Source organism: Streptomyces sp. NPDC058985 (assembly GCF_042740985.1).
GTDB lineage: Bacteria > Actinomycetota > Actinomycetes > Streptomycetales > Streptomycetaceae > Streptomyces.
Genome location: NZ_JBHYJX010000017.1, coordinates 56548 through 145709 on the forward strand (window position 1 = coordinate 56548; position 89162 = coordinate 145709).

Annotated in this window: 72 protein-coding genes, 1 tRNA gene and 1 rRNA gene; 24 read left to right on the forward strand and 50 right to left on the reverse strand. The window is 72.0% G+C overall.

What is annotated here, in order from left to right; translation table 11 throughout:
* Positions 1 to 425: 425 nt before the first annotated feature.
* From whiH to ACFW01_RS17535, 4 genes are all read right to left on the reverse strand, one after another.
* The gene (gene whiH / locus ACFW01_RS17520) at positions 426 to 1313 is read right to left on the reverse strand and encodes a sporulation transcriptional regulator WhiH (protein WP_161328821.1); all 888 of its coding nucleotides are present in this window, start codon (positions 1311 to 1313) and stop codon (positions 426 to 428) included.
* Between the two features lie 161 nt (positions 1314 to 1474).
* Positions 1475 to 3838 (reverse strand): ATP-binding cassette domain-containing protein, encoded by a 2364-nt coding sequence (locus ACFW01_RS17525; RefSeq protein ID WP_384504401.1) that lies wholly within the window; start codon positions 3836 to 3838, stop codon positions 1475 to 1477.
* Between the two features lie 68 nt (positions 3839 to 3906).
* Positions 3907 to 4665 carry an NUDIX domain-containing protein gene (locus ACFW01_RS17530; protein WP_384504403.1) on the reverse strand — a complete coding sequence of 253 codons (759 nt, stop codon included), beginning with the start codon at positions 4663 to 4665 and terminating at the stop codon, positions 3907 to 3909.
* A 162-nt stretch (positions 4666 to 4827) separates the two neighbouring features.
* The gene (locus ACFW01_RS17535; protein WP_384504405.1) at positions 4828 to 6339 is read right to left on the reverse strand and encodes a DUF4192 domain-containing protein; all 1512 of its coding nucleotides are present in this window, start codon (positions 6337 to 6339) and stop codon (positions 4828 to 4830) included.
* 152 nt (positions 6340 to 6491) lie between these two features.
* Between ACFW01_RS17535 and ACFW01_RS17540 the strand changes: the two genes are divergently transcribed.
* Positions 6492 to 8657, forward strand: coding sequence for a RecQ family ATP-dependent DNA helicase (locus ACFW01_RS17540; RefSeq protein WP_384504407.1), 2166 nt, complete (start codon positions 6492 to 6494; stop codon positions 8655 to 8657).
* 249 nt (positions 8658 to 8906) lie between these two features.
* Positions 8907 to 9521, forward strand: a complete 615-nt coding sequence (locus ACFW01_RS17545) for a hypothetical protein (RefSeq protein ID WP_122618494.1) — start codon at positions 8907 to 8909, stop codon at positions 9519 to 9521.
* A 178-nt stretch (positions 9522 to 9699) separates the two neighbouring features.
* Here the strand turns inward: ACFW01_RS17545 and ACFW01_RS17550 are convergent, their stop codons facing one another.
* The 3 genes from ACFW01_RS17550 to ACFW01_RS17560 form a co-directional block, all read right to left on the reverse strand.
* Positions 9700 to 10368: a hypothetical protein gene (locus ACFW01_RS17550; RefSeq protein WP_234958470.1), complete on the reverse strand. Its 669-nt coding sequence runs from the start codon at positions 10366 to 10368 to the stop codon at positions 9700 to 9702.
* A gap of 68 nt (positions 10369 to 10436) precedes the next feature.
* Positions 10437 to 11138, reverse strand: coding sequence for a ribonuclease HII (locus ACFW01_RS17555; protein WP_161328815.1), 702 nt, complete (start codon positions 11136 to 11138; stop codon positions 10437 to 10439).
* A gap of 81 nt (positions 11139 to 11219) precedes the next feature.
* Positions 11220 to 11840: a TetR/AcrR family transcriptional regulator gene (locus ACFW01_RS17560; RefSeq protein WP_384504410.1), complete on the reverse strand. Its 621-nt coding sequence runs from the start codon at positions 11838 to 11840 to the stop codon at positions 11220 to 11222.
* 186 nt (positions 11841 to 12026) lie between these two features.
* Between ACFW01_RS17560 and ACFW01_RS17565 the strand changes: the two genes are divergently transcribed.
* Positions 12027 to 13574, forward strand: coding sequence for an MFS transporter (locus ACFW01_RS17565; RefSeq protein ID WP_384504412.1), 1548 nt, complete (start codon positions 12027 to 12029; stop codon positions 13572 to 13574).
* 276 nt (positions 13575 to 13850) lie between these two features.
* Here ACFW01_RS17565 and ACFW01_RS17570 read toward each other — a convergent pair whose 3' ends face one another.
* The 3 genes from ACFW01_RS17570 to ACFW01_RS17580 form a co-directional block, all read right to left on the reverse strand.
* On the reverse strand, positions 13851 to 14756 hold the full coding sequence (locus ACFW01_RS17570; protein WP_234958468.1) for an ADP-ribosylglycohydrolase family protein: 906 nt from the start codon (positions 14754 to 14756) through the stop codon (positions 13851 to 13853).
* Positions 14757 to 14768: 12 nt separating this feature from the next.
* Positions 14769 to 15428, reverse strand: coding sequence for a histidine phosphatase family protein (locus ACFW01_RS17575; protein ID WP_234958467.1), 660 nt, complete (start codon positions 15426 to 15428; stop codon positions 14769 to 14771).
* A 106-nt stretch (positions 15429 to 15534) separates the two neighbouring features.
* Positions 15535 to 16140, reverse strand: coding sequence for a YdbC family protein (locus ACFW01_RS17580; protein ID WP_234958466.1), 606 nt, complete (start codon positions 16138 to 16140; stop codon positions 15535 to 15537).
* Between the two features lie 157 nt (positions 16141 to 16297).
* On the opposite strand from ACFW01_RS17580, the gene ACFW01_RS17585 reads away from it, so the two are divergent.
* Positions 16298 to 16831: a TerD family protein gene (locus tag ACFW01_RS17585; RefSeq protein WP_234958465.1), complete on the forward strand. Its 534-nt coding sequence runs from the start codon at positions 16298 to 16300 to the stop codon at positions 16829 to 16831.
* A gap of 72 nt (positions 16832 to 16903) precedes the next feature.
* Here the strand turns inward: ACFW01_RS17585 and ACFW01_RS17590 are convergent, their stop codons facing one another.
* A complete protein-coding gene (locus ACFW01_RS17590) occupies positions 16904 to 19807 on the reverse strand; it encodes a vitamin B12-dependent ribonucleotide reductase (protein WP_384504415.1) in 2904 nt (967 codons plus the stop codon).
* A 167-nt stretch (positions 19808 to 19974) separates the two neighbouring features.
* Positions 19975 to 20532, reverse strand: coding sequence for a transcriptional regulator NrdR (gene nrdR / locus ACFW01_RS17595; protein ID WP_122618504.1), 558 nt, complete (start codon positions 20530 to 20532; stop codon positions 19975 to 19977).
* A gap of 559 nt (positions 20533 to 21091) precedes the next feature.
* Here nrdR and lexA point away from each other — a divergent pair.
* On the forward strand, positions 21092 to 21871 hold the full coding sequence (lexA, locus tag ACFW01_RS17600) for a transcriptional repressor LexA (RefSeq protein ID WP_122618505.1): 780 nt from the start codon (positions 21092 to 21094) through the stop codon (positions 21869 to 21871).
* A 122-nt stretch (positions 21872 to 21993) separates the two neighbouring features.
* On the opposite strand, the gene ACFW01_RS17605 is transcribed toward lexA, so the two are convergent.
* From ACFW01_RS17605 to ACFW01_RS17620, 4 genes are all read right to left on the reverse strand, one after another.
* Positions 21994 to 23988: an ATP-dependent DNA helicase gene (locus ACFW01_RS17605; RefSeq protein WP_384504418.1), complete on the reverse strand. Its 1995-nt coding sequence runs from the start codon at positions 23986 to 23988 to the stop codon at positions 21994 to 21996.
* Between the two features lie 164 nt (positions 23989 to 24152).
* Entirely contained in the window at positions 24153 to 24809 is a 657-nt protein-coding gene (locus tag ACFW01_RS17610) for a GNAT family N-acetyltransferase (RefSeq protein ID WP_234958461.1), read from the reverse strand.
* A 112-nt stretch (positions 24810 to 24921) separates the two neighbouring features.
* Complete coding sequence (locus ACFW01_RS17615) at positions 24922 to 26922, reverse strand: IucA/IucC family protein (RefSeq protein ID WP_384504420.1); 2001 nt, start codon at positions 26920 to 26922, stop codon at positions 24922 to 24924.
* 45 nt (positions 26923 to 26967) lie between these two features.
* Positions 26968 to 28269, reverse strand: a complete 1302-nt coding sequence (locus ACFW01_RS17620) for an aminotransferase class III-fold pyridoxal phosphate-dependent enzyme (protein ID WP_384504422.1) — start codon at positions 28267 to 28269, stop codon at positions 26968 to 26970.
* A gap of 293 nt (positions 28270 to 28562) precedes the next feature.
* Here ACFW01_RS17620 and ACFW01_RS17625 point away from each other — a divergent pair, with 293 nt between their 5' ends.
* Together ACFW01_RS17625 and ACFW01_RS17630 are read left to right on the forward strand one after the other, a co-directional pair.
* Positions 28563 to 29789, forward strand: coding sequence for a trypsin-like serine peptidase (locus ACFW01_RS17625; RefSeq protein ID WP_384504424.1), 1227 nt, complete (start codon positions 28563 to 28565; stop codon positions 29787 to 29789).
* 65 nt (positions 29790 to 29854) lie between these two features.
* A complete protein-coding gene (locus tag ACFW01_RS17630) occupies positions 29855 to 31069 on the forward strand; it encodes a trypsin-like serine peptidase (protein WP_384504426.1) in 1215 nt (404 codons plus the stop codon).
* A gap of 104 nt (positions 31070 to 31173) precedes the next feature.
* Here the strand turns inward: ACFW01_RS17630 and hflX are convergent, their stop codons facing one another.
* The 6 genes from hflX to miaA form a co-directional block, all read right to left on the reverse strand.
* Positions 31174 to 32667, reverse strand: a complete 1494-nt coding sequence (hflX, locus tag ACFW01_RS17635) for a GTPase HflX (protein ID WP_234958456.1) — start codon at positions 32665 to 32667, stop codon at positions 31174 to 31176.
* A gap of 145 nt (positions 32668 to 32812) precedes the next feature.
* The gene (locus ACFW01_RS17640) at positions 32813 to 34390 is read right to left on the reverse strand and encodes a M1 family metallopeptidase (RefSeq protein WP_384504428.1); all 1578 of its coding nucleotides are present in this window, start codon (positions 34388 to 34390) and stop codon (positions 32813 to 32815) included.
* A 113-nt stretch (positions 34391 to 34503) separates the two neighbouring features.
* Entirely contained in the window at positions 34504 to 36729 is a 2226-nt protein-coding gene (locus tag ACFW01_RS17645; protein ID WP_384504430.1) for a RelA/SpoT family protein, read from the reverse strand.
* 216 nt (positions 36730 to 36945) lie between these two features.
* Positions 36946 to 37830 carry a diaminopimelate epimerase gene (gene dapF, locus ACFW01_RS17650; RefSeq protein ID WP_384504432.1) on the reverse strand — a complete coding sequence of 295 codons (885 nt, stop codon included), beginning with the start codon at positions 37828 to 37830 and terminating at the stop codon, positions 36946 to 36948.
* 68 nt (positions 37831 to 37898) lie between these two features.
* Positions 37899 to 38399: a hypothetical protein gene (locus tag ACFW01_RS17655; RefSeq protein ID WP_384504468.1), complete on the reverse strand. Its 501-nt coding sequence runs from the start codon at positions 38397 to 38399 to the stop codon at positions 37899 to 37901.
* 107 nt (positions 38400 to 38506) lie between these two features.
* Positions 38507 to 39445 carry a tRNA (adenosine(37)-N6)-dimethylallyltransferase MiaA gene (miaA, locus tag ACFW01_RS17660; protein WP_234958452.1) on the reverse strand — a complete coding sequence of 313 codons (939 nt, stop codon included), beginning with the start codon at positions 39443 to 39445 and terminating at the stop codon, positions 38507 to 38509.
* A 183-nt stretch (positions 39446 to 39628) separates the two neighbouring features.
* Here miaA and ACFW01_RS17665 point away from each other — a divergent pair, with 183 nt between their 5' ends.
* Positions 39629 to 39904, forward strand: coding sequence for a hypothetical protein (locus ACFW01_RS17665; RefSeq protein WP_384504434.1), 276 nt, complete (start codon positions 39629 to 39631; stop codon positions 39902 to 39904).
* A gap of 24 nt (positions 39905 to 39928) precedes the next feature.
* The gene (locus ACFW01_RS17670) at positions 39929 to 40219 is read left to right on the forward strand and encodes an antitoxin (protein ID WP_384504436.1); all 291 of its coding nucleotides are present in this window, start codon (positions 39929 to 39931) and stop codon (positions 40217 to 40219) included.
* 122 nt (positions 40220 to 40341) lie between these two features.
* On the opposite strand, the gene ACFW01_RS17675 is transcribed toward ACFW01_RS17670, so the two are convergent.
* The 4 genes from ACFW01_RS17675 to ACFW01_RS17690 form a co-directional block, all read right to left on the reverse strand.
* Positions 40342 to 41064 carry a class III extradiol dioxygenase subunit B-like domain-containing protein gene (locus ACFW01_RS17675; protein ID WP_384504438.1) on the reverse strand — a complete coding sequence of 241 codons (723 nt, stop codon included), beginning with the start codon at positions 41062 to 41064 and terminating at the stop codon, positions 40342 to 40344.
* 49 nt (positions 41065 to 41113) lie between these two features.
* Positions 41114 to 42631: a tRNA (N6-isopentenyl adenosine(37)-C2)-methylthiotransferase MiaB gene (miaB, locus tag ACFW01_RS17680; RefSeq protein WP_384504440.1), complete on the reverse strand. Its 1518-nt coding sequence runs from the start codon at positions 42629 to 42631 to the stop codon at positions 41114 to 41116.
* A gap of 67 nt (positions 42632 to 42698) precedes the next feature.
* Positions 42699 to 43358 (reverse strand): response regulator, encoded by a 660-nt coding sequence (locus ACFW01_RS17685; protein WP_384504442.1) that lies wholly within the window; start codon positions 43356 to 43358, stop codon positions 42699 to 42701.
* Complete coding sequence (locus tag ACFW01_RS17690; protein WP_384504444.1) at positions 43358 to 44428, reverse strand: sensor histidine kinase; 1071 nt, start codon at positions 44426 to 44428, stop codon at positions 43358 to 43360. The genes ACFW01_RS17685 and ACFW01_RS17690 overlap by 1 nt, the downstream gene beginning before the upstream one ends.
* A 102-nt stretch (positions 44429 to 44530) precedes the next feature.
* On the opposite strand from ACFW01_RS17690, the gene ACFW01_RS17695 reads away from it, so the two are divergent.
* Together ACFW01_RS17695 and ACFW01_RS17700 are read left to right on the forward strand one after the other, a co-directional pair.
* Positions 44531 to 45016 carry a TrkA C-terminal domain-containing protein gene (locus ACFW01_RS17695; RefSeq protein WP_234958445.1) on the forward strand — a complete coding sequence of 162 codons (486 nt, stop codon included), beginning with the start codon at positions 44531 to 44533 and terminating at the stop codon, positions 45014 to 45016.
* A 4-nt stretch (positions 45017 to 45020) separates the two neighbouring features.
* Positions 45021 to 46259: a cation:proton antiporter gene (locus ACFW01_RS17700; protein WP_234958444.1), complete on the forward strand. Its 1239-nt coding sequence runs from the start codon at positions 45021 to 45023 to the stop codon at positions 46257 to 46259.
* Positions 46260 to 46326: 67 nt separating this feature from the next.
* On the opposite strand, the gene ACFW01_RS17705 is transcribed toward ACFW01_RS17700, so the two are convergent.
* Complete coding sequence (locus ACFW01_RS17705) at positions 46327 to 46794, reverse strand: MazG nucleotide pyrophosphohydrolase domain-containing protein (protein ID WP_234958443.1); 468 nt, start codon at positions 46792 to 46794, stop codon at positions 46327 to 46329.
* Positions 46795 to 46896: 102 nt separating this feature from the next.
* Here ACFW01_RS17705 and ACFW01_RS17710 point away from each other — a divergent pair, with 102 nt between their 5' ends.
* Positions 46897 to 47892, forward strand: coding sequence for a TAXI family TRAP transporter solute-binding subunit (locus tag ACFW01_RS17710; protein WP_234958442.1), 996 nt, complete (start codon positions 46897 to 46899; stop codon positions 47890 to 47892).
* Positions 47893 to 47904: 12 nt separating this feature from the next.
* Here ACFW01_RS17710 and ACFW01_RS17715 read toward each other — a convergent pair whose 3' ends face one another.
* Together ACFW01_RS17715 and ACFW01_RS17720 are read right to left on the reverse strand one after the other, a co-directional pair.
* Positions 47905 to 49350: an ATP-binding protein gene (locus ACFW01_RS17715; protein WP_384504447.1), complete on the reverse strand. Its 1446-nt coding sequence runs from the start codon at positions 49348 to 49350 to the stop codon at positions 47905 to 47907.
* Between the two features lie 9 nt (positions 49351 to 49359).
* On the reverse strand, positions 49360 to 50046 hold the full coding sequence (locus tag ACFW01_RS17720) for a response regulator transcription factor (RefSeq protein WP_234958440.1): 687 nt from the start codon (positions 50044 to 50046) through the stop codon (positions 49360 to 49362).
* A gap of 296 nt (positions 50047 to 50342) precedes the next feature.
* Between ACFW01_RS17720 and ACFW01_RS17725 the strand changes: the two genes are divergently transcribed.
* The 8 genes from ACFW01_RS17725 to ACFW01_RS17760 all read left to right on the forward strand — a co-directional run bounded on the left by ACFW01_RS17725 (position 50343) and on the right by ACFW01_RS17760 (position 56652).
* The gene (locus tag ACFW01_RS17725; RefSeq protein WP_234958439.1) at positions 50343 to 51119 is read left to right on the forward strand and encodes an amino acid ABC transporter ATP-binding protein; all 777 of its coding nucleotides are present in this window, start codon (positions 50343 to 50345) and stop codon (positions 51117 to 51119) included.
* 75 nt (positions 51120 to 51194) lie between these two features.
* Positions 51195 to 52028, forward strand: coding sequence for a glutamate ABC transporter substrate-binding protein (locus tag ACFW01_RS17730; RefSeq protein WP_384504450.1), 834 nt, complete (start codon positions 51195 to 51197; stop codon positions 52026 to 52028).
* 84 nt (positions 52029 to 52112) lie between these two features.
* Positions 52113 to 52781 (forward strand): amino acid ABC transporter permease, encoded by a 669-nt coding sequence (locus tag ACFW01_RS17735; protein ID WP_161326405.1) that lies wholly within the window; start codon positions 52113 to 52115, stop codon positions 52779 to 52781.
* Positions 52778 to 53674 carry an amino acid ABC transporter permease gene (locus ACFW01_RS17740; protein ID WP_384504452.1) on the forward strand — a complete coding sequence of 299 codons (897 nt, stop codon included), beginning with the start codon at positions 52778 to 52780 and terminating at the stop codon, positions 53672 to 53674. Before ACFW01_RS17735 ends, ACFW01_RS17740 begins: the two co-directional genes overlap by 4 nt.
* Positions 53675 to 53849: 175 nt before the next feature.
* Positions 53850 to 55472, forward strand: coding sequence for an FAD-dependent monooxygenase (locus tag ACFW01_RS17745; protein ID WP_384504454.1), 1623 nt, complete (start codon positions 53850 to 53852; stop codon positions 55470 to 55472).
* 84 nt (positions 55473 to 55556) lie between these two features.
* Positions 55557 to 55628 (forward strand): putative leader peptide, encoded by a 72-nt coding sequence (locus tag ACFW01_RS17750; RefSeq protein WP_309544753.1) that lies wholly within the window; start codon positions 55557 to 55559, stop codon positions 55626 to 55628.
* An 89-nt stretch (positions 55629 to 55717) separates the two neighbouring features.
* Positions 55718 to 56257: a cysteine dioxygenase gene (locus tag ACFW01_RS17755; protein WP_234958436.1), complete on the forward strand. Its 540-nt coding sequence runs from the start codon at positions 55718 to 55720 to the stop codon at positions 56255 to 56257.
* Positions 56254 to 56652, forward strand: coding sequence for a rhodanese-like domain-containing protein (locus tag ACFW01_RS17760; RefSeq protein WP_234958435.1), 399 nt, complete (start codon positions 56254 to 56256; stop codon positions 56650 to 56652). Before ACFW01_RS17755 ends, ACFW01_RS17760 begins: the two co-directional genes overlap by 4 nt.
* Positions 56653 to 56852: 200 nt before the next feature.
* On the opposite strand, the gene recX is transcribed toward ACFW01_RS17760, so the two are convergent.
* The 4 genes from recX to ACFW01_RS17780 form a co-directional block, all read right to left on the reverse strand.
* Positions 56853 to 57629 (reverse strand): recombination regulator RecX, encoded by a 777-nt coding sequence (gene recX / locus ACFW01_RS17765; RefSeq protein ID WP_234958434.1) that lies wholly within the window; start codon positions 57627 to 57629, stop codon positions 56853 to 56855.
* Positions 57630 to 57632: 3 nt separating this feature from the next.
* Complete coding sequence (gene recA / locus ACFW01_RS17770; RefSeq protein ID WP_161327263.1) at positions 57633 to 58748, reverse strand: recombinase RecA; 1116 nt, start codon at positions 58746 to 58748, stop codon at positions 57633 to 57635.
* A gap of 270 nt (positions 58749 to 59018) precedes the next feature.
* Positions 59019 to 60302: an AI-2E family transporter gene (locus ACFW01_RS17775; RefSeq protein ID WP_384504457.1), complete on the reverse strand. Its 1284-nt coding sequence runs from the start codon at positions 60300 to 60302 to the stop codon at positions 59019 to 59021.
* 60 nt (positions 60303 to 60362) lie between these two features.
* Complete coding sequence (locus ACFW01_RS17780) at positions 60363 to 60557, reverse strand: DUF3046 domain-containing protein (RefSeq protein ID WP_122618534.1); 195 nt, start codon at positions 60555 to 60557, stop codon at positions 60363 to 60365.
* 81 nt (positions 60558 to 60638) lie between these two features.
* On the opposite strand from ACFW01_RS17780, the gene ACFW01_RS17785 reads away from it, so the two are divergent.
* A complete protein-coding gene (locus ACFW01_RS17785; RefSeq protein WP_234958433.1) occupies positions 60639 to 61604 on the forward strand; it encodes a hypothetical protein in 966 nt (321 codons plus the stop codon).
* A 6-nt stretch (positions 61605 to 61610) separates the two neighbouring features.
* Here the strand turns inward: ACFW01_RS17785 and ACFW01_RS17790 are convergent, their stop codons facing one another.
* From ACFW01_RS17790 to ACFW01_RS17800, 3 genes are read right to left on the reverse strand one after another with little or no spacing between them, the layout of a single operon-like run.
* The gene (locus ACFW01_RS17790; protein ID WP_234958432.1) at positions 61611 to 61919 is read right to left on the reverse strand and encodes an AzlD domain-containing protein; all 309 of its coding nucleotides are present in this window, start codon (positions 61917 to 61919) and stop codon (positions 61611 to 61613) included.
* Complete coding sequence (locus ACFW01_RS17795) at positions 61916 to 62680, reverse strand: AzlC family ABC transporter permease (protein ID WP_234958431.1); 765 nt, start codon at positions 62678 to 62680, stop codon at positions 61916 to 61918. The genes ACFW01_RS17790 and ACFW01_RS17795 overlap by 4 nt, the downstream gene beginning before the upstream one ends.
* On the reverse strand, positions 62677 to 63543 hold the full coding sequence (locus ACFW01_RS17800; RefSeq protein WP_234958430.1) for an AraC family transcriptional regulator: 867 nt from the start codon (positions 63541 to 63543) through the stop codon (positions 62677 to 62679). The genes ACFW01_RS17795 and ACFW01_RS17800 overlap by 4 nt, the downstream gene beginning before the upstream one ends.
* Before the next feature lie 144 nt (positions 63544 to 63687).
* On the opposite strand from ACFW01_RS17800, the gene ACFW01_RS17805 reads away from it, so the two are divergent.
* Positions 63688 to 68709, forward strand: a complete 5022-nt coding sequence (locus ACFW01_RS17805; RefSeq protein ID WP_234958429.1) for an ATP-dependent helicase — start codon at positions 63688 to 63690, stop codon at positions 68707 to 68709.
* 18 nt (positions 68710 to 68727) lie between these two features.
* Positions 68728 to 69597 (forward strand): DNA-formamidopyrimidine glycosylase family protein, encoded by an 870-nt coding sequence (locus ACFW01_RS17810; RefSeq protein ID WP_234958428.1) that lies wholly within the window; start codon positions 68728 to 68730, stop codon positions 69595 to 69597.
* Here ACFW01_RS17810 and ACFW01_RS17815 read toward each other — a convergent pair.
* From ACFW01_RS17815 to ACFW01_RS17865, 11 genes are all read right to left on the reverse strand, one after another.
* The gene (locus ACFW01_RS17815) at positions 69527 to 70012 is read right to left on the reverse strand and encodes an SRPBCC domain-containing protein (RefSeq protein ID WP_234958427.1); all 486 of its coding nucleotides are present in this window, start codon (positions 70010 to 70012) and stop codon (positions 69527 to 69529) included. The two genes, ACFW01_RS17810 and ACFW01_RS17815, sit on opposite strands and share 71 nt — an antisense overlap.
* Positions 70013 to 70060: 48 nt before the next feature.
* Positions 70061 to 70360, reverse strand: coding sequence for a hypothetical protein (locus ACFW01_RS17820; RefSeq protein WP_234958426.1), 300 nt, complete (start codon positions 70358 to 70360; stop codon positions 70061 to 70063).
* A 6-nt stretch (positions 70361 to 70366) separates the two neighbouring features.
* Positions 70367 to 70837 carry a Dps family protein gene (locus ACFW01_RS17825; protein ID WP_234958425.1) on the reverse strand — a complete coding sequence of 157 codons (471 nt, stop codon included), beginning with the start codon at positions 70835 to 70837 and terminating at the stop codon, positions 70367 to 70369.
* Positions 70838 to 71009: 172 nt separating this feature from the next.
* Positions 71010 to 71390 (reverse strand): helix-turn-helix domain-containing protein, encoded by a 381-nt coding sequence (locus tag ACFW01_RS17830; protein ID WP_007387871.1) that lies wholly within the window; start codon positions 71388 to 71390, stop codon positions 71010 to 71012.
* A gap of 109 nt (positions 71391 to 71499) precedes the next feature.
* Entirely contained in the window at positions 71500 to 72045 is a 546-nt protein-coding gene (locus ACFW01_RS17835; protein ID WP_234958424.1) for a CinA family protein, read from the reverse strand.
* Positions 72042 to 72815: a CDP-diacylglycerol--glycerol-3-phosphate 3-phosphatidyltransferase gene (pgsA, locus tag ACFW01_RS17840; RefSeq protein ID WP_234958423.1), complete on the reverse strand. Its 774-nt coding sequence runs from the start codon at positions 72813 to 72815 to the stop codon at positions 72042 to 72044. Before pgsA ends, ACFW01_RS17835 begins: the two co-directional genes overlap by 4 nt.
* Positions 72812 to 74293: a 30S ribosomal protein S12 methylthiotransferase RimO gene (gene rimO / locus ACFW01_RS17845; protein WP_234958422.1), complete on the reverse strand. Its 1482-nt coding sequence runs from the start codon at positions 74291 to 74293 to the stop codon at positions 72812 to 72814. The genes pgsA and rimO overlap by 4 nt, the downstream gene beginning before the upstream one ends.
* A gap of 91 nt (positions 74294 to 74384) precedes the next feature.
* Positions 74385 to 75248, reverse strand: coding sequence for a helix-turn-helix domain-containing protein (locus ACFW01_RS17850; protein ID WP_234958421.1), 864 nt, complete (start codon positions 75246 to 75248; stop codon positions 74385 to 74387).
* 261 nt (positions 75249 to 75509) lie between these two features.
* Positions 75510 to 78257 (reverse strand): DNA translocase FtsK, encoded by a 2748-nt coding sequence (locus ACFW01_RS17855; protein WP_234958420.1) that lies wholly within the window; start codon positions 78255 to 78257, stop codon positions 75510 to 75512.
* Between the two features lie 185 nt (positions 78258 to 78442).
* The gene (locus ACFW01_RS17860) at positions 78443 to 79117 is read right to left on the reverse strand and encodes a two-component system response regulator (RefSeq protein ID WP_125491828.1); all 675 of its coding nucleotides are present in this window, start codon (positions 79115 to 79117) and stop codon (positions 78443 to 78445) included.
* A 366-nt stretch (positions 79118 to 79483) separates the two neighbouring features.
* Positions 79484 to 84955 carry a HAMP domain-containing protein gene (locus ACFW01_RS17865; protein ID WP_384504464.1) on the reverse strand — a complete coding sequence of 1824 codons (5472 nt, stop codon included), beginning with the start codon at positions 84953 to 84955 and terminating at the stop codon, positions 79484 to 79486.
* Between the two features lie 392 nt (positions 84956 to 85347).
* Between ACFW01_RS17865 and ACFW01_RS17870 the strand changes: the two genes are divergently transcribed.
* Entirely contained in the window at positions 85348 to 88098 is a 2751-nt protein-coding gene (locus ACFW01_RS17870) for a SpoIIE family protein phosphatase (protein ID WP_384504466.1), read from the forward strand.
* Between the two features lie 46 nt (positions 88099 to 88144).
* Here the strand turns inward: ACFW01_RS17870 and ACFW01_RS17875 are convergent.
* The 3 genes from ACFW01_RS17875 to rrf form a co-directional block, all read right to left on the reverse strand.
* A tRNA-Thr gene (locus tag ACFW01_RS17875) sits at positions 88145 to 88220 on the reverse strand.
* A gap of 75 nt (positions 88221 to 88295) precedes the next feature.
* A complete protein-coding gene (locus ACFW01_RS17880) occupies positions 88296 to 88961 on the reverse strand; it encodes a DegT/DnrJ/EryC1/StrS family aminotransferase (RefSeq protein ID WP_384504470.1) in 666 nt (221 codons plus the stop codon).
* A 114-nt stretch (positions 88962 to 89075) separates the two neighbouring features.
* A 5S ribosomal RNA gene (gene rrf, locus ACFW01_RS17885) occupies positions 89076 to 89162 on the reverse strand; the annotation flags it as partial.

Here is an 89162-nt window from a genome sequence, read left to right on the forward strand (position 1 = left end):
AACCTCTCGGAACGTTGGAAAACGGCTTCCGGCCCCGTCCACGGCGGACTGGAGCCGACCACCGGCTTGGGGATGGGCCGACGGTGCGGGCGGCGCCGGGGGAGATGCACAGCGCCCTGAACGGCGCCCGTATTCCCTCCGCGGCTGTCACCTCTTAGGTCATCGTGTTGTTCCCAGGAGCGTTACGCCCAATCCGCGTGGCCCGAGTCACACCCCGTAAGCAATCAAATCCGGTCATACGCGGATAAACAAGGCCATCAACTCACACGATTCGACCGAGCGGGAAGGCTAAGCCTCTCATCACACGGTCGGACCCCGTGGTGTCACGGAGGACTCCACGGGGTCCGACGGTGGCGACGCTCGCCCGGTCACTGCCACAGGAGGGGTTTGGCGTGCCCGGACCGCGCCGATCCGGCGGGACGCGGTCAGTGCTCGCGGGGGGCGGGCACCACGCGTTCCACCTCGGGGTGGACGGTCAGAAGCTGGCGCATGGCGGCCTCGGCCGCTGCGCCGTCGCCCGCGGCGAGGGCGTCGACGATCCTGCCGTGCTGGGCCAGCGACACATCGTTCGGCCGGTCACAGCCCGTGACCGGGCCGCCGGAGACATGGAGGGCGGCGGAGACGATGCCCGAGAGGTGGTCCAGCATGCGGTTCCCGGCGACCTGGATGAGCAGTGTGTGGAACTCGGCGTCGGCGCGCGAGAAGGTCAGCGCGTCACCCTGCCCCATGGCGTGGCCCATGATCCCGACCATGTCCGACAGGCGCTGCTGCACATCCTCGCGCCCGTGCCCGGCGGCCAGGCGCGCGGCGAGCGGCTCGATCGTCCAGCGCAGCTCGCTCAGCTCGCGGCGCTGGTCGTCGCGCTGCGGCCCGAAGGCACGCCACTCGATGATGTCGGGGTCGAGGAGGTTCCAGTCACTCACGGGGCGCACGCGCGTGCCCACGTTCGGGCGCGCGCTGACCAGGCCCTTGGCCTCCAGCACCCGGAGGGACTCCCGGACCACGGTTCGGGACACCTCGAAACGCTGGCCGATCTCCTCGGGCACCAGCGGGCGGTCGGCACCGAGGTCACCCGAAACGATCATCTGGCCGAGCTGCTGGACGAGTTGCCCGTGCAGTCCGCGGCCACGGTTGCCCGCGGTGCGCCGGCCCACGCGCCCCAGCTCGGGTTCCACCCCTTCCCAGGAGGGCGTCCCGACGCGGTCGACGGCGGGCGTCTCCGCGTAGGGGTAGCGGTCGAGTTCGCCCGGGTTCGCGAGGCCGGAGTCGGCGGAGCGGGCGGCGGTCATCATGGTGTGCGCAAGGGTACTCACGCATCCTTTGTCGGCGCCGTTCCCAACTCCCTTGAGGTCTTTGGTGAAAAGCACACGAAAGGGTGATCGCTCACCCCGTCGCAATTGACGCCTTATCGGAAAGAAATGGGCTTTCCCCGGGGACTTGCGCGCAGGGTCGGACCGGAAGAGCGCGACGACCGTCACCGGACCCTGCTGCGCAGGGTCGTGAGCAGGAAGGCGCAGAGCAGAGCGGCCAGCGACAACGTCATTGCACCGCCCACCGGTTGGACGACGACGCGCAGCACCTCTGCCACATAGCGCTCGCCCCCGAAGGGCCACTGCGTCAGGAGGACCTCGCGCACCCGCAACGGAAGTCCGGCCGCGGTCCGTACGTCCGGACCCTCCCAGACCTTCTGTACGAGCGGCACGACGACGACCGGTACGGCGACCACCGCGGCGAGTCCGGCGGTGGTGGAACGGAAGAGGCCCGCGGCGAGCACACCGGACCAGGCGCACCCGACGACGAGCCCGGCCCAACCGGCGCCCAGCACGGACCAGTCTGCGGGGATTCGCGCGAGTTCTCGCCCGTAGAAGAGATGGAGCACTTCGGCGTTGCAGCCGGCCGTCAGGGCGGCCAGCACGAGTGCGGCGGCGGCGGACACGAGCAGTTTCGCGGTCAGCAGCCCCAGCCTGCGCGGCACCGTGCCGCGATCCGCCGCCAGGGCGGGGTGGCGGAACTCGTCACCGAAGGCGAGCGCCCCGAGCAGCCCCGCGCCGAGTGCCGCGGGCGGCAGGGGCAGTTCCCGCGGCCACGCCGCCAGGAGCCGCGCCTGGGGGGTGTGGCCGACCCGCGCGAGGACGACGGCCATGACGGCGGACACGACGAGCACGACGGCGACGACGACGAACCCGGTGCTGATGCCGACCGCGCGCCGGATCTCGTAGCGGAGCGGACGGAGCGGGCTGGGGGCGGAGCGCACGGAGATGGGCGGCGGCAGCACGGACGCCGCGCCGGGGGTGAGGGCGGCGTACGTGCGCTGGGTGGGCCGGGGGCGGTCGGTGGAGTCGGAAATCCCGGGGGGCGCGGGAGGCGCGGGAGCCGCAGGAGGCGCAGGAGGCGCAAAAGCTTCGACGGCAGTGGACTTGGCGGCTTCGGGACGCCGGTCCCCGGCGGGGGACGTCCGGTCGTCGCTGGTGGAGGATGCCTGGTCGCCGGTGACGGTGGGGTGGTTGTCCGGGGGCGGCTGCGGGGCGTCGGCGCGGGGAGCGTCGGAGGGGGGCGACGAAGGATCCGTCGGCGGCAGCGGGGCCACGCGCCGGTCGACCGCCGGTGACTGTGCCGCTTGTGGTTCGGTCGCCGGTCGATCGGTCGCCGCGGGACCGTTCCCCGGCAGCTCGCCCGTCGAGGGTCCGGTCCCCGCAGGATCCGTCGCCGCGGGATCCATCGCCGAGGATTCGACCGCCGCAGAATCGGCCGACGACCGCTCGGACGCCGGTGAATCGGTGGCGGCAGTCGGGCGCGGTGGGCCCGTGGGTGAGGGCCGGGTGACGGTCGGCCTGCGGGGGGCCGGTGCCCGCTCGCCGTCCGCCGCCCGGTGACGCGCCGGGGGAACGGCCGCGCCGGCCCCGGAGTCCGCACAGGCACCGCTGCTGTCGCCGGCACCGGACCCGGCACCGGCGCCGGCGCCGGGCCCCATGTCGCCTACCTCGTCGGCGAGTTGATGGACGAGGATCCCGTGCCGGAAGGCGGTCTCGCCGATGTCCGCGCAGGTGCTGCCGTACACCGCGAGCCGGTTGCCGCCCTCGCGCACGACCTCGACGGAACGCCGTGCCGAGCGGGCCTCTTGGGCCAGCAGGGCGCCGAGGCGCGCGGCGTGCGGGCTGCGGACGGCGACGCGTGGGCGCAGCCGGGTGCGGGAGAAGTCCGCCGCCTCCTGGTCGGCGACGACCCGACCCTGTTCCAGCGTGACGACGTGGTCGGCGGCGCGCGCGGCCTCCTTGGGGTCCGCGGTGCTGAACAGGACGGTGCCGCCCTGGACGGCGTGCGCGCGCAGGGCGTCGTGCAGCCAGCGGGCCTCGCGCGCGGCGAGTGCGCCCGCCGGGTCGTCGAACACCAGGGTGTGCGGGTCGGGGACCAGCGCGCAGGCCAGTCCGAGGCGTCGGTCCATGCCCCGCGACAGGGTGCCGAGGCGTTCGTCGCGCAGGCTCACGAGTCCGACCGACTCCATGACGTCGTCCGCCCGCTGGACCGGGACGCCCGCCGCCGCGCACAGCATGCGGAGGTGGCCACGCACGGTGCGGGCCGGATGTCCCGGAACGTCACCGAGCAGTACGCCGACCTCGCGCGAGGGGTGGGCGATGCGGTGCAGGGGGCGGCCTCTGAAGTAGGTGAGCCCGCGACCGTGTTGCAGTTCGAGCATCAGTCTGAGCGCTGTCGTCTTACCGGCGCCCGACGCTCCGAGCAGTGCGGTGACGCGGCCCGCGCGCACTTCGAAGGAGACGTCGTCGACGGCGGGCGGAAGCTCCTTGCGGGGGTTGCTGGTCAGTCCGAAGGCCTGGATCACCCGCAGCAAGATAGCGTGCCATATCCGTTTTTTCGGGCACCGCAGGGCCTATCGGGGGCGAGGAACCCTCACACCTCGGGACGCAGCATCGGGGGGTTGAGAAGCGTCGCGCCGCCCGCCCGGAAGAGTTGGGCGGGACGGCCGCCCTGACGGGTGGTCGTACCCCCGGTGGGGACGAGGAATCCGGGCGTGCCCGTCACCTTGCGGTGGAAGTTGCGCGGGTCGAGGGCAACGCTCCACACCGCCTCGTAGACACGGCGCAGCTCGCCGACGGTGAACTCGGGCGGGCAGAACGCGGTCGCCAGCGAGGAGTACTCGATCTTGGAGCGGGCCCGCTCCACCCCGTCCGCCAGGATCTGGGCGTGGTCGAAGGCGAGCGGCGCCAGAGGCTCGCCCACCCGGCCCCAGCCGCTCTGTTCCAGCAGTTCCTCGACCGGCGCCCAGCGTGCGTTGCTGGCGTCACCGCCCGCGCGCGGTGCGGGGAGGTCGGGGGCGAGCGCGAGGTGGGCGACGCTGACCACGCGCATCCGGGGGTCGCGCTCGGGGTCGCCGTACGTGGCGAGCTGCTCCAGGTGGGCACCGTGGTCCTGGGTGGGCGCGGCCGGGTCGTGGACGCACAGCCCCGTCTCCTCGGCAAGCTCGCGCGCCGCCGCCTGCGCCAGATCCTCATCCGCGCGTACGAAGCCTCCGGGCAGGGCCCAGCGGCCCTGGAACGGCGGCTCCCCCCTGCGCACCGCCAGCGCACACAGGGAGTGACGGCGCACGGTCAGTACGACCAGGTCCACAGTGACGGCGAAGGGCGGAAAGGCTGACGGGTCGTAGGGCATGCGGCGATCATAGTCGTCTGCCTGACGATAAACACTCCCTTCCCCGACCCCTTCCCACGCTGATCCACATCAGTCCGACAGGCACCGCACCGTCTCCTCCCGATCACCGTGCTGGGCCACGTCATGCCAGGTCAGGATCAACTTGCGACCTCGACCTCGCCCTCACCCGCCGCCTCCTTCGGCGGGTGTCCCGGGGGTACGCGAACACGTCCGTCCACCCCGCCCGGCTCCGGAGCGTTCAGCCCTGGACGGGGTGCGGGGGCGCCCGTTCTCCGGCCTCGGCTCGCGGTGCTGCGGCTTCGCACGGCGCCGGGTGCCGTCCGCCGAGCCGAGGGAACGCGTGCGGCGCCGACGGCCGGACGGCGGCCGTGGAGCAGCGGAGGGCTCACCCGACCCGCGGGACCCGGTCGCGCCGGTCCGCTCGGCGTCGGCGGGGCTGCTGACGTCCGCGCCGCGACGGTCCTCCCGCTCCGCGCGCAGACAGCGGCGGATCGACTCGGGATCCAGGCCCTCGTTGCACGCCTGGTGCAGGAGCCGGGCGAAGAGGTAGTCGGAATCCGCCCCGAGTGCCATGGCCAGCGCCTCGCGTGCCTCCAGTTCGTCACCCGTGGACCAGGCGACCCAGCCCGCGAGGGTGAGCGGCGCGGCCGCGTGTTCTCCGTACGGTCCGACGCAGCGACGGGCGAGAGCCCGCCAGAGGCGCAGGGCGGGTCCCGCCTCGTCGCCCTCCATCCACCCGGCCGCGCGGTCGCGGGTGGTGCGGTCCTGGAGGCCGAGGATCAGGGCCGCCGCCTCGTCGTGCCCGAGCAGGTGGTCGTCGCGCAGATCCTCGGCCGGCATGCCGGACACCGGCGGGGCACCGGCGAACCGTCGCATGACCCGCTCCGCCGTCTCCAGCGTCTCCCGGGCCACCTCCGAGCGGCCGTCGGGGTCGAGGATCCGCGCGACCAGAGTCGTGGCGGCGGTGTCCAGGGCGGCGGTCTGCTCGTCCGCCACCGCGTTCTCCCCCGGCAGCAGCCTGGCGCGCAGGTCGCTCAGCGAGCCGCGCACCTGAATACCCGCGTAGGTGGCCGCCGCGGCCAGCACCGAGGTCCCCGGCAGCCCCATCGGCAGGCCCTCGGCCGGGCAGCATGCCTCGTCGTCGCAGCAGTACGACCAGAAGCGTCCGGCCGAGATGCACAGCGCCTCGACCACAGGCACGTCGAGCGTGCCGCACTCGACACGCAGGCGCTGGGCGAGTGGTCGCAGCCGCTCCATCACGTCGCGGCCGGTCTCGCCCCGCGCCGGCTCCTGGCAGAGGTAGGCGACCATCTGCTCGGGACGGACGCCTCGGCGCTCGCTGCCGGTGACCAGGCCGTGGACCAGCTGTCCGGCCGCGCAGGACCAGTCGTCCGGACTCGCGGGGATGCCGAGCCGCGCCCGTCCGCCGAAGCGCCCACGACCCTCCCTGTCCCGCAGGGCGGCCAGGACGATGCTGTCCTCCGGGCGGTAGCCGAGGAGATAGGGCAGGGCGTCGGCCAGTTCGGCGGGGGTGCGCAGGGTGACCTGGTGCTCGTCACCGGGGCCCTCGCCACCGGGACCCTCGTACGAAGTCAGGGGCTTTCGGCTCGGCCGCTCGGGGCGCGGGGTGTCACCGCTGTCGGAGGGTCCCGTCGTTTCGCTGTGGTTCGTCATGGCCCGACGATCTCGCGGATCGAGATGTTCCGCTTTACCCTGTGGATAACTTCAATCAGGGACACGTCACCTTGGACGCCGAGCCGGCCTCAGCGCCGGCCTCCCGTCCACAGCTCGCCCGCTTGTCGGTCCCGTCCTGTTGTATGGAACGCATGGAGCACACGAACAACGCGGATCTGCGGACAGCGGCCGATGCGATCCTCGCCCGTCTCGTCGGGGACGCCTCCGGCGGCGCCCGGCTGCGGGAGGACCAGTGGCGGGCGATCGAGGCGCTGGTCGCCGAGCGGCGCCGGGCCCTGGTCGTGCAGCGCACGGGGTGGGGCAAGTCCGCGGTGTACTTCGTGGCGACCGCTCTGCTCCGTGACCGGGGCGCCGGACCCACGGTGATCGTCTCCCCGCTGCTCGCGCTGATGCGCAACCAGGTCGAGGCCGCTGCCCGGGCGGGCATCCGCGCCCGGACCATCAACTCCTCCAACACCGAGGAGTGGGACACGGTCCAGGACGAGATCGCGGCGGGCGAGGTCGACGTGCTGCTGGTGAGTCCCGAGCGGCTCAACAACCCGGACTTCCGCGACCAGGTACTGCCCAAGCTCTCCGCCGCGACCGGACTCCTCGTGGTGGACGAGGCCCACTGCATCTCCGACTGGGGCCACGACTTCCGCCCCGACTACCGGCGGCTGCGCACCATGCTCACCGACCTCCCGCCCGGTGTCCCCGTCCTGGCGACCACGGCCACGGCCAACGCGCGGGTGACCGCCGACGTGGCGGAGCAGCTCGGCACGGGTGGCACGTCCGACGCCCTGGTGCTGCGCGGCCCGCTGGACCGGGAGAGCCTCAGCCTGGGGGTGCTGCGGCTGTCCGACGCCGCACACCGGATGGCCTGGCTCGCCGACCACCTCGACCGGCTCCCGGGTTCCGGCATCATCTACACGCTCACCGTGGCCGCCGCCGAGGAGGTCACCGCCTTCCTGCGGCAGCGCGGCCACACCGTCGCCTCCTACACCGGCAAGACCGAGAACGCGGACCGGCAACAGGCCGAGGACGACCTGCTCGCCAACCGGGTCAAGGCGCTGGTGGCCACCTCTGCGCTCGGCATGGGCTTCGACAAGCCCGACCTGGGTTTCGTGGTGCACCTGGGTTCGCCGTCCTCCCCCATCGCGTATTACCAGCAGGTCGGCCGCGCGGGGCGCGGCGTCGAGCACGCCGAGGTGCTCCTGCTGCCCGGGAGGGAGGACGAGGCGATCTGGCAGTACTTCGCCTCGCTGGCCTTCCCGTCGGAGGACCTGGTCCGCCGCACGCTCGACGTGCTCGCGCGCGCGGAGCTTCCGCTGTCGCTGCCCGCGTTGGAGCCGCTGGTGGAGCTGCGCCGTTCCCGCCTGGAGACCATGCTGAAGGTCCTCGACGTGGACGGGGCGGTCAAGCGGGTCAAGGGGGGCTGGATCGCGACCGGACAGCCGTGGACGTACGACGCGGAGCGCTACGACTGGGTCGCGCGCCAGCGCAAGGCCGAGCAGCAGTCCATGCGCGACTACGCCGCGACGACCGAGTGCCGGATGGAGTTCCTGCAACGGCAGTTGGACGACGAGGGCGCGAAGCCCTGCGGCCAGTGCGACAACTGCGCGGGCCCGCGTTTCACCGCCGACACCTCCTCCGGCTCCCTCGACGCCGCGCGGGTCGATCTGGGGCGGGCCGGTGTCGAGGTGGAGCCGCGCCGTATGTGGCCGACGGGGCTTCCGGCGATCGGCGTCGATCTGAAGGGCCGGATTCCGGCGGCGGAGCAGGCGGCGCCGGGCAGGGCGCTGGGCCGGCTGTCCGACATCGGCTGGGGCAACCGGCTGCGGCCGATGCTCGCGGCCCAGGCGCCGGACGGTGCGGTGCCGGACGATGTCGCCCAGGCCGTCGTGACGGTGCTGGCCGACTGGGCGAAGGGTCCCGGCGGCTGGGCCTCGGGCGCGGCCGACGCCCAGCCACGGCCCGCCGGCGTGGTGACCGTCGCCTCACGCACGCGGCCTGAGCTGATCCACTCCCTCGGTACCCGGATCGCCGAGATCGGCAGACTGCCGCTGCTCGGTTCGGTCGAGTACACGGGTGAGGCGCCCGGCGGCGCCCGCAGCAACAGCGCACAGCGGCTCAAGGCGCTGGACGGTGCGCTGACGGTGCCGCCCGCCCTCGCCACGACCCTCAGCGGGCTGGACGGCCCGGTTCTCCTCGTGGACGACTGCACCGAGACCGGCTGGACCCTCGCGGTGGCCGCCCGGCTGCTCCGCCGCGCCGGCGCCCAGGGGGTGCTGCCGCTCGTCCTGGCGGTCCAGGGGTGATCGTGCGCGCCGCGCGCCTGCCGTGTCCCAGGCGTCACCCGGCGGCACTCCGGGTAGGGATATAGGACGCGCATCAGCAGATAACGGTCGTCGGTCCCAATTGCTCGTTGCCGCATTCAAGTTCGACAGGAAGAATTGAAGTCCGCTCCCCGCACGGCCCGGCCGTGATCCGGCTGGGCTTCACTGCGGTGCGCGCTCCCCGAATCCGACCCCTGCCCGCAGTGTGGGCGCGTAGCCGAAGGGAGGAACGTGACCTTCGGATTCGCTCCGTCCTCGGCCGCCTCGTTTTCCTCGTCCGCCGCTTCCGCCACTCGCCTGCTCGAACCGGCGGAATGGGCCGCCGCCGGAATCCCGCTGCTGCGCAATCCGCGGGAGGTCGTCAGCGGCCTCCACTCGCGGCACCGCCCCAGGCCGGCGACCGCGATCGTGGCCGTACTCGACCCGGACGAACGGCTGCGCGCCAGCGCCTCGTTCACCAGTCGCCGGTCACCGGCGGACGGCTGGATGTTCCGCAACGCACTGCTCTCGCAGTTGCGCCGGGTCATCCCGCACGACCTGCGGCGCCGCACACCGGTGCGCACCGCCGTGCTGCTCTACTGCCGTGACGGCGACGCCCGTTGGACGGAGGAGGACGGCGCGTGGATGTGGGGGCTGCGGGACGCCTGCACGTTGCACGGGCTGCGCTGCGGCGCGTACATCACGCTGACCCGGGACGGCTGGCAGGTCCTCGGCGAGGGCCGCGGTGGGCGCCGGCCCAACGCGGCGTCGGCACCGGAGCCCTTCGCCACGTCGGAGACGCCTCCCCCGCCGCCCCGCACCGGCGGTGTCGCCTCGGAGGTACTGCGCCGCGCGGCGGCTCGCTGAGCGCCACGGACACCACGCTGCGCCGCGACGTTGCCGCCGTGGTGCGCCGAGCAGGCACACCACGGCGTTCCGCACCGATGGAACCCTGGTCAGCCAAGGACGGAAGCACAGGCGCACGCCGCAGCGACCACCGTGCCACTACCCCTGACCGACGTCCGCCGCAGGCGGCGGAAACGGCTCAGACGCCCGCGCCCAGCACCGAGTTGATCCGCTGCGGGTCCCCGCAGACGATCAGCAGGGCACCGGCCCGGGTGTGGGCCACGCCGAGGGCGCGGGCGGCAGCCGCTTCGGGGCCGCCGTTGACCGCGACCACGACCACGGCCCGCGAGGCCGCACGCTCCGCGAGGCCGGCGTCCGCGTAGAAGACGTCGTCGCCCGCGTCGTGCTGCGCCCAGTAGGCGGCGTCGCCGAAGGACAGTTCGTGAGCGGCCCACGGGTGCGGTTCACCCGTGGTGAGCACCAGCACGTCACCGGGGGTACGACCCGAGTCCAGCAGCAGGTCCACGGCCTCTTCGGCGGCGTCGAGCGCGCCGTCGGGGGTGGCCGGGATCAGCTGGATCTGCGGGGCCGCGACGGTGGCCGCGTTCGCCGCCGGAGCGGCTTGGGCGGCCGGAGCGGCCGGGGCTGCCGGACCCGGGGGTCCGGGCTTGGTGGTGGTCGTGTCGCGTGGCGCGCGTTGCGCCGGCGCGGTCGGCCGCACCGGGCCGGGACGACCGGGGCGCGGCGGGGCCGCGGGACGGGGGCCGGGTACGGGGCGAGGGGTCGGCGCGGTACGGCCGCTGGCCGGAGTGGCGCGGGGACCCTGGGCCTTCTCGTGAATCTGAGGCTCCTCGGGAATGAGAGGCATGAGCTGATATCTATCAAACGTTGGTGCGACTCGCGTCGGCGGGTGGCACATCTCTGTGAGCGGAACCGTCAGAAATCGAATCCGAGCTGACCCTCGATTTCCGGAACGCTTCCCTCCACCCAACTGCGGACCTTCTTGAGGTGCCGCCACTGGGGCAGCGCATCAAGATACGCCCACGACAACCGGTGGTACGGGGTGGGCCCCCGCTCCTCCAGTGCGGCCCGGTGCACGGGTGACGGATACCCGGCGTTGTCCGCGAAAGCGAAGTCTGCATGGTCGATGCCCAGTTCGGCCATCATTTTGTCGCGCTGGACCTTGGCCAGGACCGAAGCCGCGGCGACGGCCACACAGGACTGGTCACCCTTGATCACCGTACGGACCCGCCAAGGCGCCCCGAGATAGTCGTGCTTGCCGTCGAGGATGACGGCGTCGGGGCGGACAGGCAGGGTCTCCAGCGCGCGCACTGCCGCCAGTCGCAGCGCGGCGGTCATCCCCATCGCGTCGATCTCCTCGGGAGAGGCGTGCCCCAGGGCGTAGGAGGTGACCCAGGTCCGCAACTCGACGGCGAGTTCGGTGCGTCGCTTGATGGTGAGCAGCTTGGAGTCGGTGAGGCCGGCCGGGGGCCGGCGCAGTCCGGTGATCGCGGCGCAGACGGTCACGGGACCGGCCCACGCACCGCGCCCCACCTCGTCGACACCGGCAATGATCTTCGCTCCGGTCGTGGCGCGAAGGGAGCGCTCGACGGTGTGTGTGGGTGGTTCGTACGGCATGGCGCACCTAGCGTACGCCGCTGGGAACCCCCGGCGACACCCCGGTTCCCCAAACGGGTCCGGGGCCCTCCAGGGCGAGGATCAGGCGCCGTCGGGCCGCAGCAGCGGGACCATCAACTGGTCGATCATTTCCTCCAGCTCCAGGTCCGGCCATTCACTTGCACAAATCTTGGAGCGGTACATCATCATCGCCGGGATGGCGTCGAAGACGTATCCGTTGGCCGCGTCGCGCCTGACCTCTCCCCGCTCTATTCCACGGTTGATGACCTCGTGAAGCATCTCGAGCGTCGGCTCGACCACGCCCTTGAAGATCACCGTGTGGAAGCGCTCGGCCTGCAGGCTGTCGCATTCGTGAATGACCGAGCGAAGGGCGGACCCCGGCCGGGAGTACATCGCGTCACGCGCCCTGCGGCAGAGTGCCAGCAGGTCCTCGCGCACGCTCCCGAGGTCGGGCACCGTGTCGAAGCGCGGCAGCCCGGACCGCAGCGCGTCGGCGACGAGGTCCTCCTTGGACGGCCATCGCCGGTAGACCGCCGCCTTGCCGGTCTGGGCTCCGGCGGCGACGCCCTCCATCGTGAGGCCGTTCCAGCCGACGGTGCCGAGTTGCTCCAGCGCGGCGTCGAGGATCGCGCGTTCGAGGACGGCTCCACGCCGCCGCGAGGACGTCTGGGCGGAGGCGGCCGCCCAGTTCGAAGCAGCCATGTCGCGGGTCTCCAGTAAGCGGGTGCAGCGGGTTTCGGGGGCTGGGGAAGCGCCGCGCGGCCACAAGGGGGACGGGACACACGACGACGCCAAAAAGTGAACGGTTGCGTTCACTGTCGGGGAGTCACTAACGTTGACGCAACAGTGAACGCGGGCGTTCACTAAGTGATTCGTGGGGGACACACAGTGACAACCTCATCTCTGATCCGAGACCAGAAGCCGGGAGCGGCCCGCCGGGAGGGGCATCCCGGCATCGCGCTCACCGTCATCGCGGCCTGCCAGCTCATGGTGGTACTCGACGCGACGATTGTGAACATCGCACTCCCGCACATTCAAGACGCGCTCAAGTTCAGCACCACCGACCTCACCTGGGTCGTCAGCGCCTACACGCTCACCTTCGGCGGCCTGCTCCTGCTCGGTGGCCGAGCCGGTGACATCCTCGGCAGGCGCCGGGTCTTCATGACCGGCATCCTGCTGTTCACCTTCGCCTCGCTGCTCGGCGGCTTCGCCCAGGAACCCTGGCAGCTGCTGGCGGCGCGCGTCCTGCAAGGTGTGGGAGGCGCGATCGCCTCGCCCACGTCGCTCGCCCTCATAACCACCACCTTCCCCGAGGGCCCGGAACGCAACCGGGCCTTCGGCGTCTTCGCGGCCGTGTCCGCGGGCGGTGGCGCCATCGGTCTGCTGGCCGGCGGCATGCTCACCGAGTGGCTGGACTGGCGCTGGGTCCTCTTCGTCAATGTGCCGATCGGCGTGCTGATCGCGGTGCTCACCCCGATGTACATCAGTGAGTCCGAGCGGCACTCCGGCCGCTTCGACATCGCCGGTGCGGTGACCTCGACGGCGGGTATGGCCTCCCTCGTCTACGGCTTCATCCGGGCCGCGGACGACGGCTGGCGGGACAGCCTGACCATCGGTTCCTTCGTGGCGGCCGTGGTGCTGCTGCTGTCCTTCGCGTTCATCGAGTCGCGGGCCAAGGAGCCGATCACCCCGCTGCGGATGTTCGCCGACCGCAACCGCTCGGGCACGTACGTGATCATGCTCAGCCTGGCCGCGGCGATGTTCGGCATGTTCTTCTACATCGTGCTGTTCGTCCAGAACGTGCTGGGCTACACCCCCATCGAGGCGGGTCTGGCCTTCCTGCCGGTCACGGTGGTGATCGCGCTCGGCGCGGGGATCTCGCAGCGGTTCCTGCCGGCCCTCGGACCCAAGCCGTTCATGATCGTGGGCTCGGCGCTCGCCGCGGTGGGACTCGGCTGGCAGGCCCTCATCAGCTCCGACAGCTCCTATGTCGGCGGTGTGCTGGGGCCGATGCTGATCTTCGGCTTCGGCATGGGCCTGAACTTCGTGACGCTGACGCTGACCGCGGTCTCCGGGGTCGCCCAGCACGAGGCGGGCGCGGCCTCCGGTCTGCTCAACGCCATGCAGCAGGTGGGCGGATCGATCGGCCTGGCCATCCTGACCACGGTCTTCGGCACGGCCAGCAGGGACGAGACGGAGAAGCAGGTGCCGGACTTCCTCACCAACGGCTCGCCGGAGCAGAAGGCCGAGTTCGCCCAGACGCAGCAGCTGCCGGCGCCGTGGGGGCACGACGTCCTGGCCCAGGGCATCTCGGCGGCCTTCATTCCGGCCGCGGCGATGGCCGTACTCGCCCTGGCCACGGCATGGCTGGTGATCCGGGTCCGCAAGAGCGACCTGGAGGCCCTGTCCGGCTCGGCGGGTCCGGGGGTCGGCTGACCACATGTTCCCGCGGGGGCGGGCACCGGGCGGCGTCTCAACCGCCTCCCGGCGTCCGCCCCGTCGTCGGCGTCCGGCGGTCGGCAGTACGAACACGTCCATGTCCCGCCCCCTCGTGACTCCCCCGGCCCCGTCCGGGAGCCGGACCGCGCGCAGCGGATGTCTCGACAACGCGCGAGTCGTCACGGAGAGTTCCCGTCCCGCACGGAGAGTTCCCGTCCCGCACGCAGAGTTCCCACTTCGCGCGGAGAGTTCCCTCTGGGCGGGAGAAGTCGACTAGGACCGCGCCGCCATCCACTCGGGCAGCTCCTCGACCCGTCCCGCCCACTCGGCCGGGGGCGCGCCCGCCGTGCCGGCCGCGATCACTCCGCCCACGATCGCGCAGGTCGTGTCCACGTCCCCGCCGACCTGGGCGGTGGTCCAGAAGGCCGTTTCGTAGTCCCCGAGGGCGCGGGCGGCGGACCACAGGGCGAAGGGCACCGTGTCGTGCGCGGTCGTACGCCTGCCGCAGCCGAGGACCGCCGCGACCGTGGCCGCGTCGCCGTAGTCCAGCATGTCCCGAGCGCGCCGGAGTCCGGCACCCACCGCGCTCTTCGGCACCAGGGCGATCACCCCGTCGAGGAGCGCGTGCGCCTTGGGAGGTCCGGCCGGGTCCGCGGCCAGTGCGGCGGCCGCGGCGACCGCCATGGCGCCGACCACCGCCTCGCGGTGCTGATGCGTGGGGTAGGCGGAGATCTCGGCCTGGTGGGTCGCCTGCTCCGGGTCGTCCGCGTACCAGGCGCCCAGCGGGGCGATGCGCATCGCGGCACCGTTGCCCCACGAGCCCTGGCCGTTGAACAGGGCTGCGGCCAGCTCGCGCCAGTCGCCGCCCTCGCGGACCAGCCGCAGCAGTCGGTTGACCGCGGGACCGTAGCCGCGGTCGAAGTCGTGGTGCCGGGCGAAGGAGAGGGCCAGTGCGTCCTGGTCGACGCGCTGGTGGGTGGCGAGGACGGAGACCACGGAGCAGGCCATCTCCGTGTCGTCCGTCCACTGCCAGAGGCCGGGCGGCAGCTCGCGGCGCTTCAGCAGCGGATAGTTCGCGGGTACGAAGAACTGGGAGCCCAGCGCGTCGCCGACCGACAGTCCGCGCAGGCTGGACAGGGCCCGGTCCAGGCGCCCGTCAGGAGATGAATGAGCGGTCATCGCCCTGCCACTCTATCCGGTGATCCCGTACGGTTCCGGATCTCGCCAGCGTTCGAAGGGCCGGTCAAGGGTGTACTTGCCGTCCTCACCGAGAACGAGCATCCGCATCTCGGCGTTCCCGGGGTTGGACAGGGACTCGAACTCCGCGACCGTCCAGTGGAACCACCGCATGCAGAACAGCCGCATGGCCAGTCCGTGGGTCACCAGCAGCACGTTCGGCGGGTGGTCGGGGTCCTCGAAGCTGCGGAAGAGGCTCTCCAGGAAGCCGCCGACCCGGTCGTACACGTCGGCGCCGGACTCCCCCTGGGCGAAGCGGTAGAAGAAGTGGCCGTAGGCGTCGCGGTAGGCCTTCTGCAGGCGAACGTCGTCGCGGTCCTGCCAGTTGCCCCAGTCCTGCTCGCGCAGCCGGGGCTCCTCCCGTATCCGTATCAGTCCGGGGTTCAGGTGGAAGGCGCGGAGCGTCTCGTGCGTCCGGCGGTACGGGGAGACGTACACGCTGACCCGCTCGCGGCCGAAGACGTCGCGCAGCCCCTTGCCGGTCTCCTCCGCCTGCACCCGGCCCCGGTCGGTGAGGGCCAGCGCGTGGTCGGGTTCGCGCTCGTACACGGTGTCATCGACGTTTCCGGTCGATTCGCCGTGCCGGACGAGAACGATGCGCCGTGGTCGTGCCATGCCAGCACCCTAGATCGAGTCGGCCGGAACCAAGCACTCGTACGGGCGCCGTACGGCGTACGTCACACAGTTTCCACACCCGGCGGCGGGAGCGCGGGTCCGGATCTCAAATGGTCCAGGTGGGTTCCATCTGGACGACGTCACCGGTCAGCGCCGCGATGTCGGCCTCCGTCTGGGCGCGCAGGGCGAGCCGTTCGATGCGCTCGGTGCGGTACTTGCCGTGCTCGGCCGCCGACCGCCACATGGACAGCACGAGGTACTCGTGCCCCGGGGCCTCGCCGAACAGGCCGCGGACCATGCCGGGCGAGCCGGCCATCGCGGGGTTCCAGACCTTCTCCTGCATGAGGACGTAGTGCTCGGCCCGCTCCTCGTGGACCCGGCAGAGCGCCACCCGCAGCAGGTCGGCGTCGGTGAAGCGCGGTTCGAAGCCCGTCTTCACGTCGAAGCGGTAGTCGAAGAGCCTGACGCGGGCGTCCTTGAAGGTGCCCACCTGGGCGGAGGCCAGCCGGTCGTGGGAACGGGCCATGAAGGAGTCGTAGAAGGCACGGCTCTCCCAGAACGCGAAGACGTGCGCCACGTCCGGATGCCGTCGGCTCCAGCCGCCCCCCTGTCCCCGAAATCCCGGCTCCCCCGGAAGCCCCGCCCACTTCCGCTGCCCCCGCTCGAAACCGCGGCGGTCCACCACGGTGCAGCGAATCCACTTGACCAGCACCGCGCCATGGTAAGGCCAGAGAACGTGGCACCGGTCACGCTCCGGCGGACCGCTCGCCCCACGGGCGTCGCTGTGCGTGGCAGGATGGACAACCGGCCGTCACCGCTCGGCAGTTCAGGTCGCCGGGCAGGGCGGGGGACCTGGGAAGGGGAAGTTTGTGAACGGCCTCAGCAAGGGGACCGGCAAGGTCGAGATCGCGCTGCGGTGGGACCCGAGTCCGGCGGGAGAGCCACCCGCCGACCTGGACCTCGTCGCCGGGACGTACACGGCGGACGATCCGTACGGCGAGCCCTCGTACATAGTGCACTTCGACAGCCGCTCCCCCGACGGCACCATCTATCTCAACCGGGACAGCAAGGACGGCAAGGGCTTCGGCTTCGACGAGGTCATGACGATCGAACTGGAACGGCTCGACGCCCGGTACGCGCGCGTGGTGGTGGGTGTCGCCATACAGCAGCGCGCCGAGGACCGGACCTTCGCCGACGTGAGCAACCCGGGTCTGCGCATCCGGGAGGGCTACACGGACCTGGCCGCGGACGACTTCGCCGGTGTCCTCGGCGCCACCGCGGCGACGGTCGCGGAGTTCGTCCGGGACGAGACCGGGGCGTGGGAGTTCCGGGCCGGGGTGCACGGCTTCGAGGAGGATCCGGCGACGTTCACCCGCGCCATGGGTGCGGCGCGCCGTTCCTGACCCCAGGGGCATGAGTAAGGGGCGTCCGCCAAGGCGGACGCCCCTTACTCAACGGTGATCAGGCTTCAGTGATCAGCTGCAACCGCTGGTCGAGCCGCAGCCCTCGCAGATGTAGCAGGAACCGGCCCGCTGCATCTTCGTACCGCAGGAGAAGCAGAGCGGGGCGTCCGCCTGGATGCCCAGCTGCATCTCCACCAGCTCGGCACTGGTGTGCGCCTGCTGCGGGACGGGCTTGACCGCCTCGACCTCGGTCCTCGGCGTGGAGACGGCCTTCAGCTCCTGGGCGCGCGGCGCGGACTGCGCCAGGCCCTCGACGTCGACCTCGTCGTCCGAGGGCTCGTACGAACCCGTCTCCAGGTGGCGCTGACGCTCCTCCGCGGAATGGATGCCGAGCGCGGAGCGCGTCTCGAAGGGCAGGAAGTCCAGCGCCAGGCGGCGGAAGATGTAGTCGACGATCGACTGCGCCATCCGCACGTCCGGGTCGTCGGTCATGCCGGCCGGCTCGAAGCGCATGTTGGTGAACTTGGAGACGTACGTCTCCAGCGGCACTCCGTACTGGAGGCCGACCGAGACGGCGATGGAGAACGCGTCCATCATGCCCGCGAGGGTCGAGCCCTGCTTGGACATCTTCAGGAAGACCTCGCCGAGGCCGTCGTCCGGGTAGGAGTTGGCCGTCATGTAGCCCTCGGCGCCGCCGACCGTGAAGGAGGTGGTGATGCCGGGACGCCCCTTCGGCAGACGCTTGCGGACCGGACGGTACTCGATGACCTTCTCGACGGTCGCGCGGATGGCCGCCTCGGTCGTCTCCGTGACGGCGTCGGCCTCGGTCTTCTCCTTCTCCTTGGTCTTGGCGGAGAGGGGCTGGCCGACCTTGCAGTTGTCGCGGTAGATGGCGAGCGCCTTGACGCCCATCTTCCAGGCCTCGAAGTAGACCTCCTCGACGTCCTCGACGGTCGCCGACTCCGGCAGGTTCACCGTCTTGGAGAGCGCGCCGGAGATCCACGGCTGGATGGCGGCCATCATGCGGACGTGGCCCATCGCGGAGATGGAGCGCTCGCCCATGGCGCAGTCGAACACCTCGTAGTGCTCGTGCGCGAGACCGGGGGCGTCGATCACGTTGCCGTTGTCGGCGATGTGGGCGACGATCGCCTCGATCTGCTCCTCCTGGTAGCCCAGGCGGCGCAGGGCCTGCGGCACGGTGCCGTTGACGATCTGCATCGAGCCGCCGCCGACCAGCTTCTTGAACTTGACCAGCGCGAGGTCGGGCTCCAGGCCGGTGGTGTCGCAGGACATCGCCAGGCCGATGGTGCCGGTCGGGGCGATGACGGACGCCTGGGAGTTACGGAAACCGTTCTTCTCGCCGAGGCGCAGCACGTCCTGCCAGGCCTCGGTGGCGGCGGCCCAGACCGGCGTGTCCAGGTCGTCCATGCGGACGGCCTTGGTGTTCTCGTCGGCGTGCTGCTTCATGACCCGCAGGTGCGGCGCGGCGTTGCGGGCGTAGCCGTCGTACGGGCCGACGACCGCGGCCAGCTCGGCGGAGCGCCGGTACGACGTGCCGGTCATCAGGGAGGTGATGGCGCCGGCCAGGGCGCGGCCGCCGTCGGAGTCGTACGCGTGGCCGGTCGCCATCAGCAGGGCGCCGAGGTTGGCGTAGCCGATGCCGAGCTGGCGGAAGGCGCGGGTGTTCTCGCCGATCTTCTGGGTCGGGAAGTCCGCGAAGCAGATGGAGATGTCCATCGCGGTGATGACCAGCTCGACGACCTGGGCGAAGCGCTCGGCGTCGAAGGACTGGTTGCCCTTGCCGTCGTCCTTGAGGAACTTCATCAGGTTCAGCGAGGCGAGGTTGCAGGACGTGTTGTCCAGGTGCATGTACTCGCTGCACGGGTTCGAGCCGTTGATGCGGCCGGACTCCGGGCACGTGTGCCACTGGTTGATGGTGTCGTCGTACTGGATGCCCGGGTCGGCGCAGGCCCAGGCGGCCTCGGCCATCTTGCGGAAGAGCGACTTGGCGTCGACCTCCTCGATGACCTCGCCGGTCATCCGGGAGGTGAGGCCGAACTTGGCGCCGTCCTGGACGGCCTTCATGAACGTGTCGTTCACGCGGACCGAGTTGTTGGCGTTCTGGTACTGGACGGACGTGATGTCGTCGCCGCCCAGGTCCATGTCGAAGCCCGCGTCGCGCAGGGCGCGGATCTTCTCCTCTTCCTTCACCTTGGTCTGGATGAAGTCCTCGATGTCGGGGTGGTCGACGTCGAGGATGACCATCTTGGCGGCGCGGCGGGTGGCACCGCCGGACTTGATGGTGCCGGCGGAGGCGTCGGCGCCGCGCATGAAGGAGACCGGCCCGGAGGCGTTGCCGCCGGAGGAGAGCAGTTCCTTGGAGGAGCGGATCCGGGAGAGGTTCAGGCCGGCGCCCGAGCCGCCCTTGAAGATCATGCCCTCTTCCTTGTACCAGTCGAGGATCGACTCCATGGAGTCGTCGACGGACAGGATGAAGCAGGCGGAGACCTGCTGCGGCTGGGGCGTGCCCACGTTGAACCAGACGGGGCTGTTGAAGCTGAAGATCTGGTGCAGGAGGGCGTAGGCCAGCTCGTGCTCGAAGATCTCGGCGTCGGCGGGCGAGGCGAAGTACTTGTTGTCCTCGCCGGCCTTCCGGTACGTCTTCACGATGCGGTCGATGAGCTGCTTCAGGCTCACCTCGCGCTGCGGGGTGCCCACGGCACCGCGGAAGTACTTGCTGGTGACGATGTTGACCGCGTTCACCGACCAGAACTCGGGGAACTCGACGCCACGCTGCTCGAAGTTGACCGAGCCGTCGCGCCAGTTGGTCATGACGACGTCACGACGCTCCCAGGCCACCTCGTCGTAGGGGTGGACTCCGGGAGTGGTGTGGACGCGCTCGACGCGGAGTCCCTTGCCCGCCTTGGTGGCCTTGGCGCGGGTACTCCGTGCCGGACCGCTCGCCGTCTCTGTCATGCCGCCTCCCTGTACGGGCGAAAACGCCCTGAAGTGCCGCGTTTGTTCCCGTGGCACGGTGTTTCTGTCTGGTGCCGGGGACATCTCTCACTGCGTCCCCGGCAGGTCTTCGTGACGCGCCGCCGTCCGGCCGGGCCCTGGCGCCGAAACCGGGTCCGGCCCGCCGTTCAGTCGGCGGCGCCGGCGGGCTCGGGGACCTGTGCCGCCCCCGTGGACCCGCGGTCCTTCTCGTTCTCCCGGCTCCCCTCGACGGCCCCGTCGCCGTCGTCGCCGGGATGTCCCGTCGCCTCCCTGAGCTCCGCGATCGCGGCCTCGAAGTCGTCGAGCGAGTTGAACGCCCGGTAGACGGAGGCGAATCGCAGATAGGCGACGAGGTCGAGCTCCTGCAACGGGCCGAGTATGGCCAGCCCCACGTCGTGGGTGGTCAGCTCGGCGCTTCCGGTGGCCCGCACCGCCTCCTCGACCCGCTGGCCGAGCTGGGCGAGCGCGTCCTCGGTGACGGGCCGGCCCTGACAGGCCTTGCGCACACCGTTGATGATCTTGGTGCGGCTGAACGGTTCGGTGACCCCGGACCGCTTCACCACCATGAGCGAGCACGTCTCCACGGTCGTGAACCGACGGGAGCAGTCAGGGCACTGGCGGCGCCTGCGGATCGACGTGCCGTCGTCGGTCGTACGACTGTCGACGACACGGCTGTCGGGGTGCCTGCAGAAGGGACAGTGCATGGCTTCCGAACCCTCCTCACAGCAGACTCCATAGCCTCGAAAGGCCCTTCAGGCCTCTCGGAGCAGCCCCCAGCATAGGCGATCTCGGCGGGCTCGAAGACCCGGGGGACCACAACTTATGGGCTGCCGTTGCAATCCAACCACTAGATGTGGGGATTGGCGCATACAAACACGCCCCGCACGCATGTCGTCTCCGTACGCACAGGCCCCCGCACCCCGCACACCCGGACGGGCGTATCGCCGGGAGGCATGCGGAGATAGCGTGGGCACCGCGCGGAGGGGACGTGGGACTACCGCAACAGATGCGGGCCCGACCCCGTCGGACGGGCTGCCGGATGGCAGACTGGGGCGACATCCCCGAGGTTGTCACCACGGCGGTGAAGAGTACAGCAACGTACCCTTTTGTTGCGTTTTCGCCCGTAGGTCACCGCGGTAGCCATACACCCAGACACGCAGTACGAGCGAGCGATTCACGTTTTTTCACTCGAACGTGTGTTTGGCGCAACCTTTCGAAAGCTACTACCGTTGTGCAGCAGGGAGACCATCGAGAGGGGCCGACGTGACCACCACCGCCGACAGTGCCACCATCACTGGCCAGGACCGCCCCCAGGGCCGACCTGAGCCGGCGCACGCGATGAGCGACGCCGCGAATCCCGAGGGGCACAAGCGCTCCCTACCGGGCCGGCCTCCCGGCATCCGGGCGGACAGCTCGGGACTCACCGACCGCCAGCGCCGGGTGATCGAGGTCATCCGCGACTCCGTGCAGCGCCGTGGGTACCCGCCGTCGATGCGGGAGATCGGGCAGGCCGTCGGTCTCTCCAGCACCTCCTCCGTCGCGCACCAGCTGATGGCGCTGGAGCGCAAGGGCTTCCTGCGCCGCGACCCGCACCGCCCCCGCGCCTACGAGGTGCGCGGCTCCGACCAGGCCGCCAGCGTGCAGCCGACGGACACCGCGGGAAAGCCGGCCGCGTCGTACGTCCCGCTCGTCGGCCGCATCGCCGCCGGTGGCCCGATCCTCGCCGAGGAGTCCGTCGAGGACGTCTTCCCGCTCCCCCGGCAGCTGGTCGGTGACGGCGAGCTGTTCGTCCTCAAGGTCGTCGGCGACTCGATGATCGAGGCCGCCATCTGCGACGGCGACTGGGTCACGGTCCGCCGCCAGCCGGTCGCCGAGAACGGCGACATCGTCGCCGCGATGCTCGACGGCGAGGCCACCGTCAAGCGCTTCAAGCGCGAGGACGGCCACGTCTGGCTGCTCCCGCACAACTCGGCCTACGAGCCGATCCCCGGTGACGACGCGACCATCCTCGGCAAGGTGGTGGCCGTACTGCGTCGCGTCTGAGCGCCACGGCGGGCGGGCACGCCACGACAGCGCCCCGCCGACCCGACCGGGCCCCGGAACCTCTGCGCCGGTTCCGGGGCCCAGCGCTGTGTCGGGGCCCGCGCGCTGCGCGAGGCCGGTGCTCAGTCGCCCTCAGTCTCCTGAGCGCCCTCCGTCTCGCGGGCCTTCGCGTCGATGGCGGCGAGGGACCTGCGGACCTGATTGCGGTCGGTGGTGAACCAGAAGTCGGGCAGGGACGCCTTCAGATAGCTTCCGTACCGGGCCGTCGCCAGCCGCTGATCCAGTACGGCGACCACGCCGCGGTCGCCCGACGCCCGCACAAGCCGGCCCGCGCCCTGCGCCATCAGCAGGGCGGCGTGGGTGGCGGCGACCGCCATGAAGCCGTTGCCCCCGGCCTCCTCCACCGCCTTCTGGCGCGCGCTCATCAGCGGGTCGTCCGGACGCGGGAAGGGGATCTTGTCCATGACGACCAGCTGGCAGCTGGGGCCGGGGACGTCGACGCCCTGCCACAGCGACAGGGTGCCGAAGAGACAGGTCTCCGGGTCCGCCGCGAAGTTCTTGATCAGCTCGCCCAGGGTCTCCTCGCCCTGGAGGAGGATCGGGTACTCCGGGATGCGGGAGCGCAGCTCCTCGGCGGCCAGCTGGGCGGCGCGCATCGAGGAGAACAGCCCCAGGGTGCGGCCGCCCGCGGCCTGGATCAGCTCCGTCAGCTCGTCGAGCATGTCGCCCCGGTCGCCGTCGCGCGCGGGTCGGGCCAGGTGCTTGGCGACGTAGAGGATGCCCTGCTTGCGGTAGTCGAAGGGCGAGCCGACGTCGACGCCCTTCCACTGGGGCACGTCGTCACCCTCGGTGCCCTCGGGTGCGAGGCCGAGGGAGGCCCCGACCCCGTTGAAGTCCCCGCCCAGCTTCAGGGTCGCCGAGGTCAGGACGACCGAGCGGTCGGTGAAGAGCTTCTCGCGCAGCAGGCCCGCGACGGACATCGGCGCGACCCGCAGCGAGGCCCCGAACCTGTCGTGCCGCTCGTACCAGACGACGTCCCACTCGGAGCCGTTAGTGATGCGCTCCGCCACGTCGTGCACGGCCTCGACGGAGGCCAGGGCCTGCTTGCGGACCGCGTCCTCGTCCTGCACGGACTTGTCGCGGGTGGCGCCGATGGCCGAGATGACCGTGCGGCAGGCGTCGCGCAGTGCCATCAGGGCGTAGCCGAGGTCCTCCGGGATCTCCTCCAGGCGGCCCGGCAGCGCCAGCTCCATCAGCCGCTCGAAGCCCTCGGCGGCCGTCTGGAGCTGGTCGGCGGCCTTCTCGTTGGCGAGCTTCGCGGCGCGGCGCACGGCGCGGTTGACCTGGCCGGGGGTCAGTTCGCCGGTGGCGACGCCGGTGACGCGGGAGACCAGCTCGTGCGCCTCGTCGACGATCAGCACCTCGTGCTGCGGCAGGACGGGGGCGCCCTCGATGGCGTCGATAGCGAGCAGGGCGTGGTTGGTGACGACGACGTCGGAGAGCTTGGCGCGCTCGCGGGCCATCTCGGCGAAGCACTCGGCGCCGTAGGCGCACTTCGTGGCGCCCAGACACTCCCGGGAGGAGACCGACACCTGCGACCAGGCCCGGTCGGAGACGCCCGGGGTGAGGTTGTCGCGGTCGCCGGTCTCGGTCTCGTCGGCCCAGTCGCGCATCCGCAGCAGGTCCTGGCCCAGCTTGCTGGTGGGGGCGGCGGCCTCGAACTGGTCGAAGAGGCCCTCCTCCTCGTCCTGCGGGGCGCCCTCGTGCAGCCGGTGCAGGCACAGGTAGTTCGACCGGCCCTTGAGCATCGCGAACTCCGGGCGGCGGCGCAGCTGGGGGTGGAGCGCGTCGACCGTGCGGGGCAGGTCGCGCTCGACCAGCTGGCGCTGGAGGGCCAGCGTCGCGGTGGCCACGACGACCCTCTCCCCGTGCGCGAGCGCGGGCACCAGGTAGCCCAGGGACTTTCCGGTGCCGGTGCCGGCCTGGACCAGCAGATGGGAGCCGCCGTCGATGGCTTCCTCGACGGCTTCGGCCATGGCCACCTGGCCGGGACGCTCCGTGCCGCCGACGGCGGTGACGGCGGCGTGCAGGAGTTCGGGGAGTGAGGGCTTCGTCATAGCGCGACCACCCTACGACCCGGCACTGACAAACGGGCGGGCAAGGCGGGTTCCTGGGACGGGAGAGGCGATGCGGGGGACTGGGGGGACGAGTGGGGCAAGAGTGTCTCCGGGACGGGCGACTGGCCGACGGGGGTTGCGGCCCAGGGGGGCGGGCCCGCGCTTCACGGTGACACGCGCGGCGCCCGTTCGCGGATCATGAGGGCGGCCCGCTTGGCGGGCAGGTCGACCTCGGCGGAGTACCGGTACCCGGCGCCGAGGAACGCCGCGACGGAGGGCGCGTTGCGGACGTCGGGTTCGGCGAGGACCCGCGTGCAGGCGGGCCGTGCGGTGAGGACGAGGTCGGTGACGGCCCGGATGAGCGTGGTCCCGAGGCCCTGCCCGCGGTCGGCGCCGTCGCCGATCAGGAGGTGGAGGCCGGTGTCCTGCGGCCGGACGGGACAGTACCGGGCCAGCGGGTCGAGGTCGGCGCGGTAGACCTCCCAGTAGCTCATCGGCACACCGTCGAGCACGCCGAGGCACGGGACGCTGCGTCCGTCGCCGGTGAGCTGCGCCCTCACGTGGTCCTCCGTCACGCTCGGCGGCCCGGTCAGTTCCCAGTACGCGGCGACGGCGGGGTCGTTCATCCAGCGGGCGATGAGCGGAACGTCCCGCTCGGCGTGGACGGGCACCAGGTGGAACACGCCCGCGGGCGTGTCGGCCGGGCCCCAGTCGGCGACCCGGCCGAGCAGGTCGTCCCCCGCCTTCCCGTAGAGGGCGACGAACTCCGCCGGAAGGTGCAGGTCGAGGGTGTCGTCGGCGCTCGCGTCGGTGGAAACCAAGGGTTCGCTCCTTCGGGGACGGAGGGGGCTGAGGGGGCGGAGGACTGAATGGGCTGGAGGGGCCGGCTGAGCCGGATGGGCTGGATGGTCTGGAGTCGGGGCGGCGCCCCGCTCAGGCGCGCAGTGGGTTGGCGATGGTGACGTAGACGGACTGGGTGTCCACCGGGCCGACGAGTTCGTCGAGTCCACGCAGCCGGGTCAGGAGGTTCGCCTTGCAGCGCAGGACGGGCGAGTCGAGCAGATGCGCCGGAAGTGAACCGCCCGGCGGGGCGGAACCCGGGGCCGCCCCGCTCAGGAACCGTCGGAAGGCGGCGAGCAGCAGTGCTTCGTCGGCGAGGCCCTGGGAGCCGAAGGCACCGATGAGCCCGAACACGTTGTTCACCGCGAGGTAGTACGCGAAGCGCTCGTCGGTGACGGCGTCGGCGACGAACGTGTCGCTCCGCTCGCCGATTCCGGGCAGGCGGGCATCGAGTACCGCGCGGTGGGACTCCCGGAAGTAGAAGCCCTGGTTGTCGCGGTAGCGGCCGCCGGCGGGCCAGCCGTCGGCGTCCAGCAGCAGGAGCGTGTTCTGCTGGTGCGCCTCCAGGGCGATCCCCGCGTGCGCGTCCAGCCACAGGACGGGACGTACGACGTGGTGGAGGTAGCGCAGGAACCACTCGGCGGCGACGGCCCCGCGCGTGCGGCCGGTCCGCCGGGCGAGTCGTGTGACGAGACCGGCCAGCCGGGAGCGGGGGGCGTCGGCGTCGGTACTCTCCGGCCCGCCGGAAACGTCCCCCCGCGCGTGCGGCCGCGGCGCGACGAGGCCGGCCACACAGGACACGTCGTCCGAGGGCCGGAAGGGGTTGTGCCGGACGACCACGTCGAGTCCGCGCACGGGTCCGCCGTCCGGTCCGTCGACGGCGAGCCAGGCCGGGTCGCGGACGATGTCGAAGTCCGGGTGGACGTTCTGCCACTGGCGGGACAGTCCGCCGCGCAGCAGACGGTGGACCTCGACGCCGCGGTGGAGTTCCTTGCGGAGGTTCTCACGCCGGGAGTTGGTGATGTGCAGGGCCAGCGAGAGCTTCAGCATGGCGGGCGCGCCGGTGCGGTGGACGGTCCGCAGCGACGATGTGGGGTGCCACGGGGCGCCCCGGGCACCGAGGTCCCTGAGCAGCCCGGCGTCCAGTAGCGCGGCGGTCGCGGGGCGGTGCCGCAGGGCGCGGAACTGCCAGGGGTGCAGGGGCAGGAGTGCGTATCCGTCCGGTGGAGCCGGCCCGTCGCCCGCCAGGCGGGCGGTGAGGTCGGGGGCCGTGACCCGGCGGCCGCGCTCGGTCCAGGCCGAGTCGGTGGCGAGGAGGGACGGGGCGACGGCCACCCAGTGCAGGGGGAAGGAGCCGCGCAGTTCGGGTGAGTACCGCCGGGCCTCCGCCTCGGTGAGGCCCTCACGGCTCTTGGGGGTGGGATGCAGCGGGTGCCCCAGGAGCAGCGCCTGCTCGGCGGCGAGGAACAGGTCGGTGCCGGCTTCGGCCGGGGAGCCGCCGTCGGGGCTTGCCTCGCGGTCGCGGAGGAATACGGCGGTGCGGCGGACGGAGTCGGCCACGCGTGCGACGAGGTCGGTGCCGTCGGGTCCCGGGTCGCCGGACGCTTCCCGCGCGAGCAGCGCGGCGAGCGTGACCGCGTCCACGGGCGGCGCCGAGGCCGGGGCGCCGGCCGGCCTCGGCGGGCCGAAGCGGTGGTGCCCGGTGGGGGACCGGTAGCGGACGGGAACGGCCAGGGCGGTGCCGCTGGCCGGGAGCGGGATGTACAGGTCGCCCTCGTCCGGAGCGTCCAGGCCGGCCTCGCGGGCCCAGCAGCGGAGCAGGTTCTCGGCGGTCGCCGCCTGGGCCGCGGCGTGGTGGCCTGCCGTCGGGACATCGGGCGTTGCCGGCGCACAAGGCGTTGGCGCACCGGGCGTTGGCGCACCGGGCGTTGGCGCACCGGGCGTTGGCGCTCCGGGCGTTGGCACGTCGGCGGGCGCTGCCGGAACCGCGGCGGTCGCCGGTCTCGGAGCGGGGACCGTCCTCGCGGCGAGTGCCGCCGGTGGAGTGGCGGGCGGGCGGGTACCGGGCGGCTCGGGTGTGGGGGTGGTGTGCAACGCGGTCCTCGTGACGTACGGGGGTGGGTGCGGCGGGTCTCGGTCTCAGCGCGCGGCGCGCGGCCGGTGGGGCGGGCCGTGGTCGCCGCGGCCCCGTTCCACCGCCCGCACGGCGTCGGCGAGGCGCTCCAGGACCGCCGACGTCTGCTCCTCGGTGACGATCAGGGGCGGCAGCAGTCGTACGACGTTCCTGGCCGGACCGGTCAGGTCCACGATCAACCCGCGGCGCAGACACGCGCGTTGGACAGCCCCGGCGAGTTCGCTCGCGGTGTCGCGGTGCCCGTCGCGGCCAGGGGACTCGCACCCGCCGCACGGCGCCGTCAGTTCCATGCCGATCATCAGTCCGCGCCCGCGCACGGCCCCGACGCACGCGAACTCCTCGGCCAGGCAGCGCAGTCGGGACAGTAGCCGGTCGCCCAGCGCGGCGGCGTGCCCGGCGAGGCCGTGCTCGCGGACGTGGGCGAGCGTCGCCGCGCCCGCGGCCAGGGCGAGTTGGTTGCCGCGGAAGGCGGCGGCCCCGGGTCCTGCGGCGGGTCCGTCGTCCAGGTCGGCCCGGTGGACCACCGCGGCCAGCGGCAGGCTGCCACCGATCGCCCTGGAGAGGACCAGCACGTCGGGGGTGACTCCGCTGTGCTCCACCGCCCAGAAGGCACCGGTCCGGCCGACGCCCGTCTCGGTCTCGTCGGCGATGAGCGGCACGGACCCTTCGGCCGTGATCCGCCGCAGATCGCGCAGCCAGGGGTCGGGGACGGGCAGGACGCCGTCCTCGCCACGTACCGGTTCGAGGAGCACTCCGGCGGGCGGTTCACCGGCGTCGTCCGGGCAGCACGCCGTGGCGTCCGCCGCGTGGTGGGCGCCGGTGGGGGTGACGATGCGGGTCCGGCCGGTGGCGGCGCGGACGAGGGCGACCGCGGTGGCGACCGGGTCGGTTCCGCCCGGTCCGCAGAAGCGCACGCGCGCGTGGTCGGCGAGGCCGGGCGGCAGGGTGCGCAGCAGCTCGGTGACGAAGGCGTCCTCGACCGGGGTGGTGAGGCCCATGACCTGCAAGGGGGCGCCCGAGTCGAGAACCCTGCGGATCGCCTCCAGCACGACGGGATGGTTGTGCCCCAGAGGCAGGGACCCCGCTCCCGAGGCACAGTCGAGGTAGCGGCGGCCGTCGGCGTCCTCGATGGTCAGCCCCCGGGCCCGCACGGGCACCACCGGCAGGGCGCGCGCGTAGGTGCGCGCCGCGGTCTCGGGCGCCGGCTGACGCCTCGGAGCGCCCTCGCCCCCGACCTCGGGCCGGGCGCACGAGCACACGGCACTCCCGCCGCCGGCCGCGATCACCTCGTACGCGGAACCCCTCACGGCCTCCCCCACCTCCCGCTGTCCGGACGCGATCCGTCGACGGCGGACCTCCACCGCTAGCAACCGCGGCGCGTGCCGGGGGTTACGGGTTGCCCGAAGATCCTTGCCGGCCGGGCGGCTGTGTCCGAACCGTTGCCGTTCCGTCGGAACTCCCCCACAGGCGGCGCATAGTGTGTGATCCCGTTCCAGGTCGCCGCCGCTCCGCGGAGTTCGGGAAGTCCGGGAGACCGGGCCGGGGCAGCGGAGCGACCGGCGGGGCACCACGTTCGTTCACAGCAGGGGGAGTCGACACCATGCGATCCATACGTCCGTCGTTCAGCAGGCGCGGAAAGGGGCGCGGACGGCGCGGGGGCTCCTCCGCGGCCGCCGTGGCGCTCGTCTCGGCGCTCGCGCTCACCGCCACGGCGTGCGAGTCCGGGGACCCGGAGGCGGGCGGCGACGCCTCCGCCTCCGCGACGGCCGCGGAGGACGGCAACGGCGGGATCCGGATCCCGGACCACATCAAGGACAAGCTCAAGGAACGCGGGATCGACGTCGACGACTGGAAGAACGGCGCCTGGAAGGACTGGAGCAAGGACGACTGGCTGCGCGAGGCGCAGGACTACGTCAACCCGATCATCGCGGGCCTGTGGGACCCGGACCGCATGCGGGACGCCGAGGAGCCGGGCAAGGAGGTCGACGACAGCGACCTCTCCGGTGACCAGGGCGTCACCGACCCGGAGCCGGCGCCCGTCGAGGCGCGGGCCGTCGAGCCCACGTACCACGACAACGCCGCCACGGCGGGCAAGCTGCTCTTCGACTCGCCCAAGGGCTCGATGGTCTGTTCGGCGACCGTGGTGAAGGACCCGGCCAACCCCGGCAAGTCCAACCTGGTGTGGACGGCGGGCCACTGCGTGCACGCCGGCAAGGAGGGCGGCTGGTACCGCAACATCGCCTTCGTACCGTCGTACAACGACGCCGGCATGTCGCTCGAGGAACTGGCGAACGCCTCCAAGGAGGAGATGGCTCCCTACGGCCTCTGGTGGGGCGACTGGGCGCAGACCTCGGACCAGTGGATCGAGCAGGGCGGTGCGACGGGCGGTGCCGGGGCCCCGTACGACTACGCCGTCATCCATGTGACGCCGGAGAAGGGCAGCGGCGGCAAGTCGCTGGAGGAGACGGTCGGCGCCGCGCTGCCGGTGGACTTCGGCGCGCCCGCGGTGCCCGAGGTCGAGAGCATCGAGGCGACCGGGTACCCGGCCGCGCCGCCGTACGACGGCCAGAAGCTGTACCAGTGCCAGGACAAGCCCGGGCGGCTGTCGATCAACGCCGCCGACCCGACGATGTACCGCATCGGCTGCACCATGACCGGCGGCTCGTCCGGCGGTGGCTGGGTCGCGACCGGCTCCGACGGCAAGCCGGCGCTGGTGTCCAACACCTCGATCGGCCCGGTGACGGCGGGCTGGCTGGCCGGTCCGCGGCTGGACAAGGGCGCCAAGGGCGTGCTCGACGCGGTGAGCGGCAAGTTCGCCGGCCAGTGAGCGCGGCCCGTACACCGCGCTGAATCAAGTTCACTCACACACGTTCCAACGGGGGTCGTCCCAGCATGCGTTCCACACCCAGGTCCGCCGCGCCACGGCGCGCGCGGCGCACCGCACTCGCCGCCGCCGGTCTCGTCACCGCGCTGACGGTCACCGCGACCGCCTGCGGCGGCTCGGAGGAGGACGAGGCCGCCGCCAAGCCCGGCGGTGGCACCTCGCAGGCCGCCGACGCCGGTGACACCGGTGGCGAGGGCGGTCTGCCCGCAGGTGTCGCGGACCGGCTCAAGGAGCAGGGCATCGACGTCGACCGGTGGAAGGACGGCGGCTGGAAGAACTGGGACAAGGACAAGTGGCTCACCGAGGCCAAGGACTTCGTCAACCCGATGATCGAGGGCCTGTGGAAGCCTGACCGGATGAAGTCGGCGAAGGAGGCCGACAAGACGGTCACCACCAAGGACGCGTCCGCCGACCAGGGCGCCACCGACCCCGAACCGGCCCCGGTGGAGGCCGTCGCCGAGAAGACGCCGTACCACGACAACGCGGCCCCGGTGGGCAAGGTCTTCTTCGACTCGCCCGAGGGCTCGATGGTCTGCTCGGGCACCGTCATCAAGGACGTCAACCACCCGGGCAAGTCCAACCTGGTGTGGACGGCCGGCCACTGCGTGCACGCCGGTGGCAGCGGCGGCTGGTACCGCAACATCGCCTTCGTGCCGTCCTACAATGACCTGGGCAAGTCCGAGGCGCAGCTGGCCGACGCGACCACCACCGAGATGGCGCCGTACGGCACCTGGTGGGCGAACTGGGCGTCGACCTCGAACCAGTGGATCCAGGGTGGTTCGGAGAACGGCGGCGACGGGGCCGCGCACGACTACTCCGTGCTGCACGTGAAGCCCGAGCAGGGGAGCAAATCCCTGGAGGAGACGGTCGGTGCCGCGCTGGAGGTGGACTTCTCCGCCCCTTCCGCGACCGAGGTTCCCAGCATGGGTGCCTGGGGTTACCCGGCCGCGGCGCCGTACAACGGGCTGGAGATGTTCAAGTGCGTCGACCGGCCCGGCCGGCTGTCGCTGAGCCCGTCGCTGCCGACGATGTACCGCATCGGCTGCACCATGACCGGCGGTTCGTCCGGGGGCGGCTGGTTCCGGGTGGTGGACGGCGAGACCAAGCTGGTCTCGAACACCTCGATCGGCCCGCTGGAGAACACCTGGCTGGCGGGTCCGCAACTGGGCCCGGAGGCCCGGTCGATGTACCAGAACATGAGTGAGACGTACGGCGGCCAGTGACCGCGCGGTCTGCCGGGGGCTCCTGCTCCCGGCAGACCGAAGGCCCGCCTCCGCGATGTGCGGGGGCGGGCCCTCTTCGCGCTTGCGGCGCTGCGGTACCCGGGTCAGAGCGCGGGCGCCGGCACGTACGGCGTCAGCTCCGCCGCCAGCTCCTCGTGCACCCGCACCTTGAGCAGGGTGCCCTCCGCGGTGTGCTCCTCGGAGATCACCTCGCCCTCGTCATGGGCGCGGGCGACCAGCTTGCCGTGGGTGTACGGCACGAGCGCCTCGATCTCGACCGAGGGACGCGGCAGCTCGTTGTCGATCAGCGCGAGCAGCTGGTCGATGTTCCGGCCGGTGCGTGCCGAGACGGCGATGGCCCGCTTCTCGACCCGCAGCAGCCGCTGGAGCACCAGCGGGTCGGCCATGTCGGCCTTGTTGACCACGACGATCTCGGGTACGTCGGTGGCGCCGACGTCCCTGATCACCTCGCGCACGGCGGCCAGTTGCTCCTCCGGGACCGGGTGCGAACCGTCGACCACGTGGAGGATCAGGTCGGAGTCGCCGACCTCCTCCATCGTGGAGCGGAACGCCTCGACCAGGTGGTGCGGCAGATGCCGGACGAAGCCGACGGTGTCGGCCAGCGTGTACAGTCGGCCGCTCGGCGTCTCCGCGCGGCGGACGGTCGGGTCCAGGGTGGCGAACAGGGCGTTCTCCACCAGCACGCCCGCGCCCGTGAGGCGGTTGAGCAGCGAGGACTTGCCGGCGTTGGTGTAGCCCGCGATGGCGACGGAGGGCACCTTGTGGCGCTTGCGCTCCTGGCGCTTGATCTCGCGGCCGGTCTTCATCTCCGCGATCTCCCGGCGCATCTTCGCCATCTTCTCGCGGATCCGGCGCCGGTCCGTCTCGATCTTGGTCTCACCGGGGCCACGGGTGGCGAGGCCGCCGCCCTTGCCGCCACCCATCTGACGGGACAGCGACTGACCCCAGCCGCGCAGCCTGGGCAGCATGTACTGCATCTGCGCGAGCGCCACCTGCGCCTTGCCCTCTCGGGACTTGGCGTGCTGGGCGAAGATGTCCAGGATCAGGGCCGTACGGTCGATGACCTTGACCTTGACGACGTCTTCGAGGTGGATCAGCTGTCCGGGGCTCAGCTCACCGTCGCAGATGACGGTGTCGGCGCCCGTGTCGAGGACGACGTCGCGCAGCTCCTCGGCCTTGCCGGAGCCGATGTACGTCGCGGCGTCGGGCTTGTCGCGCCGCTGGACCACGCCGTCGAGCACGAGGGCACCGGCGGTCTCGGCGAGGGCGGCCAGCTCGGCGAGCGAGTTCTCCGCGTCCTGCACGGTGCCCGAGGTCCACACGCCGACGAGGACGACCCGCTCCAGGCGGAGCTGGCGGTACTCGACCTCGGTGACGTCCTCGAGCTCGGTGGAGAGGCCGGCGACGCGGCGCAGTGCCGCGCGGTCGGAGCGGTCGAACTGCTCACCGTCCCACTGCGAGCCGGTCTCGTGGTTCCAGGCGACGTCCTCTTCCATCAGGGCATCGGCCCGGAGGCCCTCGGGATAGGTCTGCGCGAGACGCTTGGTGTCCTGGGAGGGGGAAGAAGAGGAGGTCATTGGATCCTTACGTAGCTGGGAAGGGGTCGCGCGGCACTTCGGCTGCGGCATTCTGCACAACGCACGAGCCGCCGGGGAGATTCCCGCGGCCCGTACCGCGCCGTCCCGAAGATGGTCGCACGGCACGGGCCGTCTCGTCACCGGCTTATTCGCCGTGTGCCTTATGGGACCCGTGGGCCTTCTGAGACGCGGGCGCCTTCTTGGACGCGGCCGTCGGCTTCCAGTCCGGGTGGCCGGGCATGGGCGGGGTCTTCTCGGCGTAGAGCCAGCCCTGGAAGAAGGCGCCGAGGTCGCGGCCGGAGATCTCGGAGGCGAGCCGGACGAAGTCGGCGGTGGTGGCGTTGGCGTCCCGGTGGCGGTCGACCCAGACGGACTCCAGGCGCTCGAAGGCGGTCCGGCCGATCTCCTGGCGCAGCGCGTAGAGCACGAGCGCGGCACCGTCGTAGACGTTGGCGCGGAAGATGCCGGTCTTGCTGCCGGAGGTGGGCGGCTTGGGGGCGGCCGGGGGCCCTCCCTTGGCGCGCCAGCCGTCGGAGGCGCCGTAGGCGGCCTTCATGCGCGCCGTCACGGGCTTGTCCGCGGTCTCCTCCGCGTACAGCGCCTCGTACCAGGTGGCGTGCCCCTCGTTGAGCCACAGGTCGGACCAGGTGCCCGGGCTGACGCTGTTGCCGAACCACTGGTGGGCCAGCTCGTGGACCATGATCGACTCGACGTACCACGCGGGGTAGCCGGCCTCCGTGAACAGTTCGCGCTCGAAGAGGGAGAGCGTCTGGGTCTCCAGCTCGAAGCCGGTGGTGGCGTCGGCCAGGAGCAGGCCGTACGTCTCGAAGGGGTAGCGCCCGACCTTCTTCTCCATCCAGGCGATCTGGTCCGGCGTCTTCCGCAGCCAGGGTTCGAGCGCCGCGCGGTGCTTCGTCGGTACGACGTCCCGTACCGGCAGCCCGTGCGGGCCGGTGCGGTGCAGCACCGTGGAGCGGCCGATGGACACCTGGGCCAGCTCGGTCGCCATGGGGTGCCGGGTCCGGTAGGTCCAGGTGGTCGAGGAGCCGGTGCGCTCGACGCCCGCCGGGAGTCCGTTGGCGACCGCGGTGAGCCCGTCGGGCGCGGTGACGCGGAAGGTGAAGCTCGCCTTGTCGGAGGGGTGGTCGTTGCAGGGGAAGACCAGGTGGGCGACGTCGGCCTGGTTGGCCATGGCGAGGCCGTCGGCGGTGCGCACCCAGCCGCCCGGGCGGTCCTCGGCGTACACGGGGTCGCTGCTGTGCCGCACGGTGATCCGCGTCCGCTCGCCCTCGTCCAGGGCGTCCGCGGGTGTGACGACCAGGTCCTCGCCGGCCGTGGCGAAGTCCGCGGGCTCGCCGTCGACCTCGACGGAGTCGACCTTGCCGTGGGCGAAGTCGAGGTTGACCCGGTCCAGGTCGGCCGTCGTCCGGGCGTCGATGGTGGTGACGGCCTTCAGCGGCTTGGTGTTGCTGCCCGAGTAGGTGAAGGAGAGGTCGTAGGCCGTGACGTCGTAGCCGGGGTTTCCCAGGTGCGGGTAGAGGCGGTCGCCGACGCCCAGCGGGGCCGGCGGGGCGCTCGCGGCGACCAGGCAGACGGAGACGGCGGAGGCGAGCAGCGCCGCCGCCCTGAGCCGGCGCCGGGAGCGTACGCGGGGCCGTGGACGCGAGGGCTGAGAGACGCGCGGGGCGTGAGCGGTGTGAGCGCTGTGAGGGGTGTGCGGCATCCCTCACGGCTATCAGCGCGCGCGTGCCCGGCGGCGACGGCGCGCGCCCGGGGCACCCGAACGGGTAGGTCCCGCTCAGGCCCGTACGTCCCGCTCAGGCCCGTACGTCCCGCTCAGGCCCCGGTGGGCTGCGGCTGGGACCTGCTGACGTCGTACACCCCGGCCACGTCGCGCATCGCGCGCATCAGGGCGGGCAGCCGGGCCGCGTCCGGGAGCAGCACGGTGTAGGTGTGGCGGACCCGCTGGCGGTCCGGGGGCTCGACGGTCGCCGAGACGATCTCGGCGCCTTCGAGGGCCATGGCCTCGGTGAGGTCGGCCAGGAGGTGCGGGCGGCCGAACGATTCGGCGAGCAGCGTGACCCGGCACTCGGTGCTGTCGCCCCAGCGCACGTCGACCTCGGGGCGCCCGGCGCTCGTCATGCGGGCCACGGCGGGGCACTCCGCGCGGTGCACGGTCACCACTCCCCCGCGGACCGCGAAGCCGGTGATCCGGTCGGGCGGCACGGGCGTGCAGCAGCCGGCCAGGCGGACGGTCGCGCCCGGCAGGTCGACCCGTACGTCGGGGGATACGGCTCCGGAGCCGGGGCGGACCTCCGGCGCGTCGGCCGCGGGGCGTGAGGCGGGTGCGGGGGCGTCGTCGGCCGGGGTGGCGCCGTGGGCCGGGTTCCCGGCCGCTGTCTCCGCCCCTGCCGCCGCCTCGGTCTCCGGGTCGGCGGACGTGGTCGCCGGACGTGCGGCGAGGCGGCGCTGGATGGCGATCCGCGCGGCGGGCGTGTGGGCGTGCTCCAGCCAGTCGCCGGCGGGCTCGGAGGCGGGGTCCTGGCCCATCAGGAGCTGCACGCCGTCGCCGTCGCGCAGCACCGTGCTCATGGTGGCCAGGCGGCCGTTCACCCGGGCGCCCATGCAGGCGTGCGCGTCCTCGCCGTACTGGGCGTAGGCGGCGTCGACGCAGGTGGCGCCCTCGGGGAGGCCGAGGGTGCCGCCGTCGGGGCGGAAGACGGTGATCTCGCGGTCCTGGGCGAGGTCCTCGCGCAGGGTGGACCAGAAGGTGTCGGGGTCGGGTGCGCCGCGCTGCCAGTCGAGCAGCCGGGAGAGCCAGCCGGGGCGCGTCGGGTCGGCGCGTTCGCCGTCGCTCGCGGTCTGCTCCTCCGGTGGCGTGGCGTAGGGGTTGCCGAGCGCGACGACGCCCGCCTCGGCGACCTTGTGCATCTGGTGGGTGCGGATGAGGACTTCGACGACCTGGCCGTCCTGCGCACGGGCCACCGCGGTGTGCAGCGACTGGTACAGGTTGAACTTCGGGACGGCGATGAAGTCCTTGAACTCCGAGACGACGGGCGTCATACAGGTGTGCAGTTCGCCGAGGACGGCGTAGCAGTCGGCGTCCTCCTGCACGAGCACCAGGAGGCGGCCGAAGTCGGCGCCGCGGAGCGGATCGCGTTTGCGGGAGACGCGGTGCAGGGAGACGAAGTGGCGGGGCCGGATGAGGACTTCGGCGTTGATGTCGGCCTCGCGCAGCACCTTGCGGACGTCCTCGGCGACCTCGGCCAGCGGGTCGTCCGCGCGGGCGGCGTTCTCGTCGATCAGCTCGCGTGTGTGCTCGTACTCCTCGGGGTGCATGACCGCGAAGACGAGGTCCTCCAGCTCGGACTTGAGCGCCTGGACGCCGAGCCGTTCGGCGAGCGGGATGAGTACGTCCCGGGTCACCTTGGCGATGCGCTCCTGTTTCTCGCGGCGCATCACTCCCAGGGTGCGCATGTTGTGCAGCCGGTCGGCGAGTTTGATCGACATCACGCGGACGTCGTTGCCGGTGGCGAGGAGCATCTTGCGGAAGGTCTCGGGCTCGGCGGCGGCGCCGTAGTCGACCTTCTCCAGCTTGGTGACGCCGTCGACGAGGTAGCGCACCTCGGCACCGAACTCCTCGCCGACCTGATCGAGCGTCACGTCGGTGTCCTCGACGGTGTCGTGCAGGAGCGAGGCGGTCAGGGTGGTGGTCTCCGCGCCGAGTTCCGCGAGGATCAGGGTCACGGCGAGCGGGTGGGTGATGTACGGCTCGCCGCTCTTGCGCATCTGGCCGCGGTGCGAGGACTCGGCCAGCAGGTAGGCGCGGCGCAGCGGGTCGAGGTCGGCGTCGGGGTGGTGGGCGCGGTGGGCCTCGACGACGTGGCCGATGGCGTCGGGCAGCCGGCCGCGGGCCGTGGAGCCGCGCAGCGCGGCGCGGCCGAGGCGGCGCAGATCGATCCGGGGGCGGGCCTTTCTGCGGGCCGCCGCAGGCCCGACGGGGCCGACGCTCGCGGGCGTCACGGGGCCGGGGCTCGCTGGATTCACGGCCTCCGCGTTCATGGGCACCTCCGGCTGCGTAAACCGGCGGACGGGGTATCCCAGGGCGGACACGGCTCAGGGGATGGTGTCGGTCCCCCGTCCGGGCCGGTGCTTGATGCTATCGAGCCCACCACGTGCGGCCGACCGCCTCTCGCCGAGCGTGAAACGGATCACCCATTCGAGCGATGAGCCGAGGGTTTACGTTTTCGTACTGAGTGTCATGGACCGGGCTGTGGTTCACCCGGCCGTCGTCGTGGCGAGTACCCCTTCCAGCCATGCGGAGTCGAACTCTCCCTCCGCGACGATCACTGCCGGACCGGTCATCTCGATCTCGCCGTCGGGGCGCTCGGTGATCACCAGGGTGCCGCCGGGCAGGTCGACGGTGTAGGTCGCCGGGGTCCCGGTGGCCGCCGGGTCGGCGCCGTCCCTGCGCGCGGTGGCGACGGCGACGGCGCACGCGCCGGTGCCGCAGGAACGGGTCTCCCCGGAACCGCGCTCGTGCACCCGCATCGCGACGTGGCGGGGGCCGCGGTCGACGACGAACTCGACGTTGACCCCGTCCGGGTAGGCGGCGGCCGGCCCGACGGGCGGCGCGGTGTACAGGTCGCCCGCGTGGTCGAGGTCGGCGACGAAGGCGACCGCGTGCGGGTTGCCCATGTTCACGTTCCGCGCGGGCCAGTGACGCTCGCCGACGCTCACCTCGACGTCGCCCTCGGGGAGCAGGGCGCGGCCCATGCCGACGGTGACGTCGCCGTTCTTGGCGAGGTGCACGGTCTTCACGCCTCCGCGCGTGGCGACGGCGAGATCTCCCTCGGTGACGTGCCCGGCGCGCTGGAGGTAGCGCGCGAAGACCCGTACGCCGTTGCCGCACATCTCGGCGACCGAGCCGTCGCCGTTGCGGTAGTCCATGAACCACTCCGCCTCGGCCGCCATCTCCCGGGCGTCGGGGTGCGCCGCGGACCGCACCACGTGCAGGAGTCCGTCACCGCCGATGCCCGCGCGGCGGTCGCACAGGGCGGCGACGGCGGCGGGGGGCAGGTCGACGGCGTTCTGCGGGTCCGGGACGATCACGAAGTCGTTCTCGGTGCCGTGACCCTTGAGGAAGGCGATCCGCGTGCTCATTCCTCGATCGTACGGGTTGGGTACGACGAGCCGGGAGCGGGACGTGGGGGTGCGTGCGGGCGGGGGTCTCAGCCCCGCAGGCGGGCCACCCGCCACACGGCCAGGACGACGATCGCGACGACCGCCAGGGCGTAGACGGTGATCATCCGCCAGTCGGCACGGCGCCCGGATCCGCGCTGCGGGAGGCCGGGCCAGGTGTAGCCGACGCGGCGGGCGGCCATCATGCCCCAGCCGGCCGCGCACGAGCAGATCAGTAGCCCCAGCATGGCGATCACGGCGCCGCTGTCGCCGAAGTCGAAGGCGAGGGGGAAGGCGAACATCAGGGAGCCGAGGGCGGCCAGGCAGACGATGGGCGCGAGCTGCCAGATCCGCAGCCGGCGCTGGGGCCGCAGCTCGACCTCGACCTCGTCCCCGTACATCTCGTCGGGCTCGGGGCCGTCGGCCGCCACGCCCTGCGGAGTCTCATCGGGGCCGTCGGGGCTCAGGGCGGGTCCGTCCGGCTCCGGGCCACCGGGGCCGACGGTGTCGTGCTCGGTGCTCGGTGCGGTGTCGCGAGGGCCGGCCTCCATCGCCACGCGCCCTCCCAACTAGGACTCACTCGGTCGATCGAAGCTCGATGATGGCACGCCGTCGGAGGCCGGGATGACGGCCGGGGCGTCCCGATGCCATCACGTGATCAGGCTGTAACCGGTCGTTCGACCAACGACAGGGCGAGCCGCGGAAGTTCCGTGCGATCCGCCACACCCCCACTCAACCAGTGCACCCGCGGGTCGCGCCTGAACCATGAATCCTGACGGCGCGCGAAGCGCTTGGTGGCACGGACGGTCTCCGCGCGCGCCTCGTCGAGCGTGCAGTCACCGGCAAGCGCCGTGAGCACCTGCTGGTAGCCGAGCGCGCGCGACGCCGTACGCCCCTCGCGCAACCCACGCGCCTCGAGTGCGCGCACTTCCTCGACCAGTCCGGCCTCCCACATCCGGTCGACGCGGCGGGCGATGCGCTCGTCCAGTTCGGGGCGCGCCACGTCGACGCCGATCTGCACGGTGTCGTAGACGGAGTCGTGACCGGGGAGGTTGGCGGTGAAGGGGCGGCCGGTGATCTCGATCACCTCGAGCGCGCGCACGATCCGGCGGCCGTTGCCGGGGAGGATGGCCCGCGCGGCCTCCGGGTCGGCGGCGGCCAGCCGGGCGTGCAGCGCCCCCGAGCCCAGCTCGGCGAGTTCCTCCTCCAGCCGGGCCCTGACCTCGGGGTCGGTGCCGGGGAACTCCAGGTTGTCGACGGCGCCGCGGACGTAGAGGCCGGAGCCGCCGACGAGGACGGGCCAGCGCCCCTCGGCGAGCAGGGCGTCGATCCGCTCCCGGGCCAGCCGCTGGTACTCGGCGACGGACGCCGCGACCGTCACGTCCCAGATGTCCAGGAGATGGTGCGGGACGCCGCCGCGTTCCCCGGGGGTCAGTTTCGCGGTGCCGATGTCCATCCCACGGTAGAGCTGCATGGAGTCGGCGTTGACGACCTCGCCGCCCAGCCGCTGGGCCAGGAAGACGCCCAGATCGGACTTTCCGGCCGCGGTGGGTCCGACTACGGCGATGACACGGGGGGCGGAGGGTGCGCTGCTCACCGGACCAGTCTCGCAAACCCCGGACCTCGCTCTCGAACGAGTTACGTGACGGTCCGCGGCCGGGGTCGTTGCCCGTTGCGAGGTTCCCGCTCCCCGGACGGCCGGGGCGATGGCCCCGGCCACGCAATCGGACGCACCGGATACCGCGGGATTTCGCCCGCACGAGTAACGTATGGAGTTGAAATGGGCGTTTTTGCACGGCTTCTCCGGAAGTCGAAGAACACCGAGGAGGCGTCGGCCGCCGAGACCGGGGGCGACGGCACCGAGACCGAGCGGGCCGCGGAGGAGACCACGGCGGAGGCCGCGGAGACGGCCGAGTCCGGCCCTCGGAACACCGCGGAGACCGACGAGGCCGCCACGGCCCCCGAGGCCGCCGACTCCGACGGTGTCGGCATCCCCAAGCAGCAGTCCGCCGGGGAGGCCGTCGACAACGAGACCGACAAGGGCGCCCGCACCTGACCGCCCCGTGAGGGAAGGCGAACCATGGGTCTCCTGGACAACTTGAAGGCCAGACTCGGACCGGCGAAGGGCAAGGTCTCCGACCTCGCGCAGCAGCACGAGGACAAGATCGACCGCGGCCTCGACAAGATGGCGCGGACCGTCGACGAGAAGACCAAGGGCAAGTACAGCGACCGGATCCAGACCGGCACGGGCAAGGCCAAGGGTGCCGTGGACCGTCTCGCTCACAAGGACGAGGGAACGGGCCCAGGCGGGGGCACGCCGGGCAGCACCCCGGGCGGTCCGCCACCGGCCGGACCCCCTCCGGCCTCCTGACCCGCCACACCGGCGGGTCACGCCCGCGTCGGCGGACGGTCACGGAGCGGATCAGCGCGTCGGCTGACCGGCTCCGTGACCGTCCGCCGAGGGCACTGCCACGACGACGACTACGACTACGACTACGACCAAGCGGCCGCGACGTACCCCACCCCGTACGGAGCGTCCTCGTACAGCAGCGTGCCCGACAGGCCCGTTCCCCCGGCGGCGCCCGCGAGGACCTGCCAGGGGGCCCGGCCGGACACCTTCAGCTCACGGGCTAGGGCGACGTCCAGCCCGGCGAGGGCGGTCACGTCCGCCGCGCCCAGCGCGCGCCCCGCCGCCGCGTCGAAGGGCGCCGCCCGCTCGTCGAGGTAGCCCGGCGCCTTGAGCGTGCGGCACGCGCTGGCGTCGCCCAGCACCAGCAGCGCCATCCGCCCGGCTCGCCCGGCGAGGTCGCGGCCGACGGCGGCGCACCGCTCGGCGGGAAGGTCCTCCCCCACCCCGACGCCCTCGACGGGCGCGTGGAACCAGTCGGTACGCGCGAGCAGCCAGGCCCCGACGGCGAAGCCGTACGGCAGTTCACTCCCGGCCGCCGACGTGGCCGCCCCGGTGTCCGGCCCCAGCCGCACGTCCAGGTCCACGCCGAAGCCGCGGAACGAGCCCGGCGTCCCCTGCGGGTAGATCTCCGGCCCGGCCGCGTCCGCGGGTCCGACGACCACGAGCCGGTCGGGCCGGGCGGCGGCGAGCACGCCCAGCGCGTCCGTGCACGCCGCGCGGGCGGCGTCCAGCTCGGGTGCGGCGCCCGCGGCGACCTCCGGGACGAGGAGCGGCGGGCAGGGGCAGACGGCGGCGGCGACAAGCATGATCGGCAGCGTAACCCCGCGCCTCGCCCGGGGTCGCACTCCCCCGCGGTCAGTCGCAGCCGCAGCCGCTCGCCACCGCCGGCTGGGGCTCGGGCACGCCGATCTTCGGCAGGCCGAGCAGCACGCCCGCCGGCTTGGCCTGCTCGGCCGCGTTGCGCTTCTCCCAGGCGTCGCCCGCGCGGGTGCGCCGCACGTCGAGGACCGCGCCCTCGGCGAGGAGGTGGTGCGGGGCGGCGTAGGTGATCTCGACCGTCACCACGTCGCCCGGCCGGACCTCCTGGCCGGGCTTGGTGAAGTGCACCAGACGGTTGTCGGGTGCGCGGCCGGAGAGCCGGTGGGTGGTGCCGTCCTTGCGGCCCTCGCCCTCGGCGACCATCAGCTCCAGGGTGCGGCCGACCTGCTTCTTGTTCTCCTCCCAGGAGATCTCCTCCTGGAGGGCGACGAGGCGCTCGTAGCGCTCCTGGACGACCGCCTTGGGGATCTGGCCGTCCATCTCGGCGGCCGGAGTGCCGGGCCGCTTGGAGTACTGGAAGGTGTACGCCTGGGCGAACCGGGCCTCGCGCACCACGTGCAGGGTCTGCTCGAAGTCCTCCTCGGTCTCGCCGGGGAAGCCCACGATGATGTCGGTGGTGATCGCCGCGTGCGGGATGGCGGCCCGCACCTTCTCGATGATCCCCAGGTAGCGCTCCTGCCGGTAGGAGCGGCGCATCGCCCTCAGCACCGGGTCGGAGCCGGACTGGAGCGGCATGTGCAGCTGCGGCATGGCGTTCGGCGTCTCGGCCATGGCGGCGATGACGTCGTCGGTGAAGTCGCGCGGGTGCGGGGAGGTGAAGCGGACGCGCTCCAGGCCGTCGATGCTCCCGCAGGCGCGCAGCAGCTTGCTGAACGCCTCGCGGTCGCCCATGTCGGAGCCGTAGGCGTTGACGTTCTGCCCGAGGAGGGTGATCTCCGAGACGCCCTCGGCGACCAGGGCCTCGACCTCGGCGAGGATGTCGCCGGGGCGGCGGTCCTTCTCCTTGCCGCGCAGCGCCGGGACGATGCAGAAGGTACAGGTGTTGTTGCAGCCGACGGAGATGGAGACCCAGGCCGCGTAGGCACTCTCGCGCCGGGTCGGCAGCGTCGACGGGAACGCCTCCAGGGACTCGGCGATCTCGACCTGCGCCTCCTCCTGCACGCGGGCGCGCTCCAGCAGCACCGGGAGCTTGCCGATGTTGTGCGTGCCGAAGACGACGTCCACCCAGGGGGCGCGCTTGACGATGGTGTCGCGGTCCTTCTGCGCGAGGCAGCCGCCGACCGCGATCTGCATCCCGGGGCGGCTCGCCTTCTTCGGGGCGAGGTGGCCGAGGTTGCCGTACAGCTTGTTGTCGGCGTTCTCCCGGACGGCGCAGGTGTTGAAGACGACGACGTCCGCGTCGCCGTCGGCGCCTTCGGCGGCGCGGACGTACCCCGCGTCCTCCAGCAGGCCGGACAATCGCTCGGAGTCGTGGACGTTCATCTGGCACCCGTAGGTGCGTACTTCGTAGGTGCGCGTGCCGCCCGCTGTCCGGCTCCGGTCGATGCTGCTCATGGCAATAAGGGTAGGCGGTCGGCGGCGATGGCCCGGGCCGCCTGTGGACAACCCGGATCGGGGCTGGTCAGGGCTCGATCAGGCCCGCGCGGATCGCGTACCGGGTCAGCTCGAGGCGGTCGCGGACGCCCAGCTTCTGCAGGAGGTTGGCGCGGTGGCGTTCGACGGTCTTGGCGCTGATGAAGAGCAGTTCGCCGATCTCCTTGGAGGTGTGCCCCTCGGCGACGAGCTTGAGGATCTCCTCCTCGCGTTCCGTGATGGGCCGCTCCGGCAGGCCGCCGCCCCGGTCCATGCGGTCCAGGTAGGACCGGACGAGGGCCCGTTCGGCGCCGGGGTAGATGAACGGTTCGTCGCGCACGGCGGCCCGGCACGCCTCGACCAGGTCGCGGTCGGCGACGGACTTGAGGACGTATCCGCAGGCGCCGGCCTTGAGGGCCTCGAAGAAGTACTGCTCGTTGTCGTACATGGTCAGGATCAGGATGCGCAGCCCGGGCAGCCGTCGGGAGAGTTCGCGGGCCGCCTGGAGGCCGGTCATGCGGGGCATCGCGACGTCCAGGACGGCCAGGTCGACCCCGGTGGCCAGGGCCGCCGCGACCGCCTCGGCACCGTCACCGGCCTCGGCGACCACCGTGAGGTCCGGTTCGCCGTCCAGGATGAGGCGTACCCCGCGGCGTACGAGGGTGTGGTCGTCGGCGAGCAGGACGCGGATCGGGGGCCGTGCGGACATCAGGGGCTGTCTCCGGTTCGGTCTGCGAAACGCTCCCCGGGCGGGGCGGGAACGCGCAGGCGTACGTCGGTGCCCCCTCCGGGGGCGGGTTCGAAGTGGATCTCGGCTCCGATCAGCAGGGCCCGCTCACGCATGCCCCGGATCCCGGCGCCCTCGGCGGCCGTGCCGAGACCGGTGCCGTTGTCGCGGACGAGCAGTTCGACACCGCCGGCCAGCGGACGCAGGCTGAGCGCGGCGTGGTCGGCGGCGGCGTGCCGGGCGGTGTTGGTCAGGCCCTCCTGGGCGACCCGGTAGAGCACCAGTTCCGCCTCCGGGGCGAGCGGGGGCAGGTCGCCGGGGACGTGGTGCTCGACGGACAGCCCGTGGTGGGTGAACTCGGCGGCGAGGGAGCGCAGCGCGCTGGGCAGGCCGAGTTCCTCCAGGACGCCGGGGCGCAGCCGGCGGGCGATGCGGCGGATCTCGTCGAGGCCGGACCGGGTGGCCTCCTGCGCCAGCGACACCTCATCGCGCAGTTCGCCGGGGACCCGGTCGGCGACCCTCTTGAGCTGGAGGAGGACGGCGGTGAGGGTCTGGCCGACCTCGTCGTGCAGTTCGCGGGCGATGCGGTGGCGTTCGCGTTCCTGCGCCTGGAGCGCGCGGCCGGCGCCGGCCGCGCGCTCGGCCCGCAGCCGGTCCAGCATCGTGTTGTACGTGGCGATCAGCTGGGCCGCCTCGGCCGGTCCGGCGACCGCCGGGCGGGCGCCGGGCACCAGCAGGTCGGCGGTGGCCATGGCGCGGCCGAGCCGGTGCAGGGGGTTCAGGCCGATGCGCAGGACGACCGCGTTTCCGGCGAGCAGCGCGGCGAGGCCCACGAGCAGGATCAGTGCCTCACCGGGCAGGACCGGCGTCGAGACGGTGAGTGGTCCCAGGAGCAGGGCGGTGGCGACGAACAGGCCCGCGGCGTTGAGTGAGAAGATCCGCCAGAAGAGCGACACGGTCCTCTTTCCGCTCCTCCCGGCTTCCGCGCACGACACCGCCGCGGCCAGTCTGCGCGCCCGCGACCGGCCGCGTATATCCGTCACGACACCCATATCGCCACGGTACGTGCGGATGACAGCATGGCGGGGCCGTGAGCACGTCGCGTACGTGCGGGAAGTGCGGCAAGGGAAGCAGGACGAATGAGGGGAAAACTCGTGTCAGCACCACGCCTGAGGGCGACGCCGCTGCCGGGTATCGGGGTCCAGTACGACCTGGAGACGCGCGCACACCGCCATCTGTCGGTGGTGGCACACCGCGACGGCGCCCGCACGGTGAACGTCTACCGGGACGACGATCCCGACTCGTGCGCGCACTCGCTGCGCCTGACCGGCCCCGAGGCGGGTGCCCTGATCGACGCGCTGAAGCCCTCGCACCACAGCGCCAGCCTGCTCTACACCACGGACCTGGGCCTGGTCGCCGAGCGGATCGAGGTGTCCGCCACCTCCCGCTGGAACGGGCGGCTGCTGGGCGAGACGTCCATGCGGACCGAGACCGGCGCGTCGATCGTGGCGGTGCTGCGCCGGGCCGAGGCGATCCCCTCCCCGGCGCCGGACTTCCGGCTGGTGGGTGGTGACACCTTGATCGTCATCGGCACCCGTGAGGGCGTCGACGCCGCCGCGGCGATACTCGGGCAGGAGTGAGCCGGTGCACTCCGCGGTCCTCCTGATCGAGTTCGGTTCCATCATCCTGGGTCTGGGGCTGCTCGGCCGGTTCGCCGGGCGCTACCGGCTCTCCCCCATCCCGCTGTACCTGCTGGCCGGTCTGGCCTTCGGCGAGGGCGGGCTGCTCCCGCTCGGCGCGAGCGAGGAGTTCGTCGCCATCGGCGCCGAGATCGGTGTCATCCTCCTGCTGCTGATGCTGGGCCTGGAGTACACGGCCAGCGACCTCGTCACGAACCTCAAGTCCCACTATCCGGCCGGCCTCGTCGACTGCGCGCTCAACGCGGTGCCGGGTGCGGTGGCCGCGCTGCTGCTGGGCTGGGGTCCGGTGGCGGCCGTCGTCCTCGCCGGTGTCACGTGGATCTCGTCGTCCGGTGTCATCGCCAAGGTGCTGGGCGATCTGGGCCGGGTCGGCAACCGTGAGACGCCGGTGATCCTGAGCGTGCTGGTCCTGGAGGACCTGGCGATGGCGGTGTACCTGCCGATCGTCACCGCGCTGGTCGCCGGTGCCGGGCTGATGACCGGCAGCATCACCCTGGCGGTCGCGCTGGCCGCGGCGGGGCTGGTGCTCTTCGTGGCGCTGCGCTACGGCCGGCTCATCTCGCGGTTCGTCTCCAGCGACGACCCGGAGAAGCTGCTGCTGGTGGTGCTCGGCCTGACGATCCTGGTCGCGGGTGTGGCGCAGCAGCTCCAGGTGTCGGCCGCGGTGGGCGCCTTCCTCGTGGGCATCGCGCTGTCCGGGGAGGTGGCGGAGGGCGCGCACACGCTGCTGAGCCCGCTGCGGGACCTGTTCGCCGCCGTGTTCTTCGTCTTCTTCGGCCTGCACACGGACCCGGCCAGCATTCCGCCGGTCCTGCTGCCGGCCCTCGCGCTGGCCCTGCTCACGGCAGTGACGAAGATCGCCACCGGGTACTGGGCGGCACGGCGCGCCGGGATCTCCGTCAAGGGCCGCTGGCGTGCGGGCGGGGCGCTGGTGGCGCGCGGCGAGTTCTCGATCGTCATCGCGGGTCTCGCGGTCTCGGCCGGCATCGAGCCGTCCCTGGGCCCGCTGGCCACGGCCTACGTCCTCATCCTGGTCGTCCTCGGCCCCCTCACCGCCCGCTTCACCGAGCCGCTGGGGATGCGCCTGTTCGGCCGCCGGGACCGTCCCGACCACCCGGGCGGCGGCATCCCCGACGGGGCGTCCCGGACGACGACGGGGGCGGAGGCGTCGGTCGGCGACTGACGGCGGCTTCGGCCGCGCGGGTCTCCGCGAGGGCATCAGCCGCGCGGCGTGGGTCTCCGCGAGGGCCTCAGCCGCGCGGCGTCTCCGGCATATCCGGGGTCCGCGGTGTCCGCGGCGTCCCCACCGCGTCCGGCGTCCGTGGCGTCCACCCCTGGCGGCGCAGGACGGCGGAGACGTCCGGCGCCTCGTAGTGGTCGCCCTTGAGGACCTTGCCGTCGGCGCGGCGGCTGACGCTGCCGTCGGGGCCGAGCTTGGTCATGTTGGAGCGGTGGATCTCGGCGATCACCTCGTCCAGGTCGATGCCGTGGACGAGGGCCGTGCCGTAGGCGACGTAGACGACGTCGGCCAGTTCGTGTGCGAGCCGGTCGAGCGGACCCGTCACCGACACCTCCGCGACCTCGGCGGCCTCCTCGGCGAGCAGCTCACCTCTGTGCGCCGCCAGGCCGGGCGAGACCTCGGCCGGGGCGCTGCGGGCGTCCAGCCCGAAGGCGAGGTGGAAGGCGTGGACCAGATCGGCGGGCGAGGTGTTGCTCATGCCGAGGACTCTAGCGACCGCCACCGACAACGGTCCCGCGCTCTCGCCGCGGTGTGAGCTCCGCCCTGGTCAGGGCCGGTGCGGGCTGGCAGGATCGGCCCCATGTCCACGCTGCTCTCCCGTATCGGCGGGCGCCGGGCCGCCCAGGGCGCGGTCGCCGGTGCCGTCGTGCTCGGGCTGCTGCTGTGGTGGCTGCTGCCGCTGGGTGAGAAGCCGCCGGGCGGGAGCGTCACGTTCAGCACCGGCACCCGCGCGGGCGTCTACCAGAAGTACGGCGAGCTGCTCCGCTCCGAGCTGCGCAAGGACATGCCGGGTCTGGACGTGCGGCTGATGACCAGCGCGGGCTCGCAGGAGAACGTCGAGCGGGTCGCGTCCGGTGAGGCCGACTTCACGATCGCCGCGGCCGACGCGGTGGAGACGTACAAGCTGGCCGGCCGGCCCGGGGCCGAGACGCTGCGGGGGGTCACCCGCCTCTACGACGACTACGTGCAGCTCGTGGTGCCGACCGACTCGGACATCCAGTCGGTCGCCGATCTGCGGGGCAAGCGGGTCGCGATAGGGCTGCCCAACTCGGGCGTGCGGCTGATCGCCACCCGTCTCCTGAAGGCCGTCGGCATCGATCCGGAGACGGACATCACGCCCCGCGCGGACGGCATCGACACCGGCCCCGGGCGGCTCGGCGACGAACTGGACGCGTTCTTCTGGTCGGGCGGCGTGCCGACCGACGGGCTCAGGCAGATCGCGGAGACGTCCGCCTTCCGCTTCGTGCCGATCGGCGACGACCTGGTCACCGAGCTGCACGAGTCGGGCGGCGCGACCCGCTACTACCGCACCACCAACATGCCGGAGTCGGCGTACCCCACCGTGCAGAACGGCGCCGTGGTGCCCACCATGGCGGTGTCCAACCTGCTGGTGACCCGCGCGGACGTCGATCCGCGGCTCACCGAGTGGCTGACCCGGACCGTGCTGGACAGCCGCGACGGCATCGGGGCGCACGTCCACTCCGCGCAGCTGGTGGATCTGCGCACGGCGATATACACCGACCCGCTGGAACTGCACGAGGGCGCCCGGCGCTACTACCGGTCGGTCAAGCCGTAGGCGCCCTGCCGCCTACCGGTCACCGGAGCCGTAGGGCCGCTCGGGCTCCTTGGGCGCGGTCCCCGTCCTCGGCACCGTGACGGTGACCTCCAGGCCGTGCGGCACGTGGTGGCCGAAGGAGATCGAGCCGTCCCCCGCCGCGAGCAGCGCCCGGCAGATGGACAGGCCGAGCCCCGACCCCTTGACGTTCTGGTGCCGGCCGCTGCGCCAGAAGCGGTCGCCCACGCGCGCGAGCTCCTCGTCGGTGAGCCCGGGGCCGTTGTCGGTGACGACGACCGTGGCGGCGTTCCCGGTGGAGGCGACCTCGACCCGGACGGTCTCCTTGGGCGGCGTGAACTTCACCGCGTTGTCGATGACCGCGTCCAGGGCGCTGGAGAGGGCCACCGGGTCGGCCCAGCCCGTGGTCGGCGGGCACTCCCCCACCAGCCGTACGCCCTTGGCCCCGGCCGTCGGCGCCCAGGCCGCCACCCGCTCGGCGGCCAGCGCGCCGACGTCGGTGACCTTCAGGTCGGCCTGGCTGTGCTCGGCCAGCGCCAGGTCGAGCAGGTCGTCCAGGACCCGGGCCAGGCGTTTGCCCTCGGCCTGGACGGAGGCGATCTCCTCGTTGCCCTCCGGCAGTTCCAGGGCGAGCAGTTCGATGCGCAGCAGCAGGGCCGCGAGCGGGTTGCGCAGCTGGTGCGAGGCGTCGGCGACGAAGGCGCGCTGCTGCTCCAGTACGTCCTCCACGTGGTCGGCCATCTCGTTGAACGACCCGGCGAGGCGTCTCAGCTCCGGCGGCCCGCCGGCCGGCGCGACCCGGGACTTGAGCCGCCCGGTGGCGATGTCGTGGGTGGTGGCGTCGAGGACCCGCACCGGCTTGAGCACCCAGCCGGTCAGCCGGAGCGCGGCGCCGACGGCGAGCAGCATCGCGGCGATCTCACCGGCGCCGATCACCAGCCAGCCGCGCAGGGTGCTCGACCGCATCGAGTCGGTCGGCGACTCCGTCACGACGACCGCGACCACGTCGCCGTCCCGGATGACGGGCGAGGCCACCACCAGGTGTCCGTCCTGCCAGGGCCACACCTGCGGCGGGTCGTGGCTGCGGCGGCTCAGCAGCGCCTCGTCGAAGGAGTCGCGTACCTCTCCGGTCTGGGGCAGGAACCAGGTGGTCGGCGCGTTGGCCATCGGGATGTGGTTGCGGTAGAAGACGCCCGCCTTGATGCCGTACACCTCGTAGTAGCTGGTCAGCTCGGTCTGGAGGGTCTCCAGGCGTTCGTCCGTGCTCGTGGGGCGGGAGCCGCCCGGCACGTCCTCGGTGACGAACTGGGCGAGCGCGGCGAAGCGTGCGGTGTCGTCTATGCGGTCGATCACGACCTTCTGCTGCTCCGCGCGTGCGACGCTCACGCCGAGCGGAACGCCGAGCGCGAGCAGGACGGCCGCCATCAGGACGATGAGCAGCGGGAGCAGGCGTGTGCTCACCCGGCCCCGCTATCCGGTGGGCGCGACGAGGCGGTAGCCGACGCCGCGGACGGTCTCGATGAGCGCGGGCATGCGCAGCTTGGCGCGCAGGGAGGCGACGTGCACCTCCAGGGTGCGGCCGGTCCCCTCCCAGCTGGTCTGCCAGACCTCGCTGATGATCTGCTCGCGGCGGAACACCACTCCGGGACGCTGGGCGAGCAGCGCGAGGAGGTCGAACTCCTTGCGGGTGAGCTGGACGACCGCTCCGTCCACGCTCACCTGGCGTGTCGGCAGCTCGATGCGCAGCGCGCCGAGGCGCACCACCGTCTCGGTGCTCCCGGTGGCGTCCTCCTGGGCGGTGCGCCGGCTGACGGCGTGGATCCGGGCGAGCAGCTCCCCGGTGTCGTACGGCTTGACCACGTAGTCGTCGGCACCGAGGTTGAGGCCGTGGATGCGGGAGCGGACGTCGGAACGCGCGGTGACCATGATGACCGGCGTGCTGGTGCGCTTGCGGATCTTGCCGCAGACCTCGTAGCCGTCCTGGTCGGGCAGGCCGAGGTCGAGAAGGACGACGCCGAAGCCGTCGACCTCGGGGACGAGCGCCTGGAGCGCCTCCTCGCCACTGCGCGCGTGGGTGACGTCGAAGCCGTGCCGTGCCAGGATCGCGGACAGGGCGGCGGCCACGTGGTTGTCGTCCTCGACGAGCAGCAGTCTCATCCGGGCTCCCTTCGGTTCATCGGCCGTACGTTCAGGACGCGTAGAAAGTGCGAAAGACGCGTGCACGCGCGTGCGCGCCTTGTGCAGTGACGCCGATGCGGAGGGACCTCGTCAAGAGGTCTCCGGTCGCGGCCGCTCGAAGTTATCCGGCCGATATGCGCCCTGCTCACAAGTGCTACGACTCGTGTCCGATTGCTATCGGATCGTGATGCTCAGATCTCCCTCAGATGTAGAGACGCAGAGTGTCCCCGGTCACTACTGTCCTCCGAAACCGAGGAGGACGGAGCCCGAGAGCGATGACCGAAGTATCGGTGGCCAAGGAAGACAAGGCCGCGACCGACGAACTGGTCGTCCTGAAGAGTGTCAACAAGCACTTCGGCGCGTTGCACGTGCTCCAGGACATCGACCTGACGATCACCCGCGGCGAAGTCGTCGTGGTCATCGGACCCTCCGGGTCCGGCAAGTCCACCCTGTGCCGCACCATCAACCGTCTGGAGACCGTCGACTCGGGGTCGATCGCGATCGACGGCAAGCCGCTCCCCGCGGAGGGCAAGGAACTGGCCAGGCTCCGTGCCGACGTCGGCATGGTCTTCCAGTCCTTCAACCTCTTCGCGCACAAGACGGTGCTGGAGAACGTGACCCTGGGCCAGGTCAAGGTCCGCAAGGTCGACGCCAAGAAGGCCGAGGAGAAGGCCCGCGCGCTGCTCGACCGGGTCGGCGTGGGCGCCCAGGCGGACAAGTACCCCGCGCAGCTCTCCGGCGGTCAGCAGCAGCGCGTCGCCATCGCGCGGGCGCTGGCCATGGACCCGAAGGTCATGCTCTTCGACGAGCCGACGTCGGCTCTCGACCCCGAGATGATCAACGAGGTCCTGGAGGTCATGAAGCAGCTCGCGCGTGACGGCATGACCATGGTCGTCGTCACGCACGAGATGGGCTTCGCCCGCTCCGCGGCCAACCGCGTGGTGTTCATGGCCGACGGCCGCATCGTCGAAGAGGCGACGCCGGACCAGTTCTTCAGCAACCCGCGCAGTGACCGTGCCAAGGACTTCCTGTCGAAGATCCTGCACCACTGAGACCTCGTCTCCCGCGCCTGATCGCCCGATCGCCCGATCGCCTGATCGCCTGATCACAGCCAAAGGATGTTCACCATGAAGCTTCGCAAGGTCTCCGCCGCCTCGGCCGCCGTGCTCGCCCTCGCCCTGACCGCCACCGCGTGCGGCGGCGACGACAAGGACAGCGGCTCCTCCGGTGACGGCAAGAAGATCACCATCGGCATCAAGTTCGACCAGCCCGGCCTCGGCCAGAAGACCCCGGACGGCTACGCCGGCTTCGACGTGGACGTCGCCACGTACGTCGCCAAGAAGCTCGGCTACACCGAGGACCAGATCGAGTGGAAGGAGTCGAAGAGCGCCGACCGCGAGACCATGCTGCAGCGCGGTGACGTCGACTTCATCGCCGCCACGTACTCGATCACCCCGGAGCGCCAGGAGAAGGTCGACTTCGCCGGGCCGTACCTGCTCGCCCACCAGGACGTGCTCCTTCGTGCCGACGACAGCAAGATCAAGTCGCCCGAGGACCTGAACGACGCCAAGCTCTGCTCGGTGACAGGTTCGACCTCGGCGCAGAACGTCAAGAAGGAGCTCGCGCCCAAGGCTCAGCTGCAGAACTACCCGACGTACTCGGCCTGCCTCACCGGTCTCCAGAACGGTGCCATCGACGCGCTGACGACGGACGACTCGATCCTCGCCGGCTACGCCTCCCAGGATCAGTTCAAGGGCAAGTTCAAGCTCGGCGGCTTCAAGATGACCAACGAGAACTACGGCATCGGCGTCAAGAAGGGCAGCGACCTCAAGGCCAAGATTGACACGGCCCTCGAGGAGATGGTCTCCGACAAGTCGTGGGACAAGGCCGTCAAGGACAACTTCGGCCCGGCCAACTACAAGAACGAGCCGGCGCCGAAGATCGGCGACATCAAGAGCTGAGGCCGGGCCTGACAGGGTGCGCCGCCCTCCGGCAGCGGCGGCGCACCGGGGCGGGCATCCCTACACGCGGAAGCGCGGGAGATCGTGTTCGACTTTCTTCAGGATTACGACCTGGCGGGAGCCATCTGGACGACAGTGCAGCTCGCTGTGCTGTCGGCCGTCGGCTCCTTGATCTGGGGAACCATACTGGCGGCCATGCGCGTCGGCCCCGTCCCCCTGATGCGCGGCTTCGGGACCGCGTACGTGAACATCGTGCGGAACATCCCGCTGACGGTGATCATCCTGTTCGCGTCGCTGGGTCTGAACCAGACGCTGCAGATCACCCTCGGCGCCGAGGGTGACTTCGAGACGATCAACTTCCGGCTCGCGGTGCTCGGTCTGATCCTCTACACCTCGGCCTTCGTGTGCGAGGCGCTCCGTTCCGGCATCAACACGGTGCCGGTCGGGCAGGCGGAGGCGGCCCGTGCGATCGGGCTCAGCTTCGGCCAGGTGCTACGGCACGTGGTGCTGCCCCAGGCATTCCGCTCTTCAGTCGTCCCCCTCGCGAACGTACTGATCGCCCTCATCAAGAACACGACGGTGGCTGCCGCCATCGGCGTCGCCGAGACGGCGCTCCTGATGAAGGAAATGATCGAGAACGAGGCACAGCTGCTGCTGATCTCCGCGATCATCGCCCTCGTGTTCGTGGTTCTGACCCTGCCGACCGGCCTGTTCCTCGGCTGGCTGGGCAAGAAGGTGGCGGTGAAGCGATGAGCTCCATTCTCTACGACGCCCAGGGCCCCCGGGCCAAGCGGCGCAACATCCTCTTCACCGTCGTCTTCTTCGCCGCCTTCGCGGCCGTGCTGTGGTGGGTGATCGGCACACTCTCCGACAAGGGCCAGCTCGAGTGGGCCAAGTGGGAGATGTTCTTCACCAGCAGCGAGCCCTGGTCGACGTACATCTGGCCGGGTCTGCAGAACACGCTGAAGGCCGCCGCGCTCTCGGTGGTCATCGCCCTGCCGCTCGGTGCCGTCCTCGGTATCGCCCGGCTCTCGGATCACTCCTGGGTGCGGGTGCCGGCGGCGATCGTGGTCGAGTTCTTCCGGTCCATCCCCGTGCTGGTCCTGATGATCTTCGGTCTCGCCCTGTTCTCCGAGTACTCGAACGTCAGCTCCGACGACCGTCCGCTGTACGCGGTCGTCACGGGCCTGGTGCTGTACAACGCCTCGGTGCTCGCGGAGATCGTCCGTTCCGGCATCCTGGCGCTGCCCAGGGGCCAGGCCGAGGGTGCGATGGCGATTGGTCTGCGCAAGGGTCAGACCATGCGGCTGATCCTGCTGCCGCAGGCGGTCACGGCGATGCTGCCGGCCATCGTCAGCCAGCTCGTGGTGATCGTGAAGGACACCGCCCTCGGTGGCGCGGTCCTGACCTTCGGCGAGACCCTCGCCGCCGCCAACACGATGAGCGCCTACTACGGGGCCAACACCATCGCCAGCTTCACGGTGGTGGCCGTGATCTTCATCGCGATAAACTTCGCACTGACCAGCTTTGCGAGCTGGCTGGAGCGCCGACTGCGGCGGGCCAAGAAGTCCAGCGGTGCGGTACTGAAGGCGGACGACGCCGGCGTCCCCGGCGGTGCGGCGACCGGCGCCGGTGGCGCCAACTGACGACTGGTCGGTTTACCTGACCATCACGGAGGCAGTGGCATGATCGCCACTGCCTCCGTCACTTGACGCAAGCAGCGGCAATAGGTTGCATACGTTCTGTGACCGTGCACCCTGCTCCAACGTCCTGTTCACCTGCGTCCCCCGGGACACCGCCACGGGCAGGGGGCGCCGCACCGTGGACCCGGTGATCATCACCGGAGCGGGGCCCGTCGGGCTCACGCTCGCCCTGGCGCTGGCGCGGCAGGAGGTGCCCTGCGTCGTCCTCGACGAAGGGCCCGGCAAGGACGAACCACGCCCCGCCCGCACCGTCGTCCTGCGTGCGGACGCCGTCGAGCTCGTCGAGCGGCTGACCGGCGCGTCCCTGACAGGGCTGGGTTCCCGTTGGGCCGGATGGCGGTCCGTGCGGCGCAAGCAGGTGATCCGCGAGGTCGAGTTCGGCGACGGTCAGCCGCCGCTGCACCTCGCCCAGCACGAGCTGACCGACGTCCTGCGCACGGCACTCGCCCGCGAGCCGTTGGTCGAGGTCGCGGTGGACAGCCGTCTGGACAGCGTCGAGCAGGAGAAGTCGGGCGTCACGGCGCACACCCGCGGCCCCGCCGGCACCTGGTGGCGCGGCAGCTACCTGGTCGGCTGCGACGGCCCCCGCTCGACCGTCCGCAAGCTCCAGGACATCCGCTTCCCCGGCCGTACGGCGGTGGAACGATACGCCGTCGCCGCACTGCGCACCGAACTCCCCTGGGCGGACCAGGCGTTGCTGCACCGGATGCCGCCGTGGCGGATGTCCGGCCCGTCGGCCGGTGAGGTCGTGGCCCGCCCCCTGCCGGACGGTGTCTGGCGTCTGGACTGGCTGCTGCCGCCCGGCAAGGACCTGGTCACGCCCGAGCTGCTGGTGAACCGTGTCCGCGAGACCCTGACCGGCTGGTCCGACGGCGCCTCCCCGGCGTACGAACTGCTCGACACCGGCGTCCACACCGTCCACCACAGGCTGGCCCGGCGCTGGCGGGTGGGCCGCGTGCTGCTCGCCGGGGACGCCGCCCACCTGCTGGGCGCCCTGGGCACACAGGGCCTGGAGGAAGGGCTGCTGGACGCCGACAACCTCGCCTGGAAACTCGCCCTGGCCTGGCATCACGGGCCGCACGAGGCGCTGCTCGACAGCTACCAGGCCGAGCGGCGCGCGGCGATCGCCGCGCGGCTGCGCGCCGCCGACCAGGTGCTCCCGCTGCTGCGCGGGGGCGGCGGACTGCGTGCTTACGTCCCCGGATCGTCCCGCGGCCACGACACGCTGCTCGCCGACGGCCACCTGGGGCGCGGCGCGCTGGGTGCGCCGGGAACGTACGCCGACTCGCCCCTCGCCCCCGCGGACCTGGCCGGAACGGCGGAGGTCGGCACGGCGCCCGGGGCGCCCGTCACCGATGTGCGGGTCACGGCGGAGGACGGCACCTTCGTACAGCTGCGCGACCGGCTCGGGCGCGGGGCGCTGCTGGTGGTGCTGATCGCGCCGGGCACGGGGGTGTGGGAGCGCAAGCACTGGGTGACGGCCGGGATCATGCCCCGGCTGGCGGCGGCGGTGACGGCGCTGCCCCACCGGGCCGAGCTGCTGGTCGCCGAGAGCTATCCCGGTGCCGCCGCGCACACGGTGCTGCTGGTGCGGCCGGACGGTCACCTGGTCACGGCGCTGACCGGGGTGCGCCCGGCCGATCTGTACGCGGCCGCGGAGGCGACGCTGGGCGGGCCGGCGGTCCCGGCGGGTGCTGCGGCGGAGGAGAAGGGGGCGGGGGCTTCGGCCGGTTCCCGCTGAACGGGCGGTCGTTGTCCGCATGGTGACGGTGAGTTGACCGGTCCGCACCGTCATGGTCTACTCCGGACCGTGACCGACACCTGTGTGCGCCTGTGGCGGAGGGTCCATATGGACCTCGTCCGCTATGCGGGCTGCGTGTGTCGGCCGTCCTGCTGAATTCGCTTCCCTCTTCTCCGCGCGCGGCGCCTCCCTCGCCTGCCGACGGCTCGCCGCGCGCCCCCTCGCGAACTCCCAGGACGGTATCCGTGACTGTCTCCTCCCCTGCCGCGGCCTCCCGCGCCGCGGCTCCGGCCGCTCCCACACAGGCCGAACTCCTCGACTTCGCCCGGCGCACCGCCGCCGACGCGGCGCTGGTCGCCTCCCTGCCGCTCGACCCCGAGGGCCGCACCTGGGTGCGGCTGCAAGGGCCCGGTGGCAGCGAGGCGTGGCTGATCGGCTGGCCGCCCGGCACGGGCACCGGCTGGCACGACCACGCCGAGTCCGTCGGCGCCTTCGTGACCGCCGCGGGCGAGCTCAAGGAGAACGCGCTCGCCGCCCGCCTGCCCACCGACGGCTGGAAGACCCTGGAACTCGCCGACGACGTGGACCGGGAACGCCGGCTCCCGGCCGGCGAGGGTCGTGCCTTCGGCCGGCATCACGTGCACGAGGTGCTCAACGAGTCGCCCGACCGGCACGCGGTCTCCGTGCACGCCTACTACCCGCCCCTGCCACGGATCCGCCGCTACAGCCGAAGTGGGCAGAGCCTGCGCCTGGAGCAGGTCGAGCGCCCGGAGGACTGGCAGTGAACGAGCCGACCGGCGTGGACGAGCTGCTGGAGCGGGTGCGCGCCGGGTACCGGCGGGTCGCTCCGCACGAGGCGTACGACGCCGCCGAGGCCGGTGCGGCGCTGCTGGTGGACATCCGGTACGCCGCCCTGCGGGAGCGGGACGGCGTGATCCCCGGCGCCCTGGTGGTCGAGCGGAACGAGCTGGAGTGGCGGCTGGACCCGCGAGGCAGCCACCGGCTCCCCGAGGCCACGGACCACGACGTGCGGGTCGTCGTGGTGTGCGACGAGGGCTACGCCTCCAGCCTGGCGGCGGAGTCGCTGCACCGGCTCGGACTGCACCGGGCCACCGATCTGGTCGGCGGCTTCCAGGCCTGGCGCGCGGCGGGGCTGCCGGTGACCGCCGCGGCTCGGTAGCCGAGAACGTGCGTCGCTCTTCGGCGGGGCGCGGGCGTGGGCACGGCGGGGCCGCCTTTCGGGTCTGCGGGAGGGTGTCCGCGGCGCGGGCGGTCACGCGACGGCGCAGACGGTACCGCCGTGCGGAAGGTGCTCACTCCGCCGGGAGCGCAGGGTGTTCCTGCGCGATCGTCGCCCCGCGCAGCGGCGACCGTGACGCGTCAGAAACCGTCCTCGCCGAGGAACTCCGTGTCCTCGCCCTCTTCCTCCAGTGCCTGGCGGACCACCCGCAGGGCCATGCCCTCGGGGTAGCCCTTGCGGGCCAGCATGCCCGCGAGGCGGCGCAGCCTCTTGTCGCGGTCGAGCCCTCTGGTCGCCCGCAGCTTCCGGGCCACCAGCTCGCGTGCGGTCTCCTCCTCCTGCTCGGAGTCCAGCCGGGAGACCGCGACGTCGATGAGTGTGCTGTCGACGCCCTTGGTCCGCAGTTCCCTGGCGAGGGCGCGCCGGGCCAGACCGCGGCCGTGGTGCCGGGAGTCCACCCAGGCTTCCGCGAAGGCGCTGTCGTTGATCAGGCCGACCTCCTCGAACCTGGACAGCACCTCTTCGGCGGCCTCGTCGGGGATCTCCCGCTTGCGCAGGGCGTCGGCGAGCTGGCTGCGGGTGCGCGGGGTCCCGGTCAGCAGGCGCAGGCAGATCGCCCGTGCCCGCTCGACCGGGTCCCGCGGAGGCTCCCCCTTCTCGGCCCTCGACGAGGAAGTGGCACCTCCGTCCTCGGTGAACGGCTCCGCACGCCCGCGCCGCCGGCGCGTGCCGCTCGTCGCACGGGCCCGTCCGCCTCTCCGGCGCGCCTCGCCGTCACCTTGGCGCGCCTGGCCGCCGTCGGGTGGGCCGACGGCGGTCTGTTCCGTCTCGTACGGGGCCGCGGTCGCCCCGTACGCGCCGTCGCTCGTCCCGGCGGGGCCGTTGGCGTACTCGGCCCAGTCGGTTCGTCGTGTCACGGGTCAGCTCTTGGCCGCCGCGGCCTTGGACTTGGTGGCCTTGGCGGTCGCGGGGGCGGGCACCGCCGGTGCGGCGTCGGCCGGGGCGGCGTCCGTACCCGGCTCGGCGGCGGGCTCCTCGGGACGCACGCCGACGCCCAGCTTCTCCTTGATCTTCTTCTCGATCTCGTTGGCCAGGTCGGGGTTGTCCTTGAGGAAGTTGCGCGCGTTCTCCTTACCCTGGCCGAGCTGGTCGCCCTCGTACGTGTACCAGGCGCCGGCCTTGCGGACGAAGCCGTGCTCCACGCCCATGTCGATCAGGCCGCCCTCGCGGCTGATGCCCTGGCCGTAGAGGATGTCGAACTCGGCCTGCTTGAAGGGCGGCGCGACCTTGTTCTTGACGACCTTGCAGCGGGTGCGGTTTCCGACGGCGTCCGTGCCGTCCTTCAGCGTCTCGATGCGGCGGATGTCGATGCGCACGGAGGCGTAGAACTTCAGCGCCCGGCCACCGGTCGTGGTCTCCGGGGAGCCGAACATGACGCCGATCTTCTCGCGGAGCTGGTTGATGAAGATCGCGGTGGTCTTGGACTGGTTGAGCGCGCTGGTGATCTTCCGCAGGGCCTGGCTCATCAGCCGGGCCTGCAGACCGACGTGGCTGTCGCCCATCTCGCCCTCGATCTCCGCGCGCGGGACGAGCGCGGCGACGGAGTCGATGACGATGAGGTCGAGGGCGCCGGAGCGGACCAGCATGTCCACGATCTCCAGGGCCTGCTCACCGTTGTCCGGCTGGGAGAGGATCAGGTTGTCGATGTCGACGCCGAGCTTCTTCGCGTACTCGGGGTCGAGGGCGTGCTCCGCGTCCACGAACGCGACCTGGCCGCCCGCCTTCTGCGCGTTCGCCACCGCGTGCAGGGTCAGGGTCGTCTTGCCCGAGGACTCGGGGCCGTAGACCTCCACGACCCGGCCGCGCGGGAGGCCGCCGACACCGAGGGCCACGTCGAGCGCGGTCGATCCGGTGGGGATGACCTCGATGGGCTCGTTCGGCCGCTCGCCCATGCGCATGACCGCGCCCTTGCCGAACTGCCGTTCAATCTGTGCGAGCGCGGCATCCAGGGCCTTCTCGCGGTCGGTTCCTGCCATGGGTTCCACCCGGTTTGCTTGATTCGATCGCTTCACGTCGAAGACGCTAATGCCTGCCACTGACAATGCCCCGCGCCGCAGGTCCGGCCTGTGGACAACTCGGGCGCTTATCCGTCCAAACCCTGTCGAACCACCCATCGTGAGCCTTGCCGGAGCCTCCATGAGAATGGATGTTCGATTTTCGTGTCAAGCGCACCACGCGGCACTTCCGAGCGTACGTCCGCCGCACCGGCGGGGGTCCGAACCGGCCGCGCACACCGAGGTGGACGCTCAGGCGGAGGGGCCGCTCCCGGCCCCTTCCGGCCCGGGGCGTCCCAGCTCTCGCCGCCGGGTCCACAGCTTGCGCATGCGCGTGGTGCCGCCGGGCCCGGACGGACGGTTCCGGCGCCCGTGGACGCGGGGGTCGTCGGTGACGTCGTAGCGCTTGACGTACGCGCCGAGGAACGCCTGGAGCGTGGCGATCGCCGGGATGGCGATCAGTGCGCCCACGGCACCGAGCAGCGCGGTGCCCGCGACGACCGAGCCGAACGCGACCGCCGGGTGGATGTCCACGGTCTTGGAGGTCAGCTTCGGCTGCAGCACGTAGTTCTCGAACTGCTGGTAGATCACCACGAAGATCAGGACCCACAGCGCGTACCAGGGGTTGACCGTGAAGGCGATCAGCATGGGCAGCGCACCCGCGAGGTACGTGCCGATGGTGGGGATGAACTGCGACACCAGGCCCACCCAGACGGCGAGCGCGGGGGCGTAGGGCACCTCCAGTATCTCCAGCAGGACGTAGTGCGCCACACCGGAGATCAGCGCCATCAGGCCGCGCGAGTACAGGTACCCGCCGGTCTTGTCCACGGCGATCTCCCACGCGCGCAGGACCTCGGCCTGCCGGGCGGGCGGCAGGACGGAGCAGAGCCCGCGGCGCAGCCGGGGGCCGTCGGCGGCGAAGTAGAACGAGAAGAGCAGGACCGTCAGCAACTGGAAGAGACCGCCCAGGACCTGGGCCGACACGTCCAGGACACCCGTGGCGCTGTTCTGCACGTAGTTGCGCAGCCAGTCGGAGCGCAGCAGGCCCTCCTGGATGTCGACCCGCCGCAGATCGGTGTGGAAGTGGCCGTTGACCCAGCTGATCACCGAGTCGAGGTAGTCCGGGAAGTCCTCGACCATCTTGACGATCTGGCCCGCGAGCATGGATCCGAGCAGCGTGACGAACCCGGCGGCGGCGACCAGCACGGCGAGGAAGACGAGGAAGGTGGCGAAGCCCCGGCGCAAGCCGCGTCCGGCCATCCAGCTCACCGCGGGTTCGATGGCGAGCGCCAGGAAGAACGCGATGAGGATGTTGATCAGCAGGCTGGTGAGCTGGTGGAAGGCCCAGCTGCCCAGCTGGAAGGCGGCGACAAGCGCGAGGGCCAGCACCATGGCGCGCGGCAGCCAGCGCGGCATGCGGGAGCCCGGACCCGCGGGCCCGGCGGCGCCGTCGGCCGGAGGGCCGGAGGGCGGCGTCGGGCCGGGCGGGGGAGCCTGCTGCCGGGGCGTCTGCCCGGTCTCGTCAGTGGATGCCACGGAGCAAGTCTCGCCCACGCCACGCACCCCGGATGACGGTCCGGTGGTCTTCGCGCACCGTCACCGCTGTTCCCGCGGCACGTCCATGACGGTGCAGACCACCCGCCACACCTCCTTGGCGTCCCAGCCCGCGTCCAGCGCACCGTTCACCGTGCGCCCGCCCAGCTCCGCCATCACGTGATCGCGCGCGAAGGTGTCGGCGTACCCCGGACCGAAGTGATCCGCCATCCGCTCCCAGAAGACCGTCAACCGCATGACACCAGTATCCCGCCCCTGAGAGTGGGCCCTGAGCCGGGACAGGGTACGCGGACCGCTTCGCGGCCTACGGTCTGTGCCATGGCCGAATCCGGAGCTTCCGCACTCACCCCGACCCCGCGCACGCCCGCGCACGCGCCCGCGTCGCCCTCGTCGCTCGCCCGCGCGGAGCAGTTCGTCTGGCTCACGGCGCGCGTACTGGAGCAGCGCCTCTTCGCGTACCACTTCCGGGGTGGTGACGCCGGTCCGGTGGAAACCGCGCTGGACGCCTACCGCAACGAGGACGGCGGGTACGGCCACGGGCTGGAGCCCGGCCTGCGCGGCCCCGTCAGCCGTCCGCCGCACACCGCGCGTGCGCTGCGCGTCCTGGACGCGGTCGGACGCTGTGGCGGACAGCGCGTGGAGCGGATGTGCCGCTATCTGACCTCCGCGTCCACGCCGGACGGCGCCCTGCCCGCGGCCGCACCCGGAGGGGACGGGTATCCGGGCGCGCCCTCCGGGCCGGTCGTGGACCGCCCTCCGGGCGAGCTGCTCGCCACCGGTCCGGTGGTCGGCCTGCTGCACCGCAACGAGGTCTGGCACGCCTGGCTGTTCCGCGCCACGGACTTCTGCTGGCGGGCGGCCGAGTCGCTGCGGACCCCGCACCCGTACGAGGTCGAGGCCGCCGTGGCCTTCCTGGACACCGTCCCCGACCGCCCGCGCGCGGAGGCGGCGGCCGGACGGCTGGGCCGCCTGGTGCGCGATCAGCGGCTCGCCGTGCTGGACCCGGACGACCTCGGCACGCGCCCCGTCTCCCCCGGCCGCGCCCCGCGCGAGCACCACTTCCCGCACGATTACGCGAGGCACCCGCACTCCCTCGCGCGCGCGTGGTTCACGGACGCCGAGATGACCCGCTCCCTCGACTTCCTCGCGGCGGAGCAGGAGGACGACGGCGGCTGGCCCCTGCGCCGGCCCCGCCGGGCGCCCGCCCCGGCGCTGGAGGCGCGCCCCGCGGTCACGCTGGAGGCCTTGCGCACGCTGCGCGCGTACGGCCGTGCCCTCGGCTGACCCCGGTCAGCCGCCCAGGGCCCGCACGCCCGCGGTGACCACCACGGCGGCCGCGACCACGAGGAGGAACGGCGCACGCAGCACCAGTGCCACGGCGGCCGCGGCGACTCCGGCGGCACGTGCGTCCAGGACGAGGGTCTGGCCGTCGGCGAAGGTCTGCTGGGCGGTGAGCGCCGCGAGGAGTGCGACGGGCAGCAGGGCGGCGAGTGTGCGGACCAGCGGCCGCTCCAGGGCTCCGGCGGGCACGAGCAGTCCGGCGAGCTTGACGACGTAGCAGCCCACCGCGGTCCCGATGATCGCGATCCAGACGTTCACCGCTCTCCCTCCCCCGCGGACGCCTCGCGGTCGTCACGGTGCTCGACGGCTCCTTCCGCGCGGCGTCCGCGCGCCCACAGGACGAGCGGCGCCGCCAGCGCGGCCACCAGGACGGGCACACCGGCCGGCAGCACCGGCAGCAGGCCGAGGCCCAGGAGTACGGCCAGGCCCGCGACGGTGCGCTCCGTGGTGCTCCTCAACATCGGCGCGAGCAACGCCAGGAAGACCGCGGGTCCGGCCGCGTCGAGCCCCCAGGCGGCGGTGTCCCCGATGGCCTCCGCGCCCAGCGCGCCGAGCAGCGTGGTGAGGTTCCACAGCAGGTAGAGGGTGAGTCCGGTGACGGTGAACCCGATCCGGACGCCGCGCCGCGTGGGCTGGGCCAGGGCCACGGCGGTCGTCTCGTCGATGACCCATTGCGCCGCGAACGGCCGCACCGCGCGCGGGAGGGCCAGCAACTGGGAGAGACGCAGTCCGTAGAAGGCGTTGCGCACGCCCAGGAAGAAGGCGCCCGCCGCCGCCGTGAGCGGGTTGCCGCCGGCCGCGAGCGCCCCGACGAGCGCGAACTGGGACGCTCCGGTGAACACGAGAAGGCTGAGCGCGCAGGTCTGGGCGAGGGTCAGTCCGCTGCCGGCCGAGGTCACCCCGAAGGCGAACCCGGACAGTCCGACGGCGACGCCGACTCCGAGGGCGTCCCGTACGACGGCGGCGTCGGGCTTGCCCTCGACGGCTCCGGTCTCGGGAAGGGCTGTCTGTTCTGTCACGCCTCGGACGGTAGGAGCAGGCGGCGCCGCGCGTCTTGTACGTTCTTGCGCTCCCGCTGGTAGGCGCCGGGCGGCACGCCCACGATCCGCGCGAAGTGCCGGTTCAGGTGCGGCTGGTCGGTGAACCCCACGGCGACGGCGGCCTCGGCCGGTGACGTCCCGGTGTCGAGCAGCCGCCGCGCGCGGCGCACCCGGGCGTCCGTCAGCCAGGTGTGGGGCGGCATGCCATAGGCGTCCCGGAAGGCCCGCAGCAGTGCGAACGGGCTGGTGCCGAGCTCCCCGGCGAGCCGCTCCAGGCTCGGCGGTCCGGCCATACGCTCCTCCAGCGCGGCACGCGCGCGTGCCGCGACCCCGCCCCCGGCCGTCGGCACCTCCCGGCGGGGCAGCGGCCCGCCGTTCAGCCGCAGCAACCGCGTCACGGCCACCCTGAGCAGGGTGTCGGCGGCGAGCGCGTTCCCCTCGTCGGCGGCCCGCAGCACGCGGTGCACCAGCTCGGCGGCGTACGGATCGTCGAGGACCGGCCGGACGAACCCGGGTGTCCCGCGCAGCGTCGTCGTCTCCGCCGCGATCCCGGCCACCAGCTCCGGCGCCGGGTAGACCGCGCCGTAGCGCCACCCCTCCGGCACCCCGGCCCGTCCCGTGTGCGGGGTGTCCGGGTTGACCAGGGCCAGGGACCCCGCCCCGGCGTACTGATCGCCTCCGCCGTGGTGGAAGACCTCCACGCCGTCGGCTATGGCCGCGATGACGAAGTGCTCGTGCGTGTGGCGTACGAAGGTCTTCCGTATGTACTGGGCCCGCAGCAGGTCGACGTCGGGGAGCTCCTCGTACTGCCAGTGCCGTGCCCGCTCGCCCTTTCCCGCCATGCCCCCATTCTCCGTCACCGGGCCGCGGCCTCCACCGACGGCCCCGCACCTGCCCCGCCGTCCCGGCCACTCCGCCCCGGCCCGTCCGCACGGTCCTCCGCCCGGCTCGGGCCGATTGTCAGTGGCGGGGTGCACGATGGATCCATGGTCAGCTCCGCGCACCGAGCCCTGGACGGCTTCTCCCCCGCGACCCGCGGTTGGTTCACGGGTGCCTTCTCCGCGCCCACCGCCGCACAGGCGGGGGCGTGGCAGGCGATCTCCGCGGGCTCGGACGTCCTGGTGGTCGCCCCCACCGGCTCGGGCAAGACGCTGGCCGCGTTCCTCGCCGCCCTGGACCAGCTCGCCTCGACGCCCCCACCCGCCGACCCCAGGAAGCGCTGTCGCGTCCTGTACGTCTCCCCGCTCAAGGCGCTGGCCGTCGACGTCGAGCGCAATCTCCGCAGTCCGCTGACCGGCATCCGCCAGGAGTCCGTCCGCCTCGGGCTGCCCGAGCCCGAGGTCAAGGTCGGCATCCGCTCGGGCGACACCCCGGCCGCGGAGCGCCGCGCCCTGTCCACCCGGCCGCCGGACATCCTGATCACCACCCCGGAGTCCCTGTTCCTGATGCTGACGTCGGCCACGCGCGAGGCGCTGACCGGCATCGAGACGGTGATCCTGGACGAGGTGCACGCGGTCGCCGGGACCAAGCGCGGCGCGCATCTGGCGCTCACCCTGGAGCGGCTGGACGAGCTGCTCCCGAAACCGGCCCGCCGCATCGGTCTGTCGGCGACGGTCCGCCCCATGGACGAGGTCGCCCGGTTCCTCGCCCCGCGCGGCCGGGTGGAGATCGTCCAGCCGGACTCGGGCAAGGAGTTCGACCTGTCCGTCGTGGTCCCGGTCGAGGACCTGGGCGAGCTGGGCGGCTCGCCGGCCGCGGACAAGGACGAGGGCGCCGAGCGGCCGTCGATCTGGCCGCACGTCGAGGAGCGGATCACCGATTTGGTCCAGTCGCACCGCTCCACGATCGTCTTCGCCAACTCCCGGCGCTTGGCCGAGCGCCTGTGCAACAGGCTCAACGAGATCGCGTACGAGCGCGCGACCGGCGAGCCCCTGGACGAGCACCACTCCCCCGCCGACCTGATGGGCGGCTCGGGAGCCGCCCAGGGCGCCCCGCCCGTCATCGCCCGCGCCCACCACGGCTCGGTCTCCAAGGAGCAGCGCGCACTCGTCGAGGAGGACCTCAAGGCCGGCCGGCTGCCCGCCGTGGTGGCCACCTCCAGTCTGGAGCTGGGCATCGACATGGGCGCGGTCGACCTCGTCGTCCAGGTCGAGTCGCCGCCGTCCGTCGCCTCCGGACTCCAGCGCGTCGGCCGCGCGGGACACCAGGTCGGCGCGGTCTCCACCGGCGTGGTCTTCCCCAAGTACCGCGGCGACCTGGTGCAGTCGGCCGTGGTGACCGAGCGGATGCGCAGCGGCGAGATCGAGGCCCTCAGGATCCCGGCCAACCCGCTGGACGTCCTCGCCCAGCAGCTCGTGGCGATGACCGCGCTGGACACCTGGCAGGCCGACGACCTCCTCACCACTGTCCGCCGCGCCGCCCCGTTCGCCTCGCTCCCGGAGTCGGCCTTCACCGCCGTCCTGGACATGCTCGCCGGCCGCTATCCCTCCGACGCCTTCGCCGAGCTGCGCCCGCGCGTGGTGTGGGACCGGGTCGCCGGCACGGTCACCGGCCGCCCGGGAGCGCAGCGCCTCGCCGTCACGTCCGGGGGCACGATCCCCGACCGCGGGCTCTTCGGGGTCTTCCTGGCGGGCGCCGACCCCAAGAAGGGCGGCGGCCGGGTCGGCGAGCTGGACGAGGAGATGGTCTACGAGTCCCGCGTGGGCGACGTCTTCACGCTCGGCACCAGCTCCTGGCGGATCGAGGACATCACGCGCGACCGGGTCCTGGTCTCGCCCGCCCCGGGCGTCCCGGGCAGGCTGCCGTTCTGGAAGGGCGACCAGCTGGGCCGCCCGCTGGAGCTGGGACGCGCGCTGGGCGCCTTCCTGCGCGAGGTCGGCTCCCTCCCCGAGGAGGACGCGCGGCTGCGCCTGGTCACCGCCGGCCTGGACGCCTGGGCCGCGGACAACGTCCTCGCCTACCTCGGCGAACAGCGCGAGGCCTGCGGTCACGTCCCCGACGACCGCACCATCGTCGTGGAGCGTTTCCGCGACGAGCTGGGCGACTGGCGCGTCGTGGTGCACTCCCCCTTCGGCGCCCAGGTGCACGCGCCCTGGGCCCTCGCCCTCGGCGCCCGCCTGACCGAGCGGTACGGCATGGACGCCCAGGTGATGCACGCCGACGACGGCATCGTGCTGCGCCTGCCGGACGCCGACCTGATGAGCCTGGACCTCCTCGACCAGGACCCTTCGAAGCCGGGCCTGGAGTACGACGCGGAGCAGGCGCCCGTGGGCGCGGCCGACGTCGTCTTCGACAAGGGCGAGGTCGACCGGGTCGTCACCGACCAGGTGGGCGGCTCGGCGCTGTTCGCCTCCCGCTTCCGCGAGTGCGCCGCCCGTGCGCTGCTGCTGCCGCGCCGCAGCCCCGGCAGGCGGACCCCGCTGTGGCAGCAGCGCCAGCGCGCCGCGCAACTGCTGGAGGTGGCGAGCGAGTACGGATCGTTCCCGATCGTCCTGGAAGCGGTCCGCGAGTGCCTCCAGGACGTCTTCGACGTGCCCGGCCTGGTCGAGCTGATGGGCGACCTGGAGGCCCGCAAGGTGCGCCTGGTCGAGGTCACCACCCCGGAGGCGTCCCCGTTCGCCCGGTCCCTGCTCTTCGGTTACGTCGCCCAGTTCCTGTACGAGGGCGACTCACCGCTCGCCGAGCGCCGGGCCGCGGCGCTCTCGCTGGACTCGCGGCTGCTGGCCGAGCTGCTCGGCCAGGCGGAGCTGCGGGAGCTGCTCGACGCGGAGGTGCTCACCGAGCTGGAGCGCGAGCTGCAGTGGCTGACCGAGGACCGGCGCGTCAAGGACGCGGAGGGCGTCGCGGATCTGCTGCGGCTGCTCGGTCCGCTCACCGACGCCGAGCTGGCCGAGCGGGGCGCCGAGCCGCAGTGGGCGCCGGAGCTGGCCGGGGCCCGCCGCGCGATCAGCGTGCGGATCGCGGGCGCCGACCACTGGGCGGCGATCGAGGACGCGGGCCGGCTGCGCGACGCGCTGGGCACGGCGCTGCCCGTCGGGGTGCCCGAGGCCTTCACCGAGCCGGTCAAGGACCCCCTGGGCGACCTCCTCGCGCGGCACGCGCGTACCCACGGCCCCTTCACGTCGGTCACCGCGGCGGCCCGCTTCGGACTGGGCGTGGCGGTCACCGAGGGCGCGCTGCAGCGCCTCGCCGGGGCGGGCCGGGTCGTGCAGGGCGAGTTCCATCCGGCCGGCATCGGCCAGGAGTGGTGCGACGCGACCGTGCTGCGCAGGCTGCGCCGTCGTTCCCTGGCCGCGCTCCGGCATGAGCTGGAGCCGGTGCCGCCGGCCGCGCTCGGGCAGTTCCTGCCCCAGTGGCAGCACATCGGCAAGGGGCACGCGCTGCGCGGCATCGACGGCCTGGTGCGCGCGGTCGAGCAGTTGCAGGGCGCCTCCGTACCCGCGTCCGCCCTGGAGAAGCTGGTCCTGCCCTCCCGCGTGGCGAACTACTCCCCCGCGATGCTGGACGAGCTGACAGCCGCCGGTGAGGTGGTGTGGGCCGGCGCGGGTTCGCTCCCCGGCAAGGACGGCTGGGTCTCGCTGTACCTCGCGGACGCCGCGCCACTGCTGCTGCCGCCTGCGCATCCGCTGGAGACGACCGCCCTGCACGAGTCCGTGCTGAGCGCCCTCTCGGGCGGGTACGGCCTGTTCTTCCGCCAGATCGGCGACCAGGTCCGCGCGACCACCCACCCGGACGTCACCGATCCGCAGCTCGCCGACGCCCTGTGGGACCTGGCGTGGTCCGGACGGCTGACGAACGACACCCTCGCGCCTCTGCGCTCGCTGCTCGGCTCCGGTCGCACCGCGGGCTCCACCGCCCACCGCGCCAAGCGAGCGGTGCCCCGGGGCCGGTACGGCTCGCTGACCGCCGCCGCCCGCCCGGCCTCCCGCACCGGTCCGCCGACCGTCGCGGGCCGCTGGTCCCTGCTGCCGTCCCGCGAGGCGGACGGCACCGTGCGAGCCCACGCCCTGGCCCGCACACTCCTCGACCGGCACGGCGTGGTGACCCGCGGCGCCGTCGCGGCGGAGGGCGTCGAAGGCGGCTTCTCCGCGGTGTACCGGATTCTGGCCGCCTTCGAGGAGAGCGGCCAGGCCCGGCGCGGCTACGTCGTGGAAGGGCTGGGCGCGGCGCAGTTCGCCATGGAGGGCGCCGTGGACCGGCTGCGCGCGGTGGCGAACGCCCGCGAGCGCGGCGACGGCTCACCCGGGCCGACGGCACCCGCCCCGGCCGACGTCCCACCCTTCGCCGACTTCCCCGACTTCCCCGATTTCCCCCACTCCGGCAACCGCGCCTCCGACGGTCGGGGCGAACCCGGGGCCCTCGCCCCCGACGACGACGTCTTCGCGGACCCCGACCGGCTGGGCCGCTCACCCTCCCGGGGCGACTACATCTCGCCCCGTGACTACGCCGAGCCGGGCGGCGGGGGCCCGCGCGGCGGCGGCGCGCAGGGCGGCTCCGGCGGCCCGCGCGGCCGGTACGGCACCGGCCCGAACGGCACCGTCCCGTACGGAACAGGCCCGTACGACAACGCCTCGTACGACACCGGCTTCCCCGACCGTCGCGGCCGTCCCGCCCCCGGACCGCGAGCCGTCGTCCTGGCCGCCGCCGATCCGGCGAACGCGTACGGCGCCGCCCTCACCTGGCCCGAACCACCGGCCGGTGCCACGCACAAGCCCGGCCGCAAGGCGGGCTCCCTGGTGGTGCTCGTCGAGGGCGAACCGGCGCTCTACATGGAGCGCGGCGGCAAGACGCTCCTGCTCTGGCCCGCCGAGCCGGACGCCCCGCCCACCGACGACGCACGTCTGCACGCGGCCGCGGAGGCGCTGGCCGGCGCCGCCCGCGCCGGTTCCCTGGGCAAGGTCACGGTGGAGCGGGTCAACGGCGAGGCGGCCCTGACATCGTCCTTCGGCCCGCTCCTGGAGGAGGCGGGGTTCATCGCCACCCCGCGCGGTCTGCGGATCAGAGCGTGAGCCTGCCACCCTTGTCCCATGCCCGAAGGTGACACGGTCTGGCAGGCGGCGCGACGGCTGCACGACGCCCTCGCGGGCAAGGTGCTGACCCGCAGCGACTTCCGCGTGCCCCGGTACGCGCTGGTCGACCTCACCGGCCGTGCGGTCCTCGACGTCACCCCTCGCGGCAAGCACCTGCTCACCCACGTCGAGGGCGGTCTGACAGTCCACTCGCACCTGCGGATGGACGGTGCCTGGAAGATCTTCGCGCCCGGTCAGCGCTGGAGCGGCGGCCCGGCGCACCAGATCCGCGTCATCCTCGGCACCGCCGACCGCACGGCCGTCGGCTACCGCCTGCCGGTGCTGGACATCCTGCGCACCGCCGACGACCAGCGCGCCGTCGGCCATCTCGGCCCGGATCTGCTGGGCGCCGACTGGGACCCCGCTCTGGCGATGGCCAACCTGAGCGCGGACCCGGCCCGTCCCCTCGGCGAGGCCCTGCTCGACCAGCGCAATCTCGCGGGCGTGGGCAATGTCTACAAGAGCGAGATCTGCTTCCTGCTGGGCGTCACGCCCTGGCTCCCGGTCGGCGAGCTGCCCCCCGACCGCGCCGGGTACCTGCCCGCGCTGGCGCAGAAGCTCCTGGAGGCCAATCGCGACCGGCCGGTCCGCCGTACGACGGGTCTGCGCGGCCACGACCTCTTCGTGTACGGCCGTGCATCGCACCCCTGCCTGCGCTGCGGCACACCGGTCCGGGTGGCCGACCAGGGCGACGGCTCCAGCGAGCGCCCCACGTACTGGTGTCCGGCCTGCCAGAGCGGGCCCGCGCCGCGGCGGCTCAGCCGGCGAGGAGAGAGTCCATCTGGCCGGCCGCCTCCCGCAGCCCCTCCTCCATCCCCATGGTCATGAGCCGGTCCATCTGCTCCCGGGTGTCGAAGACCGCACGCATCTCCATGCGGGTGCCGCCGTCGCGCTCGGTGAGCGTGACCCGGTTCGTGGTCGTCGGCATGGCGGCGTTCGGCACCCCCTCCGCGTCGGCGAACCCGTCGGTGAACTCCAGCGACGCGGGCGCGTCGACCGTGGCCACCCGCCACCAGCCGCGGTACTTGTCGCCCTCCGGGCCGGTCATGAAGTACGTGACGTCCCCGCCCGGGGTCAGGTCGTGCTCCTCGACCGTAGCCGGGTACGCCGGCGGTCCCCACCAGCGCTCCAGCTGCCGTGGGTCGGCCCAGAGCTGCCACACCCGCGCCGCGGGGGCGGCGAAGTCGGCGGTCAGGGTGAGGGTCAGGTTGTCGAGATCCTTGTCCAGGCTGGTGACACTCATCGGCTCCGTGTCCTTCCGTCGGTTCGGGGTGACCCGCTCATGACCTGCTCACGCCCCGCCCGACCCGGACGCCCCGCCCGACCCGGACGCCCTGCCCGGCCCGGCCGGCCCAGGACCACGCACCGTGGTACGCAGCGCCCGCCGCCACCTCCCCGCCTCCAGCGCCCCTGCGGCTTGGCGTAGCGGTGCGCAGTGCACCGGCAGCACGCTCAGCCCCCAGCCGCCGACCGCGACCGCCCCTTCGAGCACTCCCGCACCGGGCTCCAGCGCCAGCCGCAGCACGGCCCACCACCACAGCCCGCCGAGGCCCAGCGCGGCCGCCCGGCGAGCAGCCCGCGCCGGCGCCATCGCACGTCATCCGTTTTCGGCCTGGAACATCCAGTGCTGCTTCTCGAGATCGGCCGTGATCTGGATGAAGATGTCCTGGCTCACGGGATCCGGGTCGCCGGTCGACGTGATCCGCTCGCGCATCCGCCCGATCACCGCGCCGAGCGCGTCCACCATGGTCTGCACGGCGGTGGTGTCGTCGACCCAGCCCTCAGGGGTCACGTCGATGCCGCTGCCGACGGCCACCGTCGCGGCCCGCCCGTCCGGGGACACACCGAGCGCGGAGGCGCGCTCGGCCACGGTGTCCGAGTGGGTGCGCGCGGTGGTGACGAGCTCGTCGAGCTGGAGATGTACGGAGCGGAACCGGGGGCCGACCACGTTCCAGTGGATCTGCTTCGCCACCAGGGCCAGGTCCACGAGGTCGACGAGGGCGCCCTGCAGCGCCTCGGAGACGGTCTTCAGGTCCGCGTCGGACAACGGACTCTTCACGACGTACATCCATACCTCCGGCGGTTCGCCCCCCCGGCCATCTCCCTCCACGATGACCGCACCGCCACGGACCGGCAACCGGCGGCCGGCCACCCCGGACAAGCGAAAACCCCGGCCGCACCCCTCCGGTCTCCCGGAGAGGCCCCGGCCGGGGTCTCACACGCACATGTTCCGCGGGTGCTCAGGCGGCGACGACGTCCACTGCCTCGGCGGGCGCCTTGATGGTCACCCGTTCCGGTGGCACGCCGGTCACCGAGACGGAACCCAGCATCGGGCGCACCGGTGCCGGCACGGTCTCGCTGGGCGTCGCCGCAGCGGACTGGGCCAGCTCGGCGAGGGCGAGTTCGTCACTCACTTCCCGCATGAGCTCGGACATCCGTACGTCCAGCGCGTCGCAGATGGCGGAGAGCAGCTCGGAAGAAGCCTCCTTCTGCCCCCGCTCCACCTCGGAGAGATAGCCGAGTGAGACTCGGGCGGACGAGGAGACTTCGCGCAGAGTACGGCCCTGGCGTTGGCGCTGCCGACGCAGCACGTCACCCAGCAGGCGACGGAGCAGAATCATCGGTGGCTCCCTCCTCGGACCGTGTAACCGCATCCTTCACGCCCCACCGTACCGCCTCGCGCCGCGGCCGTGCGGGGAGCGATGTCGTGTTCACTCAGGGCTGCAAACATCAAAACCCCCCGTTCCGTTCCGTATCCTGTGCCCGCTCATTCCCGGTCTGTTCGCCCGCAAGCTCCCTCAGAAGGAGTGCGAGTACGCTCCGTACACTCTCCATACGAATTTCCGCACGGTCGCCGTTCAACCGCAGCGCCTCCACTTTTCCGCCACCGGCGGAACCGTCAGCGACTCCCGAAGGCCCGTCGACGGCCACGAAAACCGTCCCCACGGGCTGCCCGTCCTGCGCGTCCGGACCGGCGACGCCGGTCGTGGCGATGCCCCAGTCGGCGCCGAGAAACTTCCTGGCTCCCACCGCCATCTGGGCCGCGACCTGCGCGTCCACCGCTCCGCGGGCCGCGAGCAGGGTGGCGTCGACGCCGAGGATCTCCCGCTTCAGCTCCGTCGCGTAGGCGGTGACGGATCCCCGGAAGGCCTTGGACGCCCCGGGCACCGACGTGATCTCGGACGCCACCATTCCGCCGGTCAGGGACTCGGCGACCGCGAGGGTCTCACCCCTCACGGTGAGTAGTCGCACCACGTCGGCAGCAGTGGAACTCAAGCTTCCGTCCCCTTCAACGCCGCCCGGCGCTCGGCGATTCCCCGGCGGCGCAGCACAATGGCCTGCTTCACATAGTCCAGCCCGGTCACGACGGTCAGCACGACCGCCGCGGCCATCACCCAGAACCTCAGGGTGGCCAGGGGCCCCGTCAGCGCCAGGACGTACATCCCCACGGCGATGCCCTGGGTGAGCGTCTTGAGCTTGCCGCCGCGACTGGCCGGGATGACGCCGTACCGTATGACCACGAAACGCAGCACGGTGATCCCGAGTTCCCGGCCGAGGATCACGGCCGTGACCCACCACGGCAGATCACCGAGCGCGGACAGGCAGATGAGCGCCGCCCCCATGATCGCCTTGTCGGCGATGGGATCGGCGATCTTCCCGAAGTCGGTGACGAGGTTGTAGGCCCGTGCCAGATGACCGTCGAAGAGGTCGGTGATCATGGCGATGGCGAAGGCGGCCCAGGCGAAGGAGCGCCAGGCCGGGTCGTACCCCCCGTTGCCGAGCATCAGGGCGACGAAGGCCGGGACCAGCAGCAGCCTGAGCATCGTCAGGAGGTTGGCGACGTTCCAGACGCTCGCCTGGTTGACGGCCGCGGCCGTGATCTTGCCGCCCCGCAGCGCGGCACTGCCTTCGGTCGCTCCCCGCTCCGAGGTGCCTCCCGGGGTCGTCCGCCCGGCCGGTTCCTGGGTGGCTCCGGAGGGGGCGCGCGAGCCGGTCCCGCGCGCGCCGGAGGGGCCACCCGCCGCGGACGCCGGGACTCCGGTCATCTGCCGGCCTCCTCACTGCCTTCGGACGAGCCCGGCAGCGGTTCGGCCACCAGGTCGACACCCTCCGTACCGACCACCTTCGCGTCGACCATACGACCGACACGCAGGCCTTCGCCGCTCGTGAGCAGCACCTGGCCGTCCGTCTCGGGCGCCTGGTGCTCCGCGCGGCCACGGACACCGTCTCCGTCGTCGGCGGACTCCACTGACTCGACGAGTACCCGCACCGTCGCGCCGACGCGCTCCTCGGCCCGCTGCGAGACGAGTTCCTCGGCCAGGCGGGATACACGTGCCAGCCGCTCGGCGACGACGTCCTCGTCCAGCTTGTGCTCGTACGTGGCCGCCTCGGTGCCCTCCTCGTCGGAGTAGCCGAAGACACCGATGGCGTCGAGCCGCGCGTGGTTCAGGAAGCGTTCCAGCTCGGCGAGGTCGGAGGCGGACTCGCCGGGGAAGCCCACGATGAAGTTGGAGCGCACGCCCGCCTCGGGAGCCTTGCTCCGGATGGTGTCCAGCAGTTCCAGGAAGCGGTCGGTGTCGCCGAAGCGGCGCATCGCGCGCAGCACGTTCGGCGCGGAGTGCTGGAAGGAGAGGTCGAAGTAGGGGACGACCTTCGGGGTGGAGGTCAGTACGTCGATGAGGCCGGGGCGCATCTCGGCCGGCTGGAGGTAGCTGACGCGCACGCGCTCGATGCCGTCGACGTCGGCGAGGTCGGGCAGCAGGGACTCCAGCAGGCGGATGTCGCCGAGGTCCTTGCCGTAGGAGGTGTTGTTCTCGGAGACCAGCATGATCTCCTTGACGCCCTGCTCGGCCAGCCACCGCGTCTCGTTGAGCACGTCGCTCGGCCGGCGGGAGATGAAGGAGCCGCGGAAGGACGGGATGGCGCAGAAGGAGCAGCGCCGGTCGCAGCCGGAGGCGAGCTTCACCGAGGCGACCGGGGAGCCGTCCAGGCGCCGGCGCAGGGGTGCGCGGGGTCCGGAGGCGGGGGCGACGCCCTCGGGGAGGTCGGTCGGGCCGTGCCCCGGCAGGGCGACGGCGGCACCGGCCTCCTGGCGCTCGGCGGGGCTGATCGGGAGCAGCTTGCGCCGGTCGCGCGGGGTGTGCGCGGCGTGGATGCCGCCGCCGAGGATGGTCCGGAGCCGGTCGGAGATGTCGGCGTAGTCGTCGAAGCCGAGCACGCCGTCGGCCTCGGGGAGGGCTTCGGCGAGGTCCTTGCCGTACCGCTCGGCCATGCAGCCCACCGCCACGACGGCCTGCGTTCTTCCGTGCCCCTTGAGGTCGTTGGCCTCCAGGAGGGCGTCCACGGAGTCCTTCTTGGCGGCCTCGACGAAGCCGCAGGTGTTCACGACGGCGACGTCCGCTTCCCCGGCGTCCTCGACGAGCTTCCAGCCGTCCGCCTCCAGACGGCCTGCGAGCTCCTCGGAGTCCACCTCATTACGGGCGCAGCCAAGGGTGACGAGTGCGACGGTACGGCTTTCAGGCATGGGCTCAAGACTACTTCGTCCCGCCGACAGCCCATGTCGACGGGGTTGGCCGATCCCGGCCAACCCCGTACCGACTCGTTCTCCGGGTCCCCTATCCGACCTGCGGGTCGCCCTTCGTGTACGTCAGGCGCTCCACGGAGCCCCGCCGGAAGTCGTCCTCGATCTTCTTGCCGTTGACGTACAGCTGGATGACGCCGGCGTCGCCGAGGACGAGGTCGACCTTCTCGCTGTCCTGGAAGGTCTTCGAGTCGCCCTGTTCGAGGAGTCCATCGAAGAGCAGCCGGCCGTTGTGGTCCTTCGCGGAGATCCAGCTGCGTTCCTCGACGGCGCTGACCTTGACGGTCACCTTGTCGCGGGGCGCGGCGGCGATGGCGCTGTCGGAGGGCTCCGGTTTGGGATCGGCCGGCTTCTTCGGCTTGGCGCTCTCCGAGGCGGATCCGCCGGCCGAGGGCTGGGCGCCCTCGGCGACGCTCGCCTCGTTGCCGCCGTCGTCGCCGCCCTTGACGAACGTGAACCCGACGAAGCCGATCACCGCGACGATCGCGGCGACCATGGCGGCGGTCCAGTTGGGGCCGCGGCGCTCCGGACGGATACGTTCCGCCTCGAAGAGGGGGGCGGCGGGGGTCGGCGCCGGCCGGCCGCCGTGCGCGTCGTCGAACTGCGCGAGCAGCTCGGCCGGGTCGAGCCCGACGGCCTTGGCCAGGGTGCGGATGTGACCGCGCGCGTAGACGTCGCCGCCACAGGGCGCGAAGTCGTCCGCCTCGATGGCGTGCACGATGGCGATCCGGACGCGGGTGGCGGTGGTGATGTCGTCGACGGTCAAACCGGCGGCGATCCGCGCCTGCTGGAGGGCACGGCCGACGGAGGGGCGGGTTTCCTCGGAGACGTGTTCAGTGACGTCTGAGGAAACGTCTTCGATCGGACGCTCGTCTTCAGGGGAGTTGCCGTTGGACACGGGGGCGCCTTTCGAGCGTTTAGCCGCCTGTGCTGGACTTCAGTCTAGGGGGGTGGCGAACGGGTCGGGCAACCGGGCGGTACGACCTTTTACGCCATCCGAATGGCCCGGCATCCCGATGGTGGACTACCTGTTGTCACTTCCCTCAAGTTGACGTACGCCATGGGGAAACGGTTGCTCAATGATCCCTAACGGGTGAGTCACGATCGGCCACCCGGCCGTCCCGGCCCTCCGTCGGCGGAATCCCCGGCCCACGATTCCCTACCCTTCAGACTCCCCCCGGATCACGGCGAGCACTCCGTCCAGCTCATCAGGCTTCACAAGAACGTCACGAGCCTTTGAGCCTTCGCTCGGTCCGACGATGCTCCGCGACTCCATCAGGTCCATCAGCCGCCCCGCCTTGGCGAAGCCGACGCGCAGCTTGCGCTGGAGCATGGAGGTCGACCCGAACTGGGTGGAGACCACCAGCTCGGCCGCCTGGCACAGCAGGTCGAGGTCGTCGCCGATGTCCTCGTCGATCTCCTTCTTCTGCTTGGTCCCGACGGTGACGTCGTCCCGGAAGACGGGCGCCATCTGGTCCTTGCAGTGCCGGACGACGCCCGCGATCTCCTCCTCGGTCACGAACGCGCCCTGCATACGGGTCGGCTTGTTCGCGCCCATCGGCAGGAAGAGGCCGTCGCCCTTGCCGATCAGCTTCTCGGCGCCGGGCTGGTCGAGGATGACCCGCGAGTCGGCGAGCGAGGAGGTGGCGAAGGCGAGCCGGGAGGGCACGTTGGCCTTGATCAGGCCGGTGACGACGTCCACGGAGGGCCGCTGGGTGGCGAGCACCAGGTGGATGCCGGCCGCCCGCGCGAGCTGCGTGATCCGCACGATCGCGTCCTCGACGTCCCTCGGCGCCACCATCATCAGGTCGGCCAGCTCGTCCACGATCACCAGCAGGTACGGATAGGGCTGGAGTTCGCGCTCGCTGCCCTCGGGCGGCTTGGCCTTGCCCTCGCGCACCGCGCGGTTGAAGTCGTCGATGTGCCGGTAGCCGTAGGCGGCGAGGTCGTCGTAGCGCAGGTCCATCTCGCGCACCACCCACTGGAGGGCCTCGGCGGCGCGCTTCGGGTTGGTGATGATCGGCGTGATCAGGTGCGGGATGCCCTCGTACGCGGTCAGCTCGACGCGCTTGGGGTCGACCAGGATCATGCGGACGTCCTCCGGCGTCGCCCGCATCATGATCGAGGTGATCAGGCAGTTGATGCAGGACGACTTGCCGGAGCCGGTGGCGCCCGCGACGAGCATGTGCGGCATCTTCGCCAGCGAGTGCATGACGTAGCCGCCCTCGACGTCCTTGCCGAAGGCGACCAGCATCGGGTCGTCGTCCTCGGCGGACTCGGCGAGGCGCAGGACGTCGCCGAGGTTGACCATCTCCCGGTCGGTGTTGGGGATCTCGATGCCGACCGCGGACTTGCCGGGGATCGGGCTGATGATCCGCACGTCGGGGCTGGCGACGGCGTACGCGATGTTCTTGGTCAGCGCTGTGATCCGCTCGACCTTGACGGCGGGGCCCAGCTCGACCTCGTAGCGGGTCACCGTCGGGCCGCGGGTGAAGCCGGTGACCCTGGCGTCGACCTTGAACTCGGTGAAGACGGTGGTCAGCGAGTCCACTATGGCGTCGTTGGCGGCGCTGCGCGCCTTGCCGGGGCCACCGCGCGTGAGGAGGTCGAGGGCCGGCAGGGAGTAGGTGATGTCGCCGGAGAGCTGGAGCTGTTCGGCGCGCGGCGGCAGGTCGCGCTCCTGCGGCAACGGCGTCTTGGTGAGGTCGGGGACGGCGCCCGGCGCCGCCGGCCCGGCGGACTTGGCGGGGTCCTTCTTGAGCTTGCCCGGCTGTGGGCGCGCGGCCGGCACGGGCGTCGGAGTCGGCGTCGTCGACTCGCGGTCCCCGGGGCTGACGCCCTGGGTGAGGTCGGCGACCAGCGGCGACGGCGGCATCCCGTGCAGGACGGCGCCGTCGAGCGCGGCGGCGGCGGCCGCGGCGACGTCCACGGCGTCCATCGGCCGGTTCATCTCGGGCTGCGGCACGGCGGACCGGCGGGGCCTGCCGCGGCGCCTGCTCAGCGCCTCCTGCTCGGCCGCGTCCGGGTCGTACGGCTCGGCGGGCGCTCCCCCGCGTCTGCGGGTCCGCTCGGGCAGCGCCTCGCGCCACTGGTCGTCGTAGCGCTCGTCGTCGTCGGTGAACGCGTCCGCCTCGGGGTCGTCGACCACGCCGAGCCGCACGCCGAGCTGGCGCAGCCGCTGCGGGATGGCGTTCACCGGTGTGGCGGTGACGACCAGCAGGCCGAAGACGGTGAGCAGCGCGAGCAGCGGCACGGCCAGGACGTCCGTCATCGTGTACGACAGCGGGGTGGCCGCGCCCCAGCCGATGAGGCCGCCGGCGTCCCTTATGGCCTGCATGCCCTCGCCGCGGGCCGGTGAGCCGCACGCGATGTGCACCTGGCCGAGCACGCCGACGACGAGCGCGGACAGGCCGATCACGATCCGCCCGTTGGCCTCGGGCTTCTCGGGGTGCCGGATCAGGCGCACGGCGATGGCGCCGAGCAGGATCGGCACGAGCAGGTCCAGCCGGCCGAAGGCGCCGGTCACCAGGATCTCGACGAGGTCGCCGACGGGGCCCTTGAGGTCGGCCCAGGTGCCCGCGGCGACGATCAGGGCGACGGCGAGCAGCAGCAGCGCGGAACCGTCCTTGCGGTGGGCGGGGTCGAGGTTCTTGGCGCCCTGCCCTATGCCGCGGAAGACGGCGCCGACCCCATGCGCCAGGCCGAGCCAGAGCGCGCGCGCCAAGCGGTAGACACCGCTGGTGGGGCTCGGGGCCGGTTTGGGCGCGGGCTTCTTCGCGACGGCCTTCTTGGCGGGCGCCTTCTTCGGGGGCGCCTTCTTGGCAGCGGCCTTCTTGACCGGCCCCTTCGCGGGAGCGGCCGCCTTCTTCGCGGGCTGCTTCTTGGCTGCGGAGGGACGTGAGGCCATAGGTGTGAGGTTACCGGGGGAGGCGGCGGTCGACACGTGCGCCTACCGCTTCACCCGTTCGTGTCGCCCGGAGCGAGTTGCGGAACTGACGCCTCCGCTACCGCTCCTGACAAGTCCTCACAGACCCGGACCAGGGGACTCGCGAGGTGCCCGGCGGACGACCCGCAGCGGGCCCACGGCGGGCCTCAGTTGACCGCGGGCTGACCGCCGGACGTACCGGGCTCCAGGGCGTCCAGAGCCCTCCGCAGTCCGGTGAGCTTGCGCTCCAGATGCGCCGCGGTGGCCACCGCCGCCGCGTCCGTGGACTCGTCGCCCAACTGCTTGGAGAGCGCCTCCGCCTGCTCCTCCACGGCCGCCAGCCGGGCCGACAGCTCGGCGAGCAGCCCCGCCGGCTCCTTGGCCTCGCCGGCCGCGACCTTGTCGCCGCCCTCCAACTGGAGCCGCAGCAGGGCCGCCTGCTCACGCAGCTGGCAGTTCTTCATGTACAGCTCGACGAAGACCGAGACCTTCGCGCGCAGCACCCACGGGTCGAACGGCTTGGAGATGTAGTCCACCGCACCCGCCGCGTAGCCACGGAAGGTGTGGTGCGGACCGTGGTTGATCGCGGTGAGGAAGATGATCGGGATGTCCCGGGTCCGCTCCCGCCGCTTGATGTGCGCGGCGGTCTCGAAACCGTCCATGCCCGGCATCTGGACGTCCAGCAGAATGACCGCGAAGTCGTCCGTGAGCAGCGCTTTGAGCGCTTCCTCCCCGGACGATGCCCGCACCAGCGTCTGATCGAGCGCCGAGAGGATCGCCTCCAGCGCCAGCAGATTCTCCGGCCGGTCATCGACCAGGAGGATCTTGGCCTTCTGCACCATGGCCCGCCCTCCTCGCCCCGGCGTGGGGCCTCCCCTGTCCGCAGGACTTGGCGCGGCACCGGCGGGTGCCACCCCGGGGGACGACTCCCTTGCGTCGCCCGTCCTTGTGCCGGTCATCGTAGCCGCACCCCGCCTGTCGCCACACCCTGTCACCGTGATGTCACTGTGCACGTAGCAGAAACGCAGCGGGAGACCAGAAGGTTCCCCGAATCCCGCACTTCTACACGGCTCCGGGCACGCTGAGTCAGCGACTGAGCGCGGGGCCCGGAGGTTCCCGCCGTTCACGCACACCCCACGTTCGCACACTGTCCGGACGTGACGCACGGAAGGTGCCCCTCCGTACCAGCGGCACGGTGCCCGAACGTACTACTCCTCGCGCATCCACTGCTGCATCACCGTCAACAGGTGATCGGGGTCGACCGGCTTCGTCACATAGTCGGAGGCGCCCGACTCGATCGCCTTCTCCCGGTCGCCCTTCATCGCCTTGGCGGTCAGCGCGATGATCGGCAGCCCGGCGAACTGCGGCATCCGACGGATCGCCGTGGTCGTCGCGTATCCGTCCATCTCGGGCATCATGATGTCCATCAGGACCACCGCCACGTCCTCGTGCTGCTCCAGCACCTCGATGCCCTCGCGCCCGTTCTCCGCGTACAGCACGGACAGCCCGTGCTGCTCCAGGACGCTGGTCAGCGCGAACACGTTGCGGATGTCGTCGTCGACGATCAGCACCTTCTGCCCGCCGAACCGGATCCCGCGGCTGGACTGCGCCGTCTCCTGCTCGGGGCCCGGCTGCCGCTCCCGCACCGCGGGCAGTTCCTCGGTCTCGGCCGAGCGGCGACGGTGCCGGAACAGCGCTCCGGCACCGTTCTGCGCGTCCTGGTACGACCGCACCTCGGCCGGCGTCTCGGCCTCTGTCTCCGGCAGCTGGTCCGTCGCCCCGGAGCCCGCCGGCAGCTCGCCTCCCCCGGCGGGCGGCAGGGGCTGCGGGTAGCCGTGCGAGGGCAGCTCGCTCGGGCGCAGCGGCAGGTAGAGCGTGAACGTCGAGCCGCGGCCCGTCTCGCTCTGCGCGTGGATCTCACCGCCCAGCAACTGCGCGATCTCCCGCGAGATGGACAGCCCGAGGCCCGTGCCGCCGTACTTGCGGCTGGTGGTGCCGTCGGCCTGCTTGAACGCCTCGAAGATCACCCGCATCTTGCCGGCCGCGATCCCGATCCCGGTGTCGCTCACGGAGAACGCGATCAGCTCGGCGTCCGGGTCGGTCATCGAACCCGCCTCCAGCAACTGCTCCCGGATGCCCTGCGGAACGTCGTCCCGGGCCGGCCTGATGACCAGCTCGACCGCCCCCGAGTCGGTGAACTTCACCGCGTTGGACAGCAGGTTGCGCAGCACCTGGAGCAGCCGCTGCTCGTCGGTGTGCAGTGTGGCGGGCAGCTCGGGCGACACCCGCACCGACAGGTCCAGGCCCTTCTCCGCGGTCAGCGGCCGGAAGGTGGCCTCCACGTAGTCGACGAGCTGGACGAGCGCGATGCGCGTCGGGGAGACGTCCATCTTGCCCGCCTCCACCTTCGACAGGTCGAGGATGTCGTTGATGAGCTGGAGCAGGTCGGAGCCGGCCCCGTGGATCGTCTCGGCGAACTCGACCTGCTTGGGCGAGAGGTTCGCGTCGGCGTTGTCGGCGAGCAGCTTGGCCAGGATCAGCAGCGAGTTGAGCGGAGTACGCAGCTCGTGCGACATGTTGGCGAGGAACTCGCTCTTGTAGCGCATCGAGACCGCCAGTTGCTCGGCGCGCTCCTCCAGGACCTGCCGCGCCTCCTCGATCTCGGTGTTCTTCACCTCGATGTCGCGGTTCTGCTGCGCCAGCAGCTCGGCCTTCTCCTCCAGTTCGGCGTTGGACGACTGGAGCGCCTTCTGCCGCTGCTCCAGCTCCTCGGACCGCTCCCGCAGCTGCTCGGTCAGCTCCTGCGACTGGCTCAGCAGTACCTCCGTCTTGGTGTTGACGGAGATGGTGTTGACGCTGGTCGCGATCATCTCGGCGATCTGGTTGAGGAAGTCCTTCTGGATCTGCGTGAACGGCGTGAACGACGCCAGCTCGATCACGCCGAGCACCTGCCCCTCGAACAGCACCGGCAGGACGATCACCTGGGCGGGCGGGGCCTCCCCGAGCCCGGAGGAGATCTTCAGATAACCGCTCGGCGCGTTCTCCACGAGGATCGTGCGCTTCTCCTCGGCGGCCGTGCCGACCAGCGCCTCCCCCGGCCGGAAGGACGTGGGCATCGACCCCATCGAGTAGCCGTACGACCCCAGCATGCGCAGTTCGTACTGGTCCTCCTGGGCGCCCGCCTGATCCTGGCCGTCGACCACCAGGGGCATCGCGAGGAAGAAGGCCCCGTGCTGCGCGGAGACCACCGGGGTCAGCTCGCTCATGATCAGCGAGGCGACGTCCTGGAGGTCCCGGCGGCCCTGCATCAGTCCCGAGATGCGGGCCAGGTTGCCCTTGAGCCAGTCCTGCTCCTTGTTGGCGATCGTGGTGTCGCGGAGGTTGGCGATCATCTTGTTGATGTAGTCCTGAAGCTCGGAGATCTCGCCGGAGGCGTCCACGTCGATCTTCAGGTTCAGGTCGCCGCGCGTCACCGCGGTCGCCACGCGCGCGATGGCGCGCACCTGCCGGGTCAGGTTCCCGGCCATCTCGTTCACGGACTCCGTCAGGTCCCGCCAGGTGCCGTCGACGTCCCGCACGCGCGCCTGACCGCCCAGCTGCCCCTCCGTGCCCACCTCGCGGGCCACGCGGGTGACCTCTTCGGCGAAGGACGACAGCTGGTCCACCATCGTGTTGATGGTCGTCTTCAGCTCCAGGATCTCGCCGCGCGCGTCGATGTCGATCTTCTTGGTCAGGTCGCCCTTGGCGATGGCGGTGGTGACCATGGCGATGTTGCGCACCTGACCGGTCAGGTTGGACGCCATCTGGTTCACCGACTCGGTGAGGTCCTTCCACGTGCCCGACACGCCCGGCACGTGCGCCTGCCCGCCGAGGATGCCGTCCGTGCCCACCTCACGGGCCACCTTGGTGACCTGCTCGGCGAACGAACTCAACGTCTTCACCATGGTGTTGAACGTCTCGGCCAGCTGATGGACCTCACCGCGCGCCTCGATCGTCACCGTCCGCGTCAGGTCGCCGTTGGCGACGGCGGCGGCCACCTGGGAGATGTTCCGCACCTGGACGGTGAGGTTCTTCGCCATCAGGTTGACGTTGTCGCTGAGGTCCTTCCAGATGCCCACGACGCCGGGCACGTGCGCCTGGCCGCCGAGAATGCCCTCCGTGCCGACCTCACGGGCCACGCGTGTGACCTGCTCCGCGAAGGACGACAACTGGTCGACCATGGTGTTGACGGTGGTGACGAGTTCGAGGATCTCGCCCTTGGCGTCGACGGTGATCTTCTTCGACAGGTCGCCCTTGGCCACGGCCGTGGTGACCTCGGCGATGTTGCGGACCTGCATGGTCAGGTTGTTGGCCATGCCGTTCACCGACTGCGTGAGGTCCTTCCAGGTGCCGGAGACACCCTGCACCTCCGCCTGGCCGCCGAGGATGCCCTCGGTGCCCACCTCGCGCGCGACGCGCGTGACCTCCTGGGCGAACGACGACAGCTGGTCCACCATGGTGTTCAGCGTGTTCTTCAGCTCCAGGATCTCCCCGCGCGCGTCCACGGTGATCTTCTGGGACAGGTCACCGCGCGCCACCGCAGTGGCGACCTGCGCGATGTTGCGGACCTGTGCGGTGAGGTTGCCGGCCATGCCGTTCACCGAGTCGGTCAGGTCGCGCCAGACGCCGGCGACCCCGGGCACCTGGGCCTGACCGCCGAGGCGGCCCTCCGTACCCACCTCGCGGGCCACGCGCGTGACCTGCTCAGCGAAGGACGACAGCTGGTCGACCATCGTGTTGATGGTGTTCTTCAGCTCCAGGATCTCCCCGCGCGCGTCCACGGTGATCTTCTGGGACAGGTCACCGCGCGCCACCGCCGTCGTCACCTGGGCGATGTTGCGCACCTGGGAGGTCAGGTTCCCCGCCATCGAGTTGACGGAGTCCGTCAGCTCCTTCCAGGTCCCCGACACGCCGTCGACCCGGGCCTGACCGCCGAGGCGGCCCTCCGTGCCCACGTCCCGGGCCATCCGGGTCACCTGGTCGGCGAAGCTGGAGAGCTGGTCGACCATGGTGTTGACGGTGTTCTTCAGCTGGAGCATCTCACCGGAGACGTCCACGGTGACCTTCTGCGACAGGTCGCCGTTGGCCACCGCCGTCGTCACCTGGGCGATGTTGCGCACCTGGCCGGTGAGGTTGCGGAACGCGGTGTTGACGGAGTCCGTCAGGTCCTTCCACGTCCCCGCCGCGCCCGGCACCTGCGCCTGACCGCCCAGCTCACCCTCGACCCCGACCTCGCGGGCCACCCGGGTCACCTCGGCACCGAAGCTGGAGAGCTGGTCCACCATCGTGTTGACGGTGTTCTTCAGCTCCAGCATCTCGCCGGCCACGTCCACGGTGACCTTCTGCGACAGGTCACCACTGGCCACCGCTGTCGTCACCGCGGCGATGTCGCGCACCTGGGTGGTCAGGTTCCGGAAGACGGTGTTGACGGAGTCCGTCAGGTCCTTCCAGATCCCGGCCGCACCCGGCACGTTCGCCTGGCCGCCCAGCTGGCCCTCGCCACCGGTCTCGTTGGCCACGCGCGTGACCTCGTCCGCGAAGATCCGCAGCGTCTCGGTCATCTGGTTGATCGTCTCGGCGAGCTGCGCGACCTCGCCCCGGGCCGGCACCGTCACCTTCTTCGACAGGTCGCCGTTGGCCACCGCCGTCGTCACGTGCGAGATCTCGCGCACCTGGGCCGTCAGGTTCCCGGCCATGGTGTTGACGGAGTCGGTCAGCTCCTTCCACACCCCGGCCACACCCGGCACCTGCGCCTGCCCGCCCAGCGCACCCTCGGTGCCCACCTCACGGGCCACCCGCGTCACCTCGGAGGAGAACGCCGAGAGCTGGTCCACCATCGTGTTGACGGTGTTCTTCAGCTCCAGCATCTCGCCGGCCACGTGCACCGTGACCTTCCGCGACAGGTCGCCCTTGGCCACCGCCGTCGTCACCAGCGCGATGTCCCGCACCTGGGCGGTGAGCCGGTACGCCATGGTGTTGACGGAATCCGTGAGGTCCTTCCACGAACCGGACATACCGCGCACCCGGGCCTGTCCGCCCAGCTTGCCCTCGGTACCGACCTCGCTGGCCACCCGCGTGACCTCGTCGGTGAAGGTCGACAACTGGTCGACCAGGTTGTTCACGGTCCGCCCGACCTTGAGGAACTCACCGCGCAGCGGCTGCCCGGCCCCTTCCTCCACCTGCGTCCGCAGCTCCATGCGCGGCGACAGATCACCGTCCGCCACCGCCGACAGCACCCGGCTGACCTCGGAGACGGGCCGCACGAGGTCGTCGACCAGCGCGTTCGAGTTGTCGATCGCGGTCGCCCAGGCACCGTCGCAGGCCCCGGTCTCCAGCCGCTCGGTGAGCTTTCCCTCACGTCCGACCACGCGCCGCACCCGCGCCAGCTCGCCCGTGAGGTGCAGATTGCGGTCGGCCACCTCGTTGAAGACCGCCGCGATCTCCGACATCACGCCGTCGCCGGACACCGTCAGCCGTTTGCGGAAGTTTCCCTCACGCATGGAGACGAGCGCCGCGAGCAGACGATTCAACGCGGCCGTGTCCACCGTCGTACTGCCGCCCCGCGATGTGCCCTTCTTACTCAGGGACTGTCCGCCTTTCGCGCGCGTCTTCGTGGCCCGCGTCGCTGCGCCAGACTCCACTGTGTCCCTCCCGCAGGGGTCGACCGATACTGCTGTGCCCGGCTGCCGACCCTCGGCGGACCGGTTACTGCCGCGTACTTCCCATGATGCCGAGCGTTCCGGCCCGGCTCACCGGACCCGCTCCAGGGGCTGCTGCCCACCGCAGTCGGCGCGCATTCACCTGCCCGGACCTCACGAGAAGCCTGCCCAGTGTTTCACCCCGGCCGAACCAGGCCATAACAGTTCGGCAGCTTCGCACATCGTCCGCACACCCTCTGGGCGGAAACACTGCAGACCGGCATCCGCATGGGCGGCGAAGGTAAGTAACCTTGCATGCGGCTGTCCAGCCAAGCCGGTGCGTCCGGTCTGGGCGGTGGCACGGAGACGAAGCGGGCATCGGAGGGGCGGCCGGAATGACCACCGGACTGATCCCGGGGGAGCAGCCCCCGGATCCCGGGCCGACGGGTGGACTGCCGCAGCAGCGGCACGACCGGGTCGGCCATGAGGCCGTGCACGGGGAGAGAGGGTCGAGGAGTTCTGTGATCACCGCGCGCGCGGCCGCCAGCTTCGAGCCCGTCGGACGGTCCGTGGCGAGTGCCCGGTCCTTCGTCCGCGACACACTGCAGGGCTGGGGCCATGCCGACATCGTCGACGACGCCGTGGTGCTGACCAGCGAACTGGTGACCAACGCGGTGGTGCACGCCGGCACCACCGCGGACGTCGAGTGCCTGCGCAGCGACGACGGTGTACGGATCGAGGTCGCCGACCACTATCCGGAGCGCGAGGTCCCGCTCCAGGGCTCCCCCGCCAACATGGGCAGCCCCGACCGCGAGGGCGGCCGCGGCCTCCAGCTGTGCGCGGCCCTGGCCGACCGCTGGGGCGTCGAGTACACGCCCACCCACAAGAACGTCTGGTTCCACCTCCACCTGCCGGAGCGCCCGGTCGGCACCCGCGCCGCCGGCCCCTCGCTCCCCGCCGACCTGCTGCCGCTCGCCGACGGCCGGGTCCGCGTCGCCGTCGTCCAGATCGACCGCACCGGCTCCGTCACGTCCTGGAGCGAGGACGCCGAGGAGCTCTTCGGCTACCCGGCCGAGCAGGTCACCGGCAAGCCCCTCACCGACTTCGCCGCCTGGCCGCACACTCCGGGCACCAGCACCGGCATCGCCGAGGCGCTCCAGCTCTCCCGCTGGGAGGGCAGCTACGGCATAAGGGGCGCCAACGGCCGCGTCACCCCCGTGTACGCCTCCCACCTGCGCGTCCGCGACGCGGGCGGCGAGCCGTCCACGGTCTGCCTCCTCGTCCGGGACCACGAGCGCGCGGTCCTGCAGACCCCGATGCGCGTACCGGCCGCCGACTCCTCGTCCTCCGAGGGCCAGAGCACCGACCCCTTCGAGGTGTTCATCGGCTCCCCCGCCCCGGACGACCTCGACGGCCTCCTCCAGCGCACGGTCGAACGCGCCCGCGACATGCTCGACGCCGACGCCGCCTTCCTGCTGCTGGCGACCGACGACGAGACGGAGCTGGAGGTCCGCGCCTCCACCGGCCTGCCCTCCGCCCGCCAGCGCTTCGCCCGCGTCCCCGTGGAGGCCGGCCCCGGCCGCTACGGCTCCGCGCGCATGCCCGCCGTCCACGACGACCTCGCGGCCGTCCCCGGCGCCGTCCCGCTGCTGAACGGCACCGGCATGCGCTCGGTCGTCACCGTCCCCCTCAAGGTCGAGGGCCGCCTCACCGGCTCCCTCGGCGTCGCCGCCGAGGCCGCCGGCCGGTACTCCAACGAGGAGGCGCTGCGCCTCCAGTTCGCCGCCGACCGCATCGCCCTGGCCGTCGAGTCGGCGCGCCTGGGCGAGCTGGAACGGCTGCGCCGCGGGTCGCTCAGCTTCCTCGTCGAGGCCTCCGACCTCCTCGCCGGCACCCTGGACCGGGACCAGACGCTGGCCCTGATGGCCCAGATGACGGTCCCCACCCTCGCCACCTGGTGCGCCGTCTACACCATCGCCGACCAGGCCTCCGACCCGTATCTCTCCTACGTCCTGCACGAGGACGAGGAACTCATCGACGGCATCAAGTCCCTGCTGTCGAAGATCGCGCCGCCCGACCCGGTCCCCACGCCGGGCGCCCGCGTCTGGACGACCCCCGCCGACATGGCCCACCAGGCCGCGCTGCGCACGTCCATGCGCGACCTCGGCCTGAGCGGCGGCCCGACGCACCAGTTGAGCACCGGCATCGGCCCGACCCTCGCCACCGCCTCCGCGGTGGGCGGCGAGACCGTGGTCCTGCCGCTGGTCGCCCGCAACCGCGTCATCGGCATGCTCACTCTGGGCAAGCCCACCGACGACCACTTCCGCCAGGAGATCCTCGAACTCGCCGAGGACCTGTCCCGCCGGGCCGCCCTGGCCCTGGACAACGCGCGCCTGTACTCGGAGCGCACGGCCATCAGCCAGTCCCTTCAGCGCAGCCTCCTGCCCCCCGAGCTGCCCCTCATCGACGGCGTCGAGGTCGAGGTCATCTACCGCGCGGCCGGCGAGGGCAACGAGGTCGGCGGAGACTTCTACGACCTCTTCCCGATCAGCGACGGCGCCTACGGCTTCGCCATCGGCGACGTCTGCGGTACGGGCCCGAACGCGGCCGCCGTCACGGGCCTGGCCCGGCACGCCCTGCGCCTGCTCGCCCGCGAGGGTCTCAGCGGCCCGGCGGTCCTGGAGCGCCTCAACTCGGCCATCCTCGACGAGGGCGCCCGCAGCCGCTTCCTCACGCTGCTGTACGGCGAGATGCGCCCGCAGGACGACGGCAGCGCGGAGTTGAAGGTGGTCTGCGCCGGCCACCCGCTCCCGCTCCGGCTGCGCCAGGACGGCTCGGTCGAACCGGCGGCCGAGCCCCAGCCGCTCCTCGGCGTGATCGAGGACCTGGAGCTCTACGAGCAGACGGTCACCCTCGACCCGGGCGACGTCCTGCTCTGTGTCACGGACGGCGTCACCGAACGCCGCGAGGGCACCCGCATGCTGGGCGACGACGGCCTCGCCGACGTCCTCACGTCGTGCACCGGCCTGACGGCGGGGGCGGTGGCCGCGCGCATCATGCGCGCGGTGGAGCGCTTCGCCTCTGACGCCCCGTCCGACGACATGGCGATCCTCGCGATGCGCGTCCCGGAGCCGCACGCGGACTGACCAGGGCATGCGAAAGGCCCCGCCCAATTGGGCGGGGCCTTTGCAGTGGAGCCCCCAAACGGAATCGAACCGTTGACCTTCTCCTTACCATGGAGACGCTCTGCCGACTGAGCTATAGGGGCCTGTCGCTTGCGGGTTTCCCCGCGGCAACGGAATAGATCATACCCCGAACAAGCCGGTGCTCCCAACCACGGACTTCATCCGAACGCGGGTTGCAACAGCCCGCCCAGGGCATTGCACGCGGACACGATCCGCTGCATTTCCCGCCTGGTCAACGATGCCTCGACCGGCAGCGCGAGCGTCTCGTCGACGGCCCGCTCGGTCTCGGGCAACGACACGCATCGCCGGAAGCCCGGCAACCGGTGCACGGGGGTCTTCACCGGCACCCTGCAGTCGACTCCCCGTCCCCGCACGGCACGCGCGAACGCGTCCCGGTCCGGCCGTCCGTTACCCGGCACCCGCACGACGTACTGCTGATAGGTGTGCCCGTCGCCCCAGTCGGGGGTCCGCACCCCCCTCAGCTTCCCGTCGAGGTAGGCCGCCCGCTCCCTGCGCCGCGCTATCTCGTCGTACGGCGCCTCGGACTCGCCCTGCTCCAGCACGAGCAGCCCGTGCCGCTGTCCTATCCCGTGCAGCGGGCCCATGTCCGCCGGGTGTCCGAACCGGTGCACTGCGACGACGGCCGCGGTACGCGACGTCAACGACGCCTCCACCGCGGCGGCGTCGAGGCAGTACGTCCCCGGATCTATGTCGGCGAACACCGGCAGCGCGCCGGCGAGGGCCACTGCCTCGGCGACTTCCACGTTCCCGAAGGCAGGTACGACGACCTCGTCGCCGACTCCTACGCCGGCGGCCCTGAGCATTGCTGAGGTACCCATACGAACGATCGTCGTAGCGCAACGTGAACTTCAAGTGACGGAAAACAAAAAAGGGTTGGACCCAGAACCGAAGTTCTGGGTCCAACCCTTTCAATGATTGTTCGGCGGCGTCCTACTCTCCCACAGGGTCCCCCCTGCAGTACCATCGGCGCTGTAAGGCTTAGCTTCCGGGTTCGGAATGTAACC

Excerpts from the sequence above, each read along its gene's own strand:
- ACFW01_RS17530 (WP_384504403.1), bottom strand. The coding sequence starts at position 4,665 with ATGCCCTACGACCCGTCAGCCTTTCCGCCCTTCGCCGTCACTGTGGAC.
- ACFW01_RS17535 (WP_384504405.1), bottom strand. The coding sequence starts at position 6,339 with ATGACGAACCACAGCGAAACGACGGGACCCTCCGACAGCGGTGACACC.
- ACFW01_RS17540 (WP_384504407.1), top strand. The coding sequence starts at position 6,492 with ATGGAGCACACGAACAACGCGGATCTGCGGACAGCGGCCGATGCGATC.
- ACFW01_RS17550 (WP_234958470.1), bottom strand. The coding sequence starts at position 10,368 with ATGCCTCTCATTCCCGAGGAGCCTCAGATTCACGAGAAGGCCCAGGGT.
- ACFW01_RS17555 (WP_161328815.1), bottom strand. The coding sequence starts at position 11,138 with ATGCCGTACGAACCACCCACACACACCGTCGAGCGCTCCCTTCGCGCC.
- ACFW01_RS17560 (WP_384504410.1), bottom strand. The coding sequence starts at position 11,840 with ATGGCTGCTTCGAACTGGGCGGCCGCCTCCGCCCAGACGTCCTCGCGG.
- ACFW01_RS17570 (WP_234958468.1), bottom strand. The coding sequence starts at position 14,756 with ATGACCGCTCATTCATCTCCTGACGGGCGCCTGGACCGGGCCCTGTCC.
- ACFW01_RS17575 (WP_234958467.1), bottom strand. The coding sequence starts at position 15,428 with ATGGCACGACCACGGCGCATCGTTCTCGTCCGGCACGGCGAATCGACC.
- ACFW01_RS17590 (WP_384504415.1), bottom strand. The coding sequence starts at position 19,807 with ATGACAGAGACGGCGAGCGGTCCGGCACGGAGTACCCGCGCCAAGGCC.
- nrdR (WP_122618504.1), bottom strand. The coding sequence starts at position 20,532 with ATGCACTGTCCCTTCTGCAGGCACCCCGACAGCCGTGTCGTCGACAGT.
- ACFW01_RS17605 (WP_384504418.1), bottom strand. The coding sequence starts at position 23,988 with ATGACGAAGCCCTCACTCCCCGAACTCCTGCACGCCGCCGTCACCGCC.
- ACFW01_RS17625 (WP_384504424.1), top strand. The coding sequence starts at position 28,563 with ATGCGATCCATACGTCCGTCGTTCAGCAGGCGCGGAAAGGGGCGCGGA.
- ACFW01_RS17630 (WP_384504426.1), top strand. The coding sequence starts at position 29,855 with ATGCGTTCCACACCCAGGTCCGCCGCGCCACGGCGCGCGCGGCGCACC.
- hflX (WP_234958456.1), bottom strand. The coding sequence starts at position 32,667 with ATGACCTCCTCTTCTTCCCCCTCCCAGGACACCAAGCGTCTCGCGCAG.
- ACFW01_RS17640 (WP_384504428.1), bottom strand. The coding sequence starts at position 34,390 with ATGCCGCACACCCCTCACAGCGCTCACACCGCTCACGCCCCGCGCGTC.
- ACFW01_RS17645 (WP_384504430.1), bottom strand. The coding sequence starts at position 36,729 with ATGAACGCGGAGGCCGTGAATCCAGCGAGCCCCGGCCCCGTGACGCCC.
- dapF (WP_384504432.1), bottom strand. The coding sequence starts at position 37,830 with ATGAGCACGCGGATCGCCTTCCTCAAGGGTCACGGCACCGAGAACGAC.
- ACFW01_RS17655 (WP_384504468.1), bottom strand. The coding sequence starts at position 38,399 with ATGGAGGCCGGCCCTCGCGACACCGCACCGAGCACCGAGCACGACACC.
- ACFW01_RS17665 (WP_384504434.1), top strand. The coding sequence starts at position 39,629 with ATGGGCGTTTTTGCACGGCTTCTCCGGAAGTCGAAGAACACCGAGGAG.
- ACFW01_RS17670 (WP_384504436.1), top strand. The coding sequence starts at position 39,929 with ATGGGTCTCCTGGACAACTTGAAGGCCAGACTCGGACCGGCGAAGGGC.
- ACFW01_RS17675 (WP_384504438.1), bottom strand. The coding sequence starts at position 41,064 with ATGCTTGTCGCCGCCGCCGTCTGCCCCTGCCCGCCGCTCCTCGTCCCG.
- miaB (WP_384504440.1), bottom strand. The coding sequence starts at position 42,631 with ATGAGCAGCATCGACCGGAGCCGGACAGCGGGCGGCACGCGCACCTAC.
- ACFW01_RS17685 (WP_384504442.1), bottom strand. The coding sequence starts at position 43,358 with ATGTCCGCACGGCCCCCGATCCGCGTCCTGCTCGCCGACGACCACACC.
- ACFW01_RS17690 (WP_384504444.1), bottom strand. The coding sequence starts at position 44,428 with ATGGGTGTCGTGACGGATATACGCGGCCGGTCGCGGGCGCGCAGACTG.
- ACFW01_RS17705 (WP_234958443.1), bottom strand. The coding sequence starts at position 46,794 with ATGAGCAACACCTCGCCCGCCGATCTGGTCCACGCCTTCCACCTCGCC.
- ACFW01_RS17710 (WP_234958442.1), top strand. The coding sequence starts at position 46,897 with ATGTCCACGCTGCTCTCCCGTATCGGCGGGCGCCGGGCCGCCCAGGGC.
- ACFW01_RS17720 (WP_234958440.1), bottom strand. The coding sequence starts at position 50,046 with ATGAGACTGCTGCTCGTCGAGGACGACAACCACGTGGCCGCCGCCCTG.
- ACFW01_RS17725 (WP_234958439.1), top strand. The coding sequence starts at position 50,343 with ATGACCGAAGTATCGGTGGCCAAGGAAGACAAGGCCGCGACCGACGAA.
- ACFW01_RS17730 (WP_384504450.1), top strand. The coding sequence starts at position 51,195 with ATGAAGCTTCGCAAGGTCTCCGCCGCCTCGGCCGCCGTGCTCGCCCTC.
- ACFW01_RS17740 (WP_384504452.1), top strand. The coding sequence starts at position 52,778 with ATGAGCTCCATTCTCTACGACGCCCAGGGCCCCCGGGCCAAGCGGCGC.
- recA (WP_161327263.1), bottom strand. The coding sequence starts at position 58,748 with ATGGCAGGAACCGACCGCGAGAAGGCCCTGGATGCCGCGCTCGCACAG.
- ACFW01_RS17780 (WP_122618534.1), bottom strand. The coding sequence starts at position 60,557 with ATGCGGTTGACGGTCTTCTGGGAGCGGATGGCGGATCACTTCGGTCCG.
- ACFW01_RS17785 (WP_234958433.1), top strand. The coding sequence starts at position 60,639 with ATGGCCGAATCCGGAGCTTCCGCACTCACCCCGACCCCGCGCACGCCC.
- ACFW01_RS17800 (WP_234958430.1), bottom strand. The coding sequence starts at position 63,543 with ATGGCGGGAAAGGGCGAGCGGGCACGGCACTGGCAGTACGAGGAGCTC.
- ACFW01_RS17805 (WP_234958429.1), top strand. The coding sequence starts at position 63,688 with ATGGTCAGCTCCGCGCACCGAGCCCTGGACGGCTTCTCCCCCGCGACC.
- ACFW01_RS17810 (WP_234958428.1), top strand. The coding sequence starts at position 68,728 with ATGCCCGAAGGTGACACGGTCTGGCAGGCGGCGCGACGGCTGCACGAC.
- ACFW01_RS17815 (WP_234958427.1), bottom strand. The coding sequence starts at position 70,012 with ATGAGTGTCACCAGCCTGGACAAGGATCTCGACAACCTGACCCTCACC.
- ACFW01_RS17820 (WP_234958426.1), bottom strand. The coding sequence starts at position 70,360 with ATGGCGCCGGCGCGGGCTGCTCGCCGGGCGGCCGCGCTGGGCCTCGGC.
- ACFW01_RS17825 (WP_234958425.1), bottom strand. The coding sequence starts at position 70,837 with ATGTACGTCGTGAAGAGTCCGTTGTCCGACGCGGACCTGAAGACCGTC.
- ACFW01_RS17830 (WP_007387871.1), bottom strand. The coding sequence starts at position 71,390 with ATGATTCTGCTCCGTCGCCTGCTGGGTGACGTGCTGCGTCGGCAGCGC.
- pgsA (WP_234958423.1), bottom strand. The coding sequence starts at position 72,815 with ATGACCGGAGTCCCGGCGTCCGCGGCGGGTGGCCCCTCCGGCGCGCGC.
- rimO (WP_234958422.1), bottom strand. The coding sequence starts at position 74,293 with ATGCCTGAAAGCCGTACCGTCGCACTCGTCACCCTTGGCTGCGCCCGT.
- ACFW01_RS17855 (WP_234958420.1), bottom strand. The coding sequence starts at position 78,257 with ATGGCCTCACGTCCCTCCGCAGCCAAGAAGCAGCCCGCGAAGAAGGCG.
- ACFW01_RS17860 (WP_125491828.1), bottom strand. The coding sequence starts at position 79,117 with ATGGTGCAGAAGGCCAAGATCCTCCTGGTCGATGACCGGCCGGAGAAT.
- ACFW01_RS17870 (WP_384504466.1), top strand. The coding sequence starts at position 85,348 with ATGACCACCGGACTGATCCCGGGGGAGCAGCCCCCGGATCCCGGGCCG.
- ACFW01_RS17880 (WP_384504470.1), bottom strand. The coding sequence starts at position 88,961 with ATGCTCAGGGCCGCCGGCGTAGGAGTCGGCGACGAGGTCGTCGTACCT.